The following is a 114998-nucleotide window of genomic DNA, read 5'->3' on the forward strand; positions in this document are numbered from 1 at the left end:
CCCACGGCCCCCGACATCGCGCTCGACGACCCCGCTCTGACGGAAGCGGCGCAGTCGGTCGCCCGGATCTCCGGCACGGCCTACGCCTGTGGCGTCACCTCGAGCGGATCCGGTTTCGTTGCGGGCGACGGCCGACTGATCACGAACGCCCACGTGGTCGCGGGCGTCGACACGCCGCTCGTCGAACTCCCCGGCCAGCCCGCGCGCGAGGGGCGCGTGGTGTACTTCGACCCGACCGACGATTTGGCCGTGGTGGCCGTCGACGGCCTCGATGCCAAGCCCCTCCCGGTCGTCTCCACTCTCGACGTAGGAGCGGCCGCCGTTGTCCAGGGATACCCGTACGGCGGGCCTTTCACCTCCGGCAGCGCGCAGGTGCTGTCGGTGGGGAGCGTGCCCGTTCCGGACATCTACGACGGCCAGTCGACCCCGCGCGAGATCTATGCGCTCGGCGCGGTGATCCGCCCGGGTAACTCGGGCGGCCCCCTCCTCACGCCGACCGGCGATGTCGCCGGTGTCGTGTTCGCGCGGTCCGACTCCGACGAGAACGTCGGATACGCGATGACACCCGCCGAGCTCGAGCCCGTGATGGCCCAACTCGACTCGCTGTCGACGCCGGTGGCATCCGGAGCGTGCATCCCGCGCTGACGCGCCGTCGACGACTGCTCCTCACCAGGGTGGCGTCTGTGGAGAGATTTCCGGACCGTCTCGGCGATCCGACTAGCGTCTCGCGGATGACCGACCGCTACGCCATCGACATCCCCGGCTTCCTCGGGCTCGCCGGCGAGACAGCACGGCGTCTCGATGACCTGACGGACGCGGTCGGAGCGACCGCCCACGTGCTGTGGGGGATTCGGGATGCCGTGGCCCCGGTGCCCGAGCTGTTCCAGGCGTTCTGCCGTGTCATGGACCCGTGGGAGGCGAAGGCGGGCGGATCGATCGCTCACGCTGGTTCGGTCTCGACGATCGCGGAGCAGGCCGTGGCGGAGTACTGCCGCGCAGATGTCGTGATGGCCGTCACGGCGGCGCAGCTCGAGACACGTCAGGGGACCGGACGGTGGCGGGTCGCGTGAGCGCGGATTTCGGCGTGATCCCCGAGATTCCTGTGGACGCCGCCGCGCTGGGGCGCCTCGCCGAAGAGCTGCGAGCCAAGGCGGCCCTCCTCCCCGAGGCGGGAAGCGCGGTCGCATCCCGGTGGGACGGTCTCGAAGCGGTGTACGAGGCTCCCGAAGCGGCGGCCGTCGCCGCGAAGATGCGACCTCTCACCGTGGTCGCCGCCGACATCTGCGAGGCTCTGCTGCGCGCGGCAGATATCGTCGATCATCTGTCCGACGACCTCCTGTGGCTGTCGATGCGTCGCCGCGGTCTCGTCGAGGACGTCGCAGAGTTCGCGCGCGCAGCCCGGGGGATCGATGACCGCGACCGTTCCGTCGAACTCACGCGCGAGATCGACGGGTTCGCCGCGGACGTCGATGAGCGGATCGACCAGGCGCGTGGCGATCTCGCCGCGATTCCGCTCCCTCCGACGTGGGAGGTCGCGATCCCGGATGCCGCCGCACCACCCCTCGGTCCCCGGCTCACGTGGGCCGTGCGCAGCGAAGAGATCACGACCGAGCTCGTCATGGCGCCTCTGCTCGAGCTTGCGCGCTCGGGGACGTCTCGGATCGCCCGTCTCATCGCCGCTCATCCCGAGTGGGCGGATCTGCTGCGCGAGCATCCGCCCGCTCCCGACGCCGTGCGCACCTGGTGGGACTCCCTCTCCCCGGCAGCCGCTGCCGCCCTCATCGACGGCGCTCCGGCTCTCGTCGGGGCCCTGGGCGGCGTGCCGCCTCTCGCGAGGGTCGCGGCGAATCGGGTGACGGCGCGCTCACGCCTGGGTGAGGTAGAGGCCGAGTTGGCGGCGTGGGAGCGACTTCGCGGTGAGGGGGCGAGCGCGGACCTCCAGGCGGAGCGGCGTGCTGCGTGGGACGACCTTCTAGCTGAACGGGACTACCTGGCTCAGGTGGTTCGTGGGGACGTGTCTCTCGTGTTGTACCAGCCTGATGCGAATCGACTCGTCGAGATGATCGGGACACCAGGCACCGGAACGCAGCGCGTCTTGACTTATGTGCCGGGAACTTTCACGTCGGTCGACAGCTTCTACCGCGGCGAGCCGCAGAAGATCGCGCGGTGGCTGGTGGGGCAGGGCGACGGGATGGTGGCGTTCGTGTGGAAGGGCACCGAGTTCCCGGGCGACAACGAACCGCAGGTGGCCAGCGGACAATTGCGTGGCATCGGCGAGGCCAACGACCAGGTTCGAGCTCATCCCGCGGGCGTCGACCTCGCGCGGTTCGTCGCCGACGTACGGAGCGACTCCGAGATCGCACAGGCTCGGCAGATCGCATGTGGATACAGCTGGGGACTGGTGCCCGTGACAAGCTCCGAGGTTGTTGGAGTCCACTATGACGCTGTCCACTCGCTCGCGGGAGCCTGGGTGGCGGAGGGGTGGAGGCCGCGTCTCGCAACGGATTACACACATTGGAGCTACACGGATTTTCTGTCGATGGCGCAGGACGCTGGGTGGGTAGGGGGCGGCCGAAATCCCGACACAACTCCAGCGTTCGAGAGTCATCTCTACGAGCGCCCGAGCGACATGGTTGTTCCACTAGGCGGAGACCTTGCTCCCTTCCTCACCCCTGAAGGGCCATCTGTGCGTATCTCGATGAGTCCGTTTGAGAACCATCAGTTGATCGTCGCCACCTCGCAGGAGAATGCTCCCGTGCTCAACAGTCTGCTGAGGGAGATGCTCAGGTGAGTGCACATCGTCTCGCGCGTACCGGGTTCGTCATCTTCCTCGCTCTCCTGTGCGCGGGTTGTGTCCCGTACTCGGACGGCATCGACGACACGATGTCGTTGGAGGACGCGAAGGAGTACGCGCAACAGGTGGAGCGTGAAATCGCCTCAGCCGTCCCCCTGGAGTTGCTGTCAGGCGTTGATCAGCGGGACAGGGGCTCGTTCCTCGCGTGTTCTCGAGACGGGGGGCATCAGTGGGCGGGAGGACTTACCGCGACCGTTGTCAGCGACCCCGCCCCCGAACATGTGCTGAACCCGATCGCCGTTCACTTCGCTGATCGCGATGACCTTGCGGTGCGACGTCGCGAGGATCACGGTGATTCCCTCATCGACCTCATCGGGCCACACGGGGCCATGTGGATTGTGCGTTACAGTCGCGACCGCGGTGAGCTCGACGTCGACTCATTCGCCACCTGCATCCGCCTCCCCGACGGCGTCTGGCCCGGCGGCTCCTACTGATTCTCAGGCGGCGCGGGCTGTACGCCGCGCCCCCACCCGCTAGGCTGACCCCACAAGTCCACACCGGCCCCATGATCGATGCGGGAGAGCTCCGGCGAACGCAGCCGGGCACCGAAGGAGCAAGCCTCCCCGCCAATCTCTCAGGTACGCGTACCGCGTCGATCGGGCCACTCTGGAAAGTGATCCGGGTGCACCGCGCCGGGTCCGCCGACGGTGAAAGCTCGATCTCCCTCACGAGGGCGCGAGCGAAACTCTCAGGCCCATGACAGAGGGGGAGTTCTCAGGCGCCGGCCGGCGTCTGTCCGTCATCGCGAACGGCAGAACTCATGACCGAAACCCCCGCTCCACCCCGCACGTCGCCGCTGCATGATCGGCACGAGGCCCTCGGCGCCTCGTTCACCGACTTCGGCGGCTGGAACATGCCGGTGCGCTACACCTCCGACCTCGCCGAGCATCACGCGGTGCGCACGGCCGCAGGGCTGTTCGACATCTCCCACATGGCCGAGTTCGTCGTCGAGGGCCCGCGAGCCGCGGCTTTCCTCGACTACATGCTCGCCGGCCGCCTGTCGACCATGAAGATCGGCAAAGCGAAGTACTCCCTCGTCCTCGCCGAGTCGGGCGGCATCATCGACGACGTCATCGTCTACCGCACGGGGGAGCAGCGCTTCCTCGTCATCTCGAACGCCGGGAACCGGGATGCCGTGGCGGCGGCGTTCGAAACCGCTCAGGCGACGTGGCGCCCCGCGCCGGACGCTTCGACGGGGTCAGCGACCGACGCTCGCGGAACCCTCACCGTCGAAGACGTCACCGACCGCTACGCCCTCCTCGCCCTCCAGGGTCCCGAAGCACGTGGCATCCTGAGTTCCACCCCGGGGGTCGAGATCACCGGCACGCCTCTCGACGAGCTCGGCTACTACGCCTGGACCGAGGGAACCTTCGACGGCGCGCCGCTCTTCGTCGCCCGTACCGGGTACACCGGTGAGGACGGCTACGAGCTGATGATCCCCACCGCGCAGGCCGGCGCCCTGTGGGACGCCGCGCTCGCCGCGGGCGCAGACCGCGGGCTCGTTCCCTGCGGTCTCGCCGCGCGCGACACCCTTCGCCTCGAGGCCGGCATGCCGCTCTACGGCCACGAGCTGTCGCGCGACATCGTGCCCGCCCAGGCCGGTCTCGGCCGCGTCGTCGCCGTCGACAAGGAGTCCTTCGTCGGCAAGGACGGCCTGTCGTCGGGACCCGCCGACGCCCCCGTGCTCGTCGGCCTCGTCTCGGAGGGTCGGCGCGCGGGCCGCGCCGGCTACGCCGTGCTGCACGGCGACGACACCGTCGGCGAGATCACCAGCGGTGCCCTGAGCCCCACCCTCGGCCACCCCGTCGCGATGGCGTTCGTCGCGCCCGCGGCATCCGCACTCGGAACCGAACTGACCATCGACGTGCGTGGAACCCGCATTCCCGCGACCGTCACCGCCCTTCCCTTCTACCGGAGAAACGCATGACCGACCTCACCGCCCTCAGCTACACGTCCGAGCACGAGTGGATCGCCGTCACAGAGAGTGAAGAGGGCACCATCGCCACGGTCGGCATCACCGACTTCGCCGCCGACAAGCTCGGCGACGTCGTCTTCGTCGAACTCCCCGGCGCGGACTCCGCGGTGACCGCGGGCGACGTCTGCGGCGAGATCGAGTCGACCAAGTCGGTCGGCGAGCTCTACGCGCCGATCACGGGCACGGTCGTCGAGGTCAATGAGGCAGTGGTCGACGACCCCTCCCTGGTCAACGCCGAGCCCTTCGCCGGCGGATGGCTCATCAAGATCCGCGTCGAGGGCGAGCTTCCCGCCGACCTGCTCGACCGCGCCGCCTACGAGGACCTCACCGCATGACCTCCGTCCTTCCTTCTCGCACCGAGGCCGGCGCGCCGGTCGCGTTCACCGACCGCCACATCGGAATCGGTGCCGACGCGCAGGCCCGCATGCTCGAGGTCGTCGGGTACGACAGCGTCGAGGCGCTCGTCGAGACCGCCGTCCCGGCATCCATCCACGTCCGTCCCCGCGAGACGAGCGACATCCCCGTCGCCGCGACCGAGGCCGAAGCGCTCGCCGAGCTGCGTGAGTTGGCGACGGCGAACCGTTCCGCGCGGCCGCTGATCGGCCTCGGCTACTACGACACCTTCACCCCGTCGGTGATCGCCCGGAACGTCCTCGAGAACCCGTCGTGGTACACGGCGTACACGCCGTACCAGCCCGAGATCTCACAGGGCCGCCTCGAGGCGCTCATCAACTTCCAGACGATGGTGACCGACCTCACGGGTCTGGCGACGGCGAACGCGTCGATGCTCGACGAGTCCACCGCCGTCGTCGAGGGCATGCTCGTCGCGCGCCGGGCATCGAAGGCGAAGACCGACGTCTTCCTCGTCGACATCGACGCGTTGCCGCAGACCAAGGCGCTGCTGCACCACCGTGCCGCGGCCGTCGGCATCCGCATCGTCGAAACGTCCTACGACGATGAGCTCCCCGAGGCGTTCGGCGCGTTCGTGCAATACCCCGGTGCCACCGGGCGCATCTGGGACTTCTCCGCCGTCGCCGAGGCCGTGCACGCCGGCGGCGGTCTCGTCGTGGCCGCGGCCGACCTGCTCGCCCTTACGCTCCTGCGCTCACCCGGTGCGCTCGGCGCCGATGTCGCGGTCGGAACGACCCAGCGCTTCGGCGTCCCGCTCGGTTTCGGCGGACCGCACGCCGGCTACATGGCCGTGCGCGCGGGCCTCGAGCGCCAGCTTCCGGGCCGTCTCGTCGGGGTGTCCCAGGATGCCGTCGGCGCCCCCGCCTACCGGCTGTCGCTGCAGACGCGCGAGCAGCACATCCGTCGTGAGAAGGCGACCTCGAACATCTGCACCGCGCAGGTGCTGCTGGCCGTCATGGCCGCGATGTACGCGGTGTATCACGGGCCCGACGGGCTCCGCGCGATCGCGACGCGGGTCGCGCAGAAGGCCGACGTCCTGGCATCCGCTCTCCGGTCGTACGACCTCACCCTCGTGAGCGACGCGTTCTTCGACACCGTGCGCGTGCACGTCCCCGGTAGAGCGCAGGACGTGGTCGATCGTGCGCGCGAGCGCGGCTACCAGCTGCTCTGGGTGGACGATGCGACCGTGGGTGTCTCGGTGGATGAGACGACGACGGATGCCGACATCGCGGCGGTCCTCGACGCGTTCGGTCTGGTCGCGGGTGAGCTGCGCGAGGGCGAAGCCCTGCGGGGCGTCGCCGACGCGCTGCACCGTGACGACGAGTACCTCACCCACCCCGTCTTCCACGCGCACCGCAGCGAGACGGCGATGATGCGCTACCTCAAGACTCTCGCCGACCGCGACTACGCGCTCGATCGCGGAATGATCCCGCTCGGATCGTGCACGATGAAGCTCAACGCCGCGACCGAGATGGCGGCGGTGTCGTGGCCCGAGTTCTCGCGCGTGCACCCGTTCGCGCCCGAGGCCGACGTGCGCGGCTACCTCGAGATGATCGAGCAGCTCGAGCGCTGGCTCGCCGAGGTCACCGGGTACGACGCAGTGTCGCTGCAGCCGAACGCCGGCTCGCAGGGCGAGCTCGCGGGCCTGCTCGCGATCCGCGGCTACCACCTGGCGAACGGCGACACCGCGCGCACGGTGTGCCTGATCCCGTCGTCGGCGCACGGCACCAATGCGGCCTCGGCGATCCTCGCGGGCATGAAGGTCGTCGTCGTCGCGTGCGACGAGGCCGGCAACGTCGACCTCGGCGACCTGCGGGCCAAGATCGCGCAGCACGCGGCGGAGCTCTCGGCTCTGATGATCACCTACCCCTCGACCCACGGGGTGTACGAGCATGACGTGCTCGAGATCACGCAGGCCGTGCACGATGCCGGTGGACAGGTGTACGTCGACGGCGCCAACCTCAACGCCCTGCTCGGCTTCGCGCGCTTCGGCGACCTGGGCGGCGACGTCTCGCACCTCAACCTGCACAAGACGTTCGCGATCCCGCACGGCGGTGGCGGACCGGGCGTCGGCCCGGTGGCGGCGAAGGCGCACCTCGCGCCCTTCCTCCCGTCGCACCCGTTCTCGCAGCGCGCCGAGCACGCGGGCGGCGTCTTCGACGGCGGCCCCGTGTCGGCCGCCCCCCACGGCTCCGCCGGCATCCTGCCCATCTCGTGGGCGTACGTGCGCATGATGGGCGCTGAGGGGCTGCGTCAGGCGACCGCCGCGGCGGTGCTCTCGGCCAACTACATCGCCGCGCGCCTGCGCGAGCACTATCCGGTGCTCTATGCGGGTGAGGGAGGCCTCGTCGCGCACGAATGCATCCTCGACCTGCGCCCCCTCAAGGAGCAGACCGGTGTCACCGTCGACGACGTGGCGAAGCGCCTCATCGACTACGGCTTCCACGCGCCGACGATGTCGTTCCCGGTGGCCGGCACCCTGATGGTGGAGCCGACCGAGAGCGAGGACCTCGCCGAGCTCGACCGATTCGTGGATGCCATGATCGCGATCAAGCAGGAGGCAGTCGCCGTCGCCGCGGGGCAGTGGCCCGCCGACGACAACCCGCTCGTGAACGCCCCGCATACCGCCGAGACCGTGGTCGTGGGGGAGTGGGAGCACCCGTACTCGCGCGAGACCGCCGTGTACCCGGTGCGTTCGCTCATCCGAGGCAAGTACTGGCCTCCGGTGCGCCGCATCGACCAGGCCTACGGTGACCGCAACCTCGTGTGCTCGTGCCCTCCGCCGGAGGCGTTCGCCTGATCTCCGGCCCGGCCTCGCTCGCTGTGAAGGAGGCCGGGCCGTTCGTGCGCCACACGAGCCCCCGAGACTGCATTCAGCTGACAAACCCACTGCGCGCTGCAATGGGTTTGTCAGCTGTGTGCAGTTTCGGCCTTAGATTGCTCAGCTCACGGAGGCTCGGAGCCTTCGGGTCGAGCGCGGAGCGTGGTGCGGAGCGTGGCGAGACGCGCAAGGTCGGGTGGGTGATCCGGAGAAAGACCGACGGACATCAACAGGGCTCGCAACGCATCGCCGTCGGTGAGGTCATCCCAGCCCCAGTGGACGACAGCCCGGGCTCCGCGACGCAGAAGACGGCGATCGCGGTCCTCTCTTGCCCTGAGCGCGGCGGCCGGGTCCCCGAATCGACCGTCGTACTTGATTCGACCGTCTGCCTCCCCCGCGACTCGTCGCGCCGACCACCACATGTCCGCGCGATCACCGCCGGCTCCGTCGGCGCCGATCCACTGTTGAAGTTCGGGCGGCGGAAATCCCCACCATTCGATCGCCGCGCGGCTCAGAGACTCGAAGGCTGACTCGGCTCGCCCGTCCGCTCGGCTCAGCGCCCATCGCGCCGCCCGTCGACCTCGCGCGGACATCCTCTCCTCATTCAGCGTCACCAGGGAGAGCGAGTCGATCGTCCGATCCGCACCGACTGCTGCGTCCGCCGCGACGAGGCCGATGCCGGGATGCCGGTGGCGTGCGATGTCGACGCATGTGTCCGCGCGCGAGGTCAGGCGTATGCCGTGAATCTCTTCGATGATGCGATCGGCATGCGCGCTCGTATGCACCTGCACCCCACCCGAGTGTCGCGAAGTCGCTGTATCCGGAGCAAGGATGTGGACAGGATGACCAGCCCCCACCGTCGGCAGTCCCCACAGCAGCGCGGCTGACTCCAGACACAGGACATCGTCCGGTGCTACCAGGAGGTGCGCGTGGACTCGCGCCAGATCTCGTTCCCACCCTGCGAGCGACTCCCACTCGACACGTGGTGCGTAGACGCCTCGGCCAACCGACACGATCTCGCCACGCCGCACGCTGCGCGTCGAGTGGGTCAGCGCGGACGGCCGGAGGAGGGGGAGAGGGGAGATCGTCGGCATCCGCATCATTCGCCCACCTTTGCCGACAGCACCCGAGCGCGCGTCGTGACTGAGCTCTTCGGTGGTCAAACCCCGAACTCGCCCTGCTGTGCAGGACGAGCGGGCCTTCGCGAGACTGCATTCAGCTGACTTCTCCACTGCAGACTGCAATGGAGAAGTCAGCTGAATGCAGTCTCGGAGCACGGGGCGCCGAAAGCGACGCGCAAGGGCAAGCAGGACCGCCGCGGGCGCGCACAGGCAATCGCACAGCACGGGTTGGGTAAGGTTCCCCTGTGCACCCTGGCCAGTCTCACGCTCCTCGATTGACCACACGTTCCCGGAGTCTGCTGCGCGCCGCCGCGCTCATCGTGACCGCGACGATCGGACTCTCCGCGTGCTCCGCGCCCGAACCGGCCCCCGAGCCCGAGAAGCCGGTACGCACCAGCCTCACGGTCGGTGTCGTCGGTGCGCTCACGAGCTTCAACGCCGCCACCGCGCAGGGGGCGACGCCCGCCAACCGAGCGGTCTCGTCGCTGCTGGACGAGCGACTCGGCTCTCTCGACGGAGACCTGCAGGTCGTCCCGAACAACGGGATGGGCCGCATCACGCGCGTCGAGGGCGATCCGCTCACGGTCAGCTACGAGCTCTTCCCCGACCGCACATGGTCGGACGGCACCGCGGTCAGCCTCGACGACCTTCTCTTCGGCTGGGCGGTCTCGTCGCACTTCTTCGACGACGCGACCTACGACGCTCAGGGGCAGGTGGTCTCGGGTACGCGATACTTCCAGACCGCCACTGCCGCCGACCCGAACGCACGGACCGAGCGTCCGACGCTGAACCGGGCGAAGGACACCCTGACGCTCGTCTACGACGAGCCCTTCGCCGACTGGAACCGTCAGTGGATGCTGGATCGGCCCGTTCACGTGATCGCCGAGAAGGCCGGGGTCACCGTCCAGCAGCTGATCACGGCCATCTTGACGACGCCCGAGGGCGACCCTTCCGCGCCCGTGGCGCCCAACCCCGTCCTCGCCGCCGCAGCCGCCGCCTGGAACACGGGCTTCGACGCGCCAGCAGGAGGGGTGCCCGACGCCGCCTCGGCGGTCGCCGCGGGGCCGTGGAAGGTCTCCGGCGTGACGGCGGACGCCCTCACCCTGGAGCGACGCGATGACTACCAGGGCGCCCACTACCCGGGTCTGACTGGGCTCACGGTCCGGTTCTTCCCCGACCGCGCAACGCAGCTGGCAGCGATGACGGCGGGCGAGATCGACATCGCCAACGTCGGCGACCTCGACGCGGAGCAGCTCGAGGCCCTGACCGACGCGGGGGTGCAGGTCACCACCGGTCCCACCACTCAGACGCTTCAGCTGCGCTTCGCCGACGGCACGCCCGCGGATCTGCGGCAGGCCGTCTCTCTCTCGCTCGACCGCGACGCGCTCGTCAAGGAGCTCCTTCAGGAGGTCCGCCCCGAGGCCCGGCCCCTGCAGTCGTTCCTCTCTTCTCCGGCGACGGGGCAGCTTTACACCGACCTCACCTCGGGCAACAACGCTCCGGGAACATCGGCGGATCCGGATGCCGCGCGCTCTGCGCTCGAGGACCGTGCCGCCGTGCTGCGCGTCGCGTACGACAGCACCGACGATCTGTCGAGCGCGGTCTTCACGAAGCTGGTGACGATGGGCGCGAAGGCGGGGATCGCCGTCCGCGCGGCCACGGCCGAGGAAGAACCCGACGCCACGCTGTCGTGGGTGGGGGAGGACGAGAGCCTCTATCGCTCCGCGCGCGACCGTCTGGCCGAGGGCGTGGACGGTCCGGATGCCCAGCGCACCTTCCGCAAGCTCACCACCGACACGGACCCCGTCGACGTGCTCGCCGGTGCGAAGGAGATCGATCGCGCCCTGTTCTCGGCCTATGCGGGCGTTCCGCTCTTCGAGCGCACCGGCGCTGTCGCCGTGGGCAAGGGAGTACAAGGCGTCGAGTACACCTCGGAGCCCGAGGGCGTGCCCCCGTCCTTCTGGACGTGGTCCGTCACGACTCCCTGATTCGGCGTCCCGGATGCCGTGCCCCGAGCGCTGCTCGGGTCAGGGCGTGCCGCTGGGCGTCGGTGTCGGACTCGGCGTCGGGGTGAAGATCCCGGGCCACCAGGCGGCCGCCAGGGGGTAGCCGACGAAGGCGACGATGTCGATGACCGTGTGGGCGATCACCAAGGGCATGACACGGCCCCAACGGCGGTAGCACCAGCCGAACACCAGGCCCATCACGACGTTTCCGAGCGCCGAGGGCCATCCCTGATACAGGTGGTAGCTACCGCGCAGGAGAGCGGTCGACACGATGACCCACGTCCACGACCACCCGAGTCGGCGGAGGCGATCGAACAGGTAGCCGAGGAAGATCACCTCCTCCGTCAGCCCGGCTCGCAGCGCGGCGAGGATCAGCAGACCGATCACCCACCACGATGAATCGAGCGGCGCCGGAATGACGGCGATGCTCTGCCCGAGCGCCCGCCCCGCCGCGTAGACGCCGATGCCGGGTGCTCCGATGACCGCGACGAGAAGCAGTCCCCGGGCCGCGTCGCCCCCGAAGCGCCGGAAGTCGAGACCGATGCGGCGCAGCGCGCTCAGGCCCGGCTCCCAGAGGAGGTACACGACCAGCGCGACGAGAGCGAGCGAGAAGAAGATGTCGAGGAACTGGTAGATCGCGTCCCACAGCGGCTCGGCGCTGCGGGAGGGGTTCAGCTGCGTCTGCTGCTGCGAGATCGGTGCGCGCGTCGCTGCCCGGATGAAGGACACGACGGAGTAGATCGCCGACTGTCCGACCGACACCAGGAGCACGAGCGCGATTTCCCACGGCAATCTTCGGCGGCGGAAAGTGTCTTGTTCGATCCCGGGTTCGTAAAAGGCCGAGGCGCGGATCATGTTGTCAGATTGCCACATTCAACCGCTTCCGAATTAAAGGTATGTAACGGTTTCCCCAGGAGTTTTGACCAACGCAGAGCGTTTACTTATCGTTTCCGTATCCACGGCTCCCCCTGCTGACGTCTGTTGCGCGGGGAATCGCCAACCTTGCACTGGAGGCAAAGTGTCTGAAAAGACTCGGCGCGCACGCGCCCTGACGGTGGGAGCTGGTGTCGCCGTTGCGGCGCTCGCCCTCGCCGGCTGCACCACGACGGCAGCACCCGAAGGCGGATCCTCCGCCTCCGGCGGCACCATCACGATCGCCACGACGAACGCGTTCACCTCGTTCAACGGCGACACCCCCGAGGCCAACCTCGACACCAACGGCATGGTGGGCTACCTCACCGGTGTCAGCGGCGGTCTGGGCCTCGGTGGCTTCCAGCGCCTCGACAAGGACTTCAGCGTCCTCGACAACACCGACTTCGGCACGTACGAGAAGGTGTCGGACGACCCGCTGACGGTGAAGTACACCATCAACGAGGGCCTGACCTGGTCGGACGGCCAGCCCATCAACGCCGATGACATGCTCGTCAACTGGGCCATCAACTCGGGCTACTACGACGACGCGAAGCTCGACGAGAGCGGCGCCGTGACTAACGGTGGCACGCAGTACTTCACCCTCGCCGGCAGCACCGCGGGCCTCGACACCACCGCGTTCCCCGAGATCAGCGACGACAACATGTCGATGACGCTGACCTACTCGGAGCCCTTCGTGGACTGGGAGCTCGTCAACCCGATCGGCAAGCCGGCCCACGTGCTCGCCGAGAAGGCCGGTGTCTCCGAGGAAGACTTCATCAAGCTCCTCAAGGACACCCCCAAGGGCAACCCGGAGGCGCCCGTCGCCCCCAATGCGACGCTCAAGGCCGCGGCCGACTTCTGGAACACGGGTTACGACGTCACGGCCATGCCGACCGACGCCAGCCTCCTGGTCGCGAGCGGTCCGTTCATCGTGACCGACTTCACCCCTGAGCAGAGCATCACGCTGGGCAAGAACCCCAACTACAAGGGCAAGATGTCGCCCTCGTACGACCAGCTGATCATCCGCTTCATCGGTGACGCCAACGCGCAGGTCACCGCCCTTCAGAACGGCGAGGTCCAGGCCATCCAGCCGCAGCCCTCCGCCGACACGCTCACCGCGCTCGAGAACGCCAACGCGAAGGTCCACGCCGGCAGCCAGCTGTCGTACGACCACGTCGACCTGAGCTTCGGCGGCGTGTTCGCCGACGCCAACGTCCGCGAGGCGTTCCTGAAGACCATCCCGCGTCAGCAGATCCTCGACTCGATCATCAAGCCGATCAACCCGGATGCCGAGGTCCTGAACTCGCAGATCTTCCTGCCCACGGACGGCGACAAGTACACCACCGCGGTCGCCGCGAGCGGGTACGACAAGTTCACCGAGCCCGACATCGAGGGCGCCAAGGCGCTGCTGAACGGTGCGACCCCGACGGTCCGCATCCTCTACAACACCAACAACCCCAACCGTGTCGACAGCTTCCGCGCCATTCAGCAGTCGGCGCAGCAGGCGGGCTTCAACATCGTCGACGCCGGTTCGCCCGACTGGAGCAAGCTCCTCGGCAGCGGCAGCTACGACGTGTCGATCTTCGGCTGGATCTCGCCCGGTGCCGGTAACGCGGCTCTCCCGCAGATCTTCAAGACCGGCGGCGGCGGAAACTACAACAACTACAGCAACGCCACCGTCGACACTCTCGTCGACGAGAGCCAGGTGACCACCGACACCACCAAGCTCGACGACATCAAGGTGAAGATCGACGCCGAAACGGCCAAGGACTACTACGGTCTGCCGCTGTTCCAGCTCCCCGGTCTCTTCGCCGACAACGGTTCCATCCAGGGCGTCGACTACTTCGGCGGCCAGACGGGCATCGTGTGGAACGCGCAGGAGTGGACGCTGGCGGGTTGATAACCCGTTGATCCCTCGCGAGGCGCCGGAGTCGCCCGACTCCGGCGCCTCGTTTCGCGTGTGCGCGTGCGCCGAACCCGGACCGCTCGCGACTATCCTTTCCTGGGCACCTACAGGTGCCTTTCCACCCGATCGAAAGAAGTCCTCCCGCGATGGTCGGATTCATCCTCAGGCGCATCGCCGTCTCGATCCTGGTTCTGCTCGCAGCATCGTTCATCATGTACGTGCTGGCCGCCAACTCCGGCGACCCCCTGCAGGACCTGCGCGACAGCTCCGCCGCCAACCGTGACCAGCTCATCGCCGCCCGTGTCGCGGCGCTCGACCTGAACGTCCCGGTGCCCCTGCGTTACTTCCTCTGGCTCGGCGGTGCCGCCGGCTGCCTCGTTCCATTCACCGGTGCCTGCAACCTCGGCCTCACCGTCTCGAACGCGGCCGTCCTCGACATCCTCCCGACCGCCATCGGCTCGACTCTCCAGCTCGTGACGGCGTCGTTCGTGCTGGCCATCGTGCTCGGCATCGTGGTCGGCGTGGTCTCGGCCCTGCGCCAGTACAGCGGATTCGACTTCGGCATCACGCTGCTCAGCTTCTTCCTCTTCTCGCTGCCGTCGTTCCTCGTCGCCGTCCTCCTCAAGGAGTTCATGGCGCTCGGGTTCAACAGCTTCCTCGAGTCGGCCACGTCCATCCCGATCTGGCTGATCGTCCTGCTGGCCGTGATCACCGCCATCATCTGGCAGGCCATGATCGGCGGCGACGTCCGTCGTCGCGTGATCGTCGCTGCGGTCTCGGGTCTCGCGACCATCGCCCTGCTGGTGTACTTCAACGTCACCGACTGGTTCCGCAACCCGGGTCTCGGGCCCGTCGGTCTCCTCCTGCTGATCGCCGGGATCGTGGTGATCACGACCGCTCTGATCGCGGGTCTGCAGAACCGCCGCGCTCTCATCGTCGCCGCGCTGAACGGCGCGATCGCGTACGCGTGCTACTACGCGCTGCAGGGACTCTTCGACATCTCGACGTTCAACACGATCATCATCCTGGGCGTCGTCGCGGTCGCCGTCGGTGTGATCTCGGGCTACGTCCTGGGTGCGCCCGATCGGGGTATGGCCGCGCGCATCGGCGCCCTGGTGGCCTTCCTCTCCGGCGCCCTCGTCGTTCTCGACCGCTACATGCAGTCGTGGCCGCAGTACGTCAACAACCCCCGCATCAACGGGCGTCCGATCGCGACGGTCGGTGCGAGCACACCGGGGTTCACCGGTGACATGTGGATCACCGGCATCGACACGTTCACCCACCTCCTGCTGCCGACGGTGTCGTTGCTGCTCATCTCCTTCGCGGGATACACGCGGTACGCGCGCGCCGGCATGCTCGAAGTGATGAACCAGGACTACATCCGCACGGCGCGTGCGAAGGGCCTCCCCGAGCGCACCGTCATCCTGCGCCACGGACTGCGCAACATGCTGATCCCGATCGTGACCCTCGTCGCGACCGACATCGGTGCGCTCCTGGGTGGTGCCGTCATCACGGAGCGGGTCTTCGCGATCTCGGGAATGGGGGCGCTGTTCGTCACGTCCATCCAGCGCGTCGACGTCAACCCGGTGATGGGCTACTTCATCGTCATCGCGATCACCGCGATCGTCTTCAACTTCCTGGCTGATCTCGCCTACGCCACGCTCGACCCGCGCGTGCGAGTGGTCGCATGATCGCCGTCATCCGAATCCCGGAGGTCCTCCGATGACCCAGATGCTTCCCGAGCCGGCCAACGTCGACGCTCCGCCGCCCGCGGACGAGCGCAACACGGTCGGGGTGAGCCAGGGACGGCTCATCCTCCGGCGCTTCCTCTCCAACAAGGTCGCCGTCGTGTCCGGCATCCTGTTCATCCTCGTCGCCGTCTTCTCGGTCTCGGCGATCGGTGTCGGCCCGATCCCCGGGTGGTGGAAGTACGACTACACCACCCTCAACCCGCAGAACGACGGCGGGGCACCGACGCTGTCGATCTGGCCCTTCGCGGTCGGCGAGCACCCGTTCGGTCAGGACCGCATCGGCATCGACTACTTCGCGATGACGATGCGCGGCATCCAGAACTCGATCCTCGTGATGATCGTGATCAGCTTCGTGGGCACGGCCGTCGGTACCGTCATCGGTGCTCTCGCCGGGTACTACCGCGGCTGGGTGGACTCGGTCCTCATGCGCATCACCGACGTGTTCATCGTCATCCCGATCATCGTGATCGGTGCCGTCGTCGGTCGCGCGACCGGTGGTCTCGGCGTGATCCCGCTGGCCTTCTTCCTCGCGATGATCTCGTGGACCACGATCGCGCGCCTCGTCCGCGCCGAGTTCCTGTCGCTCCGCGAGCGTGAGTTCGTCGAGGCGGCTCGCGTTGCGGGGGCGAGTGATGCGCGCATCATCTTCAAGCACATCCTGCCGAACGCCATCGGCGTGGTCATCGTCGCGGCGACGCTGCTGGCGGCATCCGCGATCCTTCTCGAGACGGCCCTGAGCTACCTGCAGCTCGGTGTGCGTCCGCCGGACGTGTCGCTCGGTCTGATCATCTCCGACAACCAGTCGGCGTTCCAGACCCGCCCGTGGCTCTTCTGGTGGCCCGCTGTCTTCATCGTGCTGCTCGCGGTCCTCGTGAACTTCGTCGGTGACGGTCTGCGCGACGCCTTCGACCCGCGTCAGAAGCGCTTCTCGCTGCGCCGCACGAAGGAGCAGCCGGCGTCGTCGACGACGGCCCCGGCGAGCACGCAGGCGCGGGTGCACCCGGAGACGCCGTCGTCATGACGACCGTCTCTCGGCGGGTGTCAGGCCAGTGCGACGGCCAGCACCATTCCGGCGACACCCGCGATCAGCAGCAGCAGGTTGTCGACGCGCGGGCTGACCGCCACGGGAACCGACTCGGCGATGCCGGCCTCCACACGGCCGGCATCGCGGAGGGCATGCCAGCGCGAGCGAACGAGTTCGGCCGCGTTACCGGAGTCCGTCCCGGGCAGCTCGCCCGGCCGGGTGTTCGGTGCCGTCACACCCTCGCTACGCCGGTGGGCGCGCATCGCGCGCAGCGATCCGGTCGCGCCCGGGGCCGGTGCGGCGGTGACACCGATGCGTCGTCCCGGAGTGTGCAACTGCAGGGCGTAGCGGGTGTCGACGTGGATGAGCGCAGCCCACGGCACGCGGTATCGCAGGGCGATGTTGTCGACCTGCACGGCCTCGTCGTCGACGGAGATCGAGGGCGACCAGAGCACGGCGGTCACGACGGCCGCCGCGCCGAGGCCTCCGACGATCACGAGCGCGGGCGCGTCCGAGGCGCCGGGCACCACCAGCAGCCCGATCGCGACCACGGCGATGATCGCCCACGCGATGACGCACAGGATGCGTGTGAACGTCGAACGGAACGTCTGGCGTGGCATCCTCCGATTCTTTCATTTTCCGATCACTCACTCCCGCTGAGCGGGACCGAGAGGACAGTCTCATGAGCACGACCGAGACGGCGGGCGTCCCCGCCCTCCAGATGACCGACCTCAGCGTCGACTTCGCGGTCGACGACGTCTGGGTTCCGGCCGCGAAGAACCTCAACTACTCGATCGCGCGCGGTCAGGTGGTCGCCGTCGTCGGCGAGTCGGGTTCGGGAAAGAGCGTGAGCTCGATGGCCGTGCTCGACCTGCTTCCCAAGAACAGCCGGGTCACCGGAAGCATCAAGGTGAACGGTCGCGAGATCACCGACCTGTCGGGTCGACAGATGCGTGAGCTGCGCGGTCCCGAGGTCGCCGCCATCTTCCAGGAGCCGATGACGGCGCTCAACCCGGTGCTGACCGTGGGGTCGCAGATCATCGAGGCTCTGCGCGCGCACACCCCCATCGCTCCGTCCGCGGCCAAGGCCCGTGCTCTCGAGCTGCTGGGCATGGTCGGCCTGCCCGACCCGGCCAAGGCGTTCGCGTCGTACCCGCACCAGCTCTCGGGTGGTCAGCGCCAGCGCGCGATGATCGCGCAGTCGATCAGCCTCGAGCCCGCCCTGCTCATCGCCGACGAGCCGACGACCGCGCTCGACGTCACGGTCCAGGCCGAGATCCTCGACCTCATCCGCGACCTGCGTGACCGCCTCGACTCGGCCGTGCTGCTCATCACCCACGACATGGGCGTCGTCGCCGACCTCGCCGACTGGATCGTCGTGATGAAGTCGGGCGAGATCGTCGAGCAGGGTCCTGCCGCGGTCGTGCTCGGCGACCCGCAGGACGACTACACGAAGGAACTGCTCGCGTCGGTCCCGCGCCTCGGCGAGACGCTCGAGGGCGAGGCGACGGTCGACATCGTCGAGGCCCTCGCCGCCGCGGTGGCCGAAGGTCCCGCGCACACCGAGGAGATCTCGCTCGCCGCCGCGGCGCCTGTCATCGCCCACCCCGTGCTCGAGCTCGAGCACGTGTCGATCGAGTACGGCAAGAAGGGCCGTGTCGCCGCGTTCCGCGCGGTCGACGACGTGACCCTCGGGATCGCCGAGGGCGAGATCGTCGGTCTGGTCGGCGAGTCGGGCTCGGGGAAGTCGACGATCGGTCGTGCCGCGATCGGGCTGCAGCCGATCGCCGACGGCCGTCTCGTGGTCGACGGCGTCGACATCTCGAGCGGCTCTCGCAAGCTCATCAAGTCGCTGCGTCGTCGCGTCGGCATCGTGTTCCAGGACCCGTCGTCGTCGCTGAACCCGCGCCTCCCGATCGGCGAGTCGATCGGCGAACCGCTCTTCCTCGCCGGTGAGGCGAAGGGCGCCGAGCTCGACGCCCGCGTCGAGAAGCTCCTCGACGAGGTGCGTCTTCCGCGCAGCTACCGCAACCGCTACCCGCACGAACTGTCCGGTGGTCAGAAGCAGCGCGTCGGCATCGCGCGCGCCCTGTCGCTTCAGCCGCGCCTCCTCGTCGCCGATGAGCCCACGAGCGCCCTCGACGTGTCGGTGCAGGCGCGCGTGCTCGAGCTGCTCAGCGAACTGCAGAAGGAGCACCGTTTCGCGTGCCTCTTCATCAGCCACGACCTCGCCGTGGTCGACGCGATGGCCGATCGGATCGTCGTGCTCAACCGCGGAAAGATCGCGGAGCAGGGCACGCGTGACGAGATCCTGCGTGCTCCGAAGGAGCCGTACACGCAGCGTCTCATCGCGGCGATCCCGGTGCCCGACGTCGAGGTCCAGGCTGCTCGTCGCGAACTGCGTCACGAGCTGCTGAAGGACACGCCGGCATCCTGATGCGTATGCGGTCAGGGCGGGATTCCTCCGGGAGTTCCGCCCTTTCTGCTGGCTGCCAGGGAAAGTTGCGGCCGCCCGGTAGGATGGGAGGGCTCAATTCTGGGCGACACCCCGAAATCTTCCTGGAGACCCTCCATGGCGCACGCCCTTCGTCCTGACCTCCGTAACGTCGCGATCGTCGCGCACGTCGACCACGGCAAGACGACTCTCGTCGACGCCATGCTCCGCCAGACCGGCTCGTTCGGCGAGCACGCGCACGTCGAAGAGCGCGCGATGGACTCGAACGACCTCGAGCGCGAGAAGGGCATCACGATCCTCGCCAAGAACACGGCGATCGAGTACAACGGCATCCACACCGACGTGCCCGTCACGATCAACGTGATCGACACCCCGGGTCACGCCGACTTCGGTGGCGAGGTCGAGCGTGGCCTGTCGATGGTCGACGGCGTCGTGCTGCTCGTCGACGCGTCCGAGGGCCCGCTGCCCCAGACCCGCTTCGTGCTGCGCAAGGCGCTCGAGGCCAAGCTCCCCGTCATCCTGCTGGTCAACAAGACCGACCGCCCCGACGCGCGCATCGCCGAGGTCGAAGAGGAGGCGCACGACCTGCTTCTGGGTCTGGCGTCCGACCTCGTCGACGACGTGCCCGACCTCGACGTCGACGCGCTGCTCGACGTGCCGGTGGTCTACGCCTCGGGTCGTGCGGGCGCCGCGTCGCTCAACCGCCCCGACAACGGCGCGTTGCCCGACAACGACGACCTCGAGCCGCTGTTCGCCGCGATCCTCGAGCACGTTCCCGCCCCGGCCTACGACGACGAGGCGCCGCTGCAGGCGTGGGTGACGAACCTGGACTCCAGCCCGTTCCTCGGTCGCCTCGCGCTGCTGCGCGTCTTCAACGGCACGCTCAAGAAGGGCCAGACGGTCGCCTGGGTGCGCTCCGACGGCACCACGAGCAACGCTCGCGTGACCGAGCTGCTGAAGACCCGCGCGCTCGAGCGCTTCCCCGCCGAGTCCGCCGGCCCCGGCGACATCGTCGCCATCGCCGGTTTCCCCGACATCACCATCGGCGAGACCATCGCCGACCCCGAGGACGTGCGTCCGCTGCCGGCCATCACGGTCGACGACCCCGCCATCTCGATGACGATCGGCACGAACACCTCGCCCCTGATGGGCAAGGTCAAGGGGCACAAGCTCACCGCCCGCATGGTCAAGGACCGCCTCGACCGCGAGCTCATCGGTAACGTCTCGCTCAAGGTCGTCGACATCGGACGCCCGGATGCCTGGGAGGTCCAGGGTCGCGGCGAGCTCGCCCTCGCGATCCTCGTCGAGAACATGCGCCGCGAGGGCTTCGAGCTCACCGTCGGAAAGCCCCAGGTGGTCACCAAGCGCGGCGAAGACGGGAAGCTCAAGGAGCCCTTCGAGCACCTCACGATCGACGCCCCAGAAGAGCACCTCGGCGCGATCACGCAGCTCATGGCCGCCCGCAAGGGCCGCATGGACAACATGACCAACCACGGCACCGGCTGGGTGCGTATGGAGTTCGTCGTCCCCTCGCGCGGTCTCATCGGCTTCCGTAGCGAGTTCCTGACGATCACGCGCGGCACCGGCATCGCCAACGCCATCTCGCACGGCTACGACGACTGGGCCGGTTCGATCACGACCCGTCAGAACGGCTCGATCGTGGCCGACCGCATGGGTGTCGTCACCCCGTTCGCCATGATCGCCCTGCAGGAGCGCATGAGCTTCTTCGTGCAGCCCACCGAAGAGGTCTACGAGGGCATGGTCATCGGCGAGAACTCGCGCGCCGACGACATGGACGTCAACATCACGAAGGAGAAGAAGCTCACGAACATGCGTTCGTCGACCTCGGACTCCTTCGAATCGATGACGCCCCCGCGCGTGCTCACGCTCGAGGAGTCGCTCGAGTTCGCGCGCGACGACGAATGCGTCGAGGTCACGCCCGAGAAGGTGCGCATCCGCAAGGTCGTGCTCGACGCGACCGAGCGTGGTCGCGCCGCCTCGCGTCTGAAGCGTCAGGATGCCAACGCCTGAGCGTTGATCCCGAGAACGGCCCCATCGAGTTCAGGCTCGGTGGGGCCGTCCTGTTTCGCGACGTAGGGGTCTGAGCCTGTCGAAGCCACCGGTCCCTTCGACGGGCTCAGGGTCCTCCCTCGCGAGCGGCGGGCGAGGCGGCCTCAGCCGGCGGGGGTGGGCGCCGGCTCCCGGAGCACCTTCGAGAGCGGACGTCCCTTCGCCAACTCGTCGACGAGCTTGTCGAGGAGGCGGATGCGGTACATCAACGGGTCGTCGATCTGCTCGACGCGGATGCCGCAGACGACCCCCGTGACCTGATCCGCCCGCGGGTTGAGCGTCGCCTCGTCGAAGAATTCGCGGAGAGTCGTGGTGCCTTTGGCGTGCCGGGTGACCGCGGCCTCGTCGAATCCGGTGAGCCAGCGGATCACGGCATCCAGTTCGTCCCTCGTCCGCCCCTTGCGCTCGACCTTCGTCACGTACAGCGGGTAGACGGAGGAGAAGGTCATGTCGAAGACGCGGGACATGCCCCGCACACTACGCCGCACGGCGCGGCGGCGCGACGGGTGCCCGATGACTTCGGTCGAATGCTCACAGTGAGGCCGTTCGGGCGTGCATTCGGCTCAAGTCAGCGCGGACGTCGGGGGACCCCGGGTCAGTGCGACTCGACCACGCAGACCGCGCTCATCCCGGGGGTCAGCGCCTCGAAAACGTGCGGGGCGTCTCCGGGATACGAGAGGTAGTCGCCGGGGGACAGCTCGTACGGGTCGTCGGCGGGCCCGACGCGCCCGCGGCCGGTGACCATCACGAGATGCTCCACCGTGCCCCGCGGGTGGGGGTCCGAGACGCGCGGGGTGCCCGGCTCGGCGCTCAGCAGGTAGATGTCGCGGCGCGCGTGCGGCGGACTCGCCGACAGGAGAACGGCGAGATACTCGGATGCCGCCGAGGGCACGGCCGTGGCCGCTTCTCCGGCGCGGATCAGCGTGGGGGAGCGGACGCCCTCGTCGACCAGGACCGCGAAGGGGACCTCGAGCGCCGAAGCCAGGGCCCACAGCGTCTCGACGCTGGGATTGCCGCCGCCGTTCTCGAGCTGGGACACGGTGGCTTTCGCGACGCCGGCGCGTCGCGCGAGCTCCGAGACGCTGAGGTCGCGACGCTCGCGTTCGCGCCGCAGGGTCGCCGCGATGCGGTCGCCGAGATCACTCATGTGTTCATTATGCTTGCCAATCGTTCGACTTGACGAACGAACGAGCATCGTTCAGCATGATGTCCATGCGTTCGTTATCGCGAACACCCGAGGGTGTCGCCGCCCGACAGGGCCTCGCCGTCGCTCTCGCGACCAGCGCGTACGGCATCTCTTTCGGGGCGCTGGCCGTGGCATCCGGGCTCGATGTCTGGCAGACGTGCGTGCTGAGCCTCCTGATGTTCACCGGCGGCTCGCAGTTCGCCTTCGTCGGCGTGATCGCGGCCGGGGGACTCGCCGCCGCCCCCGCCGCGATCGCTTCGGCGGCTCTTCTCGGCGTACGCAACGCGGCCTACGCGATGCGCATGGCCCCGATCGTCGCCGGCGGGTTCTGGCGCAAGGCCGCCGCGACGCCTTTCACGATCGACGAGTCGGTCGCGGTCGGGCTCGCGCAGGACGAGCCTCGGGCACGGCAGGCGGGCTTCTGGGTGACCGGCGTGGCGATCTGGGTCGGCTGGAACCTCTCGACGCTCCTCGGCGCACTGCTCGGGGACGTGCTGGGCGACCCTCGCGCGTACGGGCTCGATGCGGCCGCGGCGGCTGCCTTCCTCGCCCTCCTGTGGCCCCGGCTCCGCGGTCGTCAGCCGCTCGCGGTCGCGGCGGGGGCCGCCGTCGTCGCGGCGCTGCTGACCCCGGCGCTGATGCCGGGTATCCCGGTGATCGCCGCCGCCGGCGTCGCCGTCGTCGTGGGGCTCTTCGATCCGCGCCCGCCCGCACCCGAACCCCGGGACGTCGCTGAGCAGAAGGGCATGCCATGACCCTGTGGACCGCCGTGCTCGCGGCATCCGTCCTCTGCCTCGCTCTGAAGGCGGTGGGCTATCTCCTCCCCGCCCGGTGGCTGGAGGCCCCGCGGTCGGCGCGGATCGCCGACCTGCTCACGGTGGCGTTGCTCTCGGCGCTCGTGATGGTCCAGACGCTCGGTGAGGGTGCCGCGATCGTCGTCGACGCACGGGTGCCCGCGGTGGGGGTGGCGGCGCTGCTGCTGTGGGCGCGCGCACCGTTCCTGGTCGTGGTGGCGGCCGCCGCGCTCACCGCTGCCCTCCTGCGCCTGTGGGGGTGGGCAGCCTGATGCCGGTTCTCCGCTGCCGCATAGCGACCCGCGCCTAGACTGACCCGATGAGCTCTGGCATCCTGCGCATCGTCGGCTGGGTCGTGGCGCTGCTCATCGGCGCCTTCTACGGCGTAGCGGGCACGATCGGTCAGGCGTTCCGCCTCGGACCGGTGCCGCTCGGACTCCTCCTCGCGACTCTCGGCAGCGCCGCGCTGCTGGTCGCTCTCCGCACGCTGACGGGCGACCGCGTCAATGCCCTCGCGGGCGGGCTCGGCATCTCGCTCGCGACGTACGTGTTCTCGCAGCCCGGCCTCGGCGGATCGGCGATCGTGGCCGCGCCCAGCCCCGGCATGGAGTGGATCCCGGTGGTCTGGACGGTCGTCGGCCCCGCGCTGATGGTCTTCGTCGCCTTCTGGCCGTCCTTCTCGCACGTGCCGCAGGGGACGACCGAGTCAGACGAAGCCCGGGCCGCGGCTCACGTCCGCTGACGCGAGCGGATCATAGGGCCGACGGCGCGCGGCGAAGCCCTTCCGGCGAGCGCGATTAGACTGGTGTCGTGACTTACGTGATCGCCCTCCCGTGTGTCGATGTCAAAGACCGCGCCTGCATCGACGAGTGTCCGGTCGACTGCATCTACGAAGGCGAGCGGTCGCTCTACATCCACCCCGACGAATGCGTCGACTGCGGTGCATGCGAACCGGTGTGCCCGGTCGAGGCGATCTACTACGAAGACGACCTGCCCGAAGAGTGGTCCGACTACTACAAGGCGAACGTCGAGTTCTTCGACGACATCGGCTCTCCCGGCGGTGCCGCCAAGGTCGGCGTGATCGCCAAGGATCACCCCGTCATCACCGCACTTCCCCCGCAGAGCCACTGAACCGTGGGCGTCGCCGACCTCGCCGACTACCCCTGGGACGCCGTCGCCCCCTACGCGGAACGGGCGAGGCGTCACCCTGCCGGCATCGTCGACCTGTCGATCGGCTCGCCCGTCGACCCGACGCCCGCGGTGGTCGCCGAGGCTCTCGCCGACGCGACCGACGCGCACGCTTACCCCCAGACCGCCGGAACGCCTGCGCTGCGTGAGGCGATCGCCGAGTGGTACGCCCGACGGCGCGGCGTCCCCGGTCTGAGCGCCGCGAACGTCCTGCCCACCGTCGGCTCGAAAGAGCTCGTCGCGCTCCTCCCTCTGCTGCTGGGTCTCGGCCCCGGCGATGCCGTGGTGCACCCGCGCGCGGCGTACCCGACCTACGAGGTGGGCGCGCGTCTCGTGGGCGCCGAGCCGGTGGCATCCGATGATCCGACCGAGTGGCCCGCGAACACGAAGCTCGTCTGGGTCAACTCGCCGGGAAACCCCGACGGCCGCGTGCTGTCGGTGTCCGAGATGACGGATGCCGTGAGCCGGGCGCGAGAGCTCGGAGCCGTTCTGGCGTCGGACGAGTGCTACGCCGAACTCGGGTGGGACGCCCCCTGGGACGTCGAGCGCGTGCCGAGCGTGCTGGATCCCGCCGTGGTCGGGGACGACCTCACCGACGTGCTGTCGGTGTACTCGCTGAGCAAGCAGTCGAACCTCGCGGGGTACCGCGCGGCGTTCTTGGCCGGTGACGCGGCGCTCGTCTCGCGATTGCTGACCGGGCGTAAGCACCTCGGTCTGATGCCTCCCGCTCCCGTGCAGCGCGCGATGACCGTGGCTCTCGGCGATGACGCGCACGTCGCCGAGCAGCGTGAGCGCTACGCCCGGCGCCGCGCCGTGCTGAAGCCCGCGGTCGAGGCCGCCGGCTTCACCATCGACCGCAGCGAGGCCGGCCTGTACCTGTGGGCCACCGAGGGACGCGACGCGTGGGAGAGCGTGGGGCGGCTCGCCGACCTCGGTATCCTCGTCGGTCCGGGGCACTTCTACGGCACGCACTTCCCGAACCACGTCCGGTTCTCGCTGACCGCGACCGATGAGCGGATCGCCGCGGCGGCCGAGCGGCTCGCTCCCTGATTCAGGTCGAACGACTCCACGCGTCCCACAGGCGCGCGTAGGCCCCGCCCGCGGTGCGGAGGTCGTCGTGGGTGCCCTCCTCGTGCACACGACCGGCGTCGAGCAGCACGACACGGTCGGCGGACGCGGCCTGGCTGAGTCGATGCGCGACGACGAGCGCGGTTCGCCCCCCGATGGCCGCCGACGCCGCGTCCTCGAGGCGTCCCGCCTCGGTGGAGCCGGCCTCGGCGGTGGCCTCGTCGAGGACGATGAACGAGGGGTCGGCGAGGAGAACTCGTGCCAGCGCGAGATGCTGGGCCTCGGAGGGTGACAGGGGAGTCCCCGAGGCGCCGACCGGTTCATCGAGGCCGCGGGCCAGCCGCGCGACGATGTCCTCGGCGCCCACGCGCCGCAACGCGGCATGCACCTCGTCGTCGGTCGCGCCGGGTGCTGCGAGGGTGAGGTTGTCGCGGAGGTCGGCATCGAAGACGTGCACGTCCTGAGTGACGAGAGCGACGGAACGCGGTCGGTCGACCTGGCCGACGAGCGGGTCGTGCACTCCGGCGGCGATCGCGGCGAGCGTGGACTTCCCGGCGCCCGACGCTCCGACGACCGCCACGCGCTCGCCCGCCGCGATTCGCAGTGACACGTCGTGCAGCACGGGGTGACCCGCGTCGTACGCGTGGGTGATCCCGCGCAGGTCGACGTCGCGGGGGTCGACGTCGCGCGGGTCGACGTCGCGCGGCTCGGTGCCGTGCGGTTCGACGCCGGCGGGACCGCGTGACGATTCGCTCACGGGATCCCGCGGCGCCGCCGTTCGGATGACCCCGACGATGCGCGAGAGCGACGCCAGGGCCGATTGCAGGTCGTCGACGACGAAGAGCAGCTCGTTGATCGGGCCGAACAGGCGGAGGAACAGCAGCATGGCTGCGGTCGTCCCACCCACGCTGCCGTGCCCGTTCGCGACGAGGACGAACCCCACGACGAGCAGACCCGCCATGCCGAGGAACTCCGCCGCGTTCAGCCGGGCGAAGAACAGGTTCTGGATGCCGCGTGCGCGCATGCTCCACCGCACGACGGCCCACGACGCGGTCGAGATGCGGTCCAGGTGCGAAGGAGCCGTGCGATAGGCGCGGACGGTCTCCAGCCCGCGCAGCGTGTCGAGAAGATGCTGTGCGCGCTCGGCCATCGCGGCGCGCTCCGCCGCGTAGACACCCGGGGCGTGACGCAGATAGCGACGCACCGCGAAGACGTGCAGGGGCGTGATGGCGATCAACGCCACTGCGTACCAGGGATCGATGACCGCCATACCGACGAGGGTGACGGCGATCGTGAACGCGGCCCCGACGAGGGCCGGGACGACGCGGGGGATGGCCTCCGACACCTGAGCGACATCGTCGCCGGCCCGAGCGATCAGATCGCCCGTGCCGGCGCGTTCGACGCGAGCCGGAGGCAGGTGCAGGGCGGTGTCGACCATCCGCTCACGGAGGTCGGCGAGGGCGCTCTCGAACAGCTGCGAGGCCGAGACCATGCCGACGGCGGTGAGCACGGCGCCGGTCACGACTGCGCCGGCCATCACGGCGGCGAGCGTCCACGCGAGCGGCGGTGCGTCGTCGCCCGCGCCGATCGCGTCCACGACGACCCCGAGGGCGAGCGGGCCCACCACTCCCGACGCCGCAGCCGAGAGCACGACCGCGATGAGCGACGGCAGGCGCCACCATCCGCGCGGAAGAGACTTCCGGAGTTCGTGCAACACCTCTCGGGCCGAGGCGAGCGGGAGGGGGACACTCATTCGGTCGCTCCTTCGGGCATGCGGATCACGCGATCTGCGATGGCGGCGAACGCCGGTGCGCGCGTGATGACGACGGTGCGTCGATGGCGCCGCATCCTGTGTACCCGCTCGGCGATTCGCGCTTCGGTGACGGCGTCGACGGCGGTGGTCGGATCGTGCAGCACCAGCAGTTCGGGGTCGTGCGCGAGAGCGCGCGCGAGGGCGACCCGTTGACGCTGACCGCCCGACAGCGCGCTGCCGTTCTCGCCGACGCGGCTGTCGAGTCCGGCGGGCAGTGCGGTGGCGAGTTCGTCGCACACGGCGGCGTGAAGGGCCGCCGACTGGGTCGCGGCATCCCGATCCGGCGGGCTGACGTTGTCGGCGACCGTCCCGGTGAACAGGTGCGCAGCGTGCGGGGCGTGGAGGGCTTCGGGATGCCGTGCCCGCAGGGCCGCGATCACCTCGGCGGCCCGCTCGCCGCCGCACGCGACGACCACGAACTCTCCGGGCCGGATGTCCGGCGCCCGCTGTGCCGCCGGGCTCGGCGGCGCGACGACCGCGACCGGTTCGGTGTCGCGGAGGACATCGAGCACCCGTGCCGCAGAGGCCGTCGCCGACGCCCACCATGAGCCGGTGTAGAGCGCGAGCGCGCGCAGCGGGTCGAGGAGGAACTGCGCGAGTCCCACGACCGCGATGAACTCGCCGAGGCCCAGGCCTCCCGACATTGTGAGCAGGGCCGCGGCGACAGCGACGGCGGTGAGGAACAGTCCGGTGACGACGCTCATGGCCCCGCCGAAGACCCCCTCGGCGCGGCGGGCGCGCATGGTGTCTACGAGGGCGGCGCGGCTGGCGCGACGGTACCGGCGGCCCGCCTCGGCTTCGGCGCCGATGCCGCGGATCACGCGGTATCCGCTCATGAGGTCAGCGGCCCGACCCGCCGCAGCGGCCGCGGCTTCCTGCTCCTCGCCGCTACGGTCGCGCAGTCGTCGACCCGCGCGCTCCGTGACCCACAGCAGGATCGGCGCGCCGAGCAGGACGGCGACGCCCAGCGGCCACGAGACGGTGACGAGCACGGCTCCGCCGAAGAGCACCGCGGCGAGCTGGCCCACGGGGTAGACGCCGATCTCGACGGCCTCCGCCAGCCTGCTGGTGTCGGACGTGGCGATCGAGAGGGCGACACCCGGCTGCTCCGACGGACGCCCCGGTCGTGGTGGTCGCTTGAGAAGGTGGGTCGCGACGGAGATCCGGAGACGGTGTTGGACGGCCAGCATGCCCAGTTCCGCGAGCCGCGATCCGAAACGCCAGGAGAAGGACAGCAGGACGAAGTCGGCCGCGAGCACCCCGAGCCACAGCACGAGCTGAGCGGGATCGCCGGTCGTGACCGCGCGTTCGATCGCGAGCCCCATGACGATCGGGACGAGCGCTTCGCCCACCTGGTGGGTGATCGAGAGCACGGCGGCCGGAACGGTGTAGCGCGGCGCGGCACCCATCGCCCGTAGGGCGAGTGAGCGCGGGGTCGTTCGATCGGTGACCGACAGATCTCGGGTGCGAACGGGGTCGGCGGGGGCCTGGAGAAGCATCCTCACGGTCGGACGGCCCTGTCTCGACCGAGGGCCGAGACCGCGGGCGTCCCCGAGACCGGGTCGGGGGTCACCACGCAGCGCAGGCCGAAGACGTCCTCGACCATCTCGGCCGTCACGATGTCGGCCGGGGCGCCTTCGGCGACGATCCGCCCGTCTTTCACGGCGATGAGGTGGCTCCCGTATCGCGCCGCCTGGTTCAGGTCATGGAGCACCGCCACGAGTGTGCGCCCCTGCTCGTTCAGGTCGGTCAGCAACTCCATCAGCTCGATCTGGTGGGCGATGTCGAGGAAGGTCGTGGGTTCGTCGAGCAGGAGGATCGGCGTCTGCTGCGCCAGCGCCATGGCGATCCAGACCCGCTGGCGCTGGCCGCCCGACAGTTCCGCGACGAGGCGTCCCGACAGATCCGCCGTGCCGGTGGCATCCAGAGCCTGCCTCACCGCCGCCTCGTCGTCGACGGACCACTGCCGCAGGAACCCCTGGTGGGGGTACCGTCCGCGGGCCACGAGGTCGATGACCGTGATGCCGTCGGGAGCGAGAGACGTCTGCGGGAGCAGGCCCACGGCTCGCGCGAGCTCTTTGGGTTGGTACTCCGCGAGCGGCCGTTCGTCGAGCCGTACCTCGCCCGACACCGGCGTGAGAAGGCGGGCGAGAGCGCGCAGGAGCGTGGACTTTCCGCTCGCGTTGGCGCCCACGATCACCGTGAAGGAGCCGTCGGGGATGGCGACTGACAGCTTCTCCGAGATGATGCGGCGGTCGTAGCCGATGGTCAGATCATGAGCGGCGAGGCGGGCGGGAGCGGTCATGCGCGTCTCCGGGTTTCGTGGATGAGGAGCCAGACGAGGTAGAGGCCGCCGACGACGACGGTGACCAGGCCCACGGGAAGCGGCGTGGGCAGCATGTGCTGAGCGACGATGTCGGATGCCAGGAGTACGACCGCCCCGACGAGCGCCGACGGTACGAGGGCGATGCCCGCTGTCCGGGCCAGCCGCTGTGCGATCTGCGGTGCGGCGAGGGCGACGAAAGCGATGGGTCCGGCGGCCGCGGTAACCACCGCGGTCAGCGCGACGGCGCAGACGACCAGACCGAGCCGGGACCTCTCGACACGGATGCCGAGCGCCCGCGCCGCGTCGTCGCCGAGCTCGAGACGCGAGAGGGCGCCGCTGAAGACGGCGAGGGCGACGAGGGCGACAGTGATCACCGCGGCGGCGGGGAGGAACTGCCCCCATCCGACCGGCGACAGCGAGCCCGCGCCCCACACAGCGGCGACCATCGCCACTTCGATCTTGGCTCGCAGCACGAGGTAGGTGCTGAGTGCTTGGAGCATCGCCGAGACGCCGATGCCGACGACGATCAGACGGAAGCCCTGGATGCCGCGCCGGTAGGCGAGCACGTACACCAGCGCCGCGGCGGCGAGGCCTCCCGCGATCGCCCCCGCGGAGACGGGACCACTGCCCGCCGCCGCGCCGAAGAGAATGATCGCGCTCAACCCGCCGGCGTAGGAGCCGGCCGACAGCCCGATGACGTCGGGGCTGGCGAGCGGGTTCCTCGTGAGCGACTGGAAGACCGCTCCCGACACGCCCAGAGCGGCGCCGAAGACGAGAGCGGCGAGCACGCGCGGAAGCCGCCACTCGCGGACGACGGTCGCCGTGAAGCCGTGGTCAGCGCCGAGAAGGGCGCCCCCGACCTGGGCAGGGGTGAGGGGCAGATCACCGAGACAGAGGGCGAGGACCGCGAGGATCGCCGCGACCACGGCGACGACGACCCCCGTCGTGAGCGTGCGCACGCGGAAGCGCAGCGACACCGGCCCACGGCGGATGACGAGGCTCACAGGCTGCTCGCTCTCGCCCGGCGCACCAGCGCGATGAGCACGGGTGCTCCGACGAAGGCGGTGACGATGCCCACCGGCACTTCGCTCGGCCACAGGATCACCCGACCGATGACATCGGACACGAGGAGCACCGTCGGTGCGATCACCATCGTGTACGGGAGGATCCACCTCTGGTCCGGCCCGACGATCCATCTCGCGACGTGCGGAGCCATGAGGCCGACGAAGGCGATCGGACCGGCGATCGCCGTTGCCGATCCCGCGAGGACGGTGATGGCCGCGATCGAGAGCACACGGGTGCGCACGAGTCTCGTGCCGAGGGAGGAGGCGAGTTCGTCGCCGAGGCCGAGAGAGTTGAGCGACCGCGCGCAGGCGAGGGCCACGACGACACCGCAGCCGACGAAAGGGACGACGGGGAGGATGACGTCCCACCCGCGTTCCACGAACGAACCCGCGTTCCACCCCCGCAGGCGCGCGAAGGTGACCGGGTCGAGGAGCATCATCGCGCTCGTGACGCCCATGAGCACGGCTCCGACGGCGACTCCGGCCAGGGTCAACCGCACGGGATCGGGCCCGCCGCGTCCCGCCCCGCCGATCGCGTAGACGGCGACGGTGACCAGGAGGGCGCCGCCGAACGCCCAGGGGAGGAACTGCACGGCGGTCACCGCGCCCAGGACGACGCCGATCGCGACGAAGAGGGCGGCGCCGGCATCCACTCCCAGGATGCCGGGATCGCCGAGGGGATTCCGGGTGAATGCCTGGATCAGCGCGCCGGCGAGTCCGAGGGCGACCCCGGCGACGACCGCGGCGATCGTGCGGGGGACGCGCAGGTCACGGACGATCTGATCGGTGACCGCTCCGTCGGGGGTGGCCAGGGCATGCCAGATCTCGGCGGGGGAGAGGGCGTTCGAGCCGACCGCGACGCTGAGGCCGGCCGCCACGACGAGGGCGATCACGGCAACGACGAGACCCGCGGCTCGGCGACGAGGGGAGGCGGAGGGGCGGTCGCGCCGCGCAGCAGGGCGCGACGCGACCGCGAGGGGCGAGATCACCGCGGGTCAGCCCTCGACACTCTGCGGGGAGGTGCCGGCGACGGCCTTCTCGAGGCGCGGGACGAGCTTGTCGATGACGTACTTCTGGCTCAACGGCGTGAGGAAGTAGATGGCGCCCGCGAGCTCGGCGTCGGTGTAGACAGCGCGTCCTCCGGTGACCGCCGACAGCGACCGCGTCGTTCCGAAGTCGAGCAGCGCAGGCAGCGAGTCGGCGCTCTCGGTGGCGAAGACGATGACGTCGGCGTCGATGAGCGACATGTTCTCGCCCGAGATGAGCGCCTGCGCGCCCTTCTGCTGAACATACTTCTCGAGCCCCGGGGTGATCACGAAGCCGAGGTCGGTGAGGAAGTCGGTGTTCAGGCCGTCGGGATACACGTAGATGCTGCCCTCCCACGGGCCGCCCTGCGAGAACGACGCCGTCTTGCCGGCGAACTCGGGGTGGGCGGCCGCGGCCGCCGCGTACTGCTCTTCGATGCCGGTGATGAGCTTCTCGCCCTCGGCGCTGCGCCCCATCGCCTGAGCGATCTGCCGGGTCTGACCCTTCCAGTCGGAGAAGTAGCGCTCGCTGCCGGGGACGCTCGCGATCGTGGGGGCGATCGCGCTGAGCTTGGTGTAGTCGTCGGCCGTCATGTTCGCGTTCGTGCCGACGATGAGGTCGGGCTCGAGCGAGGCGATCTTCTCGAACTCGAAGCCGTCGGTGGCCGACAGCACGGTGGGCTCGGCACCGTTGAGCAGATCGGTCGCCCACGGCCAGACGGCGTAGGGCTGTTCCCCGTACCACTCGGTCGTGGCGATCGGGGGTGTGCCGAGTTCGAGCAGGATGTCCTGCTCGGTGAGGCCCACGACGACGACGCGCTGCGGTTCCGCCTCTACCGTGGTCTCGCCGAACTGGTGGGTCACGGTGACGGGGAACGCGTCGCTCGGCTCGGTCGAATAGGTCGCGTTCTCCGCGACAGCCGTGGCGGTGCCGCCACAGCCGGCGAGCAGGGCGGCGGTGACGGCGAGGACGGTGCCGAGCGCGGCGAGACGCGCGGGGCGGGAGCGGTGCAGGGTGACGGACATGGAGGCTCTCGGGTAGACGGGTACGGGCGCCGCTAGGTTAGCCTTGCCTTACTTTGCCCGCCATCGTCGTGAGGAGACACCACGTGCTGATCGAGGACACGGTCATGTCGCCTGGGGAACACGCGGACCACGTGGATGCGGCTCTCTCCGCGCCGCGTGTTCGCCAGTGGACATTCGCCGAGTTCGCGGTCACGTCGACATTCGTCGACGGCGGCAGCGAATTCGCGTTGCACCGTCACGAGGAGGATCAGCTCGCGTGGATGGCATCCGGATCCATGGAGGTCTCGGTCGGATCCGATCGCTGGCACCTCCGTCGCGATCACGCGGCGTGGATCCCCACCGGGGTGCTGCACGAGATGCGCTTCGCCGAACCGGGGGAGCTCGTCAGCGCGTACGTGGATCAACGACACCGACCGAGCCCCTCGGGCTGGGCGCAGGCTCGCGTTCTCACGCTCGATCCCCTCGCCGGGGCACTACTGCGTCATCTCTCGGTCGATGGGCGGTCCGCAGCGCGTCGACAAGCCGCCTACGCGCTCCTCAACGACCTGGTCGCCGAGGCCCCGGTCTCGCGCGAGGTCGTCGCTCTGCCGCGCGACCCCCGTGCGCGCGCGATCGCTGTCGCGCTGCTCGCCGCACCCGACGACGATCGCGAACTCGCCGCCTGGGCGGCGAGCGAGGGCGTCAGCGCGAAGACCATCGCACGCGCCTTCCTCGCGGACACGGGTTGGACCTTCCGGGAATGGCGTGTGCGGGCGCGTCTGCACGTCGCGGTCGGCCTGCTGCAGGGGGGTGAGCCCGTGCACGCCGTCGCTCCGTCCGTCGGCTACGACTCGGTCAGCAGCTTCATCTCGGCCTTTCGCGCGCGGTTCGGAGTGACCCCCACCGCCTACGTCGGCCGCTCACGGTCCGCCGACCTCTGACCCCCGCGTCGGGACCAGTCGCGCCCCGCGTCGACGCCGGGGAGCATCGTCGCGAGCGATGAGGAGGATCCCTCCATTCGATGGGGGCATCCTTTGGCGTTGTCATCTGTACGTGCCACGGCCTACTAGGCTGTAAAAGCACTGTGCTCGGGCATCCCTCCGAGCGCGTGTCGACCGTGAGGCCGCACTCGTGGCATCCACCGGTCGAGAAGACCGCGGGTGCCTCCGCCCCCGTGGCCGAACAAATGGGCGACCAGAAATCGCAAGGAGGCGCGGTGAGCGACGCGGGAACGCAGAACGACAAGGCCACCCTCACGGTGGGGGGCACCACCGCCGAATTCCCGGTGCTCCGGGGAACCGACGGCATCCCGAGCATCGACATCGCGTCGCTGACGAAGCAGACCGGCCACACGACGCTCGACTACGGCTTCGTGAACACCGCGTCGACGAAGTCCGACATCACCTACATCGATGGCGACCAGGGCATCCTGCGCTATCGCGGGTACCCGATCGAGCAGCTCGCGAAGAACAGCACCTACCTCGAGGTCGCGTGGCTGCTCATCTACGGCGAACTGCCGTCGGCATCCGAACTCGCCTCGTTCGACGAGCGCATCCGCCGTCACACGCTCCTGCACGAGGACCTCAAGCGATTCTTCTCGTCGCTGCCCCCGACCGCGCACCCCATGTCGGTGCTCTCTGCGGCCACCGCGGCTCTCTCGACCTACTACGAGTCCGAGTCGGACCCGCACAACCCCGAGCACGTCGAGCTGAACACGGTGCGCATGCTCGCCAAGCTTCCCGTGATCGCGGCGTACGCGCACAAGAAGAGCATCGGCCAGGCCTTCCTGTACCCCGACAACTCGCTCGGCTTCGTCGACAACTTCCTCAAGCTCAACTTCGGTGTGCTGAGCGAGATCTACGAGGTCAACCCGGTCATGACCAAGGCCCTCGACCTGCTGCTCATGCTGCACGCCGACCACGAGCAGAACGCCTCGACCTCGACGGTGCGTCTGGTGGGCTCGACCGGTGCCAACCAGTTCGCGTCGATCTCCGCCGGCATCCAGGCCCTGTCCGGCCCGCTGCACGGTGGCGCCAATGAGGCCGTGCTGCAGATGCTCGGTCGCATCCGCGACTCCGGCGAGAGCGTCGAGCGCTTCGTCGAGCGGGTGAAGAATAAAGAAGAGGGCGTCAAGCTCATGGGATTCGGCCACCGGGTCTACAAGAACTACGACCCGCGCGCCAAGCTCGTGAAAGAAGCGGCCGACGAGGTTCTCGAAGCCCTCGGCGTCAGCGACCCGCTGCTCGACCTCGCGAAGGAGCTCGAGCAGATCGCGCTGCAGGACGACTACTTCAAGGAACGTCGTCTGTACCCGAACGTCGACTTCTACACCGGCGTGATCTACAAGGCGATGGGTTTCCCCACGCGCATGTTCACGGTCCTCTTCGCGATCGGTCGTCTGCCGGGCTGGCTCGCGCAGTGGCGTGAGGCGATCACCGACCCGCAGACCAAGATCGGCCGCCCGCAGCAGCTCTACACGGGGGCTGCCGAGCGCAACTACCCCGGCATCGGCTGATCCCGCTGCCGCAAACGCCCCGTCCCTCTTCGGAGGGGCGGGGCGTTTCGTGTGAGGGCCGGCGTGCGAGGGCCAGCGCGTGTGGGGCCAGCGCGGGTAGCGCGCGCATAAACGCGATCCACGCACAGAAACACGGGGAGAACGTGTTTCTGCGCGTGGATCGCGTTTATGAGAGGGGAGTGCCGCGGCTCAGGCGTGCAGCGCCTCGTTCAGCGTCACGCCGACACCCGCTCGCGCCGACGCTTCGACAGCGCCCGTCAGCGAATTGCGTCGGAACAGGATGCCGTTGCGCCCCGACAGTTCGCCCGCCTTCACGACCTCGTCGCCGACCTTCACCTTCGTGCCGGCCGTGACGTAGAGGCCCGCCTCGACGACGCAGTCGTCGCCGAGCGAGATGCCGATGCCCGCGTTGGCGCCGAGCAGCGTGCGCGCGCCGATCGAGACGCGGTGGGTCCCGCCCCCGGAGAGCGTGCCCATGATCGAGGCTCCGCCGCCGATGTCGGTGCCGTCGCCGATCACCACGCCTTGCGAGACACGTCCTTCGATCATCGAGGAGCCGAGGGTGCCGGCGTTGAAGTTCACGAAGCCCTCGTGCATCACAGTCGTACCGGGGGAGAGGTGCGCACCGAGGCGAACACGCGAGGCGTCGGCGATGCGGACGCCGGCGGGCGACACGTAGTCCGTGAGGCGCGGGAACTTGTCGAGCCCCTGGATCTGGATGCCGTGCCTCTGGAGCGCGGGACGCAGGCGCGCCGCGTCATCGGGGTGGATCGGGCCTGCGTTGGTCCACGCGACGTTGGGCAGGTGCCCGAAGATGCCGTCGAGGTTGATCTCGTTCGGGCGCACGAGCAGGTGCGACAGCGCGTGGAGGCGCAGATAGGCGTCGACCGTGGACGCCGGGGCCGCATCGGCGTCGATGGTCAGCGACACCGTCTCGATACGGACATTGCGGCGCTCATCGGCCCCGGCCTGGGCCTCGAGATCGGTCGAGACCTCGGGCTCGCCGCCCAGGGACGGCTTCGGGAACCACGCGTCGAGCACGGTCCCTCCCTCGGCGATGGTCGAGAGTCCGGCAGCGCTGATACGTCGTTCGTTGCTCACGGCTCCAGGCTACCGGCGGCACCGCGCTGGATAGGATCGGGGGCATGCCCTCGCTCGATCTCACGTCGTCCTCGCTCGATCTCACGCGCGCCATCTGCGACATCCCGAGCGTGTCCGGTGACGAGACGACCCTCGCGGATGCCATCGCCGCCGCCCTCGCCGACTACGACCACCTCGAGGTCATCCGCGACGGGGACACGATCGTCGCGCGCACCGATTTCGGCCGCGCGCGTCGGGTGGTGATCGCCGGGCACATCGACACCGTGCCCATCAACCGCAACCTCCCCGTCGAGGACCGCGACGTCGACGGCGAAGCCGTGCTCTGGGGCCGCGGGACCGTCGACATGAAGGCGGGCGTCGCGGTGCAGCTCAAGCTCGCCGCAGAGCTCGTCGCGCCCCCGGTCGACATCACGTGGATGTGGTACGACCACGAGGAGGTCGACTCGTCCCTGAACGGTCTGGGGCGACTCTCTCGCAACCGCCCGGATCTCTTCGTCGGAGACTTCGCGATCCTCGGGGAGCCCAGCAACGGCGAGGTCGAGGGGGGATGCAACGGCACGCTCCGCGCCGTCATTCGAACCGACGGCGTCCGCGCTCACAGCGCTCGGTCGTGGATCGGTGAGAACGCGATCCACAAAGCGGCCCCCATCCTCGCGCGCCTCGCCGAGTACCGCGCGCGTGAGATCGAGGTCGAGGGGCTGCTCTATCGCGAAGGCCTCAACGCCGTGAAGATCTCCGGGGGAGTCGCGGGCAACGTGATCCCCGACGCGTGCGAGGTCGAGGTGAACTACCGCTTCGCCCCGAGTCGCGACGCTGCGGGCGCCGAACGGGTCGTCCGCGACGTGTTCACCGGCTTCGACGTCGAGATCGTCGACGTCGCCGAGGGCGCCCGTCCGGGCTTGGACGCGGCACTCGCGCAGGAGTTCGTCGCCGCGGTCGGTGCGACACCCCGCCCGAAGTACGGTTGGACCGACGTCGCCCGGTTCTCCGCGCTCGGCATCCCGGCCGTCAACTACGGTCCGGGCGATCCGCACCTCGCGCACCACGACGAGGAGCGCGTTCCCGTGGCGCAGATCGACGCCGTGGAGCACGGCCTGCGAGCGTGGTTGAGCGGGTCGTGACCACCGAGGTCGCGGCATCCAGAACCGTCCGGGGATGGGCTCGTCTGCCCGTGCCGTGGCGTATCGCCCTGATCTACGTCGCGGCGCGCGTCGTCACGACGGCCTTCTTCCTGATCGCGGCGGCGATGTCGGGGCCGGCATCGCGCTACGGCGTCGACCCGTCGCTCGGACAGCTCGCCCTGGGGTGGGACGCGCAGTGGTACTGGCTCGCGGCCGTGTCGGGGTATCCGTCCGTGCTGCCCGTCAACGCCGAGGGTGCGGTGTCGGAGAACGCGTGGGCGTTCCTTCCGCTGTACCCGTACCTCTCGGCGGGGCTGGGAGCTCTTCTGGGGTCCTGGGGTGCCGGGGCGGTCACGATCTCGCTCCTCGCCGGTTACGGCGCGAGCGTGGCGCTGCATGCCCTTCTCCGTGACCGTGTGGGCGATGCGGCGGCCACCTGGGCGGTGGTCTTCTTCGCTACCGGTCCCCTGGCCGCGCTGTTCCAGGTCGGGTACGCCGAATCGCTCTTCCTGTTCCTCCTCTTCGTGGCACTCCGCTGCGTGCAGCGACGGCGATGGGGGTGGCTTTACCTCCTCGTCCCCGCCATGGGGTTCACCCGCCCGGGAATCCTCGCCTTCGCGCTGTTCCTCGCGCTCTACGGCATCCATCGTTTCGTCCGGCGACGCAGCGATCCGCTCCCGCGACGCGAGGTCGTGCACATCGTCGCCCTCGGGCTCGTCAGCGTGGCCGTCGGATTCGCGTGGCAGACGATCGCGGCGATGGTCACGGGCGACGCGGGCGCGTATCTCGCGACGGAGCTCGCGTGGCGCCGCAACTGGATCACCGACGCGAGCGGGCATTTCGTCCCGATCGAGGGGTGGGTGCAGGCCGCCGCGTTCTGGTTCACCCAGTGGGGACTCGGGGTCTGGCTCGGCTACGTCGCGCTGGTGGTCCTCGTCGTGGGTGTCTCTCTCGCGCTGTGGTTCCTCGGTCCGGTTAGACGGCTCGGTGTCGAGGTTCGTCTCTGGTCGGCCAGCTATCTCATCTACCTGCTCCTGGTGTTCTTCCCGCAGTCGAGCATCTTCCGGTTGCTCCTGCCGGTGTCGCCCCTGTGGGGAGCACTCGCGGTGCCTCGCTCCACCGCCTGGCGCGTCGGGGTCCTCGCCCTGGCGTTGCTCGGGCAGTGGTGGTGGATCTACAACATGTACGCCCTGGCCAACACCTACTGGCAGATCCCCTGAGCGGATGCCGTGCCGCCCCGCGTGGCGTCGGACGACGCGCCACGCGCGCTACCGGTAAACTGTCAGGAGACCAACGACGAAAAGGGGGCCGCGATGGCAGCCATGAAGCCGCGAACCGGTGACGGACCGATGGAGGCCGTGAAGGAGGGCCGGCTGATCATCGTGCGCGTGCCGCTCGAGGGTGGCGGGCGACTCGTCGTCTCGGTGAACGATGCCGAGGCGAAGGAACTGCACGACGTGCTCGGTGGTGTCGTCAACGCATCCTGACGGAACTTCACGAGAGAAGGCCGGTCCCTGACGGGGCCGGCCTTCTCTCGTTGGGTGACTATCGCGGTGCAGCGGGTGAACCGCGGGGTCATGCCCCGCTCAGGACGTCGGCGAGACGGTCGTCAGCTGCAAGAGGCCCTCGCCCGTGGTGGACAGGGCTCCGAAGACGGCGGGTGACGCCTGGACCTCCTGGATGAGGGAGCGGTACGCCGTCGTCACCGCGTCGCGGCGAACGGGATCGGCGACGGCGCCGCCCGCGAGGACGCGTGGAATGAGCACCGTGCCGCCCGCGCGCACGAGGCGCAGGCCGTGCTCGACGTACTCGATGACGCCGTCGGGGTCGGCGTCGATGAAGACGATGTCGTACGACGCTTCGTTCATGCGGGGGAGGACTTCGGCCGCACGGCCCGTGATGAAGCGTGCTCGCGCCGCAGGAATCCGCGCATCGGCGAACGCCGCGCGCGCGGCTCCGAGATGCTCCGGCTCGCTGTCGATGGTGGTCAGCGTGGCGCGCGGAGAACCGTGCAAGAGCCAGAGTCCCGAGACGCCGCCGCCCGTGCCGACCTCGACGACGTTCAGCGCGCGCGTCGCGGCCGCGAGAAGCGCCGTCTGCGCGCCGACCGCGGGGCTGATCGGGGCGGCACCCAGCTCGAGCGCGTGCGCGCGAGCCCGGGCGATGTGCTCCGGCTCCACCGTCGATTCCTGCACGAACCGTTCGTTCGCCTCGTAACCACTCACCTGGACCTCCGTGCCCAGGCTAGAGGGCGGGGTCGTGCCGGAGGCCGAGGCGCGGCGGGTAATCTGAACTCATGTTCTTCGGGCTCACCATCGAGAAGCTCATGCTGATCGGTGTGGTCGCCGCACTCGTCATCGGCCCCGAGCGCCTCCCCAAGTACGCCGAAGCCCTCGCGAAGCTCACCCGTCGCGCGAAAGAGACGCTGCAGGGAGCGAAATCGCGCATGCGCGAGGAGATGGGGCCGGAGTTTGACGAGGTCGACTGGCGCAAGCTCGACCCGCGTCAGTACGACCCGCGTCGCATCGTCCGCGAAGCTCTCCTCGACGACACCCCGACGGCGACGATGCGCGCCGCCGGTGCCGCCGCCGTCGCCGCGCGTGTCACACCCGAGAAGCCGCCCTTCGTTCCCGGGTCGGTTCCCCCGTTCGACGACGAGTCCACCTGAGACCCGCCGCCCGTCAGCGGGTGGCCGTCACGCCGACGGGGTGACGCGGAGCGCTCGTCCGGCGAGCCCACGCGGGTTCACGGCGAGAGCCGCCGCCGCCGCGTCGATGGCGCGTGATGCGGGATCGTCGGGTGCGCCCAGCACCACGGGGTGGCCGTCGTCTCCGCCTCCGCGGAGTGCCGGGCTCAACGGGACGGATGCCAGGAGGGGCACGTCGTCGTCGACGGTCGACAGGGCGCGAGCCACGGCCTCGCCGCCGCCGGAGCCGAACAGGTCGAGCGAGCTGCCGTCCGGGAGCGTCATCGCGGCCATGTTCTCGATCACGCCGATCACGCGCTGTCCCGTCTGACGGGCGACCGTTCCGGAACGGACCGCGACGTCGGCCGCGGCCGCCTGCGGGGTCGTCACGACGAGGACGTCGGCGTGGGGGAGAAGCTGGCCCACGGAGATCGCCACGTCGCCCGTTCCCGGCGGCATGTCGAGCAGCAGCACATCGAGGTCCCCGAAGAACACGTCGGTGAGGAACTGCTGCACGGTGCGGTGCAGCATCGGACCCCGCCAGGCGACGGCGCCCGCGGCATCCTCTCCCGGACGACGGAGGAACATGCCGATCGAGATCACCTTCACCCCGTAGGCCACCGGCGGCAGGATCAGCTCGTCGATCCGCGTCGGGGCGGGCGGGAGGCCGTCGGCATCGATCAGGCCGAGCAGTCCGGGGATCGAGAAGCCGTGCACGTCGGCGTCGATCAAGCCGACGCGAAGGCCTCGGGCCGCGAGAGCGACCGCGAGGTTCGCCGTCAAGGTCGACTTGCCGACACCGCCCTTGCCGCTGGTGACGGCGATGACGCGCGTGAGCGAGTCCGGACCGAAGGGCATCTCACGCTTCGCCCGCCCGCCGCGCAGCTTCTCGGTGAGGGCTCTGCGCTCGTCGGGTGACATCACCCCGACCCGCACGTCGACCGCATCGATCCCGGCGACCGAGGCCGCGGCATCCCGGACGTCGCGTTCGATGCGGTCGGCGGCGGGGCACCCGACGATCGTCAGGGCGATACCGACGTCGGCCCGGGAGCCGTGGACGTCGATCTCGCGCACCATGTCGAGCTCGCCGAGGGGTCGACGGAGCTCGGGGTCGGTCACCGCGGCGACGGCCGCGCGGACACGTTCGGCGAGTTCGACCGTCACGGCGCGGGCCGTGACTGCTCGTCGTGGTCGTCGAGTCGTTGGAGTGCGGCGCGCAGCTCGGCACGCAGCGTGTCCTTCGTGATGACCTCGTCCGTCAGGTCGCGGACGGCCATGCGCAGGGCGACGATCTCGCGTGCGAGGTACTCGGTATCGGCGAGGTTGCGCTCGGCGCGCTGACGGTCTTGCTCGATCTGCACGCGGTCGCGATCGTCCTGGCGGTTCTGCGCGAGCAGGATCAGGGGGGCCGCGTACGACGCTTGCAGAGAGAGCACGAGGGTCAGCGCCGTGAAGCCGATCGCGGCGGAGTCGAAGCGCCAGTCATCGGGGGCGATGGAGTTCCATCCCATCCACAGCACGCAGAAAAGCGTCAGCGACAGGAGGAAGGTCGGCGTGCCCATTGCTCGCGCGACCCACTCGGTGAAACGGCCGAAGCGATCGCGAGACGGCTGCGGGGTCCGCGGGGCGAGAACGCGGCCGCGGCCGCGGGGCGCGTCGAGAGCGGGCTGGCGGTTGTTCCGAGCCATCAGCGCCTCCTCGGGGTCGGTGGGGTCTGGACGGGGATGCTCTGCGTCGCGGTGGGTCTGAGTGTGACCTTGGGCGTCGGATCATCGCTGTCGTGTGTGCGCCAGTCGTCGGGCAGGAGATAGTCGAGGACGTCGTCGACGCTGACGCAGCCGACGAGCCGGTGCGCCTGGTCGATCACGGGCAGCGAGACGAGGTTGTAGCTCGCCAGCAGGCGCGCGACCTCCGCTGCCGTCGCATCGGCGGGCACCGGTTCGAGCGTGTCGTCGATGATCGCGCCGAGGCGCTCGTGCGGCGGGTAGCGGAGCATCCGCTGGAAGTGCACGGTGCCGAGGAGTCGCCCCGTCGGCGTCTCGTAGGGCGGGAGGGTGATGAAGACGGATGCCGCGAGCGCGGGGTGCAGCTCGTGGCGGCGGATGAGGGCCAGGGCCTCGGCCACGGTGGCATCCGCCGACAGCACGATGGGCTCCGGGGTCATGAGACCGCCGGCGGTGTCGGGGCCGTACTGAAGAAGGGCGCGCACGTCGTCGGCCTCTTCGGGCTCCATGAGCTCGAGCAGCTGTTCGGAACGGGACTCGGGCAGCTGGCCGAGGAGGTCGGCTGCGTCGTCGGGCTCCATGGCATCCAGGATGTCGGCGGCCCGCTCGTCGCCCAGCTGCTCGAGGATGTGGACCTGCTCGTCTTCGGGCATCTCTTCGAGGGCGTCGGCGAGGCGATCGTCGCTGAGCTCTTCGGCGACCTCGATGAGGCGCTCCTCGGGGAGGTCGAGCAGGGTATTGGCGAGATCGGCCGGCTTGAGCTCGGAGTACGTCGCGACGAGCTGTTCGGCCGACTGCGCTTCGCCCGGCGTCTGGTTTTCTCGCACCTCGGTCCACGCGGCGAACGTCGTGGCGCCCTTCGCGAAGGGGGACGCACTCGTGCGCGGACGACGGAGGAAGAGCTGGCCCACGTCCCACTCGCCGAGCCGGTTGCGCTCGATCGCGACGTCCTCGATGACGGCCGTGCCGGAGCCGTCGACCAGGCTCACGCGGCGGCCGAGCATCTCGGCCATGACCCGGACTTCGCCGCCGCGCTGCTGGAAACGGCGCACATTGATGAGGCCGGTCGTGATGACCTGACCGGCCTGGATGGAGGTGACGCGTCCGATGGACACGAACACATGTCGGCGCCCGGGAATCTCGACGACGAGCCCCACGACGCGCGGTGCGGCCGACGCGCGGTAGATCACCACGACGTCTCGCACCTTCCCCAGGCGGTCGCCCGCCGGATCGAACACCGTGCAGCCCGCCAAGCGGGCGACGAAAACCCTTTGCGTGCTCACCGGTACAGCGTAGTCCGCAGCTCATCGCGAACACCTCGGTGACGCCTCAGGAGCACGTGACAAGATGGTGAAATGAGTATGTTGACGGGGCGGCCGGGAGCCGGGCGCGACGAGGTCGGCGAGAAGGTCGCGTCGTTCCCGACGTACGAGCAGGCCCAGAAGGCCGTGTCCTCCCTCATCGCCGGCGAGGTACCCGCGCGCGACATCGCGATCGTGGGGACCGGGCTCCGATCCGTCGAACGCATCACGGGCCGTCTCGGATACGCCACGGCGGCGCGATCCGGGGCGCTGAACGGTCTGATGATCGGTCTGCTCTTCGCCTTCATCTTCGTGCTCGGTCAGCCCACGGCGCAGGTCGCGACCTTCCTCGGCGTGCTGCTCGTGGGCATGGCGCTCGGAATGCTCCTGAGCCTCGGCACCTACTCGATCATCCGGCGCCGACGGGACTTCGCGTCGGTCATGCAGGTCACCGCCGACCACTACGACGTCTGCGTGGCCGCCCCCAGCCTTCACAAGGCCCGCGGGGTGCTCGGCCCCACGGGCACCGCGCGCACGGTGGTCGCGCGCCCGCCGGTCTCGGTGGACGACGCCCCGCCGCAGTACGGCGAACGGGTGGCCCCCGGCGGCGCGTCGCCGTCGACCCCGCGTCCCGCCGCTCCGAGCTCCGCACCCGCGTCGGACGAGCCGCCGCGCTACGGGGAACGCATCGTTCCGCCCACGCCGCAGGCCCATCCGGACGAGTCGGCCGGCACCGGGTCCGCCGACGCTGATCCTGTCGCCGGTGAGCCGCGAGGCGACGCCCCCGAGGCGCCGCGCGAAGAGCGGTGACCGCCGAACCGGTCCGGATCCCGGTCGAGTCGCCGGGCGGCGCGTCGAGTGTGTCGGGGCTGTGGGAAGCGCCCGATGGCGCGTCCGCCACGATCGCGCTGGCCCACGGGGCGGGCGCGGGCATGACGCACCCGTTCCTCGAGGGTCTTGCCGCGGCCCTCGTCGAAGACGGTTTCGCCGTGCTGCGGTTCGTCTTCCCGTACGTCGAGGCGGGACGCCGGATGCCGGGACCCGCCGCCGCGGCCACGACCACCTGGGCGGGTGTGCAGGCGTGGTGCGCCGCGGCATCGGCGCCGGGCGTCTTCGTCGCGGCAGGAAAGTCGTACGGCGGGCGCATGGCATCCGTCGCCGCGAGTGAGGGACTGCTGAGCCCCGCCGGACTCGTCTACCTGGGCTATCCCCTTCATCCTCCCGGTCGACCTGACAAGCCGCGGGTCGAACACCTGCCTCGGGTCGAACCGCCGCAGCTGTTCGTCGAGGGCGAGAACGACCCCTTCGTCGACCCCCACGAGCAACTCCTGGAGGCAGTGGACTCGTGCTCGGATGCCCGTGTGCACTGGATCGCCGGTGCGAACCACTCGTTCGAGGTGAAAGGCGCGCGGCGGCCGGCCGACGAGATCGGCGCGGGATTGGCGCCGGTGGTGGCGGAGTTCGTCCGGGCGCTGTGAGGGCTACGGGCGCTGGTCTTCGGACAGGGTGCCGCAGCGGGAGATGGCGAGGAGTTCCACCGCTCTGCGTCCCTCGAAGGTTCGCTCCTCCACCGTCAGACTCATTCGAGGGGAGTCGCGCACCAGATAAACCTGGGGATGGCTTACGGGGATTCCGAGGCTATCGGAGCGCCACCCATCGCCCAGCGCTTCGGGAAATTGGTCGATGAAGGCGGTCACATCGAACGATCCGTCGACGAAGATCAGCCACTGCCCCGTGTAGAAGCTCCCCTTACTGGCTCCGAGGGACAAAGAGTCGCCGCAGGGGTAAGGGTCGAAACTCTCGTTCGGCTCGATGCTTCGCGGCTCAGGCACCATGTCCGCTACCTGCGTGAGAACCGCGACCGTTTCCGCTCGAACCTCGTCGTAGGTGGGCGGCGTTGGTGTGCAGCCACTCATCATGAGAAGTCCTATCCCTAACGTGATTGATGTGATCGTCTTCCTCATTCGCCCGCCCCTCTGAGAAGAAGCGACTTGACGCTGCGGAGAACCGGTCCGTTGACCGATTCTTCGTCGCTCATCAGCGCATTGTGGTGTTCGACGCTGTCCGCGACAATGCCAATTGCGCCGCCAACAACGAGATTTCCCGGGTCCAATCCTGGTAGCCCTGTCTCGACGATCTGTACGCCCGGAAAGGACTCCGGGGGCACGCTGAACCCGAGATTTGCGAGGCTCAGACCCGCGTAGTAGCGGTTGATGTCGTCCGGTGCCTGCGCGGCGAAGTATCGCGTCTCGGGCGATGGTTGGTAAGGCCCGATCGCACCGACCGTGGCGGCCATGAACCGAGCATCGACGACTCCTCCGTACGACTCGGCGGCGCTTCCGATGGCTCCCGCATACGAGTGCTCGTAGCTCATCGTCCAGAGGTCCGGTCGCGTGGCATCGATTCCCTGCACGAAGCGCGCGTACTCGGGCGAGCGCTCCAACGCGTAGGTGGTCAGCTGCGGGCCACCTCCTGATGGAATGTCGGAAAGTTGGGGCATCGGTCCAGACAGGACAGTGAAACTCACGACGGCTCCCATCCCCGCTCTGGTCTCCCACTCCGCAACCCGCGTCACCGGCACATCGCCGAAGAACGACTCCGCTCGTGTGTTCGTTCCCGGAACGACGAACAGTGCCGACGTCGCCGTCGCCGGATCGCCCGACATCTCGATGAGAGAGCCATGGTCGGGGTCCCACGCGTAGAGCTGCTTCCGTCCGTCCTGGACGGCCTGGAAGTACGCGATCTCCCGATCGAGGTCGCTCACCCGACGGTTCGCCTCCGCGCGTGGAACCCGGAGGGAGGGTCCGAGGCCATCGACCACGCCGACGGCGTCCAGCCGCTGGCGGAGGAGTTCTTCGACGCGCGACGCGGCCCGCGCGCGATTGGCGGTGACGCGGGCCGTGATCGCCACGCCGTCGAGGTTCCCGATCACCGAGGGGATCGCCATGGTCAGCTGCTCGGCCGTGGTGACCGGCAGGGCGTTCCACCACACGGCCACGGCCGCCGGGCGGGCGCGATGAAGGATGCCGGTCCAGTCGGGGTGCGCGGTGAGGAGAGCCGCTGCGCGCGAGCCCCCGTGGTCCGCCAACCGGGCGAGAAGCGGCAGGGCCGCGGCATCCGTGATCGATGTCGACGCTTCGGCGATGAGTTGTTCGTCGACACGCAGCAGGTTCGACAGCGACCAGGGGATCTCGGGGATCGACCGCAGCGACGCCGTGCACGCGTCGACCGCGGCGTCCCATCTGTCGACGAGGGTCGCGCAGTCGCGACGGAAGGCGGCTTCCTCGTCTGCGCGCACGGCATCGGCCACAGCCCGGCCGAAGCGATCATCGGGGAGGGGCGCCTGGTACAGACCGGGGGCCGAGCGCCGCGCGATGCGTTCGACGAGACCATCGCGCTCGCGTTCGATCGCCTCGAGCTCGTCCGCCAGCGTTTCGATCGCGGTGCAGGCCGAACCGAGTCCCGTCGCGATCTCGACCGCCGCGGGGCCGATCGTGATCAGCGCGTCCTGCAGATCCTGTGCCTCCGGCGCGCGGTATACGGCGGGGAGCATTCCCCAGGCGAGCAGGACGTCCTCGGTGTTCAGGCGCAGAGGCGCGACCGCGCGGCGCACGGCCTCCGCGCAGCGGCGGAGGTCGGCCGGGCTCGCGGGGCCGACCGGAATCGCGGCGGTATCGATGGTCATGACGGGCGCGCACCGAATCGCGAGGGGTCGAACAGTGGTGCTGCGGCACGGGCGTCGGCCGCGGAGGTCGTCGTCGCCATCTGATCGTCGGCCGTCACGTAGGCGGCGATGATCCGACGAAGAGCCGTCACCGCGGCGAGGCCGTGCGAGACCACTCCGCGCGACAGCCTCACACGAGGCTCCGCGCCGTCGTCGAACGCCGCCTGCGCCGACGTCGCTCCCGACAGGGCGGTGCTCAGTGCGTCGACGGTATCTCGAAGCGCATCGGAACACGCGAGCGTCTCGTCGAGGGCACGTCGCAGGCGGTCGGCGATCCCGATGACCTGGTCGGGCTGCAGCGCATAGGACATGCCGGGATGTTAGGGACTTTCGCGCCGTCCGATTTTCACCCTGTGGACAGCGCGACCACGTTTCACCCGCCGCGGCGGACGGTCATCGTCCGGCGGCGTAGCCCTGCATCCCGCGAGGGTTGGCGGCTGCCCATAGCAGTCCGCTCGCGTCCCGACCGACGGCACTCACCCGGCCCAACGCCCAGTCACCGGCCACGGTCACCCGGTGGCCCCGGCGCTCGAGTTCCGCGATCACCCCGTCACCGATCCGCCGCTCGGCCATCGCCCCCGCCGGTGTCCACGTGCGCGGCCAGAACGAGTCGGCGATGGCCGTCGTGTGCAGGGTCGGGGCGTCGATCGCCTGCTGCGGTGTGTATCCGCCGACGAGCATGCGCAGGAGCACCGGCAACTGCCACTGGTCCTGCTGGTCGCCACCCGGAGACCCGAGCGCGGTGACCTCGTCTCCTCGCGTGAGAAGGGTCGGCGTCAGAGTGGTTCGGGGTCGTCGCCGCGGGGTGAGCGAGGCGGGGTGACCCGGAACCAGCCAGGTCATCTGCAGGCGGGTGCCGAGGCAGAACCCCAGCTCGGGGATGGTCGGGGAGGACTGCAACCACCCTCCCGACGGCGTCGCCGAGATCGCGTTTCCCCAGCGGTCGATGACGTCGATGTGGCAGGTATCGCCGCGCGTCTGCCCCGAACGATCAACCGTCGGTTCACCCGTTGCGCCGGCGGAGACACCCGCTTCGGTCCGCAGAGGAGGGACCACCGGATGCCTTCCCTCGGGCGCCCCGGGACGGAACTCCCGCGACGCCTCGTCGCCGATCAGATTCCGCCGTTGTGCGACGTAGTCGTCCGCCAGCAGGGCAGCGGGAGACACCGAGCCGTCACCGTCGCCGAACCACGCATCGCGATCCGCGTAGGCGAGCTTCTGCGCCTCGAGGACGGTGTGCGCACCGCGCCCGGTGCCGATGTCGAGCGCGTCGTCGTCGAACGGCTCCAGGAGCTTGAGGGTCTGCAGCAGCGCGGAACCTTGCGTCCACACCCCCGGCTTGTAGACGTCCCATCCGCGGAAGCGAGCGGAGACCGCGGCTTCGACAGCGGCGCGCCAGTCACGGACGTCGTCGGCACTCAGGACGCCGCGGTGCTCGCCGCCGTCGGAGTGCACGTGCGGTCGGGAGAGGAACGCGGCCGCCACGGGGAGGACGTCGCCGGCCCATCGGTCGCGGGCGGCGTCGATGCGCTCCTCCCGGGAGTCGCTCGAGCGACCAGCCTCGATGAGTGCCTGCAGGACGTCGGCGTACGCCGGGTTCCGCACGACGGTGTCCGGCGCGGGTTCCTCGCCGTCCGGCATCCATCGCGCGACAGACGAGGGCCAGTGGTCGCGGAACAGCTCGGCCACGCGGCCGATCGTCATGGCCGCTCCCGCGACCAGAGGATGGCCGTCGCGGGCGTAGCCGATGGCGTAGGCGAGCACGTCGGCGAGTTCCCACGTTCCGTGGTCGCGGAGGAGCAGGAGCCACGCGTCGACGGCTCCGGGGACCGTCGCGGCGAGCCCGCCGGCGCCGGGGACGAGGTCGAGGCCGAGACCGGTCATGTGGGCGATCGTGGCGGCGGCGGGGGCCGGCCCCTGGCCCATCAGGACGACGGGCTCAGGTGCCCCCGCGGGACGCACGAGCGCGACCAGGTCGCCCCCGGGTCCGTTGAGATGGGGTTCGACGATGTGCAGCACGAAAGCGGCGGCGACGGCGGCGTCGAACGCCGTGCCACCGCGCTCGAGGACGGCCTGCGCGGTCGCCGTGGCGGTCCAATGGGTGGATGCCGACATCCCGAACGTTCCCCGGAGGGTCGGGCGCGTGGTGAACGACGCCGGGGGAGTGAACGTCACCGCGACAGCCGAGCGATCCAGTCCTCGACCTCGTCCGCGGTCCGCGGGATGCCGGCCGAGAGGTTGACGGGCCCGTCCGAGGTCATGACGATGTCGTCCTCGATGCGCACGCCGATGCCGCGATACTCCTCGGGGACGGTGAGGTCGTCGATCTGGAAGTAGAGACCGGGCTCGATGGTGAACACCATCCCCGGCTCGAGCAGACCGTCGTAGTACATCTCGCGACGAGCCTGAGCGCAGTCGTGCACGTCGATGCCGAGGTGATGGCTCGTGCCGTGCACCATGTAGCGGCGGTGCTGGCCGCCGGTGTCGGCATCGAGGGCCTCCTGCGCCGTGACGGGGAGCAGGCCCCACTCGGCCACGCGAGCGGCGATGACCTCCATCGCGGCTTCATGGACACGGCGGAACGGCACACCGGGTCGCGCCGCGTCGAATGCCGCGTCGGCCGCCTCGCGAACCGCCTCGTACACCCGGCGCTGTACCTCGGTGAACCGCCCCGAAACGGGGAGGGTGCGGGTGATGTCGGCGGTGTAGAGGCTGTCGACCTCGACGCCGGCGTCCACGAGGATGAGATCTCCCGGCGTGACCGCGCCGTCGTTGCGCGTCCAGTGCAGGTAGCACGCGTGGGGGCCGGATGCCGCGATCGTGTCGTACCCGACCGCGTTGCCGTCGGCGCGAGCGCGCTGATGGAAGACGCCCTCGACGACGCGCTCTCCGCGGGGGTGCTCGATGATCCGCGGGAGCTCCGCGACGATGTCGTCGAAGCCGCGTGCGGTGACTTCTACCGCGAGGGCCATCTCGGCGAGCTCGAACTCGTCCTTGACCAGACGGAGTTCGGACACGAACCGCGTCAGCTCGTCATCCTCGCCGACCGTCCGGTCGGCGTCGGAGGCGACGAAATCGGCGACGTGCGCCGTCGCAAGACCCAGGTCGGCCGCGACGCCGTCGAGGGCCGGGCGAGGCCCGATCCAGAACTCGCCCACCGACGCATCGGCGTAGAACTCGGGGGTCGTGCGGTCGGCCCGCTCGCGGAAGTACAACACGACCTCGTGACCCTCGTCACGCGGTTCGAAGACCAGCACGGAATCGGGCTCGGCATCGGACGCCCACCCGGTCAAGTGGGCGAAAGCCGAGTGCGCGCGGAACGGGTAGTCGGTGTCGTTGCTGCGTTGCTTCAGTCCGCCGGCGGGGACGACGAGCCTCTGACCGGGGAAGGCCGCGGAGACCTTCGCTCGACGGCGTGCCGCCCACGCCGCCTGCTCGCGCGGGCTCGGCAGGGACTCCGCGCGCTCGGCCCATCCCGTCGAGATGGTCTCGAGGAAGCCCTTCGGGAACGGAGCCTTGCGGTTCGTCGTCGAGTTCTCGGCCGCGCCCGACCCGTCAGCGCCGTTCGCCTGCGGCTCGGCCGTGGTGGGAGTGGCTGCGTGCTCGGAAGGGGCGATCGTGTCGCCGGTGGCGGGGGTGTCCATTCCTCCAGTCTCGCACCGCTCGACGGCGTCCGCTCGGGCGGCGCCGAGCGTGTCGTCGGTGCCGGGTGCGCGGCATCCGGAATCGTCCGTCAGCCGGCGGTGCGTTCGAGCTGAACGACGAGCGGACGGTGGTCACTGCCCGAACCGTCGAGGGTGCGCATGACGATCGAACCCGAGACGGTCCAGTCCGGCGTCGCCATGACGTGGTCGATCGGGGCGCCGAGCATCGCGGGGATGTCCGTGGGCCACGTGCCCACGCCCCCGTTACCGCTCGCGGAGGTGGTGTCGCGACAGCGGCCGAGGGTGCCGCCGTCGACCCCGAGCCCGCTCATGTGGTCGATCGTCGCGTTGAAGTCGCCCGCGAGGATGACGTTGTCGCTCGCGCACTGGTCGGCGAGCCAGGTCAGGTCGGACCGCCACTGCGTCATGTAGTCCTCGCGCGGGGCGACGGCGTGCGCGGCGACGATGATGGGGCCGTCTCCGGAGACGGGCATCGCGACGGCGCTCGGCACGGTGGAGGTGTTGCTCGAGCCGTCGAGCGAGGAGTCGATGACGGAGTAGTCGCCCAGCTCGGGCCGGATGAGCACGGTCGTGGAGGTGGCTCCCCACCCGGTGCCGCCGTATTCGGCGTGATGAGCCCACATCGGACGGCCCATGTCGCGCATGAGCTCTGCCACGCGCGTGCCGGTGTCGATCGTCGTCTCGGGCAGCGTCACGACATCGGCCTGCATGTCGACGGCGAACTGCGCGATGGACTCGGCCGAGGTGGCGGCACCCGCGGTGTTCCACGTCATGACGCGGAGGCTCGTCGCGGTCTTGTCGGGGAGGGTCTCATCTCCCGTGCCGCGCTGGACGATCATCAGGCCGTTCGCGCCCGCGGCCACGCCGAAGATCAGCACGGAGGTGAGGGCGAGCGCACGGAGCGGGCGGATGAGGGCGAAGAGCAGCGCCAGCACCGCGGCCGCGGCGAAAGCGGCGCCCAGAGCGGCGCGGAAGGAGATGATCTGCACGAGCGGGAACGTGCGTTCGAGGCCGAACACGCCGGGCCACGTGAGCACCGCGGCGCCCGCAGCGAACACGAGCGCGACGATGACTCCGAACAGGCGACGCACGCGCTCGACCCTAGGCGAATCGCCTGGGAGAACGACGGATGCCGCGGCCTCGGTGCGCGGCCCGCGTCGGCGCTTTCGCCCGTGGATTCGCCCGCGTGTTCGCGCCCGACCGGCGGCACGGAGCCGCGCTAGGCTCGACGGGTGGAGCATGATCGTCGATTCGAGGGGCCGAGCGACCTGCACCTCCACTCGACGCACTCCGACGGCACGGAATCGCCGGCCCTCGTCATGGCGGCGGCGCACCGACACGGTCTGCGCACCGCGGCGCTCACGGATCACGACACCACGTCCGGATGGGCGGAGGCCGCCGACGCCGCCACCTCGCTCGGGATGACCTTCGTGCCGGGGATGGAACTTTCGGCTCGTCACCGGTGGCGGAGCGTCCACGTGCTCGCCTACCTCGTCGACCCGGACGACGCGGACCTCCGCGCGATGACCGACCGCGTCCGCTCGTCGCGACTGGATCGCGCGCAGATCATGGCGGAACGCATCTCACGCGACTACGACATCGCCTGGGACGACATCGTCGCGCAGACGACCGACGGCGCGACCGTGGGACGCCCGCACATCGCGGATGCGCTCGTCGCGCGGGGGATCGTCGCCGATCGGACCGAGGCGTTCGCGGGCATTCTGCACCCCTCGAACGACTACTACGTCGCGCTGTACGCACCGGACCCGGTTACCGCGGTCGAGCTGGTCGTCGCGGCGGGCGGGGTGCCGATCGTCGCGCATCCGGCCGGTCGTTCGCTGCTGCCCGACAGCGTCACCATGGCGATGCTGGACGCGGGACTCGCCGGGTTCGAGCTCGCCCATCGCGAGAACCTCCCCGAGCCGACCGCGCTGCTGGCCGAGCTCGCCGCCGAGCGCGATCTGATCGTGACCGGCTCGAGCGACTACCACGGCCTCGGCAAGCCCAACGTTCCGGGAGAGAACACCACCTCCGACGAGATGGTCGCGCGGATCTTCGCGCTCGGTCGCGGGACGGCGCCGGTCTTCCCGTAGGCGCCGGGATCGGCCGGCCGGGGCGGCACTCATCGATAAACGCTGTCGGCGCGCGGAAACGCGTGGAGCACGTGTTTCTGTGAGTGGATCGCGTTTATGGGTGCGGGGCGGCGCGCGTGCGGGTTGGCGGGCGGATGCCGGGGGCCGGGTACGCGATACGGCACCGGTCGATGAGGGACAGGGGCCGGGAACGCGAACGGCGCCGGCCCGCGAGGGACCGGCGCCGCATCGAGGCGTCAGGCGACGGGGGCGGACGGAGCACCGGAGCTCCCGCCGCTGCGGCGACGACGGCGGCGGCGGGGAGCCGCGTTGCCGTCGTGGTGCTCCTTGCCGGCGCCGTCGTGCGTACCGGCTCCGCCCTCGGCGCGCGACGCGCCCTCGGAGTCGGCACCGGCCGCGGCAGCCGTTGCGCCGGACGATCCGCCGCGACGGCGGCGACGACGCGGAGCGCGTTCGCCCTCGGCATCCGGAGTGTCGTTCTTCTTCTCGGACTTCGGCGCGACGGCCTTGGGAGCCGTCACGAGGCGGCCCTTCGTGCCCTCGGGGATGTTGAGGTCGGTGTAGAGGTGCGGGCTCGACGAGTAGGTCTCGGTGGGCTCGGGCTGACCGAACTCGAGCGCGCGGTTGATGAGCGCCCACTTGTGCACGTCGTCCCAGTCGACGAAGGTCACGGCGATGCCGGTACGGCCGGCGCGGCCCGTGCGGCCCGCGCGGTGCAGGTAGGTCTTCTCGTCGTCGGGGATCGTGTGGTTGATCACGTGGGTGACGTCGTTGACGTCGATGCCTCGGGCGGCGACGTCCGTGGCGATGAGCACGTCTTTCTTGCCCGCCTTGAACGCGGCCATCGAGCGCTCCCGAGCCTCTTGGCTCATGTCGCCGTGGACGGCCGCGGCGTTGAAGCCGCGATCGCCGAGCTCGTCGACGAGCTTCTGGGCGGCGCGCTTCGTGCGCGTGAAGATGACGGCCTTCTCGCGTCCCTCGGACTGCAGGATGCGGGCGATGACCTCGTCCTTGTCGAGCGAGTGCGCGCGGTACACGAGGTGCTTGATGTTCGCCTGCGTGAGGCCCTCGTCCGGGTCGTTGGCCCGCATGTGGATGGGGTTCGACATGAAGCGGCGGGCGAGCGCCACGATCGGACCGGGCATGGTGGCCGAGAAGAGCTGCGTGTGACGCACGGCCGGAACCTTGGAGAAGATCTTCTCGATGTCGGCGAGGAAGCCGAGGTCGAGCATCTTGTCGGCCTCGTCGAGGACGACCTCGGTCGCGTGCGAGAGGTCGAGCAGGCGCTGGTTGGCGAGGTCGATGAGGCGGCCCGGGGTGCCGACGACGATCTGCGCGCCGGCCTTGAGCTGGTCGATCTGGCCCTCGTACGCCTTGCCGCCGTAGATCGCGACGACGCTGGTGGGGCGGTTCGAGGTCAGCATGTCCATGTCTTCGTAGACCTGGACGGCCAGCTCACGCGTCGGAACCACGATGAGCGCCTTGACGCCGGGCTCGGGGTTCGGCCCGAGGCGCTGGACGACCGGGATGCCGAAGCCGAACGTCTTGCCCGTACCGGTCTTGGCCTGACCGATGATGTCCTGGCCGGGGAGGCCGAGGGGGATCGTCTGCTCCTGGATCGGGAAGGCTTCGGTGATGCCTTTGGATGCCAGGGCATCGACGATGTCCTGATCGACGCCGAGGTCGGCGAATGTCGTCATGAGCGTGCCTGTTCCGGCGGTGAGAAACCGCCTGGGGAGTCGGATCCACGCCCTCCACTCGTCCACAGGCGCGGGGCCCCGATCCATCGCCGGGGCGTGTCCACTCTACCCAACAGTGTTTCGCGCGCCCTCGACGCCTAGGCTGTAGGCGTGTTCGAGTGGTTCCGTCGTCGTCAGCGCCCGGTCGGTCGAACGCTGCAATTGCGCTCGCGCGGAGACCTCGGCGAGGCCCTGCGCGTCGATTTCGCGGAGCTCGCTCCCGAGATCGAGACCTTCCTCGGACAGGCCGCGTACCTGCAGCTCGGGTTCTTCGAGACGCTCAGCGAGCTCATCGCGCTCACGCCGGAGCTCGCCGAGAAGGAGTCGCTCTCGCGTGCGGCCGGCGCGGCGCTGATCAAGCATCAGGAGCTCGTGGGGCTGATCCGCGAGCGTGGAGCCGACCCGACGCAGCTCATGCTGCCGTTTCGCGAGTCGCTCGACGCGTTCCGGCGCAACACGCACGGGGTGCGTCCGCAGGAAACGATGCTGTCGGTCCACATCACGGCCGGCATGCTCGACGACTTCTACCTCGCGCTGTCGTCGAGCTACGGCGACACCGGTCGCCGCGTCGCGCGCATCCTGCAGGCGGACGACGACCGGCAGGCCATCGTCGACATCCTCGGCGCGGCGATCGAGAGCGACGAAGAGTGGCGCTGGCTTCTCGCGCTCTGGGGGCGGCGCCTGGTGGGGGACACCCTCCTCGTCGCGCGGGCGGCGCTGCGGCATCCGCGCCTCGACCGGGCCGAAGAGGCGAAGGTGGAACCCGTGTTCACCGAGCTCATGGGTGCCCACGCGCGACGAATGGATGCCATGGGCCTGGCCGCCTGAGGCGGGGCCGTCCGGCTTCGGTCGACGCTTCGAGAAGAGGCCTGCGACGCAGACTCAGATGCCCAGGCGGGCGCGGTCGGCGTTGTCGCGCCGGAGGCGGACGCGGGACACCAACGGCACGAGCACGATGGTGGTCAGCACGGGGGCCGCGATCGCGGCGAGCCACAGGATCGGCGACTCGACGGTGAGCCCCGCCCACGTGAGCGCGGTCCACGTCACACCCGACGCAGCCGCACCCGCGAGGGGCGCCAGGGCGACACCCCGGACGTCGCGGTGCGGCAGCGCGAAGTGGACTCCGAGGCCGACGACCGCCCCGATTATCAGGCCGAGGAGGATCTGCATGCGACGGGTGTCAGGCGACGAAGCCCACGCGGCGGGACTCTTCGGTGCCCAGCTCGACGAAAGCGAGGTTCGCGGTCGGCACGATGTAGGAGTTGCCCTTGACGTCGGTGAACGTCACGTGGCTCGCGGAGCTGTCGAGGGCCGAAGCGACCGACGACTTCACGACATCGGAGCTCTCGTTGGTCTCGAAGCTCAGCTCGCGGCCGGTGTTGGTGATGCCGATGCGGATCTCCACGATGCGTCCTTTCCACCCGGGTCGCGGTCGGCCCGGCGTGCTCTTCGACTCTAGGGCAGCCCTCCGACACGGAGCCGCGCCCGAGGCGTCGCTTCGCGGATGGCGAACGCACGCTCGTGAAGACGCGGGGTGCGGGCGTGCGACCCGGTCCGGAGCGTCGGAGAAAGTCGATGTCGGAAGCCGCGGCTAGCGTGGAAGTCATGCTCGATCGCGACACCTCGCCGCCCGTCCTCGACCGGGATCAGCGTGAGGTCGTCGAGGGGGACGCCGAGCGGAGCGGGGTCGTCGTCGGTGCGCCGGGGTCGGGCAAGACCTCGACGCTCGTCGCGCGCGTGCGGCATCTGGTGGAAGCCGGGGTGGATCCGGACCACATCCTCGTCCTGACGCCGACACGGCCCGCGGCGACGGCGCTGCGTGACCCCCTCGCCCTCGCGGTGGGCCGGGCGACATCGGGAGCGCTGGCGCGTTCGCTGGCCTCGTTCGCCTTCCAGCTGGTGCGCGGAGCAGAGGTGCGCCGGGGCAACGAGCCGCCGCAGTTGCTGACCGGCGGAGACGAAGACCAGATCGTGAAAGACCTGCTCGACGGCGACGCCGCAGACGAGGCCGAGGGCTTCTCGCGCTGGCCGGACTGGCTCGGCCCCGCCATCCGGGCGACCCGTGGCTTCCGCGGCGACCTCCGTGCCTTCCTCGCGGAGTGCACCAATCTCGGTCTCAGCCCCGACGACCTGTCGGCCCTGGCCGAGCATCACGACGTGGAGGTGTGGGAGTCGCTGGCCTCGTTCACGCGCGAGTATCGCCACGTCCGGCGACGGATGCGCGGTGCGCACCGGGACGCCGCGGATCTCACCCACGAAGCCGTCGGCATCCTGACCGAGGCGGTGCACGATCGCGAGGTGCTGGGGCGGTTCGCGGCGCTCCGCTGCATCCTCGTGGACGATGCGCAAGAGCTCACCAGCGGTGGGGTCGACCTCCTGCGGGCGTGCCGTGCTCTCGGGATCGGCGTGGTCGCGTTCGGCGATCCCGACGTCGGTTCGGGAGCGTTCCGCGGTGCGACGCCCGAGAACTTCGCGCGGCTCACCCGGGAGCTGGGAGACCTCGCGACGCTCGGAACGGTGCACAGGGGGACCCCCGAACAGGTCGATCTCGTGCGGACGGTGGCCGCGCGCATCGGTGCCGCGGGCATCGTGGCGCACCGGCGCGCCCCCGAGGGTGCGGCGCCTACCGGTTCCGTCCGCACATTCCTCTTGCGGTCCCCGGCCGAGGAGGCCGACGCGATCGCGCGCCTCCTGCGTGAACGTCATGTGCTCGACGGAGTGCCGTGGGGGGCGTGCGCCGTGATCGCCCACGATTCGCGGCAGGTCGCCGCACTCGAAGCAGAACTCGCCGCTCGAGAGGTGCCGGCACGGTCGAGCGGTCCGGGCGTCGCGCTCGGCGCCCAGCGCCCCGTACGCGATCTCGTCGCACTCGTCGAGTTGGGCGCGGCGGACCCCCTCGACTGGTCGCCCGAGTCGATCGGAGACGCGCTGCTCGGGACCTTCGGCGGCTTCGACCCCATCGAACTCCGTCGGCTGCGTACCGAACTCCGGCACCAAGAGCTGCAGGAGGGCGGTACCCGCTCGGCGGGCGAGGTCCTCGCGTCGGGCCTGCGGCATCCCCTCGAGTTCGCGTCGATCGACTCGCGGGAGGCACGCCGGGCGGCTCGGCTCGCGGAAACGCTCGCGGTCCTGCGGAGACAGTCGGCGGAGCACGCGACGGCGCACGAGCTGCTGTGGACGGCATGGGAGCGCAGCGGGCTCGCGCGGTCGTGGCGCGAGACGGCGCGCGGGCAGGGACCGCTCGCGGAGCAGGCGGATCGCGACCTCGACGCGGTCGTCGCGCTGTTCCAAGCGGCGAAACGCTTCACCGAACGCGAACCCGACGGAGAAGCGGCCGTCTTCCTCCGGGCGATCCTCGACAGCGATGTAGCAGAAGACCGCATCGAGCAGCCGGCGGTGATCGACGCCGTGCGCGTCCTCACGCCCGCGGCGGCCGCGGGAACCGCGTTCGACACCGTGATCGTCGCCGGCGTGCAGGACGGGATCTGGCCGAACACGCGCTTGCGTGGCGGACTGCTCGAGACGTGGCGTCTCGCCGACGCCGTGCAGTTCCCCGACCTGCCCGCGGCGGGCATGCTCGACCGCCGTCGCTCGGCGATGCACGACGAACTGCGGCTGTTCGTGCGCGCGATCTCTCGCGCCGGGACCCAGCTCATCGTGACCGCTGTCGACGACGACGACACCGGGCCGAGCGTGCTGTTCGAGATGCTGCCCACGCCGGAGCCGGCATCCGCGATCCCCGAGCATCCCCTGTCGCTGCGGGGACTCGTCGCCCGCCACCGTCGGGCGCTGACCTCGCCTCGCGTCCCGGCCGCGGAGCGTCGCCATGCCGCCGGTCAGCTCGCGCTGCTCGCTGCCGCCGACGTCGCGGGGGCCGCTCCCGAGCAGTGGTACGGCGTCGCGGCGCCCACGTCGACGGCACCCCTGCGAGACCTCACGCGCGAAGACGTGCGGGTCTCGCCCTCGCGGCTGCACACGCTCGAGGAGTGCGAGCTGAACTGGGTGATCGCCGACCTCGGCGGCGACCGCAGCGGCACGACGGCGGGCATCGGCACGATCATCCACGCGGCCCTCGAGACGGCGGCATCCACCTCCGAGGACGATCTCTGGGCAGTCGTCGAGGAGCGGTGGGGAGAGCTGGTCTTCGATGCCGCCTGGCGGGAGCGCGCCGAGCGGACGCGCGCGCGCGACCTCGTCCGGCGCCTGGCGACGTATCTTCGCCGCTTCGACGATGCCGGCGGCCGGCTCATCGGCGCGGAGCGGCACTTCGAGGTTCCGATTCCGCTCGACGATGCGGGTGAACACGGTGCGGTGGTCAGTGGCGATATCGACCGCGTCGAGGTGACGGCATCCGGACAGGCGGTGATCGTCGACCTCAAGACGGGGAAGAACGAACCGCAGACGGATGCCAAGGTCGCCGACAACCCGCAGCTGGCGGCGTACCAGTTGGCGTTCGCTTCGGGGGCGATCGAGAACACCGAAGGACTGACGCCCGGCGGCGCGAAACTCCTGGTCCTGCGGCCGAGTGCGGTCACGAAGGACTACGCCGAGCCCCTCCAGCCGCCGTTCGACGACCAGGCGCGCACCGCTTTCGTCGAGCGCGTGCAGAGGGCCGTGGGCGTGATGAGGGGCGGAACGTTCGCCGCGCCCTACGAGGTGCATTGCCGCGACGAGTTCTCGTACGGACTCTGCCGCATCCACACGGTGTCGGCGGTGAGCGCCTCGTGAGCCCGACACTCTCCGCGGCGACGATCGCCGCGGCGCTGGGGCAGTTCCCGCCCACGCCCGAGCAGACCGCCGTCATCGAATCGCCGCTGGCCCCGGCGCTCGTCGTGGCCGGAGCGGGAAGCGGAAAGACCGAGACGATGGCGGGGCGCGTCGTCTGGCTGGTCGCCAACGGCATCGTCCGTCGCGATGAAGTGCTCGGCCTGACCTTCACGCGTAAGGCGGCGGGCGAACTGGCCGAACGCATCCAGCGGCGCCTGCAGAGGCTCTCGGAGTTCGAGACGCGCGGTCTTCTGCCCCTGCTGCCACGCCTCCATGCTGCCGGGCGCCTCGCGATCTTCGCCGAGCTCGCCGCGCGAGAGGGAGCGCGGGGCGACACGGCGCGACGCGAGGTCCTCGATGCCCTCGCCGACGAGTTCGCGGCACCCGCCACGGGCGACGGCGACGGCGACCAGCTGCTGCACCGTCCGACCGTCTCGACCTACAACAGCTTCGCCGATTCGCTCGTTCGAGAGCACGGGCTGCGGATCGGGCGCGACGCCGAGTCCGCGATCCTCTCCGAGTCCGCGGCGTGGCTCCTGATGCGACGAGTGGTCCTCATGTCCGACGACCCGCGTCTCGAGGAGCGGCAGGAGTCGCCCCGCACCTTGATCGACGCCGCGCTGCGCATCGCGCGCGACGGAGTGGACAACCTCGTCGACCTCGAACGCCTCGCCGCCTTCCCCGATGAGTTCGGCCGTGTCGTCGAACGACCCTCCACTTCCGCGCGCGTCACCGTCTACAAAGACGTCGCCGATGCGGCCGCGCGCGTGTCCGCCCTCGGTCTGCTCGCGACGCTCGCCGCGGATTACGACCGTGAAAAGACCCGGCTGGGTGTCATGGACTTCGCCGATCAGGTGGCCGGTGCGCTGCGGATCGTCCGAGAGCACCCCGCCGTCGTGTCCGAACTGCGGTCGCGTTACCGCGTCGTTCTCCTCGACGAGTACCAGGACACGTCGGTCGTCCAGACCGATCTGCTCTCGACCCTCTTCGCGGGCACGGGCGTGATGGCCGTTGGCGACCCCCATCAGGCGATCTACGCGTGGCGCGGCGCGAGCGCCGGCAATCTGGGCGGATTCCCCGCCGCGTTCTCTCCGGACGGGGGATGCCGACACTTCTCACTGCTGACCAGTTGGCGCAACAGCGCGCGCGTCCTCGACGCCGCCAACGCCGTCCTCGCTCCGCTCGCGAACCGATCGCCCATCGCGGTCGAGGCGCTCCGTGCGCGCCCGGGCGCGCCCGACGGCCTCGTCGAACTCGTCTTCGAGAACGATCTCGACACCGAGGCGGATCGCGTCGCGTCATGGTTCGCCGGCGTTCGCGCCGCGCGTCAGGCTCAGAATCTCGGCACGACCGGAGCGATCCTGTTCCGCAGCAAGAAGCACATGGTGCGTTTCGGCGACGCGCTCGGCCGCCGTGGCATCCCGCACCGGATCCTCGGGCTCGGCGGCCTGCTGACGACGCCCGAGGTCGTCGACGTCGTGTCCGCCCTGCGCGTGATCAGCGATCCCGAGGCGGGTTCCGCGCTGATCCGCCTGTTGTCCGGACCGCGGTGGGCGGTGGGGTTGGCGGATCTGCGCGCGCTCGCCCAGCTCGCGCGGCGTCTCGCCACGCACGACGTGGCCCTGCGTCCGCTCGAGCGCGACGTCGTCGAACGGCTGCGAGCCACGCCCGGCGGGGACAGCGCATCTCTCGTCGATGCGCTCGACTTCATCGCCCGGCAGAGCGACGATCACGGTTGGCTCTCCGACATCACGCCGGAGGGGCGATCGCGTCTGCGCGAGGCCGGCGCGGTCTTCGCGGGCCTGCGCCGAAGCATCGGCGCCCCCATCCCCGAACTCATCCGCTTGATCGAAGCCGAACTCCGCCTCGACATCGAGCTTGCCGCCAACGAATCGCGCGGACCTGCGCGCATCGCCTCGGCGCAGTTGCGCGCGTTCGTCGACGAGATCCGCGGGTTCCTCGCCGCTGACGAGTCCGGTTCGGTGACGAGCCTCCTGGCCTGGCTCGACCACGCCGAGCAAGCGGACGAGTTCGCGCCGCGCACCGAGCCGCCCGAGGACGACGTGGTCCAGCTCTTGACCATCCACGGCTCCAAGGGGCTGGAGTGGGATGCCGTCGCGGTCGTGCGTCTGGTGACCGACGAGCTTCCGTCGTTGCCGCGCGACACCAAGGGGTGGTTGGGGTTCGGCATCCTGCCCTCCGATTTCCGCGGCGACGCGGCGTGGCTGCCCGTTCTCGGGTGGAGGGGTGCCGAGACACAGCAGGAGCTGAAGGCGGCCATCGACGACTTCGTCGCCGCGAATCGCGCGCGCCAGCTCGATGAGGACCGTCGCCTGGCGTACGTCGCCTTCACCCGCGCGCGCGACCACCTCCTGCTGTCGGGGTCGACGTGGTCGGGCACGAAGAAGCCGCGCCGGCCGAGCGTGTTCCTCGACGAGGCCGCAGAGGCCCTGGAGCTCGATCTCGTGGTGGACGACGCGGGAGAAGACCCGTACGACGGGGAGCGGCGCCTGCTGCAGTGGCCGCTCGACCCCCTCGGCTCGCGTCGCACGGCCGTGACGGCTGCGGCCGCGGACGTCGCCGCCGCGCGGAGTGCGGCGCCGGTAGAGCCGGATGCGGACCTCGCGCTGCTCCTCGCCGAGCGTGCCGCGCGCTTGCGACCGCTCCACGCCCCGGCACCGACGCGTATCCCCGCGTCACGTTTCAAGGACTTCGTCGCCGACTACGGCGCCGCAGTCGACGAGGTCCGACGGCCGATGCCTGAGCGTCCGTACCGGCAGACGCGTCTCGGAACGCTGTTTCACGCCTGGGTCGAGCAGCGCTCAGGACTCGTGGGCGCCGGAGTCGGCTTGGACGACGGAGCCCTGTGGGATGACGACGAGATCGGAGCGTCGGCCGCCGATGCGGCGGAGCTCGAGCGGTTGCGCGAGTGTTTCGAACGGTCCGAATGGGCGACCCTCCAGCCCCTCGAGGTCGAGACCGAGATCGATTTCGTCACGCGACGCCTCGACGGCCGCGACCACGTCGTGATCTGCAAGCTCGACGCGGTGTACCGACGCGGGGACCGCTACGAGATCGTCGACTGGAAGACGGGGAAGCCCCCGGCCACGGCCGAGGACCGGCGGTCCCGCATGGTCCAGCTCGAGCTCTATCGGGAGGCGTATCACGCGAAGCACGGCATTCCGCTCGATGCGATCGACGTCGTGCTGTTCTACGTCGGAGACGAGCTGGTCCTCCGCGGGTGACCCGCGCGCGGTGCGCTCAGACGTTGTCGCCCGTCACGCCCCAGCGACGCAGGGCCGCGCGGCTCGCCCGCGCGGCATCCTCCTCGTCGTCGTGTCCCACGGCGTCGTCCGCGGCGGCGGCGTCAGCGTCGTCAGCTGCCGCGGCGTCGCCGCGAACGTCGAGTCCGGGGGCCTCCTGGCTCGAAGACTCGGCGTCCGACCGGTCTGTGCGCCACGGCGCGTCGGTCCACCCGTCGAGGTCGATCGGCGCGGTCGGACCGGGTTCCTCGCTGAGGGCCGGGGGCAGATCCACAGCGTCGGATGGAGTCGTCGCCCGGGGGAAGTCATCGTCGGCCAGAGCGGCGGCGAGACCCGCGGCCGCAGCCTCGCGGTCACGCTCCGCGGAGAGGTAGAGCGAAAGGGCCTCGGGATCGTACGCGTCGGTCTGCATCGATGTGTCGACGCCCCCGATCACCGCCGGGGGGACCTTCTCGACGAGGGCGAGCGCGTCGTCGATGTCCGTGCGCGAGTCGGCCACGATGTGGTCGCCTCGAACCCCCTCGACCAGCGCCTCCAGGAGGGCGACGGCGTCCGACACGACCACCGCGTCGCCGGCGTCGTACCCGTGGACGAGCCAGCGCGCGAACTCGAGCTCGGCGTACAGGCGCGCTCTCTCGCGGAGAAGAGCGTCGGGGGAGCGGTCACCGGCGGCGGTATAGCCGGCGAAGACATCGTCAGCGGCAAGGGGCGCGGATGCCAGCCACCGCAGGTCGACGGCGGGATCGCCGACGCTCAGCCCCGACCACTCGAGCACACCGGTCACGTGCGGGATCTCGTCGTCGTCGTCTTCCAGCAGGATGGAGGAGCTCGTCGCACCCCCGAGGACCACAGCCGATTCGAAGCGCCACAGCTCGTCTTCTCGGAGCGCCTGCCTCCATCGCAGCATGAGACCGTCGGGAACGCGGTCCGTGCCGTCGGCGCGGTCGAGCAGGCGGGCCGTGTCGTCGCGCACCTGCTCGGGGGAGCGGACCGGAAGGCCGTCGGTGCGGACGATCGAAACGGGGAGCGCGTGAATGGCCGCGAAGGCACCGCCGATGGCCGAAGCGTAACCGGGACCCTTCGGCAGGTGCGCCGGGTCGATGCGATAGCCCTCGAGGTGGGTCGTGACGAGGACGCGGTCGATGCCGGATCCGTTCTCGCCGAGCACTTCGGGAACGGCGAAGGGGAGGAGGGCCCGCACCCCGGGGGTCAGGGCGTGCAGCGCGCGAGACTCGGCGGCGAGGTCTGATGCGAACTCCTCCGCTGAGGGGCGGCGCACGACAGCGGTCCGTCCGTCGTCGAGATGGACGAGCGCGGCGTCGAAGCGGCCCGCGGCGTTCTCGGTGAGCGCTCCGACGCGCGTCACGCCGATCCGGGGGAGGGCCGCCGTCACCGACGCGGCTAGAGTGAGGGGCGAGCGGGCCATGCACCCAGGGTAGGTCGCGTGCTCGCTCCTTCCCCTTGCGCCACGCCCTTGAGAGAGGTGTTCGATGCCGCTGCCCGTCCCGGTGCCGCCCGATTCCCCGTCTCCCGCTCGATGGCCGGGCGGCGCGCTCGACAGGCGCGGTGACGAGCGCGCCGCCGAGGATCTCGTGTCGCGCGAGCGCGCGGCATCCGGAACCCGTGTTCTCGCCGTACGGGGGGACGCGACGCCCGTCGACGATGGGCGTTTGGCACTACTCCGCACCGATGATGTCGGGCAGACGATCGAGTGGGCCTTTCTGGGGCGCGACGACAACGATGACGCCCTTCTTCTCGCCGTCATCGATGACGACGACGACCTGCAACTCTCCCCGTCTGTCGAGTGGGGCAGACTCCGGAGCATCGGGGGCGATCTGCCCGCGGACGAGTCGGAGATCTTCGCCACCGCGGTGGCCCTCGCCGGGTGGCTGCGCGACGCGCCGTTCTGCCCTGCGTGCGGAACGCGCACCGAGCTTCGTCATGCCGGGTGGTCGCGCCACTGTCCTCGCTGCGGACGGGAGCACTTCCCGCGCACCGACCCCGCGGTGATCGTGCTGCTCTCGTCGGCGACCGATCCCGACCGAATCCTCCTCGGTGCGAACGCCGCGTGGGGCGGGGGTCGGTACTCGTGTTTCGCCGGTTTCGCGGAAGCCGGCGAGTCACTGGAGGACGCGGTCGCGCGCGAGATCCTCGAGGAGGCCGGAGTACGCCTGCAGGACGTGCAGTATCGCGGCTCGCAGGTGTGGCCCTACCCGCGCTCGCTCATGCTCGGTTTCCGTGCCCGCATCCTCGACGACACCGAGGTCCGCGCCGACGGCGAGGAGATCGTCGAGGTCCGCTGGTTCGATCGGGAGCAGATCGGCGCGGCGCTGCGCGGGGAGGATGCCGTGCAGTTGCCGGGAACCTCCTCCATCGCCCGTCGACTGATCGAGGACTGGTACGGGGGCGCCGCGTGACCTCCGACGCGCTCGACGGACTCGACGAGCACCAGCTGGAGGCGGCACGCGCGCTGCGCGGGCCCGTCTGCGTCCTGGCTGGGGCGGGAACGGGAAAGACCCGCGTGATCACGCGCCGCATCGCGCACGGTGTCGACACGGGTGCTTATTCGCCGCAGCGAGTGATGGCCGTCACCTTCACGGCGAAGGCCGCAGGGGAGATGCGCGGACGGCTGCGCGCCCTGGGAGTGAGCGGGGTGTCCGCTCGCACCTTCCACGCCGCTGCTCTCGCTCAGGTGAACTACTTCTGGCCGACGCTGGCCGCCGACCAGGCGCCGTCGATCATCGACAACAAGGTGCGCATGCTCGCTCACGCCGCGGACGGCATCGGGCTCGCTCCCGACACCGCGACCCTGCGCGATGTGGCCGCGCAGATCGAGTGGCGCAAAGTGACGATGCGATCCATCGAGCAGTATGCCGCGGCGCGTCCCGACGGGGTCGGACGACTTCGCGTGGAACAGGTCGTCGACCTTCAGCGGGCGTATGAGAAGTTGAAGGACGAACGGCGGCAGATGGACTTCGAGGACGTCCTCCTCACCTGCGCCGGAATGATCGAGGCGGAGCCCCGCGTGGCCGCGGCGGTTCACGAGCAGTATCGGCATTTCACCGTCGATGAGTTCCAGGACGTCTCGCCCTTGCAGAACCGTCTGCTCGAACTTTGGCTCGGCGATCGGCGTGATCTGTGCGTCGTCGGTGACGCGAGCCAGACGATCTACTCCTTCACCGGGGCCGACGCACGCTACCTCCTCGAGTTCGACCGGACGTACGACGACGCCCGCGTCGTTCGGCTCGAGCGCAACTACCGCTCCACCGGTGCGGTGCTCGCGGTGGCGAACGATCTCATGCGCGGCCGAGCCGGTGCCCTCGAGCTCGTCGCGGCGCGCGATGGCGACGCCTCCGTGCCCGCGGCGCGCGATGGCGACGACCCCCTCCCCGCGGTACGCGCGTACGACGATGACGAAGCCGAGGCCGTCGGGATCGCCGCCGAGGTCGCCGGGATCATCGCCGCCGGTGCCGATCCCGACAGCATCGCGATCCTTTACCGCTCGCACGCGCAGTCCGCGGTCGTCTTGAACGCTCTTTCGTCTCGTGGAATCGCGGCCACGGTGCTCGGCGGCCGCAAGTTCTTCGACATGCCGGAGGTGCGCCAGGCCTTGATGGCTCTGCGCGCCGCTTCCGTCGCTCCGGTGGAGACGGGCTTCCTGGCGACGGTCCGCGACGTCCTGCGCGGGGTCGGGCTGACGGATGATCCGCCGCAGGCGGGCGGGGCGCTCCGCGATGGCTGGGAGGCTCGCGCGGCGCTGCTTCGTCTCGCAGAGGAAGCGGCTCCCGGCACCGACCTGCGCTCGTTCACCGACGATCTGCAGGCGAGGGCGCGCGACCAGCACGAGCCCGCGACACGCACGGTCACCCTTTCGACGCTGCACGCGGCGAAAGGACTGGAGTGGGATCACGTCTTCCTCATCGGCGTGAGCGAGGGCCTTCTCCCCATCTCGTACGCCACAACCTTCGAAGCCGTCGACGAGGAGCGTCGTCTCGCGTACGTCGGTGTCACGAGAGCAGCCCGCTCGCTGACGGTGAGCTGGGCTCGAGGTCGTGGCCGGGCGGATCGGGAGCCGTCGCGTTTCCTTCGAGAGATCGGCACCGGCAGTCTTCGCTCGGCCGATGCTCTTCCCAGACACGCCGGAGCGAGTCGACGCGCAGGCGCAGCGAGCGGGACGGGACGCCCGGTCGTGCGCTGAGCAGGTGCCGAGCGGCGCGGCCCGCCTCCGCGGCCAAAGCGACATCGGCGGTCGCGCACCGCCGAGCGAGTAGTTGCGCCGCGAGAAGCGGCCATGAACCGTCGAGGCGCTGGGCCGTGGCATCCAGACACGACAAGCACGCCGTGCGTCCGGGGTGGACGACGGGACCGATGGTCGCGCTTGATCCGTCGAGAACCAGGGGCAGGTGCACGACACCCTCGCGGAGCAGGGTCGATGCCCGGCGAGGATCCACGCGATGCGCCGCGAGGAGCACGACGCGCGAGCCGGCCGCGACCGGCGCCGTGTCGGCGCCCGCCCACGCGACGAGCCGACTCCGCGCCGGCAGGGCGGCGAGCACCGCGCGGACGACGGCCGTGGGCAGGTCGTCGGCGGTCTGCACCACGAACGTCCCGGGGCGTCGGGAGCGCACGAGCGCGGGGGAGAGCGCCGTGAGCAGCGCATCGGCGTCGGCGTCGGCGTTCGGAGCGCGATGCAGGCGTGCGAGCGCGCGGAGCTCGCTGCGCGTCGTCCCCGCTTCGAGGGCGTCGATCGCGCGTTCCATCCACGGCGCCGAGTGCTCGACGCGGGCGCGGGCGGGCGCGCCGAACTGCACGGTTCCGTCGGAGCGGAAGAGCGGGGGAGCGGCCTGGTCGAGTCGGATCATCCACCGATGATCTCGGGCTCTCGGGTGCCGCCCCCGCCTGTCCACACGCCACACGACCTCCCCGGCGGTTGGGGAGGAAGAGTCAGACCGGGCGCTGGTCGCCCGGTGTCCCCTCGTCGCCGTCGGACTCCTCACGGCCCGGAGCGCCGTCACGGTCACGGTCGGCGAGATTCTCCTCCGCCAGCAACTGGGCGAGCGCGTCGTCCATGGCATCCGTCGGGGCGGCCTCGCCGCGCGACGCGGCGACGACCCGTTCCACCAGGCGTGCCGGATCGTCGATGTCCTCTGCCGACGGCATGAGGTCGGGGTAGTCCCAGAGGGCGTCACGGCCGGCCACGCCGACCGCGTCGGTGACGGCGCGCCACATCGCCGCGGCCTCGCGCATACGGCGCGGGCGCAGCTCCAGCCCGACGAGCGAACCGAGAGCCTGCTCGGCGGGACCGCCCACCGCGCGACGGCGTCGCACCGCCTCGGCGATACGTGCTGCGGCGGGCAGGCGGGACGTCGCGTCCTCCGTGACGACGTCGACCCAGCCCTCGATGGTGGCGAGCAGGTTCTCGAGGCGCGTCAGCGCCGCGGTCTGCTCCTCGGAGCGCGCGGGGAGCAGCGCACCGCTCTCCAACGCGCTGCGGAGCTCCTCGGGCTGCGAGGGGTCGAACCGCGACGCGAGGTCTTCGAGGGCGTCGGTGTCGACGCGGATACCGTGCGCGAAATCGCGCACCTGGGAGATCACGTGCAGTCGCAGCCAGCGCGCGTGCCGGAAGAGACGTGCGTGGGCGAGTTCGCGCGTCGCGAGATACAGCGCGAGCTGATCGTCGGGGATCTCGAGATCGCGACCGAAATCGGCGAAGTTCTGCGGCAGGATCGCGGCTTCGCCGTCGGGCATGACCGGGATGCCGACATCTCCACCGCCGACGACCTCGGTGGAGAGCCGACCCACGACGTGGCCGAGCTGCGTCGCGAACAACGAACCGCCGACGGTGCGCATCAGGCGACCGGCTCCCGCGATCATCTCTTGCATGTCGTCGGGAGCCTGCTGGCCCAGAGCGTCGGTGAGCGCGTCGGCGATGCTCGTCGCGACGGGCTCGGCGAGCTCTTGCCACACGGGCAGGGTCGCGCTGACCCAGGCGCCACGCGTGACGGCGCGAGCGGGCTGTGGGAGGTCGGCGATGTTCGTCGCCTCGCCGAGCCAGAGGTTCGCCAGCGCGAAGGCTTGCGACAGGTCGCTGCTCTGGCCCGAGGTGACGCCCAGCCCGTCCTGGTTGGCGATGTGCAGGGCCTGGCGTTCGGCCAGGCTCCAGTCCACGCCCTCCTGGGTGCCCGCGAACGCGCCCTGCAGCTGGCTCATCACGGCCTGCAGCATCGCGGGGTCGATCTGCATGCCCGACAGCCGGGAGAGCTGTTCGGGATCGATGCCGGTCATGTCGCCCGACATCAGGCGACGCATGAGCTCCTGGAACTCTTCTTCAGGGTTCCGGTCGTCGTCTGCCACTTCTTCGCCTCTCAGCCAGGTCAAGGGGAACGGGATCTACGCTAGTCGCACGTTTCCTCGCTCTCCCCGGCTCGGCTCCACGCCGCTTACGCCGCGCGCGAACGATCCCCGGTAAAGGTAGGACCCGTGACCCTGTTCGACGAGAACGTCTCCGTCGTGCCCGCTCCCGCACGCCGACGGTCGCGCACCACCCTGTTCGGGTTGTGGTCCCTCGCCGTCGCGGTCGTCGTGCTCTTCGTGCTCACCTTCCTGCCGACCGCGTACGTGATCCAACAGCCCGGACCGGTGCTCGACACGCTCGGAACGTCGAAGAACGCCGACGGCGTCGATGTGCCCCTCATCTCCGTGCCGAACGAGAAGAACGATCCCACGACGGGCCAGCTCGACCTTCTCACCGTCCAGGTCAATGGCAACCGCGAGCGCCGACCCTCGTGGATCGAACTGGCGGCCGCGTGGTTCGACCCCTCCCGCGCGGTCATCCCGATCGACCGGATCTTCCCCGAGGGGCAGACGACGGAGCAGCGCAACACCGAGAACGCGGACTTGATGTCGGACTCACAGCTCGAGGCTTCGGCGGCGGCGTTGCGCCAGCTCGGATACGACGTCCCCCAGGTCATCTCGGTGGCAAGCGTCACCGCCGACGGTGCTGCCGCGGGTCTGCTCGAGGCGGGCGACGTCATCGAGTCCGTCGACGGAACCGCCACCCCGACGGCGGACGACGTCAAGGCCGCCATCCAGGCCGCGGGCGGTCAGCCCGTGACCTTCGGGATCGACCGGGACGGCACACCGACGACCGTGACCGTCACCCCGCGGCAGGGCGATGTCAATGGACAGCAGCAGTGGCTCGTCGGCATCTCGCTCGCCCTCGGATTCGACCTCCCCGTCGACGTCAAGATCCAGCTCAACGACATCGGCGGCCCGAGCGCGGGCATGATGTTCGCGCTCGGCATCATCGACAAGATGTCGCCCGGCGACCTCACCGGCGGGCAGCACATCGCCGGCACCGGCACGATCGACGAGCAGGGGCAGGTCGGTGCGATCGGCGGCATCCGTCAGAAGCTCTACGGGGCTCGGGATGCCGGTGCAACCTGGTTCCTCGCCCCGTCGGCGAACTGCAACGAGGTCGTGGGTCATGTGCCGAACGGCATCCGGGTGTTCTCGGTGTCGACACTCTCTGACTCCCTGAAGGTGCTGGAGACGATTCGCGACGGCGGCGACCTCGACGCCCTGCCGACCTGCGAGGCGGGCAACAGCACGGGATCGTAGTATCCACGGCTCACCCACAGTGGTCGCGCCTAGGATGAGGTGGTGACCACGACCTCAGCGCCGAACCAGGCCACGCCGCCGAACCGCTCCCGACGAATCATCTCGATCAGCTTGGCGATCATCGCCGCGTTGGTGGTGGCCTTCTTCGTCTTCGCGAACCTCTACGCCGACTGGATGTGGTTCGCCCAGCTCGGGTTCACGACCGTGCTGACCACGCAGTGGATCGCGCGGGCCGTGATGTTCGCCGTCGGGTTCGTCGCGATGGCCGTGCCGGTATGGGCGGCGATCCAGCTGGCCTACCGGCTGCGTCCCGTCTACGCGCGGCTGAGCTCTCAGCTCGACCGCTACCAGGAGGTCGTCGAGCCCCTGCGGCGCCTGGCGATGTGGGGGATCCCGATCTTCTTCGGCTTCTTCGCCGGCTTCGCGGCATCCGCGCAGTGGGAGACGACCTGGCTGTGGGCGAACGGGGTGCAGACCGCGGTGACCGACCCGCAGTTCGGTCTCGACACCGGGTTCTACATGTTCGCGATGCCGTTCTACACGGCGGTCCTGGGCTTCGCGTCCGCCGTCGCGCTCGTCTCGCTCCTTCTGACCGCCGTGGTGTCCTACCTCTACGGATCCGTTCGCGTGGGCCAGCGTGAGCTGCGCATCTCGAAGGCCGCGCGCATCCAGCTGGCGGTCCTCGCCGGTCTCTACCTGCTCCTGCAGGGCGCCAGCCTCTGGCTCGACCGCTACCGCACGCTCATCCAGCCGGACGACCGCATCACGGGCCCGGGCTATGTGGGTGCGAACGCGGTGATCCCCGGCCAGACGATCCTGGCGATCGCCGCGGTGATCGTGGCGTTGGCCTTCTTCGTCACCGCGTTCATCGGCCGGTGGCGCTACCCCCTGATCGCGACAGCGCTGCTCGTCGTCTCGGCGATCGTCGTCGGTGCTGCGATCCCGTGGGCGGTGAACACGTTCCAGGTGCGACCGAACCAGCTGTCGCTCGAGAGCCAGTACTACCAGCGCAACCTCGACAGCACGAAGACCGCGTACGGCATCGACAAGGTCGAGAAAGAGAACTTCGAGGCCACGACGACGGCGCAGGCCGGTCAGTTGCGCAACGATGCGGCATCCACCGCCCAGCTGCGCATCATGGACCCGGCCATCATCGGCCCCACCGTCCGCCAGCTCGAGCAGTACCGCTCGTACTACCAGTTCGCGGAGCCGCTCGACGTCGACCGCTACCAGATCAACGGGCAGAGTCAGGATGCCGTCGTGTCGCTCCGAGAGCTGAACACGAGTCAGCTCGGCGACGCCAACTCGTGGCAGAACTCGACCCTCGTGTACACGCACGGGTACGGCATGGTGGCCGCCGCCGGAAACGAACGCACGGCCGACGGCGACCCCGTCTTCCTCGAGCGGGCCATCCCGGGAACGGGCTTCCTCACCGACCTGAACTACGAGCCCCGCGTGTACTTCGGTGAGCAGTCGCCGCAGTACTCGATCGTCGGCGGACCCGAGGGCGGCGAAGACATCGAGCTCGACTACCCGCTCGGCGCCGACGGAGGCACCGAGACGCGCACCACGTTCCGCGGGAACGGCGGTCCGAGCGTCGGCAACGTCTTCAACCGCCTCATCTACGCGCTGAAGTTCCAGTCGGAACAGATCCTCTTCTCGGACTACGTCAACGCGGACTCGCAGATCCTCTACGACCGCAACCCCAAGGAGCGCGTTCAGAAGGTCGCCCCCTACCTGACGCTCGACAGCGACCCGTACCCGACCGTGGTCGACGGGCGCATCAAGTGGGTCGTCGACGGGTACACGACGAGCGCGAACTACCCGTACTCGACCGGTGTGTCGCTGTCGCGCGCGATCGCCGACTCGAACAACCCGGCTCCGACGTACGCGCTGGATGACATCAACTACATCCGCAACTCGGTGAAGGCGACGGTCGACGCGTACGACGGCAGTGTGACCCTCTACGCGTGGGACGACCAGGACCCGGTCCTCCAGACCTGGCAGAAGATCTACCCGTCGACGCTCCAACCCTGGAGCGAGATGTCGGCCGACCTCATGAGCCACGTGCGCTACCCGACCGACCTCATGAAGGTGCAGCGGTCGATGCTCGGCGTGTACCACGTCGACGACGCCCGGTCCTTCTTCCAGCAGGACAACCGGTGGGCGACGCCGAACGACCCGCAGAACGCGAACGAGCTCCAGCCGCCGTACTACCTGACGATGAAGATGCCGAGTCAGGATGCGCCGTCGTACTCGATGTTCACGAGCTTCATCCCGGCGTCCCAGGGTGGTCAGGCGCGCAACGTGCTCACGGGCTATCTCGCGGTCGATTCCAACGCCGGTGACGAGAAGGGCACGAAACGCGACGACTACGGGCGATTGCGCATGCTCGTGATCGACGCGGCGACCACGGTGCCCGGCCCCGGTCAGGTGCAGAACACGTTCGACTCGGATACGAACGTGTCGTCGCAGATCAACATCCTCCAGCAGGGGCAGTCGCAGGTGCTCAACGGCAACCTGCTGACGCTCCCCGTGGGCGGTGGTCTGCTTTACGTGCAGCCCGTGTTCGTGCAGTCGTCCGGTGATACGAAGCTGCCGCAGCTCCGCCGCGTCCTGGTCGCCTTCGGTGACAAGATCGCGTTCGAGAACACGCTGAGCGAGGCGCTCGACGCCCTCTTCGGCGGAGACTCGGGGGCCGACACGGGAGATGAGTCGGTGACCCCGACGGATCAGGCGGAGAACCCGACTCCGTCGACTCCGACCGCCCCGGCCGGTGACTACGCCGCCGCGCTGCAGGAAGCGCGCGACGCGCTGACGGCGCGCCAGCAGGCGCTCTCGAGCGGAGACCTCTCGGCCTTCGCCACGCAGGACGCGCGACTCACCGCAGCGGTCCAGCGCCTGCTCGAGCTCCAGGCCCCGTCCTCGGGGAGCACCGAGAACCAGGGCGGCTGACGCCCGGTCCACGACGAACGCCGGTGCCCCGCTTCCGCGGGCACCGGCGTTCGCCGTTCGCGCCGCGCCCCGCCTCGCGCGGCCCCGTGCGCCGGCATCGGCCCCGCGCCCCGGCATCCATCACCCCCGTCGAGTGTCCAAGACACGCCGTAACCGGCACCGGGATAACGGCGTGTCTTGGACACTCGACGGGGACGCCACCGCACGCGTCGGGCATCGCAATCGCCGGGCGCCGCGTGCGCCGGGCATCGCGAGCGGGATCCCCGCGCGGCGGCACCGCCCCGCCCGTCAGGCCGTCAGGAACCACCACCAGATCAGCAGCATCGTCGTGCCGAAGCCGGCGATCTGGTTCAGCCAGAGGAAGCGGTTCCACCCGGCGGTCGCGCGGTCGCTCTCGGCATCCGTGACGTTCCGGTACGGCCAGCAGACGACGAGGTAGGGGATCACCAGCACACCCGCCAGGGGACCGGGCCACGCGGTGAACAGCATCGCCACGCCGGCGAGGGCGTAGGCGACCAGGGCGAAGCGCACGGTCCAGCGCGCACCCCGAGCCGTGGCGATCGACGAGATGTCGGCGGCGCGGTCGGCCTCGACGTCCTGCACCGCGCCGAAGGCGTGCGATGCGATTCCCCACAGCGCGAAGGCGACGAACACGAACACGAGCTGCCACGTCCAGGTCGCACCGGCGAGCACGAGACCGTAGACGGCAGGCGAGAAGAAGTGGATGCTGCTCGTCACCGAGTCGGCGAAGGGTCGCTCCTTCAGACGCAGCGGGGGCGCGGAGTAGAACACGACGAAGAACAGACTCAGCGCCAGCACCAGCCACGACAGCGGCGACCCGACGACCACCAGATAGACGACGAACGGCAGACACGACAGCACCGACGCCCAGAGGGTGATCGGGTGCATCCGCTTGTCGAGCACGGCTCCGTGCGTTCCACCCTTGCGGGGATTGCGCAGGTCGGACTCGTAGTCGAAGACGTCGTTCACGCCGTACATCGCGAGGTTGTAGGGCACGAGGAAGAACAGGATGCCGGCGATCAGCGTCGCGTCGATCTGCCGCGTCGTGAGGAGGTACGCGGCAGCGAAGGGGAACGCGGTGTTGATCCAGCTGACCGGTCGCGACGACACGAACAGCTCCCGCAGAACGCGGCCGGGGGTGAGAGCGGCGGGGGCGGTCATGCGGCATCCTTCGGGGACGGGTGGGGGGACAGCAGCGTGAACACCGCCGGCACGAGGAAGGCGGCGCACAGCGGGTACGCGAAGTCCTCGATCGGAGCGAGACCGATGCGCAGACCGCTGAGGTGTTCCTGCGGGTACGAGAAGAGGTCGACGGCGATCATGAGGTTGTCGAAGACGAGGGTGAGAGCGATGAGCACCAGGGCGACGAGCGTCGAGGATGCCATGCGCTCCCGGAAGCGCGGATGGGCGAGCGTCGCGAGGGTCACCGCCGCCGTGACGATCACGAAGGGCAGCACGATCAGGGGGTAGGTCATGCCTCCTCCTCGACGCGAGCGCGGTCGCGGATTCGGGCGCGTGCTCGGCGCTCGAACACGGCGTACATGACGACCGCGAGGTAGCTGAGGAAGACGAGGAAGAACACTTCCTCGAGCGGCAGGTGCGGTGCAAGCTCGACGCCGACGAACAGCGGACTCTCGCCTTTCACGAAAACGCCCGTGGCGATGCCCACGGCATCCCAGGCCAGGAAGAACACGGTCGCCACGAGCACCGCGGCGATCGTCCGGATGGGCGCGACGCGCAACGCCAGCGAGAACTTCACATCGATCGCGATCATCCCGGCGAGCGAGAACAGGATCGCGCCCAGGTAGATCCCGGGCACCTCAGACCGCCGCGCGCGCGGGTTCTGCGAGGGGGCCGGGAGAGGTGTCTCCGGTCAGACGCTTGACGACGAGCTCGGCGGAGATGAGACACATCGGCAGACCGATCCCCGGGAGCACCGACGTGCCCGCGTAGTAGAGGTTCTGCACCTTCCGCGACCGGTTCTTCGGCCGGAAGATCGCACTCTGATTCAGTGTGTGCGCGAGACCGAGTGAGTTGCCGTGCCAGGCGTTCAGGTCGTTCGCGAAGTCCTCCGGGGCGATCGTCCGACGCACGACGATGCGCTCAGCGAGATCCGGGATACCGGTCCACTCCGCGATCTGCGCGATCACCCGGTCGGCCGCCTGCTCGATGCGCTGATCGCCCGAGCCGTCGACGCCACCGCGGCCGCTCACCGGGTCGGCCGGGACGGGGACGAGGACGAAGAGGTTCTCGTGTCCCTCGGGCGCGACCGAGTCGTCGGAAGCGCTCGGCCGGCAGATGTAGATGGACGCGGGGTCGGGGATCTTCTTGTCCTCACCGAAGATCGCGTCGAAGTTGGTGTGCCAGTCGTCGGTGAAGAGCAGCGTGTGGTGCGTGAGCTGGGGGAGCTCGCCCTTCACACCGAGCAGCAGCAAAAGTGCTCCGGGGCTCGGGACCTTGTCCTTCCACCACTTCTCGGGGTACTGGCGGTCCTTCTCCTCGAGCAGGTGATTCTCGGTGTGGTGCAGGTCCGCGCCGGACACCACGGCATCCGCGGCGATCACTCGCCCGTCCGCGAGCCGCACCCCGCGCGCGAGGCCCGACTCGGTGATGATGGCGTCGACGGGGGCCGACGTCTCGATCTGCACACCGCGCCCGCGAGCGAGCTTCTCGATGGCGGCGATGATCTCCGTCATCCCGCCCTTCGGATAGAGCACGCCGTCGCCGAGGTCGAGGTGACTCATGAGGTGGTAAAGGCTCGGCACCTCGAAGGGCGAGCCGCCGAGGAAGACCGCGGGATACGCGAGGATCTGTTGGAGCCGCGTGTTCTGGAAGTCCGTGGTGACGCGCTTCCACAGGGTGCGGGTGAGCAGCGGGATGAGCGTGGGGAGGCGCTTCACGAGTGCGGGGTCGCGCAGCCCTCTCGTGGACGAGTACGGGTCGTAGAGGAACTTCGACGTGGAGAGCTCGTACGCGTCCTTCGCGGAATCGAGGTACGCGTCGATGTTGTCGCCCGAGCCGGGCTCGTGCTCCTCGAAGAGCGCCCGCACGGCCTCGCGTCCCGACACGATGTCGATCGGCTCGCCTTTCCCGGGAGGACCGTAGACGCGGTAGGCCGGGTCGAGACGGACGAGATCGAGCTGCTCGTCGGCACTCGTGCCGAGCAACCGGAAGAAGTGGTCGAACACCTCGGGCATGAGGTACCAGCTCGGCCCGGTGTCGAACCGGAAGCCGTCGGCCTCCCACGACCCCGCGCGTCCGCCGAGGGCGTCGCGGGCTTCGAAGAGGTGGACGTCGTGGCCGCGGTCGGCCAGCAGGGCGGCGGTTCCCAGACCGGCGATTCCGCCTCCGACGACGACGATGCGCTGGGCGCTCATGAGCGGGGACCTTTCGGTGGACGCCCCAGGAGGGCACGGGCAGCGAGAGTGGCTTTCACGCCGTCGGGGACGCGCACGCGCGGAGCACCGGCGGGGGAGAGGCGCAGGCGTCGCGACAGCTCGGCGAAGAGGTCGTGCGCAGCGGTCACCGCTGCTCGACAGTCCGGCGGCAGGTGCGGAATGACGGATGCCGCGGCGGCGAGGTCGGCGTCGATCCGATCGAGCACGGCGATGCGTCGTTCGTCGTCGGCTGCGCCGTCGAGGTAGTCGCGGCCGAGACGGTCCGCGTCGTCGGCGAGATCGCGGAGGAAGTTGACGTCCTGGAACGCGGCCCCGAGGCGTCGCGCGCCCTCGACGAGGTCGGTGGCGGGGCGTGCGGGGGCGGACATCCCGGCGTTGAGGAACACCTGCAGGCACATCAGCCCGACGACCTCCGCGGAGCCGTACACGTACGCGTCGTGCGAGAGGTCGTCGTGTGCGGCGGTGTCGATGTCGGTGCGCATCGAGGCGAAGAACGGCGCGATCAGCTCGGCACCGATGCCGCACTCTCGCGCGGTGCGGGCGAAGGCGTGCACGACGAGGTTCGCGCTGAAACCGGTGGTGATGGCATCCATCACCTCGGTCTCGAGGGCGTCGAGCACGGCGCGCTCGCGCTCGGCCGTGAGGCCGGCGTCGTGGGCCGGCCCGTCGACGATCTCGTCGGCGACGCGGACCAGCGCGTAGATGTTGCGGACGTGCGGACGAGGGCGTCGGCCGAGCAAGCGCGCAGCGAGCCCGAACGATGTCGAGTAGCGCTGGATGACGGCTGCGGCCGCGTCGTCGGCCGTCCGTGAGTAGAGGGCGAGTCCGGTGGGGCCGGTGCTCACGGAACGCGCTCCTGCACGGCGTCGACCAGGTCAAGAAGCATGCCCTGACACTCCTCCGGCAGGGTCGAGGCGGCGACGATGCCCCGCGCCTCGTCGAGGGTGTCGCGCACGAGGTGTTCGAGGCGGACACGCGCACCGGACGCGGACAGCGCACTCTGCGCGGCGCGGATCGCGACCGGCCCGGTGTGGGCGTTCGCGAGGGCGTCGCTCACCTCGGGCCAGTGCTCGCTCTCGCGGGCGAGCACGATCAGGTGCGTCTTCTTCGCCTCGCGGAGGTCGGAGCCCTCGTCCTTGCCCGCGGTGGCGGCGCTCCCGAACGCGCCGATCAGATCGTCGACGAGTTGGTACGCCAGCCCCAGACGCTGCCCGAACCGCTCCAGAGCGTGCCGCACGGGCGCTTCCGCGCCCGCGAGCACCGCCCCCGCCTCGAGAGGCGCCGAGAACGAGTAGACGGCGGTCTTGTCGTGGGTCGTGCGCAGAATCGTGTCGGCATCGATGTCGCCGGCAGAGACCGCGTTCTCGACGTCGGCCAGTTCGCCGGCGGCCGAGACGAGGACGGCGTCTTCGACGAGGAGGAGCAGGTCACGGCGCACGTCCGCCGGGATCTCGGCCATCGCGACGAGCCGAGAGGCCTCGTGCAGCAGGAGGTCTCCCGCGAGGATGGCCGCCGCATCGCCGAGGAGCGCCGCCCCCGCGGCATCCGCCCCGCGCTCGGTCCCGCGAGAGCGGAACTCGCCGCCGACGTTGGGCATGCCGCGCCGCTCGACGTCGTGGTCGATGACGTCGTCGTGGACGACGAAGGCGGTGTGCAGGAGCTCGAAGGCGGCGGCGACCTGGTACAGCGCGGGCCGCGCGATGTCGGGGCCGCCCAGGGTGTCGAACGCCGACACGACCAGGAGCGGACGGAATCGTTTGCCGCCTTCCGCAGCACGACGGATCGCGGATGCCAGAGCCCGGGCGCCGTCGCCGAGCTGGCCGAGACGCCGATCGAGGCGGGTGAGAGCGCCCTCGATGGCCGAGTCGATGTCGTGGCGTGCTGCCGGAGTCGTGGCCAAGGCGATCACGATGCCCGCCGAATGGCCGGAGGTGGATTGAAGAGATGCAGCTGCTGTGCCTGGAGGACGAGCCAGGGGCTGAACGCCCACGGCGTGGACTCGAGTGAGGCGGCCAGCTCGAGGGGATCGACCCAGCGGTGCTCCGCGACCTCGCTCGGGTTGGGGTTCGGCTCATCGTCGGTGAAGGCGATGTAGACGGGGCAGATCTCGTTCTCGACGATGCCGCTCGCGTCGACCGCGCGGTAGCGGAAGTCGGGGAGGGCGAGCTCGAGGTCGCGGACCCGCAGACCGACCTCGAAGGCGCCGCGGCGGTACACGGCGTCGAGGAGGGGCTCGCCGGGAGCCGGGTGGCCGCAGAAGGAGTTGGTCCACACGCCCGGCCAGGTCTTCTTGTCGAGCGCGCGCCGCGTGACGAGCAGCTGACCGTCGGCGTTCACGACGTGGCAGGAGAACGCGAGGTGCAATGCTGTGTCCGCACCGTGCACACTTGCTTTCGGTGCGACGCCGATCTCGTCGCCATGCTCGCCCAGAAGGACGACGTACTCGATCTCGCTCATCGTGCCTCCTGTTTGCTAGTTTAGCTAGCGATGTGAGCTTCAATATACCGACGCCGAAAGGGGGTGTCCACCGTGACTGATACCACCGCTCGTTCTGGTAAAAGGCCCGCCGTCGTCGAAACCCTGACCGCCGTGCGGGCCCTCAGCGACGCTCTCGACCGCATGCACAGCGGAATGAAGGGCGAGATGGACATGAACGCCAGCGACCTCGCGACGCTGCGCATGCTCATCATCCGCGAACAGCGCGGAGAGATGGTGAGCCCCCACGACGTGGCGCGACACCTTCGCATCTCGACCGCGTCGACGACCAAGCTCATCGACCGGCTGGCGGCGTCCGGCCATGTGGAGCGCCGCGCCCACCCGTCTGACGGCCGTGCGCGCGTCGTCGTACTCACCGACAAGTCGCGAAGCGAGTTCTTCCACCACCTCGGCGGACACCTCGGGGCGATGCGCGATGTTGCCGCGAACTACAGCGACGACGAGCTCGCCACGATCTCCGGCTTCCTGCACTCTCTCACCGAGGCGATCACGACGACCGACTGAGCAGCGGCCGCCGGCGGTCATGAATCTCGCGCTCCGCGGGCGACGCGGACCCCGACGTCGTCGAAGCCGTCTCGCGGTCCGCCACCCCGGCGTGTCGTGGCGCGCACGACGGCGGGGGCGTCATTCCATCCTCCGCCCCGGAAGACGCGGGCGTTGCCTCGTTCCGGATCGACGAGGTCTTCGCACCACTCGGCGACGTTGCCCAGGATGTCGAACAGTCCGAACAGATTGGGCAGACGGGCCCCGACATCGACCGGCGCGCGAAGACCGTCGGCAGCCGTCCACGCGATCTCGCGGATGGGTCCGTACGTCGACCCGGTGGCGCCGGCGCGGCAGGCGTACTCCCACTCGTCCTCGGTGGGCAGGCGGAACCCGTCGCTCTCGGCATCCGCGTGCACCTCTTCTCCGTCGAACCGATAGACCGGGTCGAGCCCTTCCCACTCCGACAGGGCGTTGCACAGGCGGATCGCTCGGAACCAGCTGAGATCGACGGCCGGCCGGCGAGGGTGCCGAGCCGGGATCCCGAGAAGCTCCGCGACGTGCTCCTCCGTCACCGGGTAGACGCCCATTTCGAACGGGGCGACGACGATCTCGCGTCGTTCGGCACCGCGCATGTCGCCGCGCAGCACGCGACCGGCCGGGATCTGCGCCATCTCCACGTCGGTCATTCCTGCCTCCGTCGGAGAAGGGCAGTGGCCTGGTCGCCCCGGCCGGAGGGGAGGGTTCCATCGGTCATGCGTCCAGTCAAGCGCGGGTCGGCGAACTCGGACGAACGGGTTGACGGCCGGGTGAGGATCTCCGCTCGAACGTCAAGCCCTTTTCGGGTCCGAGCACGAATGATTGGATGGACACTCCAATCGTTCGAGGAGAACCCGAGATGAGTCCCCGGCGCTACGCCTCCCCTCTGCGCAAGGCGGAGGCGGCTCGCACCCGTGCGGCGATCCTCGACGCGGCGGCCGCGTTGTTCTCTCGCGACGGTTATGCCGCGACGACGATGAAGGGGATCGCCGTCGAAGCCGGAGTGTCGGTGCAGTCGGTCCACCTGGCCGGATCGAAGTCGACGTTGCTCGTGGCCGCTTTCGAGCGAACCTTCTCGGGCGCGGGGGTCCTGGACTCCCCGGCGCAACCCCCTCTGATCATCGCGGCCCTGGAGCGGCTCGAGGTCGATGAGGCGATGCGCGTCTGGCTCGACGGCATCGCCCGTGCCCACGAGCGTTCCGCGGGGCTCGCGCGGGCCATGGCCATCGCGGCGGAGACGGATGCCGTGGCGGCCGCGGCCCTGGCCGCCTTTGACGCGCGTCGGCACGGCGACATCCGCGTCGCCTCGACATGGCTCGTGGAGCGGGGTCTGCTGCCCGCGAAGGACGCGGACGAGGTGGCGGACGAACTCAGCTACCTCGTGGGGCCTGAGACCTACGCGTTCCTGGTCACACGGTCCGGGTGGACGCCCTCACGCTATCGGGCCTGGCTCGAGCGCACGCTGCGCGACCTCCTCGCGCGACGGACCACCGACGTTCCCGTCTCGTGAACGAGGCGGCGGCGCGGATCGCTCCGCGCCGCCGCCCTTCGGACGCGGTTCAGCGGGCTCGACGCATCCGCGCGCGGCGTCCGACGACGAGCGCCGCCCCCAGCGCCATCAGCGCGAGTGCGCCCCCGGCGAGAGTCGGGGCGAACGAAGCGTCCGTGCCGGTCTGTGCGAGCCGACCGTCACCCGCGGGGACGGGGACCGGGGTCGGCGTGGCCGTGGCGGTGGGACTCGTCGTCGGGCCGGGCGTGGGCGTGGGCCCCGGCAGCGGGGGAGTGTCCACGGCGACGCTGACGACCGGGCCGTCCTGGGCGGCCCCTCGCGCGGTCGCGGTGACGGTGAGCGCCGAACCGGCCGGCAGGTCACGGAAGGTGGTGGCATCCACTCCCTCCGCGAGGTCGGCGGTGGCCAGGACGTCGCTCCCCGAGAGCACCTGCACGGTCGTTCCGGTCGAACCCTTGGCGTTGACCCACGACACCGTGAGCGAGGTGGGCGACAGGGCGGTGGCCTGCAGGTCGGTGACGGGGCGCGCCGGGAGCGCCGTCAGCAGGGCGTGCGCGTCGATGAGGCCGGCACCGAACAGCTGCTGGTCGGTGACCGACGAAGACGTGGGGTTCTTCAGGGGACCGGCCGTCGCGAACGCGGTGCGCGCGATGTCGGCGGCGGATTCCTGCGGCGCGTACTCGAGGGCGAGCGCGTGCACCGCGGCCGCGGTGGGTGCCGCCGCGGAGGTGCCGAAGAAGTACCAGTCGTCGTCCAGCGAGGGCACTCGCTGCGCGAAGAAACTCGTGCGGATGCCGTCGACCGATGCGATCTGCGGACCCATCACCCGCAGCGGCTCGGGGTAGGCGGGCGACACGACGGGCGTTCCGTCGACGAACCGGACCGGTTCGAAGAGCAGGGTGGTGTCGCCGGCCGAGGTGAAGCGTTCCGGGACGTCGGGTTCGAGGCTGAAGGCCGCCGCCACGCCGATGCCGGAACCGTCGGCGGGGTGGCCGACCGAGGTGAGACCCACGACATCGTCGCCCTGGGAACGGTCGTACTCGATCGCGGACAGGCCGGGACTCCAGAACGCCATCGAGAACGCAGGCGTGGAGGTCGATCCCGTCGAGGTGTCGCGGAGCACCACCACGTCGAGATCGCCGGCCGCGACGACGTCCGTCGCCGTGGTGTACACGGTCGGCGTGATGCCGTCGAGATAGGACTCGCTGACGAGCTTCTCGTCGACGTAGAGCTGCGGCACCAGGGCCGTGGTGAGCCCGAACAGCGGATCACCCCACTGCGCGACGATGCTCGGTACGCCGTCCTCGGGGAAGGTCGCCGTGTCCGTGGCATCCTGGGCGGCCGACGGGTCGAAGTCCAGGCAGTCGTAGCTGGTCATCCCTTCGGGCGGCGTGACCCAGCTCGGGCAGTCCATGGGGCGGTAGGCGGTGGTCCGCCAACCGTTGATCTGCAGTCCCGCGCTCTCGGTGCCCTTCGCACCGATCTCCGAGCCGTTCCCGGCCGCGGTGTAGTACGCGACTCCGCGCGACTGCACCTGGGTGATCGCCGTCGAGATCCAGCCCTGCTGGTACAGAGGTTCCTCGCTCCAGCCGATGTCATCGACGATGACGGTCGCCCCCGCGTCCGCGAGAGCCACGATGCCCTTCGCCATGTCCTGAGAGCTGCGCCAGCCGGTGTAGAAGACGATGCGGGCGCCCGGAGCGATGCCGTGGACGAGTTGGGCCATCGCCCGTCCCTCGTCCCCGCCGCCCTCGTCGGGCTCGATGTCGGAGAGGACCGTGACGGGCGTCTCGTACCCGCACGGGTTGCCCGGGCCGGGGAGCAGACCCGCTTTCACGTCCTCGTCGGGAGTCGTCTCGGCGTCCGGCGCGGCATCGTACGAGTCGGAGAGGATCCCGATGGTCACGCCCGTGCCGTCGACGCCGAAGTCCTTCCGCGCATCCGCGGAGTGCAGGGGTGCGTCGGCCGTGCTCGGAAAGGCGCGACAGGCCTTCTCAGCCGCCCCGCGCTGCTGCGCGGAGGGGATGTCGTCGACCGCCGGCGGGACGACGGGGATGGCGACCGGCTGCACGACGGGGTTCACCGCGCGGATGCCGTCGAGGGCGCGCAGCTCCGCGAGGGCGTCCGGGGCGACCCACGCCGTCGCCGACGACGTCAGCTCCTGCACGCTCACGATCTCGGCGAGCCCGCCGACCGCGTCGAGCTGCGCGGTGCCGGGGCTGCGCTCGAACGTGATGGTGACGGAGAGGCGGCCCTCGTCGTCGAAGCGGAGCGAGCCGCGGCCCGAGCCCGGCGTGCCGACCGCCGAGGTGATGGCATCCGGAGAGTCGGCCCCGGCTTCGACGGCTTTCACGACCGCATGGGTCAGCGTGAGAGCCGCCGGGATGTCCGTGGTGTCGGGTGTGCTCGGCTGGGCCGAGGCGGGCAGTGCGGCGGTGCTCAGTGAGCAGATCACGGCAGCGGTGATCGCCACCGCGCGGAATGCGCGATTCATCGTTGTTCGTCGTCCCCCAGTTTTCGGTCAGTGTAGGGGGCGAGATGCGGCGAGCGCGAGAAGAATCTTCTCGGCCGATCAGACCGGGTTCGCACGGGTTGCGGGAAAGCAGAAGGCCCCGGATCGATCGATCCGGGGCCTTCATTTTGTTGCGGGGACAGGATTTGAACCTGCGACCTCTGGGTTATGAGCCCAGCGAGCTACCGAGCTGCTCCACCCCGCGGCACAAGAGAAAACATTACGCCGAGATGAACGACGGCGCAAATCCGCGCACACCGCCCGGGAGTGTCGCGGCAGAATGGCCCGGTGAGCAGCATCATCGACGATCGCGACGACGGCCGCCCCGAGAGTCCTGCGCAGCGCGCCGACCGCAACTGGACCGACGTCCTCCAAGAGCTTCGCGTGCTGCAGACGGGAACCCAGATCCTCACCGGGTTCCTTCTCGCGCTCGCGTTCCAGCCGGCCTTCGGTGACCTCGACGCGGGCTGGCGTGCGTTCTACCTCGGCCTGGTCGCTCTCTCCGCGCTGAGCGCGGTCGTCGCTCTCGCCCCCGTGGCCCTGCACCGCGCCGTCTTCCGGCTGGGCATCAAGCCCTCCGTCGTGCGCTTCGGCCATCGCGCGCTGCGCGCCGCTCTGGTGCTCGTCTCGTTGCTGCTCACCGGCGTGGTCGCGTTCGTCTTCGGTGTCGTGGTCGGCGGAGGAGCCGCCGTCGCGGGTGCGGTCGTCCTCGCGGTGACGATCCTCGTACTGTGGGTGGTGGTGCCGGCGATCCTCCGTCACCGCGGGCGAAAGGATGACGAGTGACAGACCGCCGATTCGGACTTGCCGTCGCGCAGTTCGCCCCCAGCGCTTCCCGTGAGTCGAACCTCTCGGCGATCGAGGAGGCTGTCCAGGCGGCCGTCGCGCGGGGCGCGCAGCTGGTCGTCTTCCCGGAGTACTCGAGCTACTTCGTCGACCCCTTCGACGACACCCTCGTGCAGAACGCCGAGGATCTCGACGGACCCTTCACTGCCGCGCTGCAGTCCCTCGCGGCGCGACACGGCATCGTCGTCGTGGCGGGTCTCCTCGAGCGGGCTGATGACGGCCGGCGCGTGCGCAACACCGTCGTGGCGGTGGCGGGGGATGGCATCCGGTCCGTCTACCGCAAGTTGCACCTGTACGACGCGTTCGGTCAGCGCGAGTCGGACTGGGTCGCGCCGGGCGAGATCGCTCCACCTGACACCTTCGAGGTCGACGGACTGCGATTCGGTCTGATGACCTGTTACGACCTGCGCTTCCCCGAGGTCGCGCGCACCCTCGCGGACGCCCACGTCGATGTGGCTCTGGTTCCGGCGGAGTGGGTTCGTGGTCCTCTCAAGGAGGATCACTGGCGCACGCTCGTCCAGGCGCGCGCGATCGAGAACACCTTCTTCGTCGCGGGGGCGGATCATCCGCCGCCGCTGGGCGTCGGGCATTCGATGATCGTCGACCCGCAGGGTGTCGTCCTCGCGGCGGTGGGCACGACGACCGACGTCGCGGTCGCTCACATCGATCCGGATGCCATCGCCCGCGTACGCCGGGTGAATCCCGCGCTCGACCTGCGACGTTTCCGGGTGACTCCGCGCTGACGGTTCGTCTAGGCTGCGCACCGTTTTGCGCCGTTTCGATGCCGTCGGCCGTCAGATGACGCAAGCTGGAAGAATGACCGGTCTCGCGTTGGACTATCCCTGGATGACGTACATGGGCGAGCTCGGGGCGAATCTGCGCGCGGCGCGCCTCGCCACGGGGCTCACTCAGGAAGACGTCGCCGTGCGCGCGCGAATCTCGCTCTTCACGTACCAGAAGCTCGAGAAGGGCGAGTCCAACCCCGGGACGCCCGCCAATCCGCGTCTGCAGACGCTGCTGGCGCTGTCGGCGGTGCTCGAGGTCTCGATTCAGGACCTCGTGCCCGACCTTGACCGAATCCGCGAGGGCGAGCCGGGGCCGAGCGACGTCTAGGGGAGGTCGTCCAACAGGGCGGTCACCGCGCGCATCAACCGCTTCGTCGTCTCGATGCTGAGCACCGTGGACTGCCGCGCGAACTGATCGGAACCGAACCACACCCACGTCTCGCCGCGGGTCTGCTCCAGTCCGATCGTGATCTCGGTGACGCCGATCGCGTGGATGTCGCCGTTCGGGTGAAGGCTGCGCTCTACGCCGGGGACGGTGATGCCTTCGCTGCGGTGCGAGACGTCGGCCGCCGCATGGTCTTCGTGCTCGCCCGCGCACCAGGAGGGGCACGGGGATGACGGTTTCAGCGCGCGTGGCGGGTCGGGCCAGCTCATGGGTGTCTTCCTCGTGACGATCGTGCAGGGACGTCCTCGACGATACGAGCCGTACGCGTCCCTCGAGCGAGGCGCGAGCCACCCGTTCCGGTGGTTGACGTCGAGAGAAGGCGCGGCCTGGTCAGGGGAGTTCGCTCGACGGCTGGATGCGCTGCACGTACCGGATCAGCGAGATGGGCCGGGCGGATCGCCACCCCGACCGGGTGAGTGCCATCGTGTACCCCTCCGCGCGCAGCTGCATCGCCGTCTCGGGTGTGAGCAGCGTCCGTCCCGGCACCTTCGTCCACCGCAGCGCTGTCCCGTAGACATGCGTGATGCGGGGCGGGCGCGATTCGAGCGGGTGTCGCGGGCGTGGCATGAAACTCCCCGGTGGCTGGGCGACGGGAGTCGCGGGCGCGATCGCCGGCTTGCGATCACTCGAACAATACCATGCATACATGGTATTTCGCCGGTGTAATGACGAGTTCTCCGCCGCGTGTCACGCGTCGGCCGGTCAGGCTCCCGACAGGCTCGCCAGGCGTTCCGCTGCGTCGCTCAGCACCTCGACGCGTTTGCATGCGGCGAAGCGCACGAGGGTCGCATAGCGATCCCGCCGAGCGGGGGAGACGAACGCGGTCAGAGGAATGCCGACCACCCCGGCGCGGGCGGGCAGCTCCCGACAGAACGTTGCTGCGTCCGTCGCGCCGAGCGGAGCGGCATCCACGACCGTGAAGTACGAGCCCCCCGGAGACGACACGTCGAAACCGGCTGCGCGGAGCCCGGTGCCCAGCACCTTCGCCTTTGCGGCCATCGTCGCGGCCACGGAGGCGAAGAACGCGTCGGGCAGTCGCAGGCCGGCTGCGATCGCCGGTTGGAACGGCGAGCCGCCGACGTAGGTGAGGAACTGCTTGACGGCCAGCACCGCGGTGACCAGTTCGGCGGGACCCGTCACCCACCCGGTCTTCCATCCGGTGAGCGAGAACGTCTTGCCGGCCGAGGAGATCGAGAGCGTCCGCTCCGCGGCGCCGGGCAGCGTCGCGATCGGAACGTGCGGTCCGTCGAACACGAGGTGCTCGTACACCTCGTCGGTCACGATGATCGCGTCGTGGAGGTGGGCGAGGCGCACGACCTCGTCGAGCACCTCGCGAGAGAACACCGTGCCCGTCGGGTTGTGGGGGTCGTTGACGAGGATCACCCGCGTCCGGTCGCTGACGGCGGATGCCAGGTCGTCGAGGTCGGGCTGGAAGTCGGGCCAGCGCAGCGGGACGCCGACGAGTCGGGCGCCCGCGAGCGCGACGCTCGCGGCGTACGAGTCGTAGTACGGCTCGAACACCACGACCTCGTCGTCGGGCCCGTCGATGAGGGCGAGCAGCGTCGCCGCGAGCGCCTCGGTCGCCCCGACCGTCACCAGCACCTCGCGCGCGGGATCCAGCTCGAGACCGTAGAAGCGCTTCTGGTGCTCGGTGATCGCGGTCAGCAGCTCGGGGAAACCGCGCCCCGGGGCGTACTGGTTGACCCCGTCGGCGATGGCGCGCCGCGCGGCCTCGAGGACGACCTCGGGGCCGTCCTCGTCCGGGAATCCCTGGCCGAGGTTGATCGCGCCGGTCGAGGTCGCCAGGGCGGTCATCTCGGCGAAGATCGTGGGGACGGCTCGGCCGTCGGCGGCGAGGAGACCGGCTCCTCGGGCGGTGCGCTGCCAGGCGCCGGGGATGGTGTTCATCGGGGAAGTGCCTTCGAAGGGATGCGTGGGCCGGAGGGCCGATAGGTTCTCACCGTAGGCCATCGGCCATGCGGGGCGTTGGTGTGAGACCCATAGAGGCGGCTCACCCGCGTCATAGGCAGCGCACAGCATTCGGGGTCATCGTTGAAGCGCCTGGAAGAAGGAGCATCACATGAGCGACAACACGGACAACCGTCCCGAGGGTAACGACATCAGCTCGAACACCGACGCGACCGCGCAGAACGCCGTGCCCGCGTCGCCGAACACCGACCACACCGCGACCGGGAACGCGAGCGACGCCGCCGCCACCCCCGGCGCCGTTCCGCCCGTGCCGACGCGTTCGCCCGCCGCCGCCGCGGCCGCGTGGCCGCCGCCGGCGCACAACCCCGCCGCGGGGACGCACGCGTCCGGTTCCACCCACGACGGAGCCACCCGCCCGCAGGCCTACGCCGCCGCGCCGTCGGGCGCGACCGGCCCCACCGGCCACGCGTTCGGTCCGGCCGCGGGCGGTCACGACCCGCACGGACAGCACCCCACGCTGAACCTCGGCGGGACGCCGACGGCCACGCAGCCGCGCAAGAAGAGCTCGGCACCCAAGGTCGCCGCTCTCCTCGTCGCCGCAGCCCTGGTCGGCGGCGGTGCGGGCCTCGGTGGCACGTACGCCGGTCTGTCGCTGTGGGGCGGGTCGAACTCGGCTGCCGTCGCGGGTCCGACGGCCGTCACGGTCAACAACCCCGAAGACGTCAACAACACCACCGCTGTCGCGGCCAAGGTTGTGCCGAGCGTCGTGACGATCCAAGCGATGGAGGGCCAGACCGGCGACACCGGCTCGGGCGTGATCCTGAGCAAGGACGGCTACATCCTCACCAACAACCACGTCGTCACGATCGGGGGCAAGTCCGCCAACCCGACCGTGTCGGTCACCACCTCCGACGGACGCGTCTTCTCCGCGAAGATCGTCGGCACCGATCCGACCTACGACCTCGCGGTGATCAAGGTCGACAACGCCTCGAACCTCACCCCGATCGAGTGGGCGGACTCGTCGCAGCTCAACGTCGGTGACAACGTCTCGGCGGTCGGCGCTCCGCTCGACCTGCCCAACACCGTCACCACGGGAATCGTCAGCGCGCTGAACCGTTCGATCCTCGTCGCCTCGTCGGCCGCCCCGAAGGACGGCACCGAGTCGGAGGACGGTTCGGGCTCGGGCGGCAACCAGAACCCGTTCTACTTCGACTTCGGCGATGGACAGCAGAGCCAGCAGCAGGCGACCGACTCCATCAAGATCGCCGTCATCCAGACGGATGCCGCGATCAACCCCGGCAACTCCGGTGGCGCGCTCGTCGACGACGAAGGCAAGCTGATCGGCATCAACGTCGCCATCGCCAATGCCGGTGGATCGTCGTCCGGCGGTCAGTCGGGCAACATCGGCGTGGGCTTCGCGATCCCGTCGGACATCGCCAAGCGCATCTCGCAGGACATCATCGACAACGGCGCCGCCACGCACGGTCTGCTCGGCGCCAACGTCCAGGATGCCGGCAGCATGCAGGGCGCGACCACCACGGGCGCGTACGTCGCGGTCGCGGTCGACGGCGGTGCCGCCCAGGCCGCAGGCCTGCAGAAGGGCGACATCGTGACCAAGTTCAACGGCGTCCCGATCACCAACTCCGCCGACCTGACCGCACAGGTGCGGGCGCTCGCCGCCGGGACCAAGGCCGAGATCACCTACGTCCGCAACGGGCAGGAGAAGACCGCCGAGGTCACCCTCGGGCAGATGCCCACCAACTGACGCCCCGGCGTCGGACGCCACCCCGCGATAGGCTCGCGGGGTGGCGTCTTTCTCGTTCGGGGCGGGAAACGCGCGAAAGCTCCGTCGGATCCCGCTCTACGTCGCGGGTCGCCTCCTCACCGCTCTGGTCCCGCGATCGCGCGAGCTCTGGGTGTTCGGCTGCGCGGTCGGCGTGACCGACGGCGCTCTCGCCCTGTGGCGATTCGCCGCCGCCCGCGGGGCACGGACGCTCTGGCTCGTCGCCGACGCGACTCAGGAGCGCGATGCCGAACGTCTCGGCATCCCGTCGGCGAGGAAAGACTCCGTCCGGGGCCTGTGGGCCACCGCGCGAGCCCGCGTGATCGTGGTGACCCACGGTTTCGGCGACGTCCAGCGCTACGCGGTGACCGGGGCGTTGATCGTCCAGCTCTGGCACGGCATCCCGCTCAAGCGCATCGGCCTCGACTCTTCCGAGACCACGCGTGCCGGGTCCACCGTGGCGCGTCGTGTACTGGCGGTCCTCTACCGGCGTACGACCCGCCAGATCTCGCTGCTCCCCGCGGCGTCCCACCTCGTGCGCGGGCGGCTCGAGACCGCCTTCGGCCTTCCCGACGCGCGCCTTCCCGTCACGGGCGAACCTCGCGTCGACGTCCTCTCTCGAGGCTCCGCCGAAGAGCGTCGCCACGCCGCCCGCGCCGCTCTCGACGAGGCGTGCGGCCGTCCGCTCGGCGGCACGCGGGTCATCCTGTACGCACCCACGTGGCGCGACGGCGAGCCCGACCCCGCGGTGCCCGACGCGGGGGAGTGGGATGCCATCACCGCCGCTCTCGACCGTCTCGACGCCATGCTGCTCATCCGTTCGCACCCGCTCGGCGCCGGCGACTACACGCCGCCTGTGCCGCACGATCGGGTCGGGACGCTCGGGAGCGACTGGGTGGCGGACATCACGCCGCTGCTCCCCGGGATGGACCTCCTCGTCACCGACTACTCGTCGCTGGCGTTCGACGCCGCGCTCGTTCCGCTGCCGGTGCTGTTCTTCGCGCCCGACCTCGAGGAGTACACCGCGCGCCGCGGACTCTACGGGACCTACACGGAGGTCGCCGGCACCGACCCCGCACGCACCTGGACGGACGTGCTCGCGTGGGTGGGTGGCATCCTGAACGATCCGACCGAGGCGCTCGCAGCCTCCCGCCGTCGCAGCGAGACCGTCCACGCGCACCGGGACGGGCGGAACACCGAGCGCGTGTACCGCGAGATCCGCCGTTGCCTCGAGCGGGCGAAACCGACCGACGCCCGCTGGGGCGCGAGAAGGGCGCCGCGATGACCGACGCACGTTTCCTCGACGACGGGGGTGTTCCCGTGTTCGAGATCAGCGGGACGGGAGGCCGCCCGGCATCCGTCACGCTCATCGGACGACGCGCCCGCGTCTCCGCGAGGCTGTACGGACGGGGGCGCACGTGGCGCGCCGAGGTGCCCTTGCGCGCAGCGCGGTGGGGCGGACCCGAGCTGCCGCTGCCCACGGGGGAGTACCGGCTCTCGATCGAGGCGGGAGAGGCGACGGATGCCGCGCCCCCGCGTGAGGCGATCGCCCTCACGGTCCTCCCGGGCCTGCGCGCCGCGTGGACGGGGGCGATCCTGCGCGTGGGCCCGCCGGCCGATACCGCTGGAGCACAGGCCGCCCTCGAGAGGCGATACGCCCGGCAGCGCGAACCACTCGAGAACGCGGTCTTCTTCGAGAGCTTCTACGGACGCAACGCGAGCTGCAACCCGCTCGCGATCGATCGGGAGCTCGCGCGCGTCGCTCCCGGGGTGACGCGGTATTGGAGTGTGGTCGACCTCTCGGTGGAGGTCCCGCCGGGGGCGGTCGCGGTCGTCGAGGGGACCCCGGAGTGGTGGCGCGCCCGCGGCGTCGCGCGACTTCTCGTCGTCAACGACTGGCTGCGGCGACGCTTCGTCCGCCGCCGCGGGCAGGTGGTGCTGCAGACCTGGCACGGCACGCCCCTCAAGCGCTTGGCGCTGCACCGGCCGGGCTTCGATCCACGGCGCGCGGCGGCCGTGGTGCGCGAGGCGCGGCGGTGGAACGTCCTGCTCGCGCAGAGTCCCTACGCGGCGCGCGTCCTCACGAAGGCCTATGCCTTCTTGCGCCGGCCGGTGTGGATCGAGGGGTATCCGCGGAACGATGTCCTCCGCATGGACGACGGAGCTCGAACCCGTCGCGCCCTCGGCATCGGCGCGGACGAGCGGGTGCTCCTGTACGCGCCGACGTGGCGCGACGACCGGGAGGCCATCGTCGATTTCGTGGACCCGACCGCTCTGGCCCGGGCGACCGACTCCGTCGTTCTCGTGCGGGGGCATTCCCGCACGCTGCTCCCCGGGGAGGACGCTCGAGGCCCGCGCGTGATCGACGTCACCGGATATCCGGACACGGCACGACTCCTCGCCGTCGCCGACGCGCTCATCACCGACTACTCGTCGGTCATGTTCGACTTCAGCATCACGGGCAAGCCGATGTACTTCCTCGTGCCGGACCTCGAGCACTATCGCGGAGCGCAGCGCGGCTTCTACTTCGACCTGCTGGACGCGGCTCCCGGCCCCGTCGTCCGGACGCAGGAGGAGCTCGCGCGAGCGATCGACGAGGTCGATCCGTCGATCTTCGCCGAGCGTTACGCCCGGTGGCAGCGGATCTTCAACGCCCGCGACGACGGCCGCGCGAGCGAGCGCGTGGTGGCGCGCATCCTCGATCAGGGGTTCGTCGACCGCTAGGGCAGCGGCGTGTTGCGCCCGTCGAGCCGAGAGGTGTCGACGGTGTCGCGAGCGCCCCGCGCGATTCCCCACAGGAAGCCCGCACCCCAGGAGAGGTGCATCGACGGCAGGACCGTTGCCGTCCACGCGCGGTCGCGCCAGCCGCGACCACCCCCGCGTCCGAGCGCGGCTACGGCGACCAGCACCGCGTACGCCGCGACGGGGAGGTGGAGGACGGATGCCACGGCCGAGCGGCGGCGACGCGTACGAGGAGCCGTCTGCCACACGCCCGCGGCGGTCGAGAGCACGACGGCGACGACCAGTGCAGGAGGGGCGAAGAACCGCAGTGAGTTGCGCCGACCGTAGCGTCGGACCAGCTCCCCGCGCCATGCTCCGGTCGCACGGAACTGCCGCACCAGGCGTGTCCAGCTCTCGCGGGGCCAGTAGACGACCGAGAGGGCGGGGTCGAACCACACCCGATATCCGGCGCGGCGCAGGCGGAGGTTGAGCTCCCAGTCCTCCCCGCGGCGGATCGACGGATCGAACCCTCCCACCTCGTCGAGCGCGGCGCGACGCATGACACCGAGGTACGCCGATTCGGCCGGCCCCTCGACGGCACCGCCGTGATACGCGCCGCCGCCCAGCCCGGCTCGCGAGTTGTAGGCGCGCGCGACCGCCCGCTGGAAGGGGGACCGACCGTCCGCCCGCATCACACCCCCGACGTTCGCCGCGCGCGTGCGGGCGAGGGTCGCGAGGGCACGGCGGGTGTAACCGGGAGAGAGTTCGGAGTGGGCATCGACGCGCACCACGGTCGGGTAGCGACTGGCCGCGAGGGCGAGGTTGAGGCCCACCGGGATGTCGGCATCCGGGTTGTCGACGAGCACGATGCGAGGGTCGCCGTCCGCCAGGTCGCGGGCGATCGAGGTGGTGTCGTCGGTCGACGGGCCGAGGGCGAGGACGATCTCCACGGGTCCGGGAACGTCCTGCGCGAGGGCGGATGCGACGGCGTGCCGCAGGTACCGCTCCTCGTTGAGGACGGGCATGATGAAGCTCACGCCGGCGTCGTCGGGGGGAACGGGCGCGTCTCTACCGCCGGGGGTCGGGAGGGGCATCCCTCGATCCTTTCACGGTGCACCTGGCCGGTACCCTGGAACGATGCCCCTCGTCCGCGACGCCCGTCTCGCCGTCCGCCTGCTGCGCAAGGCGGTCGCGACCCGGGGTGCCCGACGCGACCTGCACCGCGCGCTCGCCGCGCGGGGTCCTCTCCCCGAGAAGGCCTTCCGCATCGCGGTGTACTTCGCCGACGGGGCCGTCAACATGTACCAGATGCGCCAGTGGTACGCGCCGCTGCGAGAATTGGCGCGCACCTGGCCGGTCGTCGTGATCAGCCGGACGATCCGCGGTTCGGACGCGTTGCTGAAAGACGGAGAGCTCCCGGTCGCCTTCGCGCCGACCGTGCGCGACGTCGAACGGGTGCTCGACGAGCAGGACATCCGCCTCGTGTTCTACGTCAATCAGAACACCCGGAACTTCCAGATGTTCCGGTACGGGCGACGCTGGCACGTGTTCATCAACCACGGCGAGTCCGACAAGATGTACATGACGACGAACCAGTTCAAGGCGTACGACTACGCTTTCGTCGCCGGAGATGCCGCCCGCGCCCGCCTCTCACGCGCCCTGTGGGACTACGACCTCGACCACCGGACGTTCTCGATCGGACGCCCCCAGGCCGACCACGCGATCGGAGAGGCGCCGTTCGCGGACGATGAGCGCACCGTCGTGCTGTACGCCCCGACGTGGGAGGGCGACCGCCCGTCGGCCCACTACGGCTCGGTCCGCACGCACGGCGAGGCATTGGTCGCCGCCCTGCTCGCCACGGGTCGCCACCGCGTCGTCTACCGCCCGCACCCGCGCTCGGGGGTCGTCGATCCCGAATACCGCGCCGCGAACGCGCGCATCATCGCGGCCCTGGCCGCCGCGAACCGAGCCGATCCGTCGGCGCAGCACGTTCACGACACCTCGCCCGCGATCGGGTGGCAGCTGCGGTCGGCCGACCTCGCCGTGCTCGACATCTCCGCGATGGTCTATGACCGACTCGCCTTCGCCGCCCCGTTGCTCATCACGCGGCCGAGCGATCCCGAGGCCGAGGTCGACGAGTCGGGCTACCTCTCGGCGTGCGAGTGGTTGGATGCCGATTCCTCCGGCGACATCGTCGCAGAGACGGATCGCGTGCTCCGTGACCCCGAGGCTGTCGCTCGCCTGCGGCACTGGGTGCAGCACTACTTCGGCGACACCGCGCCGGGCGCGTCCACGGCGCGCTTCCACGCCGCTGTCGCTGAGCTCATGCGCCGCTGGGACACGTGGCACGCGCGCGAGGGTGACCGCGCGTCGCGGCATTCATAAACGCCATCCGCGCACAGAAACACGTGGAGAGCGCGTTCACGTGAGCAAGCAGCGTTTATGGGCCCGGCCCGGCGCACGCGCCCGACAGGCGCCGCCCGCCGCCGCCCCCTGCGGCTAGCCGGCGTAGGTGAGGCGCCCGATCGCCGCGAGGGGGATGCCGAGCCAATCCGGACGATTCCGCGTCTCGTAGATCGCCTCGTAGACGGCCTTGTCGAGCTCGAACGCGGCGAGGAGATCGCCACCGCCGGCTATCTCGCCGCCGGCCGCGGCCGCGTAGCCCTCGAGGAACGACTGCTGTGCCGCGATGACCCACGCGCGGACGGCAGCGCCGTCGTCGTCGGCGATCGCTCCCGAGACGTAGTCGAACGAGCGCAGCATTCCCGCGACGTCACGCACAGCGAGATCGGGGAGGATCCGTTCCGCCATGGGACGCAACGGTTCGCCCTCGAAGTCGAGCAGCACCCACCCGTTGCTCGGCGTGTGCAGCACCTGCCCCAGGTGCAGATCGCCGTGGACGCGCTGAAGCGCGGGCCACGGCGTCGCCGCCGCGCGGGCGTAGACCGTACGGATGCGATCCACCAGCGGCGCGAGCGCGGGAACCTCGCTCACCGCGATCGCGAGTCGGCGCTCCCACGCGCCGGTCACGGCGGCACGGTCAGCGGCATCGGGCTCGCGCGTGGGGAAGGCGGCGGCGAGGGCGACGTGCATTCCGGCCACGGCCTCGCCCAGGGCGCGCGCCGGCTCGCGAAAGTCCTCGTCGGCGCCCGCAGCGTTCAGCGCGACCCGCCACGCGTCCTCGACTCCGTCGAAGAACTGCTGCGCGAAGGCGAGGGACCCCGTTTCCGTCTCGCCCGTCGAGGCCGTCCACGTTCCCCGCAGCTCGCCGATCGCCGCCGGGACGAACGTCGCTCCACCGGCGGCCAGGGCGGAGGGGAGCTCCACATCGGGATTACGCCCGCCGTTGACCTGGCGGAAGAGTTTGCAGATGACCGGGAGGCCGTCCCCGTCGGGGCGGAAGATGATCGACGTGTTGGACTGCTCACCGCTCAACACCCGCGCCGTCGCCCGCGAGGCGGGTGTGCCGAGGTGCGGAGACCACAGCGCGAGGGCTTCCAGACCGGCCTCGGTCGACACGTCGATGCCGCCGACCGTGACAGCTCGATAGAGCAGATCGGTGAACGCCTCGTCGGTCGTGGCATCCGCCCACACGCCGCCGTCGCTCTCGGCACCGATCAGGCTCCCGGGCGGGACGGTGCCGACGGGCCGCTTCACGACCGGTACCTGGTACACGATCGCGGGAACGGCGGCGTCATCGCGCACGAGGAGAAGCCGCATGTCCTGTTCGACGAGCGGCCAGGACGCGACGAGGGAGAGCCGGGGGTCGCGGCCCTTCGTTCCGTACCAGCGCTGCCGCGGCATCCAGACCGCGAGGAGATCGAGGAGGTCGCCCATGCGGCGAGAGTAGCCCGCCGACGTGATCGTCGCGCGGGTCTTGCGTCCCGGGTCGGCGAGATGAGAAGGGCTCAGGATGCCGCGTTCTCGGGCGAGGAGGCGCCGGTGCTCGATTCCACGCCCTCGGCGTCTCTCTTCCGTCGCGGGAGCGCCTTGCGCGCGATCGCGCCCGTCCGGCGGCCGGCGCCGCTGACGGCACCCGCGAGGACGTCGCCGACGCGCGCCACCCCGTTCGCGGCGGTCCTCTCGAGCCGCTCGGCGCCAGGCCGTGGCTCGAGGTCGGCCGGGAGTGTCGGCGGCGGGGGACCGAACGCCCGCCGCGCGTTCACGAGGACGCGTCGTCCGAGGATGTGGTTGCCGGCGCCGCCGACGACGGCTCCGATGCCGAACGGGAGGGCCTTGCCGAGCCACGACGCCCCTCCGCGCGCTGCGAACTGGCGGGCGAACGTGGTCTTCAGCCGATCGACCAGGGGGCCGACCGCAGCGCGGGGGAGCGTCTTGGTGACGAGATCGCCCCAGTACGTCGATCGACTCGCGCCTCGGCCCGCGGCCTGCGCGGCCAACTGGGCCACCAGGTCGGTGCCTTCTTTGCCCAGCATCAGCGTCAGTACGAGGGCTCGTGCACGATCCGGGTCATCGACCGCGACACCGTGCACTTCGGCGACCGACTGGGCGTACAGCGCCGTCGCCTCGAGGAAGCCGATGGTCTCGACTCCGCTGAGAGCGAGGGTGATCCCGGTCGTCACCCCGGGCACGACGGCGGTCGCGCCGACAGCCGCGCCGCCGGTGGTCACGGCTGCGAGGTAGCGACGTTCGAGGATTCCGAGGATCTCCTGCGTGTCGGCATCCCGATGCCGGAGTCGGATGCTGCGCAGGTGCGCGAGAACGACGGGACGCTGCACCGCGAGGGCACGGTCGAGCAGGCGAATCGCCGCGGGATGTTCTTCGGAACCCACGGGCGGGAGCCCGCCCTTCCACGGAGCGTCCTCGGGGAGGGAGTGGATGCGATGCACCTTCTCAGCCATGACGTCATCTTCTCCCGAGACCGACGGCGGTCGCGGTGACTTGACGGATCAGACGAAGAGGTTCGCGCGCTCGAGGTCTTCGGCGAAGTCGACCTCGACCGCGTAGAGGTCGGAGATGTCGAGCGGCTCGACCCGCAGACCGTCGTGAACGATGCCGAGCTCGATGCCGCGCTCGAAGTAGTCCTGGTCATTCACGCGCTGCAACTGGCGCATGAGCGCCTTCTTGTCGCGAGACGACACGTAGTTGATGCCGACGGCTTCACCGACGCCGCCGACGACGGTCTTCGAAAGGTTCTTCACGAAGCCCTCGGCGTCGACGGTGTACTTCACCTCTTCGTCGCCCACGCTCGCGGTGTCGACCGTGACGAACGAGCGATCTGCCTCGATCAGCTCGCGCGCGCGACCCAGCACCCGCGGGTCGAAGACGACGTCGCCGTTCATCCACAGCACGCCGGAGCGCCCCGTCTTGGCGAGCGCACGGAGGAGGCTCTTCGAGGTGTTCGTCTGGTCGTAGCGGTCGTTGTAGACGTAGTCGACGTCGGGGAAGGCGTCGACGATCGTCTCGGCGCGATAGCCGACCACCGTGGTGATGCGAGCGTGGTGGCCGAACGCAGCACGGATGTTGTCGTGCTGCTGCTGCATGATGCTGCGGCCGTCCGCGAGCGGGGTGAGGGGCTTCGGCAGGCTGCGGCCGAGGCGCGAGCCCATGCCCGCGGCGAGAATCACGATCTGAACAGTCAAGGCTGGCTCCTGGGGGGATGAGTCGTCATGTCCGGTTCACCGGAATGTCACGCCTTCGTGCGCTGACGATGCTAGCGAAGGGCCCGCCGGGGGTGGCATGATTCGCCCCACTCGTTGTGGTTTCGTGATCGGCTACACCATCTTGCGTCCCGCTGCCTCGCGTACAGCGGTGTCGGAGGGGCTTGCTAGTTTGGAGTGATGACAGCGTCGCTGCCGCAGCCCCAAGACTCGTCCGCCCCTCGCTCGGACGGCGACGCGGTGAGCGCCGATTCCACGCCCGACACGCCCCCGACGCCGAAGCCGCGTGCGCCGCGCGCGCCTCGCACGGCCACCCCGAGGGCGCCGCGGACGTCGACCGCTCGCACGCCGCGCAAGCCCGCGTCGACGGCCGACACGCCGGAGGCGAGCGAAACCGGTAGTTCGTCCGTTGCTCCGCGCGTGACGAAGAAGCCGGCGGCGAAGAAGCCCGCCACGCCGCGTAAGCCCGCGGCACCTCGTAAGCCCGCGGCTCCGCACAAGACCGCAGCATCTCGGCCGGCTCCGTCGACGGCGGCGGCTGCCGCCGAGACCACATCGACTCCCGCCCTGCCCGACGACATCGTCATTCCTCCGCGCCCGCCGCTTCCGGTCCCGGCTCCCCGCGTCGAGGATGCGCGCTCCGCTGACGACTCAGCGTCCACGAGCGATGCCGGTGAAGAGTCGCCGTCAGCCGGGGCTGCGGTCGAACCTGTGACGCCGACGGACGTCGCACCCGACGAGCAGACCCCTGCGGATGCTGTGGCGGAAGACTCGGCGCCCGCTGACGCCGCACCCGACGATGAGGCTCCTACCGAGCAGGCTCCGACGGATGCGGTGGCGGATCCGGTTGCCGCTGACACCGCGGCCGAAGACCCGACTCCCGCCGACGTCGCGATCGAAGAGCCCGTCGTCGCCGACGACCGGGCCGTCAACGCTGACGCAGAGCCGCTCGTCGACGAGTCGGCGGACGATGCCGCGCCGACCGTCGAGGCTCTCGTCGCCGACCCGGTCGACATCTCGGTCGACACCCCCGTCGAAGATCCCACCCCCGCAGATGTCGCCGTCGAGGAGCCCGCACTCGTCGACGAGGGCGACGGTGACCCCGATGCCGGCGCGGCGGCCGTGTCGCACCCCGTCGAGGGGCCTTCGCCGGGGCCTGACGATGCGCTCGACGAGCTGCTCACGACCGAGACCGACGAGCCTGCTTCCGGCGATCGTGTCGATGAGTCCGTGGACGCGGACGAAGAGCCGACCGCCGCGACGTCCACGGGCGCCGCAATCGGCGCCGCGGCGCTCGACGGCGCCCCCTCATCGACGGACGCCGACGAGGCCATCCCGGCTCTCGCTCTCCGCAACGTGACCAAGACCTTCGGTGAACTCCGCGCCGTCGACGGTATCGACCTGACGATCCCCGCGGGATCGTTCTACGGCCTCGTGGGTCCGAACGGTGCCGGCAAGACGACCACGCTGTCGATCATCGCGGGGCTCCTGCGGGCCGACGCGGGAACGGTCTCGATCAACGGCGTCGACGCCGCGAAGAACTCGCGCGCGGCGAAGAAGATGATCGGCGTGCTGCCGGACCGCCTCCGCACGTTCGATCGGCTCACCGGGCGTCAGCTTCTGTCTTACTACGGGGCCCTGCGCGGTCTACCGGCCGCTCTCGTCGAGAGTCGATCGGCCGACCTCGCGCGTGCCTTCGATCTGGTCGATGCCCTCGCGCGCCCCGTGTCCGATTACTCGGCCGGCATGACGAAGAAGGTCATGCTCGCCGGTGCGATGATCCACTCGCCCCGACTCCTGGTGCTCGACGAGCCGTTCGAAGCGGTCGACCCGGTCTCGAGTGCGGTGATCCTCGACATCCTCGGCGCCTACGTCGGCCACGGCGGAACGGTCATCCTCTCCAGCCACGGAATGGAACTGGTGGAGCGCGTGTGCTCGCGCGTCGCGGTCATCGTGTCGGGGCAGGTCCTCGCCGAGGGCACGGTCGACGAGGTGCGCGGCGAGGCAAGCCTCGAACAGCGTTTCCTCGAGCTCGCGGGCGGTCTCGGCGACGTGGAGGGCCTGGAGTGGTTGCACACGTTCTCCGGCTGAGGCTGGCCATGATGCTCGGTGCCCTGAGGGGCGACCGAGACGACGTCCTCCGCCGAGTAGTGGGCCTCGTGGTGCTCGTCGCGGGCACCGTTTTCGCGGCCGTCAACGCAAGCGGGCTGGGTGAGGTCGATCGCCTCACCGCCGGCGTGGTCACGGTCCTCGCGGGTTCCGCGATCACGCTCGGGTTCGCGGTCGCACCGCCGGTCACGGCATCCGTCGATCCCCTCGATCCACGTCGGTTCGCCGTCGTCGGACCGGAGCCTCGACCCCTCGCCGGTGCGTTGCTGCTCGCCGGCTTCCTGAGCGTCCCGGTTTTCGCGGTGCTGGTGCTCGCCATCAGCGTCGCGATCGCGTGGAGCGAGCAGGGCGTGGGGGCTCTCGCGAGCGTCGTGTCGATCGTGCTCGGGCTCACGACGTGCGTGCTGCTCGCGCGCGTCAGCATGGCGCTCGGCGCCCTGGTGAAGCGTCCCCGGCAGTCGCGCGAGCTGGCGGGTGTCTACCTCGTCGCCGTGCTCGTGGTGGTCGTGCCCGTCGCGGTCTTCCTCGGCTCCCTCGAGTGGCGAGGGACCGTCCCTTCTCAGCTGGTGTCCGCCGCCGAGGCCCTGGCCTGGACGCCCGTGGGGGCGGCATGGGGGATCGCTCTCGCGCCGACGCCGGGTGCCGCCGTCGGGAGTGCTGTCGTGGCTGTCGCCACGGTCGCCGCTCTCACGGCCGTGTGGTTCATCCTCGTCCGCATCCTGCTCACGACCACACCGCGGCCGGTGGCCGTGCGCGAACGGGGCGGCCTCGGCTGGTTCGCTCTGCTCCCCGGTACCCCGGGGGGTGCCGTCGCCGCGCGCAGCCTGTCGTACTGGCTGCGGGATCGCCGATACCTCGTCAACATCGTGGTCGTGCCGATCGCGGCCGTGCTGTCCATGGTCCCTCTCGTCGTGGCGGGTGTTCCCCTCGAGATGGCGGCGCTCCTGCCGGTGCCGATCATGGCGCTGTTCTTCGGATGGCTGCCCCACAACGACCTCGCGTACGACTCGACCGCCCTGTGGATGCACATCGCCAGCGGCGTCCGTGGTCTGTCCGACCGGATCGGGCGACTGGTGCCCGTGCTCCTCATCGGGCTCCCCATCCTCGCGGTCTCCATCCCGTTGGCGATCGTCGCTCACGGGCGATGGGCGTTCCTCCCCGCCCTGATCGGCGTCTGCGCTGCGCTGTTCCTGTCGGGTCTGGGCCTGTCGAGCATCTCCTCGGTCGTCGCGCCCTACGCCGTGTCCCGACCCGGTGACAGCCCTTTCCAGCAGCCTCAACGCACCGGTTCCGGCGGGGTGATCGCGCAGGCGCTCGTCATGCTCGGCTCGCTCCTCGCCGCGTCGCCGGCGATCTGGCTCGCCGGGCGGGCGGTGGCATCCGACACGGAAGACGCTGTCGGTGCGCTCTGGGCCGGCCTGACGGCCGGAGTGATCGTCCTGGTGGTCGGCGTCGCGGTCGGCGCGTTCCTGTTCGAGCGCCGCGGAACGCGTCTGATGGAGTTCGCCGAAGCCACCTGATCGATCGTCGTCGGGCGGGATCGGTCCGCACGGTGCGCTCCGCGGCTACACTGGCAGACCATGAGCACGCCTCTCGACAGTCCTGACAGCGGGGGCCTTGCGACCCTGGATCGTGAGCTCGAGGAGCTCATCCGCGAAGAGAACATCGAGCCGGGTGACCATGAGCGCTTCTCGCACTACGTCAAGAAAGACAAGATCCTCGAGTCCGCTCTCACCGGAAAGCCGGTGCGTGCGCTGTGCGGCAAGAAGTGGACTCCGGGTCGCGACCCCGAGAAGTTCCCGGTGTGCCCGCAGTGCAAAGAGATCTACGAGTCGCTGACCAAGTAGCGGCTGAGCGGCCCGCCCACCCGGGGCTTCAGCCCCGAGGCGTGGCCTCCCGGTACTCCGTCGCCAGGGCGGGGTCGGCCTTGCTGAGCGCAAGCGCTCGCACGGGGAGCTCCTCGCGCACGCGCGCGTGGTGAGCCCGTGCGGCCTCGACGCCGGCGGGGCCGAGGGCTGCGGCATCCGCTTGTCCGTCCACCATGAGCGCGACCTGCAGTGCTCGCGCGTCGGGGTGCTCGGCGGCGGTGGCGAGTTCTTCGAAGCCGTCGCTGACGATGATGAGCTCCGACGTGGCCGTGCCCTGATCGAGCGTCCGGAAAGCGGCTTTACGGCCCCCGTGCGACGCCTTCTGCGTCGACGCCTTCGCGACGGCGACCCACGATCCGTCGGCTGCTTCGCGGGCGACGAGCTTGAAGACGAGGCCCGCCGTCGGAACCCCCGAGCCGGTGGCCACCGAGGTGCCGACGCCGTACGAGTCGACGGGGGAGGCCGCGAGGGCCGCGAGGGCGTATTCGTCCAGGTCGCTCGTGACGGTGATCCGTGTTCGGGTGGCGCCGAGCTCGTCGAGGAGGGCGCGCACCTCGCCCGCGACGATGGGGAGGTCGCCCGAATCGATGCGGACGCCGCCGAGCTCCGTTCCCGCCACGCGGACCGCGGTGCGGACCCCCTCCGCGATGTCGTAGGTGTCGATTAGCAGGGTCGTGTCGGTGCCGAGCGCCTCGATCTGGGAGCGGAACGCGTCTTCCTCGCTGTCGTGGAGAAGCGTCCAGGCGTGCGCCGCGGTCCCCATGGTCGGCACGCCCCAGCGCCGGCCGGCTTCGAGATTGCTCGTCGCCGAGAAGCCCGCGATGTAGGCGGCGCGGGCCGCGGCGACCGCGGCCTCCTCGCTCGCACGCCGCGAGCCCATCTCGGCCAGGGGACGGTCACCGGCGGCCACGCTCATGCGCGCCGCGGCCGTCGCGACGGCCGAGTCGTAGTTCAGGATGCTGAGGGCCAGGGTCTCGAGAACCACAGCATCGGCGAACGTGCCCTCGATCGTCAGCAGCGGCGACCCCGGGAAGTAGACCTCGCCCTCGCGGTACCCGGTCACCGACCCGGTGAAGCGGTAGTCGGCGAGGTGGTCGATGGTCGTGGCATCCACGATCCGGTTGTCGCGCAGGTACCGGAGCTCGTCGTCGCCGAAGCGGAAGTCCTGAATGGCGTCGAGGAGTCTGCCGGTGCCGGCGACGACACCGAAGCGGCGGCCGCCAGACAGTCGACGCCCGAACACCTCGAACACGCAGCGCCTCGTCGCCGTGCCGTCGCGGAGGGCCGCGTCGAGCATCGTGAGTTCGTAGCGGTCGGTGTGCAGGGCGGTGCTACGCGTCATGGCGTCAGCCTATTGCCGTCGCAGGTTCGTGCCGGCGCGCCGCGGCGCCGTGCGAAACTCCTGAGTTCTCGATCGATTCGTGCAGCAGAACGTGGACGTCGCCGCATCGAACCCCCGTTCTCAGGAGTTTCGCCCACGGGGCGGCCGGGCACCGCGGCCGCGCGACGACCGACGGGTAGGCTGAGTCGCGATGAATGACGCGCCGATCGGGATCTTCGACTCGGGGGTCGGCGGTCTCACCGTCGCCCGGGCCGTGTCGGCACAGCTGCCGCGCGAGTCGATCCTCTACATCGGCGACACCGCGCGCTCGCCCTACGGCCCGAAGCCCATCGCCGATGTCCGCAAGTACGCGCTCGAGGTGCTCGACACCCTCGTCGAGCAGGGCGTGAAGATGCTCGTCATCGCGTGCAACACCGCGTCGGCCGCGATGCTCCGCGATGCGCGTGAGCGGTACGACGTGCCGGTCGTCGAGGTCATCGGGCCCGCCGTGCGTACCGCGATGTCGACCACGCGCAACGGGCGCATCGGGGTGATCGGCACCGTCGGCACGATCGGTTCGCGCGCGTACCAGGACATGCTCGAGGTCAACGAGCGCCTGACCGTCTTCGCCGAGGCGTGCCCGCGTTTCGTCGAGTTCGTCGAGGCGGGGGTCACCGACTCGCCCGAGGTCCTCGCCACGGCCGAGCAGTACCTCGCTCCTCTCCGTCACGCCGGTGTCGACACGCTCGTCCTCGGCTGCACCCACTACCCGTTCCTCGAGGGAGCCATCAGCTACGTGATGGGACCCGAGGTCAGCCTCGTCTCGAGCGACAGCGAGACCGCGAAGGACGTCTACCGTCAGCTCGTGTCGCGCGACCTGCTCGCGAGTCCGGATGCCGTCCCCACCTCCCGCTACGAGGCCACCGGCTCCTCGGCCGACGACTTCGTGCGACTGGCCCACCGCCTCATGGGCCGTGAGGTGCGCGACGTGCAGCTCGTGCAGACCGGCGCCATCGACCTGCCGCGCTGAGGCGTGGCATCCACTCCCCGTTCCTCAGGAGGACCCATGACCCGCAAAGACGGCCGTACGACCGACCAGCTCCGCCCCGTGACGATCGAGCGCGGCTGGTCCGCGCACGCCGAGGGCTCGGCGCTCATCACGTTCGGCGGCACGAAGGTGCTGTGCACCGCCTCGTTCACCAACGGCGTGCCGCGCTGGCTGACCGGCAAGGGCAAGGGGTGGGTCACGGCCGAGTACGCGATGCTGCCGCGCGCGACGAACAGCCGCAATGACCGCGAGAGCATCAAGGGCAAGGTCGGCGGCCGCACGCACGAGATCTCGCGTCTGATCGGCCGTGCCCTCCGCGCGGTCGTCGACACCAAGGCCCTCGGCGAGAACACGATCGTCATCGACTGCGACGTGCTGCAGGCCGACGGCGGGACGCGCACCGCGGCGATCACGGGCGCGTACGTCGCCCTCGCGGATGCCATCGCCTGGGGCCGCGAGAAGAAGTTCATCGCGCAGCGTTCCGAGGTCCTCATCGACTCGGTGTCGGCCGTGTCGGTCGGGATCATCGACGGCGAGCCGATGCTCGATCTCGCCTACGTCGAGGACGTGCGCGCCGAGACCGACATGAACGTCGTCGTCACCGGCCGGGGGCTGTTCGTCGAGGTGCAGGGCACCGCCGAGGGTGCGCCGTTCGACAAGGCGGAGCTCGACCGTCTGCTCGAGTTGGGCGTGAACGGCTGCGCCGAGCTCCGCGGCATCCAGACCGCCGCTCTCGAGGGCTGAGATGCCGCGCGTCGTTCTGGCCACGCACAACGCGCACAAGGTCGAGGAGTTCCAGGCGATCGTCGCCGCGGTTCGTCCGGACCTCGAGGTCGTCGGCTACGACGGGCCCGAACCCGTCGAGGACGGGGTGACCTTCGCCGCGAACGCGCTCATCAAGGCGCGCGCGGCCGCGGCGCACACGGGATTGCCCGCGCTGGCCGACGATTCGGGCATCGCGGTCGACGTGCTCGGCGGGTCGCCCGGGGTGTTCTCGGCGTACTGGGCGGGACACAAGAAGGACTCGACCGCGAACCTCGAGCTGCTCCTCGACCAGCTCTCCGACGTCGCCGACCCGCACCGCACGGCGCAGTTCGTCTCGGTGATCGCGCTCGTCCGGCCTGACGGCCACGAGGACACGGTCGAGGGGCGCTGGCCCGGACGCCTGGCGATGGCGCCCGCCGGGCCGGGTGGATTCGGATACGACCCGATCTTCCTTCCCGACGGCCAGGCGCCGGGTGAGGAGCGGACCGTGGGGGAGTGGTCCGCGGATGAGAAGAACGCGGAATCCCACCGGGCGCGGGCGTTCCGTCACCTCGTGCCCCTCTTGGAGACACTCTGACCGTGTAGGAAGGAAGCGTGAAGCCGCTCCCGTCGGTGTCGATCATCGTGCCTGCCTTCAACGAGGAGGCGGTGATCGCGCAGTGCCTCGAAGCGATCGTCCGGCAGACGGTTCCCGCCACCGAGGTGCTCGTCGTCGACAACCGGTCGACGGATGGCACGCGGGTCGTGGTCGAGCGATTCATCGCGGAGCACCCGGGTTCCGGCATCCGTCTCCTGCGTCAGGACGAGCGGCAGGGTCTGGTGCCGACTCGGAACCTGGGGATGGATGCCGCGACCGGCGATGTCCTCGGACGTATCGACGCCGACACCGCGATCAAGCCCGACTGGGTCGCTCAGGTGTCGCGGGTGTTCGCGTCGGGCGAGGTCGACGCCGCCTCGGGTCCGGTCGAGTACTACGACCTGCCGCTCCGGGCTATCGGTCAGCAGATCGACGATGCGTTCCGTCGCCTCCAGGTACGTCTGGCGGGGGACTTCGTCTTCCTCTTCGGCAGCAACATGGCCGTGCGGGCAGACGCCTGGCACGACGTGCGAGAGCACCTCTGCGACGACGAAGAAGACATCATGCACGAAGACCTCGACATCGCCGTGCACCTCGCTCTCGCCGGCCGCCGCATCGGGTACTTCTCGAACATGGTGGCCGGCATCGGAGCGCGGCGTCTCGACGACCAGCCCCGCGATTTCCGCCGGTACATCGATCGTTTCGAGAACACGTACTCGGCTCACGGCATCCGTGATGTGCGCCTGCGCGCGCCGATGGCGATCTTCCTCGGGGTGTACCCCGCGTTGCACGCGCACCGGCGGATCCAGGCGCAGCTCGCGGGACTGCGGCGCTGAGCCGTCGAGAGCGACACCCGTTCTCATTCCCGACTACCGCGAAAACACGCGGGTGATCGCGCCTCCCACCTAGCCTGGAGCTATGCACGATCACGCTCCCGCCGGTGGCATCCGCGATGCCAGCAACCGGCGTCTGCTCGCCACCGCCCTGACGCTCACGGCGTCGGTGATGGTCGTGCAGATCGTCGGCGCGATCCTGTCGGGCTCCCTCGCGCTGCTCGCCGACGCCGCGCATATGTTCACTGACGCCGCGGCGCTGGTCGTCGCCCTCGTCGCGACGGCGATCGCCTCGCGCCCCGCGGACGACCGCCGGACCTTCGGGTATCAGCGCGCCGAGGTCCTCGGGGCGCTCGCGAACGGCGTGATCCTGATCGTCCTGTGCGCCTGGGTCGGTATCGAGGCCGTCCAGAGGCTCCTCGCCCCCGCCGAGGCCGAGGTCGAGGGCGGTTTGATGCTCGTCGTGGCCGCGGTCGGCATGGTTGCGAACGCGATCTCGATGTGGCTGCTCGGCCGAGCGCAGAAGCGGAGCATCAACGTCCGCGGCGCGTACCTCGAGGTCCTCGGCGACCTCGTGGGGTCCATCGCGGTGATCATCGCGGCGATCGTGATCGTCACGACCGGTTTCACACAGGCGGATGCCATCGCCTCGCTGCTGATCGCGGTCCTCATCGTCCCGCGGGCGATCGGCCTGCTGCGCGAGGTGGTCGTCGTGTTGACCGAGTCGGCGCCCGTCGACGTCCAGGTGGCGGAGATCCGTCAGCATCTGCGCGATACCGACGGCGTCGTGGACGTCCACGACGTCCACGTCTGGCAGCTCACGCGGGGCGCGCCGGTCTTCAGCGCCCACGTGATCGTCGAGGACGCGGCGCTGACCGACGGACGCGCGGCGCGCATCCTCGAGTCATTGCAGGGGTGTCTCGCCGACCACTTCGATGTGGAGCACTCGACCTTCCAGCTCGAGCCCGCCGGCCACGTCGAGCACGACTCGCGTCACGCGTAGCTCCGCCGGACCTCGCCGCCCCGCGCATCGCGGTTTCGGTGTGTCAGTACGGTCCCGGAGCGCGGTAGAGCGTGGCGTACTCGGCGTCGCAGGAGGTCAACACGAACCCCTTAGCCCACCCGTAGCCGAGGATCAGTTTGCCGTCCGGGTAGAGGCGCGTGATCTTCCGCTCCGTCTCGATGTGGACGAAACGGTCCGCGTCCATCCACCACCTCGCGTCGCCCGTGGTGACGGCAGCATCTCCCGACACGCACAGCCGTCCGGCCGCGTTCCGCTGGACGTCGTCTCCGACGGACACTGCAACGAGCTCCGCGCTGCCGTCCGTTCGAAGAGTGAGCGACGAGCCCTCGGCGGTATAGGTGACAGGGAGATGGACTTGATGCTCGAGCGTGGCGAGAGCATCCGCCGTCTTGACCGACGCATCGATTTGACCGAGAGCGAAGAAACCCACGACGACGATGACGGAGGTGGCCGCCCACGGCAGCCATCGGCGATGGCGACGACGACGGCGTGCCAGCAGAAAAGTCAGCAGCGACAGGACGACGATGACGCCGAAACCGGCGATCCAGATTCCGGTCAGCTGGAGGTCGAGATCGTCGATGAACACGCGACCAGGCTAGCCGTCACGACCCGCACAGCGTCGCCGGAACGACCGACCCTTCAGCCCTCCCGCACCACCTCGTCCGGGCTCTTGTCCGGCCGCAGCCCGCGCCAGCGGGCCTGGCGCAGGATGCCGTCCGGAGTGAACTCCGCGAACTCCACCTCGGCGACGAGTTGTGGTCGAACCCAGATCGCATCCCGGGCGTCGGCCGCAGGGACGCCCACGAACGGGTCGGTGTCGCTCCCGAGCGGTCCGAGGAGCTCGCTCAACCGTCCGAGGGTCTGCTCCGTGAAGCCCGATCCGACGCGACCCGCGTAGCGAAGCCCGTCCGCGCTCGGCACGCCCACGAGCAGCGAGCCGATCGTGCCGCGGCGATTGCCCTTGCCCGGACGCACTCCACCGATCACGACCTCCTGCGTGCGGGTGTGCTTGACCTTGAGCCACTGCTCCGATCGTTCGCCGCGACGGTACGTCGATCGCGGGTCTTTCACCACGACCCCCTCGAGGCCGAATCGGCCGCTCGTCGCGACAGCGGCATCCACATCGTCGAACACCGGCGGAACGACGATCGGAGGTCGGGCGTCTCGCGTGAGCGCCTCCAGGATGCCGCGGCGTTCGGCGAGCGGCAGGGCCGAGACGTCGCGCCGGTCCGCGGCGAGCACGTCGAACAAGTACAGCTGTACGGGGGTGCGGCGCGCCTCGCGCTCGATCTCGCGTGGTTGGGCGAGGTTCATCCGCTTCTGCAGCAGCGGGAAGCTCGGACGCCCCTGCGCGTCGAGGGCGACGATCTCGCCGTCGAGAATCGCGGGGTCGGATCCGAGGCAGAGGTCGACAGCGGTGAGGTCGGGGTACGTCGCGGTGAGGTCGTTGCCGTTGCGTGAGCGCAAGCGCAGGCGATGGCCGTCCCAGAGGCCGATCCCGCGGATGCCGTCCCACTTCATCTCCACCCACGCGCGGTCCCACCGCTCGGCGGCGGCGCGGGCGATTCCGGGTGTCGCGGACACCGCCAGCATGGGGCGGAGATCCGCCGCGGCCGGCAGGGACGGTTCCGAACGATCTGCGTCGCCCCCACCGTGGTCGAGGGGCACGACGGGCTCGCCCTCGCTCTGCGGCCGGCCCGCGGCATCCGTCTTCATGCGGTGGAGAAGCCACTGCGACTTCTCGCCGTGTCCCTCGGTGCGGATCAGCGCGAGGCGCACGCGGCCGAGGGGACCGTCGTCGCGGCCCTGCAGCGTGGCGATCACCTCGTCGTCACGCCACTTCTCGAGCTCGTAGGTACCCGTGTCCCAGACCGTCATGATGCCGGCCCCGTACTCGCCGCGGGGGATCTCGCCGGCGAAGTCGAGGTACTGCATCGGATGGTCCTCGGTCATCACCGCGAGGCTGTTCTTCGCCGTCGTCGGTGGAACGCCCTTGGGGACGGCCCAACTGACGAGCACGCCGTCGTGTTCGAGCCGCAGATCCCAGTGCAGGCGCGAGGCGTGGTGCTCCTGGATGACGAAGCGGGGGAGTCCCTCCGCCGCGGGCTCTGCGTGCGGGGCGTCCGGGACCGGTTCGGGGGTCCGGGCCGCCGTGCGCTTGGAGATGTACGAGCGCAGGGGTCCGGCGTCGCGTTCGACGGCTGCGAGCGGATCGCCCGTGCGTTCGAGAACCTCGGTGAAGAGCAGGTGTCGGAGCCCCGGATCGTCCAGTTCTTCCCACGTGCGCGGAGCGGCGACCGTCGGCTGCGCGCGTCCGCGGAGCGAGTAGGGCGCGATGGTCGTCTTCGACCCGTTGTTCTGGCTCCAGTCGATGAACACCTTCCCCGGACGTGCTGCCTTCGACATCTGGCTCACGACGAGGTCGGGGTGGTCGGCCTCGATCGCCCGCGCGAGCTCCTTCGCGATCGCGCTGGCCGCCTCACTCGTCGGTCGACCGTCGAGGTGGGCGTAGAGGTGGATCCCCTTGCTGCCGCTCGTGACCGGCAAAGGGTCGAGACCCATGTCGTTCAGGATCGCTCTCGCCCACCGGGCCACTTCGGCGCACTCGGCGAGACCGACGCCGGGACCGGGGTCGAGATCGAGCACCAGCCGGTCGGGATTCCGCCGTTCCCCCTCGGGCGAGAACCGCCATTGCGGCACGTGCAGCTCGAGACTCGCGACCTGCGCGAGATAGACGAGCGTGGGGAGGTCGTCGACGAGGGGGTAGTCCTTCGCGCCCGACGAGTGGTCGATGGGAAAGCGGCGCACCCACGCGGGAGCGCCGGGCTCGAGGGCTTTCGCGAAGAACGGTTCAGCCGGATCGGCCTCCGTGCCCACGCCGTCCGGCCAGCGTTTGCGGGTGACGGGCCGTCCGGCGACGTGGGGGAGCAGGCGCGGGGCGATGCGCGAGTAGTAGTCGATCACCTCGCCCTTGCTCGTCCCGGTCTCGGGGTAGAGCACCTTGTCGAGGTTCGACAGGCGTAGTCGGTGACCGCCGATGCGCACCGTCTGCTCCGTCATCGACCCAGCGTAGAGCGGGGAGGGGGCCGGATGCCGAGGGGGTTGCGGGCGAGGCGCGTACCGGGCTCCGGACCAGCAGGGGTGGACCCGGCGACGTGACGGTGGCGGGGGCGGAAACCGGGCTGACGCTCCGGAGCGCGGCACGTGCGTCAGGTCGGCGCCCTCCGCGGCCGACGGCTCCGGAGCGCGGGACGTGCGGGAACCGCAGCGCAAGGGTCTCGGCATCCGCCCCGGTGACGGTGTTCACTGGACCCATGCGATCGATCTGGAAGGGCGCCCTGACGTTCGGCCTCGTCAACGTGCCCGTCAAGGTGTACTCGGCCACGGAGGACCACGACGTCTCGCTGCACCAGGTGCACAACAAGGACGGTGGACGCATCCGCTACCAGCGCATCTGCGAGATCGACGGGGAGGTCGTGCCCTACAGTGACATCGATCGTGCGTACGACGACGGCGAACAGACGGTCGTGTTGACGAAAGATGACCTCGCGTCGCTGCCGAGCGAGCGCAGCCGCGAGATCGAGGTCGTTGAGTTCGTGCCGAGCGACCAAGTCGACTTGCTCACGCTCGACAAGGCCTATTACCTCGAGCCCGACTCGTCCTCGCCGAAGGCGTACGTGCTGCTGCGCAAGACGCTCGAGCAGACCGATCGCACCGCGATCGTGCGCTTCTCGCTGCGGCAGAAGACCCGCTTGGCCGCGCTGCGCGTACGCGACGACGTGCTGGTGCTGCAGACGCTCCTCTGGGCCGATGAAGTGCGCGAGGCCGCCTTCCCCGCTCTCGACGAGGACGTGCGCATCTCGGCGAAGGAGCTCGAGATGTCGGCATCCCTCGTCGACAGCTTCTCGAAGGACTTCGACCCCGAGGAGTTCACCGACGAGTATCAGCAGGAGCTGCGGACCCTGATCGACGCGAAGCTCGAGCAGGGCGACGCGATCGACACGGATGCCACCTTCGGCGCGCAGGAAGACGAAGACGGCGGCGAAGTCATCGACCTGATGGAGGCGCTGCGGGCGAGCGTCGAGCGCACCCGCGCAGCGCGCGCCGAGAAGGACGAGCCCGCGAAGAAGAAGACTCCCGCCAAGAAGAAGAGCTCGAAGGCGTCTTAGCGCGTGGGCTGATCGCCGTCTTCGAGCGTCTTCGGGTCGAGGGCGAGCGACGCGGCCTCGTCGTGGGTGACCGTTCCCTCGCGCTTCGCGGCGGCCCGCTCACGGAAGTAGTGGATCGCGATGAAGAGTGCCGTGCCGGCGACGGCGGCGAGCAGGATCACGTCGATGTACTCGGTGACGATGTCGCGGATGAAGGGGATGTAGCCGACGGCGTAGCCGAGCATCGTCAGGCCGATGCCCCAGATGACGGCACCGATGAAGTTGTACAGCGTGTACTTGCGCCACGGCATGTGGCCGACACCGGCGGCGATCGGGGCGAAGGTGCGCACGACGGGGACGAAGCGCGCGAGGATCACCGTCAGTCCGCCGAAGCGCTCGAAGAACGCGTTGGTGCGTTCGACGTTCTTGCGGCTGAAGATGCCGGAGTCCTTGCGCTCGAAGATCGACGGCCCCGCCTTGTGGCCGATGTAATAGCCGACCTCACCGCCGACGAAGGCGGCGAATCCGATCGCGAGGGCCACCCACCACGCGTTGATGCCGAACACACCGTTCGGCGCCGCGGGCGTCGAGTGCGACAGCAGGCCGGCCATGATCAGCAGCGTGTCGCCGGGAAGCAGGAACCCGATGAGCAGACCGGTCTCGGCGAAGATGATGAAGCAGACGACGAGCAGGGCCCAGGGCTGCGAGTTGGTGATGATCGTCGCGGGGTCGAGCCACGGGAGCAGAGCGGTGGGGTGGATCACATCGGTCCCGTCGGGTCGGAGAGGTCATGCTCGGGTACGGCAGTTGTCGTGCGGAAGGGGGGACTTGAACCCCCACGCCCGAAGGCACAGGAACCTAAATCCTGCGTGTCTGCCAATTTCACCACTCCCGCGAGTGGGTTCAGTCTATGCGCGCGCGAGGCTCGCACGATGTGAACCAGCCGTCAACCCCCGGCGACGTCGCCCGCGACGACGGTCGTGACGTTCCGGGTCTCGTGGATGCCGTCGGGTCGGCCCGCGAAGGGGTCGCGATCCGCGATGGCGAGGTCGGCCGGCGCGCCCGGGGCGAGGGTCCCGGGACCGATGCCGAGCAGGTCCGCCGAGCCGCGCGTGTATGCGTCGAGCGCCTCGCCGAGCGAGAGGGACTGAGCGGCGCCCAGGGGCTCGGCATCCGATTCTCCCGGCGGCTGACGGGTCACTGCCACGTGGACGCCGAGCCAGGGGTCGAAGGTCGAGACGGGCCAGTCCGATCCCATCGCGAGGCGCGCGCCCGCGGTGCGCAGGGAGGCGAACGGGTACAGCTCGTCGGCGCGTCCGGCGCCGAGGAGCGGGAGCGTCACGTCGCGGACGAGGTCGTTGCGACACGCCCAGTACGGCTGGCAGTTCGCCGTCACCCCCAGCGCCGCGAACCGCGGGAGGTCGGGCGGGGTGATCAGCTCGAGGTGGGCGATGTGGTTGCGCACGCGAACGCGATCGGCGGAGGGGACCGCGGCGAAGCCGTCGAGGGCGTCGCGGACCGCCGCGTCGGCCAGCGCGTGGACGTGCACGGCGAGTCCCGCGGCGTTGAGGGCGGGCACGAGCAGGCGCACGATCTGGGGGTCGAAGTAGGCCAGGCCGTGCGAGCCGTCGGGGTAGGGCGCGCAGACGTGAGCGGTACGCGTCTCGATGATCCCGTCGAGCATGAGCTTGGCGGTGCGCGTCGGGAACCCCGCCGCCGTGTTCACACGGGCGCGTTCGACGCACTCCGCCACGAACGCGTCGACCGTGGCCGCGGTCAGGTCGCGGGGCACCCAGATCGCGCCGGTGGCACGGCCGACGAGGTCACCGGCCGCCGTGAGGGCACGGTACGCGTCGGAGAAGTCCGGATACCCGGCGTAGGTGCCGAGAGCCGCCTCCTGCCACCCGGTGATGCCTGTGGCGAGGACGTCGCGAGAGATCGACAGGAGCGCTCGCGCGATGTCGGCCGTGTCGGACGGCGGGACCAGGGGGGAGACGAGCTGCATCGCCCCCTCGCGGAGCGCGCCGCCGGGGACTCCGTCGGAGGAGCGTTCGATCCTCCCGTCGAACGGGTCGGGTGTTCGCTCGTCGATCCCCGCCGCGCGCAGAGCCGCGCTGTTCACCCACGCGCCGTGGTGATCGGCGTCGAGGAAGAGGGCGGGCCGATCGGGGACGAGCGCGTCGAGGTGGGCGGCCGTCGGACCGGTCGTCGGGAACAGCGTGGGGTCCCATCCTCCGCCGACGATCCATGCCGCGGTCGTCCCGGCGGCGAACGTCCGGACGCGATCGTCGACCTCCGCGAGGGAGGCCGCCCCGGCGAGGTCGCAGCGCAGCGCGTCGACGGCCCCACCGCCGAGGTGGATGTGGGAGTCGACGAATCCGGGGGTGACGAGGCCTCCGCGCGCGTCGAGCTCGTCGGCATCCGGTCCGATCGCGTCGCGGACGTCGCGTCGGGGTCCGGTCGCGACGATACGACCGTCGCGGATGCCGACGGCGTCGCCCTCGAGCACCGATCCGCCGGAGAACAGGACGCCGTTCGCGACCACGAGACTGCTCATCCGCCCAGTGTGGCGGCTGGCGGGTCGACACGCCGAGGGAATGCGTGCGCGCCGAGCCCGCTTGTCCTCTCCATGCGAGCGATCACGTACTCCCAGACCGGTGACTCCTCCGTCCTGACGCTCGGTGAGCGTCCCGTTCCCGAACCGGGACCCGGCGAGGTGCGCGTGCGCATCGCCGTCTCGGGCGTGAACCCGACCGACTGGAAAGCGCGTGAGGGTGGTCGGCCCTTCTCGTTCACCGAGGTGACGCCGAACCAGGACGGCGCGGGAACAGTGGATGCCGTGGGCGACGGCGTGACGTCGGTCTCGGTGGGGCAGCGGGTCTGGGTCTACCTCGCCCAGCACGAGCGTCCGACGGGGACGGCGGCCGAGTTCGCCGTGATCCCCGCGGAGCGCGCCGTTCCGCTCGCGGAGGGGGCGTCCTTCGCCCTCGGCGCGAGCCTCGGAGTGCCCGCGATGACCGCGCACCGCGCGCTCACCGTCCACGAGGACGGCCCGTCGCGCCTCGCACCGGGAGCCCTCGCCGGGAGGACGGTGCTCGTCCAGGGCGGCGCGGGAGCGGTGGGTCACGCGGCGATCCAGTTGGCGGTCTGGGCCGGTGCCACCGTTATCGCCACCGTCAGCAGCGATGAGAAGGAAGCGCTGGCTCGCGCGGCGGGCGCCCACCACGTGTTGCAGTACCCGAGTGAGACGTTGGCCGATGGCATCCGGGAACTGGCCCCGAACGGCGTGGAGCACATCGTCGAGGTGGCGATCGCCGAGAACGCGGCGCTCGACGTCGAGGTCATCGCCAACCACGGAAGCATCGGCTACTACGCCGACAACGGCGGAGACAGCTTCACCGCCGCCGTGCGGGCGAGCTTCGCGAAGAACGTCCGCTGGCAGGGGCTGCTGCTCTACACGGTGGGGGAGACGGCCTTGACCGCGGCCGCCGAGGACATCTCCGCGGCTGTCGCCGACGGCGCCCTGCCCGTCGGCGAGGAAGCGGGTCTGCCGGTCACGTGGTTCCCGCTCGACGAGACGGCGGCCGCCCACGACGCCGTCGCCGCGGGGGCGACGGGGAAGGTGCTGATCCGGGTCAGCGACGAGGACTGACGCCACTCGCTCCAC

102 protein-coding genes, 2 tRNA genes and 1 riboswitch (2 of these 105 cut by a window edge) are annotated in these 114998 nt (G+C 70.1%); of the genes, 53 read left to right on the forward strand and 51 right to left on the reverse strand.

Going from position 1 to position 114998, the window contains the following annotated elements:
- From ACMW4R_RS11815 to gcvP, 7 genes are all read left to right on the forward strand, one after another.
- Positions 1-645: the 3' portion of a MarP family serine protease gene (locus ACMW4R_RS11815; RefSeq protein ID WP_418300010.1), read on the forward strand. It extends 531 nt beyond the left edge of the window; 645 of the gene's 1176 nt are visible here — the last part of the coding sequence; its start codon lies beyond the left edge, outside the window; it ends in the stop codon at positions 643-645.
- A gap of 86 nt (positions 646-731) precedes the next feature.
- Positions 732-1070, forward strand: a complete 339-nt coding sequence (locus ACMW4R_RS11820; protein WP_418300011.1) for a hypothetical protein — start codon at positions 732-734, stop codon at positions 1068-1070.
- The gene (locus ACMW4R_RS11825) at positions 1067-2791 is read left to right on the forward strand and encodes a hypothetical protein (RefSeq protein ID WP_418300012.1); all 1725 of its coding nucleotides are present in this window, start codon (positions 1067-1069) and stop codon (positions 2789-2791) included. Before ACMW4R_RS11820 ends, ACMW4R_RS11825 begins: the two co-directional genes overlap by 4 nt.
- A 92-nt stretch (positions 2792-2883) precedes the next feature.
- Positions 2884-3288 carry a hypothetical protein gene (locus ACMW4R_RS11830; protein WP_418300013.1) on the forward strand — a complete coding sequence of 135 codons (405 nt, stop codon included), beginning with the start codon at positions 2884-2886 and terminating at the stop codon, positions 3286-3288.
- A gap of 71 nt (positions 3289-3359) precedes the next feature.
- Positions 3360-3454, forward strand: a riboswitch (glycine riboswitch).
- Between the two features lie 160 nt (positions 3455-3614).
- Entirely contained in the window at positions 3615-4781 is a 1167-nt protein-coding gene (gene gcvT / locus ACMW4R_RS11835; protein WP_418300014.1) for a glycine cleavage system aminomethyltransferase GcvT, read from the forward strand.
- Entirely contained in the window at positions 4778-5164 is a 387-nt protein-coding gene (gene gcvH / locus ACMW4R_RS11840; RefSeq protein WP_058597983.1) for a glycine cleavage system protein GcvH, read from the forward strand. Before gcvT ends, gcvH begins: the two co-directional genes overlap by 4 nt.
- Complete coding sequence (gene gcvP, locus ACMW4R_RS11845; RefSeq protein WP_418300015.1) at positions 5161-8040, forward strand: aminomethyl-transferring glycine dehydrogenase; 2880 nt, start codon at positions 5161-5163, stop codon at positions 8038-8040. Before gcvH ends, gcvP begins: the two co-directional genes overlap by 4 nt.
- A 146-nt stretch (positions 8041-8186) precedes the next feature.
- On the opposite strand, the gene ACMW4R_RS11850 is transcribed toward gcvP, so the two are convergent.
- Complete coding sequence (locus ACMW4R_RS11850; protein ID WP_418300016.1) at positions 8187-9155, reverse strand: hypothetical protein; 969 nt, start codon at positions 9153-9155, stop codon at positions 8187-8189.
- 302 nt (positions 9156-9457) lie between these two features.
- On the opposite strand from ACMW4R_RS11850, the gene ACMW4R_RS11855 reads away from it, so the two are divergent.
- On the forward strand, positions 9458-11170 hold the full coding sequence (locus ACMW4R_RS11855; protein ID WP_153001307.1) for an ABC transporter substrate-binding protein: 1713 nt from the start codon (positions 9458-9460) through the stop codon (positions 11168-11170).
- Positions 11171-11209: 39 nt separating this feature from the next.
- Here the strand turns inward: ACMW4R_RS11855 and ACMW4R_RS11860 are convergent, their stop codons facing one another.
- Positions 11210-12043, reverse strand: coding sequence for a CPBP family intramembrane glutamic endopeptidase (locus ACMW4R_RS11860; RefSeq protein ID WP_058613493.1), 834 nt, complete (start codon positions 12041-12043; stop codon positions 11210-11212).
- Between the two features lie 163 nt (positions 12044-12206).
- On the opposite strand from ACMW4R_RS11860, the gene ACMW4R_RS11865 reads away from it, so the two are divergent.
- From ACMW4R_RS11865 to ACMW4R_RS11875, 3 genes are all read left to right on the forward strand, one after another.
- Positions 12207-14000: an ABC transporter family substrate-binding protein gene (locus tag ACMW4R_RS11865; RefSeq protein WP_058626290.1), complete on the forward strand. Its 1794-nt coding sequence runs from the start codon at positions 12207-12209 to the stop codon at positions 13998-14000.
- A 152-nt stretch (positions 14001-14152) separates the two neighbouring features.
- Positions 14153-15697 (forward strand): ABC transporter permease, encoded by a 1545-nt coding sequence (locus ACMW4R_RS11870; protein ID WP_058597989.1) that lies wholly within the window; start codon positions 14153-14155, stop codon positions 15695-15697.
- A gap of 31 nt (positions 15698-15728) precedes the next feature.
- On the forward strand, positions 15729-16778 hold the full coding sequence (locus tag ACMW4R_RS11875) for an ABC transporter permease (protein WP_058597990.1): 1050 nt from the start codon (positions 15729-15731) through the stop codon (positions 16776-16778).
- A 20-nt stretch (positions 16779-16798) separates the two neighbouring features.
- Here ACMW4R_RS11875 and ACMW4R_RS11880 read toward each other — a convergent pair whose 3' ends face one another.
- On the reverse strand, positions 16799-17401 hold the full coding sequence (locus tag ACMW4R_RS11880) for a PH domain-containing protein (RefSeq protein ID WP_058597991.1): 603 nt from the start codon (positions 17399-17401) through the stop codon (positions 16799-16801).
- Positions 17402-17463: 62 nt separating this feature from the next.
- Here ACMW4R_RS11880 and ACMW4R_RS11885 point away from each other — a divergent pair, with 62 nt between their 5' ends.
- Both ACMW4R_RS11885 and typA read left to right on the forward strand, forming a co-directional pair.
- The gene (locus ACMW4R_RS11885) at positions 17464-19218 is read left to right on the forward strand and encodes an ABC transporter ATP-binding protein (protein WP_058597992.1); all 1755 of its coding nucleotides are present in this window, start codon (positions 17464-17466) and stop codon (positions 19216-19218) included.
- Between the two features lie 135 nt (positions 19219-19353).
- Positions 19354-21267: a translational GTPase TypA gene (gene typA / locus ACMW4R_RS11890; RefSeq protein WP_058597994.1), complete on the forward strand. Its 1914-nt coding sequence runs from the start codon at positions 19354-19356 to the stop codon at positions 21265-21267.
- A 143-nt stretch (positions 21268-21410) separates the two neighbouring features.
- Here the strand turns inward: typA and ACMW4R_RS11895 are convergent, their stop codons facing one another.
- Positions 21411-21773, reverse strand: a complete 363-nt coding sequence (locus ACMW4R_RS11895) for a DUF2200 domain-containing protein (RefSeq protein ID WP_058626292.1) — start codon at positions 21771-21773, stop codon at positions 21411-21413.
- 128 nt (positions 21774-21901) lie between these two features.
- Entirely contained in the window at positions 21902-22453 is a 552-nt protein-coding gene (locus tag ACMW4R_RS11900) for a helix-turn-helix domain-containing protein (RefSeq protein ID WP_058597996.1), read from the reverse strand.
- 65 nt (positions 22454-22518) lie between these two features.
- Here ACMW4R_RS11900 and ACMW4R_RS11905 point away from each other — a divergent pair, with 65 nt between their 5' ends.
- The 5 genes from ACMW4R_RS11905 (at position 22519) to dapC (ending at position 25524) form a co-directional block, all read left to right on the forward strand.
- Positions 22519-23247, forward strand: a complete 729-nt coding sequence (locus ACMW4R_RS11905; RefSeq protein ID WP_058613515.1) for an AzlC family ABC transporter permease — start codon at positions 22519-22521, stop codon at positions 23245-23247.
- Complete coding sequence (locus ACMW4R_RS11910) at positions 23244-23558, forward strand: AzlD domain-containing protein (protein ID WP_418300017.1); 315 nt, start codon at positions 23244-23246, stop codon at positions 23556-23558. Before ACMW4R_RS11905 ends, ACMW4R_RS11910 begins: the two co-directional genes overlap by 4 nt.
- 47 nt (positions 23559-23605) lie before the next feature.
- Complete coding sequence (locus tag ACMW4R_RS11915) at positions 23606-24028, forward strand: histidinol dehydrogenase (RefSeq protein WP_418300018.1); 423 nt, start codon at positions 23606-23608, stop codon at positions 24026-24028.
- 68 nt (positions 24029-24096) lie between these two features.
- Positions 24097-24417, forward strand: coding sequence for a ferredoxin (gene fdxA / locus ACMW4R_RS11920; RefSeq protein ID WP_013586172.1), 321 nt, complete (start codon positions 24097-24099; stop codon positions 24415-24417).
- A gap of 3 nt (positions 24418-24420) precedes the next feature.
- Complete coding sequence (gene dapC, locus ACMW4R_RS11925; protein WP_058626294.1) at positions 24421-25524, forward strand: succinyldiaminopimelate transaminase; 1104 nt, start codon at positions 24421-24423, stop codon at positions 25522-25524.
- Between the two features lies 1 nt (position 25525).
- Here the strand turns inward: dapC and ACMW4R_RS11930 are convergent, their stop codons facing one another.
- From ACMW4R_RS11930 to ACMW4R_RS11955, 6 genes are read right to left on the reverse strand one after another with little or no spacing between them, the layout of a single operon-like run.
- Entirely contained in the window at positions 25526-27295 is a 1770-nt protein-coding gene (locus tag ACMW4R_RS11930; RefSeq protein WP_058626295.1) for an ABC transporter ATP-binding protein, read from the reverse strand.
- Positions 27292-28854, reverse strand: coding sequence for an ABC transporter transmembrane domain-containing protein (locus ACMW4R_RS11935; RefSeq protein WP_058626296.1), 1563 nt, complete (start codon positions 28852-28854; stop codon positions 27292-27294). Before ACMW4R_RS11935 ends, ACMW4R_RS11930 begins: the two co-directional genes overlap by 4 nt.
- Before the next feature lie 2 nt (positions 28855-28856).
- Positions 28857-29660 (reverse strand): ABC transporter ATP-binding protein, encoded by an 804-nt coding sequence (locus ACMW4R_RS11940; RefSeq protein WP_058626297.1) that lies wholly within the window; start codon positions 29658-29660, stop codon positions 28857-28859.
- A complete protein-coding gene (locus ACMW4R_RS11945) occupies positions 29657-30685 on the reverse strand; it encodes a FecCD family ABC transporter permease (RefSeq protein ID WP_058626298.1) in 1029 nt (342 codons plus the stop codon). The genes ACMW4R_RS11940 and ACMW4R_RS11945 overlap by 4 nt, the downstream gene beginning before the upstream one ends.
- The gene (locus ACMW4R_RS11950) at positions 30682-31734 is read right to left on the reverse strand and encodes a FecCD family ABC transporter permease (protein ID WP_081318203.1); all 1053 of its coding nucleotides are present in this window, start codon (positions 31732-31734) and stop codon (positions 30682-30684) included. Before ACMW4R_RS11950 ends, ACMW4R_RS11945 begins: the two co-directional genes overlap by 4 nt.
- Before the next feature lie 6 nt (positions 31735-31740).
- Positions 31741-32796 carry an ABC transporter substrate-binding protein gene (locus ACMW4R_RS11955; protein WP_081317475.1) on the reverse strand — a complete coding sequence of 352 codons (1056 nt, stop codon included), beginning with the start codon at positions 32794-32796 and terminating at the stop codon, positions 31741-31743.
- 83 nt (positions 32797-32879) lie between these two features.
- Between ACMW4R_RS11955 and ACMW4R_RS11960 the strand changes: the two genes are divergently transcribed.
- Both ACMW4R_RS11960 and ACMW4R_RS11965 read left to right on the forward strand, forming a co-directional pair.
- A complete protein-coding gene (locus tag ACMW4R_RS11960) occupies positions 32880-33716 on the forward strand; it encodes a helix-turn-helix domain-containing protein (RefSeq protein WP_058613500.1) in 837 nt (278 codons plus the stop codon).
- Positions 33717-33961: 245 nt separating this feature from the next.
- On the forward strand, positions 33962-35290 hold the full coding sequence (locus ACMW4R_RS11965) for a citrate synthase (protein ID WP_373426649.1): 1329 nt from the start codon (positions 33962-33964) through the stop codon (positions 35288-35290).
- Positions 35291-35479: 189 nt separating this feature from the next.
- Here ACMW4R_RS11965 and dapD read toward each other — a convergent pair whose 3' ends face one another.
- A complete protein-coding gene (gene dapD / locus ACMW4R_RS11970) occupies positions 35480-36391 on the reverse strand; it encodes a 2,3,4,5-tetrahydropyridine-2,6-dicarboxylate N-succinyltransferase (protein WP_058626299.1) in 912 nt (303 codons plus the stop codon).
- 44 nt (positions 36392-36435) lie between these two features.
- Between dapD and dapE the strand changes: the two genes are divergently transcribed.
- From dapE to ACMW4R_RS11985, 3 genes are all read left to right on the forward strand, one after another.
- Positions 36436-37512 (forward strand): succinyl-diaminopimelate desuccinylase, encoded by a 1077-nt coding sequence (gene dapE / locus ACMW4R_RS11975; RefSeq protein WP_058598006.1) that lies wholly within the window; start codon positions 36436-36438, stop codon positions 37510-37512.
- The gene (locus ACMW4R_RS11980) at positions 37509-38732 is read left to right on the forward strand and encodes a hypothetical protein (RefSeq protein ID WP_058626300.1); all 1224 of its coding nucleotides are present in this window, start codon (positions 37509-37511) and stop codon (positions 38730-38732) included. The genes dapE and ACMW4R_RS11980 overlap by 4 nt, the downstream gene beginning before the upstream one ends.
- Before the next feature lie 93 nt (positions 38733-38825).
- Complete coding sequence (locus ACMW4R_RS11985) at positions 38826-38999, forward strand: DUF3117 domain-containing protein (protein WP_013586186.1); 174 nt, start codon at positions 38826-38828, stop codon at positions 38997-38999.
- Between the two features lie 99 nt (positions 39000-39098).
- Here the strand turns inward: ACMW4R_RS11985 and ACMW4R_RS11990 are convergent, their stop codons facing one another.
- Positions 39099-39737, reverse strand: a complete 639-nt coding sequence (locus ACMW4R_RS11990; protein WP_058598008.1) for an O-methyltransferase — start codon at positions 39735-39737, stop codon at positions 39099-39101.
- A gap of 71 nt (positions 39738-39808) precedes the next feature.
- Between ACMW4R_RS11990 and ACMW4R_RS11995 the strand changes: the two genes are divergently transcribed.
- On the forward strand, positions 39809-40180 hold the full coding sequence (locus ACMW4R_RS11995) for a twin-arginine translocase TatA/TatE family subunit (protein ID WP_058613503.1): 372 nt from the start codon (positions 39809-39811) through the stop codon (positions 40178-40180).
- A gap of 27 nt (positions 40181-40207) precedes the next feature.
- On the opposite strand, the gene ACMW4R_RS12000 is transcribed toward ACMW4R_RS11995, so the two are convergent.
- Genes ACMW4R_RS12000 through ACMW4R_RS12010 form a run of 3 tightly spaced genes read right to left on the reverse strand, consistent with a single transcriptional unit; the run spans position 40208 to position 43205 of the window.
- Entirely contained in the window at positions 40208-41362 is a 1155-nt protein-coding gene (locus ACMW4R_RS12000) for an Mrp/NBP35 family ATP-binding protein (protein ID WP_058626301.1), read from the reverse strand.
- Positions 41359-41886: a DUF1003 domain-containing protein gene (locus ACMW4R_RS12005; RefSeq protein WP_058613505.1), complete on the reverse strand. Its 528-nt coding sequence runs from the start codon at positions 41884-41886 to the stop codon at positions 41359-41361. Before ACMW4R_RS12005 ends, ACMW4R_RS12000 begins: the two co-directional genes overlap by 4 nt.
- The gene (locus tag ACMW4R_RS12010; protein ID WP_058613506.1) at positions 41886-43205 is read right to left on the reverse strand and encodes a magnesium transporter MgtE N-terminal domain-containing protein; all 1320 of its coding nucleotides are present in this window, start codon (positions 43203-43205) and stop codon (positions 41886-41888) included. The genes ACMW4R_RS12005 and ACMW4R_RS12010 overlap by 1 nt, the downstream gene beginning before the upstream one ends.
- Positions 43206-43277: 72 nt before the next feature.
- Here ACMW4R_RS12010 and ACMW4R_RS12015 point away from each other — a divergent pair, with 72 nt between their 5' ends.
- Both ACMW4R_RS12015 and ACMW4R_RS12020 read left to right on the forward strand, forming a co-directional pair.
- Positions 43278-44033, forward strand: a complete 756-nt coding sequence (locus tag ACMW4R_RS12015) for a general stress protein (protein ID WP_058626302.1) — start codon at positions 43278-43280, stop codon at positions 44031-44033.
- On the forward strand, positions 44030-44701 hold the full coding sequence (locus ACMW4R_RS12020) for an alpha/beta family hydrolase (protein ID WP_418300019.1): 672 nt from the start codon (positions 44030-44032) through the stop codon (positions 44699-44701). Before ACMW4R_RS12015 ends, ACMW4R_RS12020 begins: the two co-directional genes overlap by 4 nt.
- A 3-nt stretch (positions 44702-44704) precedes the next feature.
- On the opposite strand, the gene ACMW4R_RS12025 is transcribed toward ACMW4R_RS12020, so the two are convergent.
- The 6 genes from ACMW4R_RS12025 to ACMW4R_RS12050 form a co-directional block, all read right to left on the reverse strand.
- Positions 44705-45187, reverse strand: a complete 483-nt coding sequence (locus ACMW4R_RS12025; protein ID WP_418300020.1) for a hypothetical protein — start codon at positions 45185-45187, stop codon at positions 44705-44707.
- Complete coding sequence (locus tag ACMW4R_RS12030) at positions 45184-46908, reverse strand: hypothetical protein (RefSeq protein ID WP_418300021.1); 1725 nt, start codon at positions 46906-46908, stop codon at positions 45184-45186. The genes ACMW4R_RS12025 and ACMW4R_RS12030 overlap by 4 nt, the downstream gene beginning before the upstream one ends.
- Complete coding sequence (locus ACMW4R_RS12035; protein ID WP_058626306.1) at positions 46905-47258, reverse strand: hypothetical protein; 354 nt, start codon at positions 47256-47258, stop codon at positions 46905-46907. Before ACMW4R_RS12035 ends, ACMW4R_RS12030 begins: the two co-directional genes overlap by 4 nt.
- Positions 47259-47340: 82 nt before the next feature.
- Positions 47341-49122: a gamma-glutamyltransferase family protein gene (locus tag ACMW4R_RS12040; RefSeq protein ID WP_418300022.1), complete on the reverse strand. Its 1782-nt coding sequence runs from the start codon at positions 49120-49122 to the stop codon at positions 47341-47343.
- Positions 49119-50591, reverse strand: coding sequence for an aminopeptidase P family protein (locus tag ACMW4R_RS12045; RefSeq protein WP_058613513.1), 1473 nt, complete (start codon positions 50589-50591; stop codon positions 49119-49121). The genes ACMW4R_RS12040 and ACMW4R_RS12045 overlap by 4 nt, the downstream gene beginning before the upstream one ends.
- Before the next feature lie 89 nt (positions 50592-50680).
- Entirely contained in the window at positions 50681-51703 is a 1023-nt protein-coding gene (locus ACMW4R_RS12050) for an endonuclease/exonuclease/phosphatase family protein (RefSeq protein ID WP_418300023.1), read from the reverse strand.
- A 141-nt stretch (positions 51704-51844) separates the two neighbouring features.
- Here ACMW4R_RS12050 and ACMW4R_RS12055 point away from each other — a divergent pair, with 141 nt between their 5' ends.
- Positions 51845-52705, forward strand: a complete 861-nt coding sequence (locus tag ACMW4R_RS12055; RefSeq protein WP_418300024.1) for a PHP domain-containing protein — start codon at positions 51845-51847, stop codon at positions 52703-52705.
- 236 nt (positions 52706-52941) lie between these two features.
- Here ACMW4R_RS12055 and ACMW4R_RS12060 read toward each other — a convergent pair whose 3' ends face one another.
- Entirely contained in the window at positions 52942-54405 is a 1464-nt protein-coding gene (locus ACMW4R_RS12060; RefSeq protein WP_058626311.1) for a DEAD/DEAH box helicase, read from the reverse strand.
- A gap of 150 nt (positions 54406-54555) precedes the next feature.
- Between ACMW4R_RS12060 and ACMW4R_RS12065 the strand changes: the two genes are divergently transcribed.
- A complete protein-coding gene (locus ACMW4R_RS12065; protein ID WP_058596627.1) occupies positions 54556-55272 on the forward strand; it encodes a ferritin-like fold-containing protein in 717 nt (238 codons plus the stop codon).
- A gap of 54 nt (positions 55273-55326) precedes the next feature.
- On the opposite strand, the gene ACMW4R_RS12070 is transcribed toward ACMW4R_RS12065, so the two are convergent.
- Positions 55327-55614, reverse strand: coding sequence for a hypothetical protein (locus ACMW4R_RS12070; RefSeq protein WP_058612948.1), 288 nt, complete (start codon positions 55612-55614; stop codon positions 55327-55329).
- Positions 55615-55624: 10 nt separating this feature from the next.
- Positions 55625-55849 carry a DUF3107 domain-containing protein gene (locus ACMW4R_RS12075; RefSeq protein WP_058596625.1) on the reverse strand — a complete coding sequence of 75 codons (225 nt, stop codon included), beginning with the start codon at positions 55847-55849 and terminating at the stop codon, positions 55625-55627.
- A gap of 200 nt (positions 55850-56049) precedes the next feature.
- On the opposite strand from ACMW4R_RS12075, the gene ACMW4R_RS12080 reads away from it, so the two are divergent.
- Positions 56050-59172, forward strand: coding sequence for an ATP-dependent helicase (locus tag ACMW4R_RS12080; protein WP_418300025.1), 3123 nt, complete (start codon positions 56050-56052; stop codon positions 59170-59172).
- Complete coding sequence (locus ACMW4R_RS12085) at positions 59169-62456, forward strand: UvrD-helicase domain-containing protein (RefSeq protein WP_418300026.1); 3288 nt, start codon at positions 59169-59171, stop codon at positions 62454-62456. Before ACMW4R_RS12080 ends, ACMW4R_RS12085 begins: the two co-directional genes overlap by 4 nt.
- Positions 62457-62472: 16 nt before the next feature.
- Here the strand turns inward: ACMW4R_RS12085 and ACMW4R_RS12090 are convergent, their stop codons facing one another.
- Entirely contained in the window at positions 62473-63900 is a 1428-nt protein-coding gene (locus ACMW4R_RS12090; RefSeq protein ID WP_418300027.1) for an aminoglycoside phosphotransferase, read from the reverse strand.
- Positions 63901-63964: 64 nt separating this feature from the next.
- On the opposite strand from ACMW4R_RS12090, the gene nudC reads away from it, so the two are divergent.
- Both nudC and ACMW4R_RS12100 read left to right on the forward strand, forming a co-directional pair.
- The gene (nudC, locus tag ACMW4R_RS12095; RefSeq protein ID WP_081318129.1) at positions 63965-64891 is read left to right on the forward strand and encodes an NAD(+) diphosphatase; all 927 of its coding nucleotides are present in this window, start codon (positions 63965-63967) and stop codon (positions 64889-64891) included.
- Positions 64888-66672 carry an ATP-dependent helicase gene (locus tag ACMW4R_RS12100; RefSeq protein WP_418300028.1) on the forward strand — a complete coding sequence of 595 codons (1785 nt, stop codon included), beginning with the start codon at positions 64888-64890 and terminating at the stop codon, positions 66670-66672. Before nudC ends, ACMW4R_RS12100 begins: the two co-directional genes overlap by 4 nt.
- 746 nt (positions 66673-67418) lie before the next feature.
- Here ACMW4R_RS12100 and ACMW4R_RS12105 read toward each other — a convergent pair.
- Positions 67419-68828 (reverse strand): zinc-dependent metalloprotease, encoded by a 1410-nt coding sequence (locus ACMW4R_RS12105; RefSeq protein WP_058626316.1) that lies wholly within the window; start codon positions 68826-68828, stop codon positions 67419-67421.
- Positions 68829-68954: 126 nt separating this feature from the next.
- Here ACMW4R_RS12105 and ACMW4R_RS12110 point away from each other — a divergent pair, with 126 nt between their 5' ends.
- Complete coding sequence (locus ACMW4R_RS12110; protein ID WP_058596619.1) at positions 68955-70094, forward strand: PDZ domain-containing protein; 1140 nt, start codon at positions 68955-68957, stop codon at positions 70092-70094.
- Positions 70095-70136: 42 nt separating this feature from the next.
- Positions 70137-73049 (forward strand): UPF0182 family protein, encoded by a 2913-nt coding sequence (locus tag ACMW4R_RS12115; protein ID WP_193752659.1) that lies wholly within the window; start codon positions 70137-70139, stop codon positions 73047-73049.
- A 288-nt stretch (positions 73050-73337) separates the two neighbouring features.
- Here ACMW4R_RS12115 and ACMW4R_RS12120 read toward each other — a convergent pair whose 3' ends face one another.
- Genes ACMW4R_RS12120 through idi form a run of 7 tightly spaced genes read right to left on the reverse strand, consistent with a single transcriptional unit; the run spans position 73338 to position 78925 of the window.
- Positions 73338-74231, reverse strand: coding sequence for a prenyltransferase (locus ACMW4R_RS12120; RefSeq protein ID WP_418300029.1), 894 nt, complete (start codon positions 74229-74231; stop codon positions 73338-73340).
- The gene (locus tag ACMW4R_RS12125) at positions 74228-74545 is read right to left on the reverse strand and encodes a lycopene cyclase domain-containing protein (RefSeq protein WP_058626320.1); all 318 of its coding nucleotides are present in this window, start codon (positions 74543-74545) and stop codon (positions 74228-74230) included. Before ACMW4R_RS12125 ends, ACMW4R_RS12120 begins: the two co-directional genes overlap by 4 nt.
- The gene (locus ACMW4R_RS12130; protein ID WP_418300030.1) at positions 74542-74889 is read right to left on the reverse strand and encodes a lycopene cyclase domain-containing protein; all 348 of its coding nucleotides are present in this window, start codon (positions 74887-74889) and stop codon (positions 74542-74544) included. Before ACMW4R_RS12130 ends, ACMW4R_RS12125 begins: the two co-directional genes overlap by 4 nt.
- A 1-nt stretch (position 74890) precedes the next feature.
- Positions 74891-76447: a phytoene desaturase family protein gene (gene crtI / locus ACMW4R_RS12135; RefSeq protein ID WP_418300031.1), complete on the reverse strand. Its 1557-nt coding sequence runs from the start codon at positions 76445-76447 to the stop codon at positions 74891-74893.
- Entirely contained in the window at positions 76444-77313 is an 870-nt protein-coding gene (locus ACMW4R_RS12140) for a phytoene/squalene synthase family protein (RefSeq protein WP_058595212.1), read from the reverse strand. Before ACMW4R_RS12140 ends, crtI begins: the two co-directional genes overlap by 4 nt.
- A complete protein-coding gene (locus ACMW4R_RS12145) occupies positions 77310-78377 on the reverse strand; it encodes a polyprenyl synthetase family protein (protein ID WP_081318130.1) in 1068 nt (355 codons plus the stop codon). Before ACMW4R_RS12145 ends, ACMW4R_RS12140 begins: the two co-directional genes overlap by 4 nt.
- On the reverse strand, positions 78374-78925 hold the full coding sequence (idi, locus tag ACMW4R_RS12150; protein WP_418300032.1) for an isopentenyl-diphosphate Delta-isomerase: 552 nt from the start codon (positions 78923-78925) through the stop codon (positions 78374-78376). The genes ACMW4R_RS12145 and idi overlap by 4 nt, the downstream gene beginning before the upstream one ends.
- A gap of 72 nt (positions 78926-78997) precedes the next feature.
- Here idi and ACMW4R_RS12155 point away from each other — a divergent pair, with 72 nt between their 5' ends.
- Positions 78998-79468: a MarR family winged helix-turn-helix transcriptional regulator gene (locus ACMW4R_RS12155; RefSeq protein WP_058595240.1), complete on the forward strand. Its 471-nt coding sequence runs from the start codon at positions 78998-79000 to the stop codon at positions 79466-79468.
- Between the two features lie 17 nt (positions 79469-79485).
- On the opposite strand, the gene ACMW4R_RS12160 is transcribed toward ACMW4R_RS12155, so the two are convergent.
- Entirely contained in the window at positions 79486-80136 is a 651-nt protein-coding gene (locus tag ACMW4R_RS12160; RefSeq protein WP_418300033.1) for a formylglycine-generating enzyme family protein, read from the reverse strand.
- A gap of 209 nt (positions 80137-80345) precedes the next feature.
- Here ACMW4R_RS12160 and ACMW4R_RS12165 point away from each other — a divergent pair, with 209 nt between their 5' ends.
- On the forward strand, positions 80346-80996 hold the full coding sequence (locus ACMW4R_RS12165) for a TetR/AcrR family transcriptional regulator (protein WP_418300034.1): 651 nt from the start codon (positions 80346-80348) through the stop codon (positions 80994-80996).
- A gap of 49 nt (positions 80997-81045) precedes the next feature.
- Here the strand turns inward: ACMW4R_RS12165 and ACMW4R_RS12170 are convergent, their stop codons facing one another.
- Entirely contained in the window at positions 81046-83490 is a 2445-nt protein-coding gene (locus ACMW4R_RS12170) for an LPXTG cell wall anchor domain-containing protein (protein WP_418300035.1), read from the reverse strand.
- A gap of 149 nt (positions 83491-83639) precedes the next feature.
- Positions 83640-83713, reverse strand: a tRNA-Met gene (locus ACMW4R_RS12175).
- A gap of 83 nt (positions 83714-83796) precedes the next feature.
- Between ACMW4R_RS12175 and ACMW4R_RS12180 the strand changes: the two genes are divergently transcribed.
- The 3 genes from ACMW4R_RS12180 (at position 83797) to ACMW4R_RS12190 (ending at position 85467) form a co-directional block, all read left to right on the forward strand.
- Entirely contained in the window at positions 83797-84294 is a 498-nt protein-coding gene (locus tag ACMW4R_RS12180) for a DUF6328 family protein (RefSeq protein WP_418300036.1), read from the forward strand.
- The gene (locus ACMW4R_RS12185; protein ID WP_418300037.1) at positions 84291-85097 is read left to right on the forward strand and encodes a carbon-nitrogen hydrolase family protein; all 807 of its coding nucleotides are present in this window, start codon (positions 84291-84293) and stop codon (positions 85095-85097) included. The genes ACMW4R_RS12180 and ACMW4R_RS12185 overlap by 4 nt, the downstream gene beginning before the upstream one ends.
- Before the next feature lie 73 nt (positions 85098-85170).
- Positions 85171-85467 carry a helix-turn-helix domain-containing protein gene (locus ACMW4R_RS12190; RefSeq protein ID WP_058595219.1) on the forward strand — a complete coding sequence of 99 codons (297 nt, stop codon included), beginning with the start codon at positions 85171-85173 and terminating at the stop codon, positions 85465-85467.
- Here ACMW4R_RS12190 and ACMW4R_RS12195 read toward each other — a convergent pair.
- The 3 genes from ACMW4R_RS12195 to ACMW4R_RS12205 form a co-directional block, all read right to left on the reverse strand.
- On the reverse strand, positions 85464-85793 hold the full coding sequence (locus tag ACMW4R_RS12195; protein WP_058595220.1) for a DUF6907 domain-containing protein: 330 nt from the start codon (positions 85791-85793) through the stop codon (positions 85464-85466). The genes ACMW4R_RS12190 and ACMW4R_RS12195 overlap by 4 nt on opposite strands.
- A gap of 121 nt (positions 85794-85914) precedes the next feature.
- Positions 85915-86151 (reverse strand): hypothetical protein, encoded by a 237-nt coding sequence (locus ACMW4R_RS12200; protein WP_058612963.1) that lies wholly within the window; start codon positions 86149-86151, stop codon positions 85915-85917.
- Between the two features lie 135 nt (positions 86152-86286).
- A complete protein-coding gene (locus tag ACMW4R_RS12205) occupies positions 86287-87492 on the reverse strand; it encodes an aminotransferase class I/II-fold pyridoxal phosphate-dependent enzyme (RefSeq protein WP_058612964.1) in 1206 nt (401 codons plus the stop codon).
- Positions 87493-87664: 172 nt separating this feature from the next.
- On the opposite strand from ACMW4R_RS12205, the gene ACMW4R_RS12210 reads away from it, so the two are divergent.
- From ACMW4R_RS12210 to ACMW4R_RS12220, 3 genes are read left to right on the forward strand one after another with little or no spacing between them, the layout of a single operon-like run.
- A complete protein-coding gene (locus ACMW4R_RS12210; RefSeq protein ID WP_418300038.1) occupies positions 87665-89278 on the forward strand; it encodes a trypsin-like peptidase domain-containing protein in 1614 nt (537 codons plus the stop codon).
- Positions 89279-89318: 40 nt separating this feature from the next.
- Positions 89319-90581 carry a CDP-glycerol glycerophosphotransferase family protein gene (locus ACMW4R_RS12215; protein ID WP_418300039.1) on the forward strand — a complete coding sequence of 421 codons (1263 nt, stop codon included), beginning with the start codon at positions 89319-89321 and terminating at the stop codon, positions 90579-90581.
- On the forward strand, positions 90578-92020 hold the full coding sequence (locus ACMW4R_RS12220; protein WP_418300040.1) for a CDP-glycerol glycerophosphotransferase family protein: 1443 nt from the start codon (positions 90578-90580) through the stop codon (positions 92018-92020). The genes ACMW4R_RS12215 and ACMW4R_RS12220 overlap by 4 nt, the downstream gene beginning before the upstream one ends.
- Here ACMW4R_RS12220 and ACMW4R_RS12225 read toward each other — a convergent pair.
- Positions 92017-93111: a glycosyltransferase family 2 protein gene (locus tag ACMW4R_RS12225; protein WP_418300041.1), complete on the reverse strand. Its 1095-nt coding sequence runs from the start codon at positions 93109-93111 to the stop codon at positions 92017-92019. The genes ACMW4R_RS12220 and ACMW4R_RS12225 overlap by 4 nt on opposite strands.
- 43 nt (positions 93112-93154) lie before the next feature.
- Here ACMW4R_RS12225 and ACMW4R_RS12230 point away from each other — a divergent pair, with 43 nt between their 5' ends.
- Positions 93155-94402, forward strand: a complete 1248-nt coding sequence (locus ACMW4R_RS12230; RefSeq protein WP_418300042.1) for a hypothetical protein — start codon at positions 93155-93157, stop codon at positions 94400-94402.
- Between the two features lie 114 nt (positions 94403-94516).
- Here ACMW4R_RS12230 and ACMW4R_RS12235 read toward each other — a convergent pair whose 3' ends face one another.
- From ACMW4R_RS12235 to ACMW4R_RS12245, 3 genes are all read right to left on the reverse strand, one after another.
- Positions 94517-95854: a maltokinase N-terminal cap-like domain-containing protein gene (locus tag ACMW4R_RS12235; RefSeq protein ID WP_418300043.1), complete on the reverse strand. Its 1338-nt coding sequence runs from the start codon at positions 95852-95854 to the stop codon at positions 94517-94519.
- A gap of 71 nt (positions 95855-95925) precedes the next feature.
- On the reverse strand, positions 95926-96879 hold the full coding sequence (locus ACMW4R_RS12240) for a hypothetical protein (RefSeq protein ID WP_058612970.1): 954 nt from the start codon (positions 96877-96879) through the stop codon (positions 95926-95928).
- A 48-nt stretch (positions 96880-96927) separates the two neighbouring features.
- Complete coding sequence (locus ACMW4R_RS12245) at positions 96928-97620, reverse strand: NTP transferase domain-containing protein (protein WP_418300044.1); 693 nt, start codon at positions 97618-97620, stop codon at positions 96928-96930.
- 438 nt (positions 97621-98058) lie between these two features.
- Here ACMW4R_RS12245 and ACMW4R_RS12250 point away from each other — a divergent pair, with 438 nt between their 5' ends.
- The 3 genes from ACMW4R_RS12250 to ACMW4R_RS12260 are packed head-to-tail and all read left to right on the forward strand — an operon-like array spanning position 98059 to position 101594.
- Positions 98059-99729 (forward strand): ATP-binding cassette domain-containing protein, encoded by a 1671-nt coding sequence (locus ACMW4R_RS12250; RefSeq protein WP_418300045.1) that lies wholly within the window; start codon positions 98059-98061, stop codon positions 99727-99729.
- An 8-nt stretch (positions 99730-99737) separates the two neighbouring features.
- Complete coding sequence (locus ACMW4R_RS12255; protein ID WP_418300046.1) at positions 99738-101267, forward strand: hypothetical protein; 1530 nt, start codon at positions 99738-99740, stop codon at positions 101265-101267.
- Positions 101268-101327: 60 nt separating this feature from the next.
- Positions 101328-101594 (forward strand): DUF3039 domain-containing protein, encoded by a 267-nt coding sequence (locus ACMW4R_RS12260; protein ID WP_043363140.1) that lies wholly within the window; start codon positions 101328-101330, stop codon positions 101592-101594.
- A 28-nt stretch (positions 101595-101622) separates the two neighbouring features.
- Here the strand turns inward: ACMW4R_RS12260 and ACMW4R_RS12265 are convergent, their stop codons facing one another.
- On the reverse strand, positions 101623-102957 hold the full coding sequence (locus tag ACMW4R_RS12265; protein WP_058612974.1) for a nicotinate phosphoribosyltransferase: 1335 nt from the start codon (positions 102955-102957) through the stop codon (positions 101623-101625).
- Positions 102958-103147: 190 nt separating this feature from the next.
- Between ACMW4R_RS12265 and murI the strand changes: the two genes are divergently transcribed.
- From murI to ACMW4R_RS12290, 5 genes are all read left to right on the forward strand, one after another.
- Positions 103148-103966, forward strand: a complete 819-nt coding sequence (gene murI, locus ACMW4R_RS12270; protein ID WP_058626335.1) for a glutamate racemase — start codon at positions 103148-103150, stop codon at positions 103964-103966.
- Between the two features lie 36 nt (positions 103967-104002).
- Positions 104003-104728 carry a ribonuclease PH gene (rph, locus tag ACMW4R_RS12275; protein WP_058595233.1) on the forward strand — a complete coding sequence of 242 codons (726 nt, stop codon included), beginning with the start codon at positions 104003-104005 and terminating at the stop codon, positions 104726-104728.
- A 1-nt stretch (position 104729) separates the two neighbouring features.
- Positions 104730-105326, forward strand: coding sequence for an RdgB/HAM1 family non-canonical purine NTP pyrophosphatase (gene rdgB / locus ACMW4R_RS12280; RefSeq protein WP_058595234.1), 597 nt, complete (start codon positions 104730-104732; stop codon positions 105324-105326).
- A gap of 17 nt (positions 105327-105343) precedes the next feature.
- Positions 105344-106162 carry a glycosyltransferase gene (locus ACMW4R_RS12285; protein WP_418300047.1) on the forward strand — a complete coding sequence of 273 codons (819 nt, stop codon included), beginning with the start codon at positions 105344-105346 and terminating at the stop codon, positions 106160-106162.
- 82 nt (positions 106163-106244) lie between these two features.
- The gene (locus ACMW4R_RS12290) at positions 106245-107162 is read left to right on the forward strand and encodes a cation diffusion facilitator family transporter (RefSeq protein ID WP_418300048.1); all 918 of its coding nucleotides are present in this window, start codon (positions 106245-106247) and stop codon (positions 107160-107162) included.
- A 43-nt stretch (positions 107163-107205) separates the two neighbouring features.
- Here the strand turns inward: ACMW4R_RS12290 and ACMW4R_RS12295 are convergent, their stop codons facing one another.
- Both ACMW4R_RS12295 and ACMW4R_RS12300 read right to left on the reverse strand, forming a co-directional pair.
- Positions 107206-107769: a hypothetical protein gene (locus ACMW4R_RS12295; protein ID WP_418300049.1), complete on the reverse strand. Its 564-nt coding sequence runs from the start codon at positions 107767-107769 to the stop codon at positions 107206-107208.
- 53 nt (positions 107770-107822) lie between these two features.
- Positions 107823-110243, reverse strand: a complete 2421-nt coding sequence (locus ACMW4R_RS12300; protein ID WP_418300050.1) for an ATP-dependent DNA ligase — start codon at positions 110241-110243, stop codon at positions 107823-107825.
- A gap of 254 nt (positions 110244-110497) precedes the next feature.
- Between ACMW4R_RS12300 and ACMW4R_RS12305 the strand changes: the two genes are divergently transcribed.
- Entirely contained in the window at positions 110498-111352 is an 855-nt protein-coding gene (locus tag ACMW4R_RS12305; protein ID WP_418300051.1) for a Ku protein, read from the forward strand.
- On the opposite strand, the gene ACMW4R_RS12310 is transcribed toward ACMW4R_RS12305, so the two are convergent.
- The 3 genes from ACMW4R_RS12310 to ACMW4R_RS12320 all read right to left on the reverse strand — a co-directional run bounded on the left by ACMW4R_RS12310 (position 111349) and on the right by ACMW4R_RS12320 (position 113888).
- Positions 111349-112095, reverse strand: a complete 747-nt coding sequence (locus ACMW4R_RS12310) for a DedA family protein (RefSeq protein WP_418300052.1) — start codon at positions 112093-112095, stop codon at positions 111349-111351. The two genes, ACMW4R_RS12305 and ACMW4R_RS12310, sit on opposite strands and share 4 nt — an antisense overlap.
- A gap of 49 nt (positions 112096-112144) precedes the next feature.
- Positions 112145-112226: transfer RNA gene (locus ACMW4R_RS12315), tRNA-Leu, on the reverse strand.
- A 51-nt stretch (positions 112227-112277) separates the two neighbouring features.
- Positions 112278-113888: an amidohydrolase gene (locus tag ACMW4R_RS12320; RefSeq protein WP_418300053.1), complete on the reverse strand. Its 1611-nt coding sequence runs from the start codon at positions 113886-113888 to the stop codon at positions 112278-112280.
- A 72-nt stretch (positions 113889-113960) separates the two neighbouring features.
- Here ACMW4R_RS12320 and ACMW4R_RS12325 point away from each other — a divergent pair, with 72 nt between their 5' ends.
- On the forward strand, positions 113961-114983 hold the full coding sequence (locus tag ACMW4R_RS12325) for an NADPH:quinone reductase (protein WP_418300054.1): 1023 nt from the start codon (positions 113961-113963) through the stop codon (positions 114981-114983).
- Here ACMW4R_RS12325 and ACMW4R_RS12330 read toward each other — a convergent pair.
- On the reverse strand, positions 114967-114998 hold the end of the coding sequence (locus ACMW4R_RS12330) for a DUF1275 family protein (RefSeq protein ID WP_058615204.1). Its footprint extends 628 nt past the window's final position; 32 of the gene's 660 nt are visible here — the last part of the coding sequence; the start codon falls outside the window, past its right edge; it ends in the stop codon at positions 114967-114969. The two genes, ACMW4R_RS12325 and ACMW4R_RS12330, sit on opposite strands and share 17 nt — an antisense overlap.

This window comes from Microbacterium sp. S1037, from assembly GCF_048381605.1.
Lineage (GTDB): Bacteria > Actinomycetota > Actinomycetes > Actinomycetales > Microbacteriaceae > Microbacterium > Microbacterium testaceum_B.

Coding starts and splice junctions, on each gene's coding strand:
- ACMW4R_RS11820 (WP_418300011.1), top strand. CDS start 732: ATGACCGACCGCTACGCCATCGACATCCCCGGCTTCCTCGGGCTCGCC.
- ACMW4R_RS11830 (WP_418300013.1), top strand. CDS start 2,884: ATGTCGTTGGAGGACGCGAAGGAGTACGCGCAACAGGTGGAGCGTGAA.
- gcvT (WP_418300014.1), top strand. CDS start 3,615: ATGACCGAAACCCCCGCTCCACCCCGCACGTCGCCGCTGCATGATCGG.
- gcvH (WP_058597983.1), top strand. CDS start 4,778: ATGACCGACCTCACCGCCCTCAGCTACACGTCCGAGCACGAGTGGATC.
- gcvP (WP_418300015.1), top strand. CDS start 5,161: ATGACCTCCGTCCTTCCTTCTCGCACCGAGGCCGGCGCGCCGGTCGCG.
- ACMW4R_RS11850 (WP_418300016.1), bottom strand. CDS start 9,155: ATGCCGACGATCTCCCCTCTCCCCCTCCTCCGGCCGTCCGCGCTGACC.
- ACMW4R_RS11860 (WP_058613493.1), bottom strand. CDS start 12,043: ATGATCCGCGCCTCGGCCTTTTACGAACCCGGGATCGAACAAGACACT.
- ACMW4R_RS11870 (WP_058597989.1), top strand. CDS start 14,153: ATGGTCGGATTCATCCTCAGGCGCATCGCCGTCTCGATCCTGGTTCTG.
- ACMW4R_RS11875 (WP_058597990.1), top strand. CDS start 15,729: ATGACCCAGATGCTTCCCGAGCCGGCCAACGTCGACGCTCCGCCGCCC.
- ACMW4R_RS11880 (WP_058597991.1), bottom strand. CDS start 17,401: ATGCCACGCCAGACGTTCCGTTCGACGTTCACACGCATCCTGTGCGTC.
- ACMW4R_RS11885 (WP_058597992.1), top strand. CDS start 17,464: ATGAGCACGACCGAGACGGCGGGCGTCCCCGCCCTCCAGATGACCGAC.
- typA (WP_058597994.1), top strand. CDS start 19,354: ATGGCGCACGCCCTTCGTCCTGACCTCCGTAACGTCGCGATCGTCGCG.
- ACMW4R_RS11895 (WP_058626292.1), bottom strand. CDS start 21,773: ATGTCCCGCGTCTTCGACATGACCTTCTCCTCCGTCTACCCGCTGTAC.
- ACMW4R_RS11900 (WP_058597996.1), bottom strand. CDS start 22,453: ATGAGTGATCTCGGCGACCGCATCGCGGCGACCCTGCGGCGCGAACGC.
- ACMW4R_RS11905 (WP_058613515.1), top strand. CDS start 22,519: ATGCGTTCGTTATCGCGAACACCCGAGGGTGTCGCCGCCCGACAGGGC.
- ACMW4R_RS11910 (WP_418300017.1), top strand. CDS start 23,244: ATGACCCTGTGGACCGCCGTGCTCGCGGCATCCGTCCTCTGCCTCGCT.
- ACMW4R_RS11915 (WP_418300018.1), top strand. CDS start 23,606: ATGAGCTCTGGCATCCTGCGCATCGTCGGCTGGGTCGTGGCGCTGCTC.
- ACMW4R_RS11930 (WP_058626295.1), bottom strand. CDS start 27,295: ATGAGTGTCCCCCTCCCGCTCGCCTCGGCCCGAGAGGTGTTGCACGAA.
- ACMW4R_RS11935 (WP_058626296.1), bottom strand. CDS start 28,854: ATGCTTCTCCAGGCCCCCGCCGACCCCGTTCGCACCCGAGATCTGTCG.
- ACMW4R_RS11940 (WP_058626297.1), bottom strand. CDS start 29,660: ATGACCGCTCCCGCCCGCCTCGCCGCTCATGATCTGACCATCGGCTAC.
- ACMW4R_RS11955 (WP_081317475.1), bottom strand. CDS start 32,796: ATGTCCGTCACCCTGCACCGCTCCCGCCCCGCGCGTCTCGCCGCGCTC.
- ACMW4R_RS11965 (WP_373426649.1), top strand. CDS start 33,962: ATGGGCGACCAGAAATCGCAAGGAGGCGCGGTGAGCGACGCGGGAACG.
- dapE (WP_058598006.1), top strand. CDS start 36,436: ATGCCCTCGCTCGATCTCACGTCGTCCTCGCTCGATCTCACGCGCGCC.
- ACMW4R_RS11985 (WP_013586186.1), top strand. CDS start 38,826: ATGGCAGCCATGAAGCCGCGAACCGGTGACGGACCGATGGAGGCCGTG.
- ACMW4R_RS11995 (WP_058613503.1), top strand. CDS start 39,809: ATGTTCTTCGGGCTCACCATCGAGAAGCTCATGCTGATCGGTGTGGTC.
- ACMW4R_RS12005 (WP_058613505.1), bottom strand. CDS start 41,886: ATGGCTCGGAACAACCGCCAGCCCGCTCTCGACGCGCCCCGCGGCCGC.
- ACMW4R_RS12015 (WP_058626302.1), top strand. CDS start 43,278: ATGAGTATGTTGACGGGGCGGCCGGGAGCCGGGCGCGACGAGGTCGGC.
- ACMW4R_RS12025 (WP_418300020.1), bottom strand. CDS start 45,187: ATGAGGAAGACGATCACATCAATCACGTTAGGGATAGGACTTCTCATG.
- ACMW4R_RS12030 (WP_418300021.1), bottom strand. CDS start 46,908: ATGACCATCGATACCGCCGCGATTCCGGTCGGCCCCGCGAGCCCGGCC.
- ACMW4R_RS12035 (WP_058626306.1), bottom strand. CDS start 47,258: ATGTCCTATGCGCTGCAGCCCGACCAGGTCATCGGGATCGCCGACCGC.
- ACMW4R_RS12045 (WP_058613513.1), bottom strand. CDS start 50,591: ATGGACACCCCCGCCACCGGCGACACGATCGCCCCTTCCGAGCACGCA.
- ACMW4R_RS12060 (WP_058626311.1), bottom strand. CDS start 54,405: ATGACGACATTCGCCGACCTCGGCGTCGATCAGGACATCGTCGATGCC.
- ACMW4R_RS12070 (WP_058612948.1), bottom strand. CDS start 55,614: ATGCAGATCCTCCTCGGCCTGATAATCGGGGCGGTCGTCGGCCTCGGA.
- ACMW4R_RS12080 (WP_418300025.1), top strand. CDS start 56,050: ATGCTCGATCGCGACACCTCGCCGCCCGTCCTCGACCGGGATCAGCGT.
- ACMW4R_RS12090 (WP_418300027.1), bottom strand. CDS start 63,900: ATGGCCCGCTCGCCCCTCACTCTAGCCGCGTCGGTGACGGCGGCCCTC.
- nudC (WP_081318129.1), top strand. CDS start 63,965: ATGCCGCTGCCCGTCCCGGTGCCGCCCGATTCCCCGTCTCCCGCTCGA.
- ACMW4R_RS12120 (WP_418300029.1), bottom strand. CDS start 74,231: ATGACCGCCCCCGCCGCTCTCACCCCCGGCCGCGTTCTGCGGGAGCTG.
- ACMW4R_RS12125 (WP_058626320.1), bottom strand. CDS start 74,545: ATGACCTACCCCCTGATCGTGCTGCCCTTCGTGATCGTCACGGCGGCG.
- crtI (WP_418300031.1), bottom strand. CDS start 76,447: ATGAGCGCCCAGCGCATCGTCGTCGTCGGAGGCGGAATCGCCGGTCTG.
- idi (WP_418300032.1), bottom strand. CDS start 78,925: ATGAGCGAGATCGAGTACGTCGTCCTTCTGGGCGAGCATGGCGACGAG.
- ACMW4R_RS12160 (WP_418300033.1), bottom strand. CDS start 80,136: ATGACCGACGTGGAGATGGCGCAGATCCCGGCCGGTCGCGTGCTGCGC.
- ACMW4R_RS12165 (WP_418300034.1), top strand. CDS start 80,346: ATGAGTCCCCGGCGCTACGCCTCCCCTCTGCGCAAGGCGGAGGCGGCT.
- ACMW4R_RS12170 (WP_418300035.1), bottom strand. CDS start 83,490: ATGAATCGCGCATTCCGCGCGGTGGCGATCACCGCTGCCGTGATCTGC.
- ACMW4R_RS12190 (WP_058595219.1), top strand. CDS start 85,171: ATGACCGGTCTCGCGTTGGACTATCCCTGGATGACGTACATGGGCGAG.
- ACMW4R_RS12195 (WP_058595220.1), bottom strand. CDS start 85,793: ATGAGCTGGCCCGACCCGCCACGCGCGCTGAAACCGTCATCCCCGTGC.
- ACMW4R_RS12200 (WP_058612963.1), bottom strand. CDS start 86,151: ATGCCACGCCCGCGACACCCGCTCGAATCGCGCCCGCCCCGCATCACG.
- ACMW4R_RS12205 (WP_058612964.1), bottom strand. CDS start 87,492: ATGAACACCATCCCCGGCGCCTGGCAGCGCACCGCCCGAGGAGCCGGT.
- ACMW4R_RS12210 (WP_418300038.1), top strand. CDS start 87,665: ATGAGCGACAACACGGACAACCGTCCCGAGGGTAACGACATCAGCTCG.
- ACMW4R_RS12220 (WP_418300040.1), top strand. CDS start 90,578: ATGACCGACGCACGTTTCCTCGACGACGGGGGTGTTCCCGTGTTCGAG.
- ACMW4R_RS12225 (WP_418300041.1), bottom strand. CDS start 93,111: ATGCCCCTCCCGACCCCCGGCGGTAGAGACGCGCCCGTTCCCCCCGAC.
- ACMW4R_RS12230 (WP_418300042.1), top strand. CDS start 93,155: ATGCCCCTCGTCCGCGACGCCCGTCTCGCCGTCCGCCTGCTGCGCAAG.
- ACMW4R_RS12235 (WP_418300043.1), bottom strand. CDS start 95,854: ATGGGCGACCTCCTCGATCTCCTCGCGGTCTGGATGCCGCGGCAGCGC.
- ACMW4R_RS12240 (WP_058612970.1), bottom strand. CDS start 96,879: ATGGCTGAGAAGGTGCATCGCATCCACTCCCTCCCCGAGGACGCTCCG.
- ACMW4R_RS12255 (WP_418300046.1), top strand. CDS start 99,738: ATGATGCTCGGTGCCCTGAGGGGCGACCGAGACGACGTCCTCCGCCGA.
- ACMW4R_RS12260 (WP_043363140.1), top strand. CDS start 101,328: ATGAGCACGCCTCTCGACAGTCCTGACAGCGGGGGCCTTGCGACCCTG.
- ACMW4R_RS12265 (WP_058612974.1), bottom strand. CDS start 102,957: ATGACGCGTAGCACCGCCCTGCACACCGACCGCTACGAACTCACGATG.
- murI (WP_058626335.1), top strand. CDS start 103,148: ATGAATGACGCGCCGATCGGGATCTTCGACTCGGGGGTCGGCGGTCTC.
- rph (WP_058595233.1), top strand. CDS start 104,003: ATGACCCGCAAAGACGGCCGTACGACCGACCAGCTCCGCCCCGTGACG.
- rdgB (WP_058595234.1), top strand. CDS start 104,730: ATGCCGCGCGTCGTTCTGGCCACGCACAACGCGCACAAGGTCGAGGAG.
- ACMW4R_RS12290 (WP_418300048.1), top strand. CDS start 106,245: ATGCACGATCACGCTCCCGCCGGTGGCATCCGCGATGCCAGCAACCGG.
- ACMW4R_RS12300 (WP_418300050.1), bottom strand. CDS start 110,243: ATGACGGAGCAGACGGTGCGCATCGGCGGTCACCGACTACGCCTGTCG.
- ACMW4R_RS12305 (WP_418300051.1), top strand. CDS start 110,498: ATGCGATCGATCTGGAAGGGCGCCCTGACGTTCGGCCTCGTCAACGTG.
- ACMW4R_RS12320 (WP_418300053.1), bottom strand. CDS start 113,888: ATGAGCAGTCTCGTGGTCGCGAACGGCGTCCTGTTCTCCGGCGGATCG.
- ACMW4R_RS12325 (WP_418300054.1), top strand. CDS start 113,961: ATGCGAGCGATCACGTACTCCCAGACCGGTGACTCCTCCGTCCTGACG.